Source organism: Paraglaciecola arctica BSs20135 (genome assembly GCF_000314995.1).
In the GTDB taxonomy this organism is placed as follows: Bacteria; Pseudomonadota; Gammaproteobacteria; order Enterobacterales; family Alteromonadaceae; genus Paraglaciecola; species Paraglaciecola arctica.
This window is the reverse complement of the sequence record NZ_BAEO01000017.1, coordinates 1-98,605: the sequence shown is the minus strand read 5'-3', so window position 1 is coordinate 98,605 and position 98,605 is coordinate 1. Positions and strand designations below refer to the sequence as shown.

Here is a 98,605-nt window from a genome sequence, read left to right as displayed (position 1 = left end):
CACAGAGCGTTTCGCTACACAGAGAAAAGCGATTAGATTGTTAAGATAAAAGTGAGTTAAATGCTTAATCATTCACTTAACTGGTTTTAACTTTCTTTTCCTCTGTGCTCTCTGTGTCCTCCGTGGTTCAATATTTTTTGCTTTTAGCGCTAATTCATCACAGAGAACACAGAGGGAAGTAATTAAGATGGAATGGTATTGACTCAATTTTTAGATATAAAAAAAGCGCCACCGGCGCTTTTTTTGAATCAGTACAAATTTAAGCTAAAGCTTTAATTTGTGCTGCAAGACGGCTCTTATGACGAGCTGCCTTATTTTTATGTATCAAACCTTTCGTTGCCATACGGTCAAGTAGAGGTGTTGCTGCAGTGTATGCAGCTTGAGCAGCTTCTTTATCACCAGAGGCGATAGCAGAAAGTACTTTTTTCAAAGATGTACGTGTCATAGAGCGACGGCTAGCGTTGTGTTGACGACGCTTCTCCGCTTGTATAGCACGTTTCTTAGCAGACTTGATGTTAGCCAAGTTGGAACTCCCAAAAAAATTCTAGTCAAAATTCAAGGGTGCGGATTATGAAGATCAAGTCTGTTTATGTCAATCAATAATGTGGATTTAGTAAGCAAATAATGGATTGTTTTTAGTTTCATTAATTCAAGTCGCTTTGCGGACATAAATTAGTTGTTCTAAGCATGATTGAATTATTAGACTATTTGTCTGCTGTTCGCGCATAATAGCGCTTTTGTCGGTTAGGGATAAATGGGTGTCAGGTAAGTTATTTAAATCAGGCATGATTGTCAGCTCCATGACATTTATCTCACGCATTTTGGGATTGGTAAGGGATGCCGTTATTGCTAACTTAATGGGCGCAGGTGCCAATGCGGATGTGTTTTTCTTAGCCAATAAAATTCCTAACTTTTTGCGACGTCTATTTGCAGAAGGGGCTTTTGCTCAAGCATTTATACCTGTTTTAGCTGATGTTAAGCATGAAGGTGACGAACAGCACTTAAAGCAATTTATTGCCAAAGTCAGTGGCACCTTAGGTTTCATAGTCACAATAGTGACCATAGTTGGGGTAGTCGGCTCGCCAATATTGGCAGCACTTTTTGGTATGGGCTGGTTTGTAGATTATATAAACGATCAACCTAGCGGCGAAAAATTTGAACTGACGTCATTAATGCTAAAAATAACCTTTCCCTATTTGTTATTTGTCTCTTTAACCGGTTTAGCCGGTGCCATCCTGAATACTTTGAATAAGTTTGCTGTAGCCGCTTTTACTCCAGTACTGCTGAATGTCGCCATCATAAGTTGCGCAATATATCTTGCACCAAGGTTTGACGAACCGGCTTTCGCCTTAGCCTGGGGTGTTTTTTTAGGTGGGCTTTTTCAGTTACTTTTCTTATTACCATTTTTATTCAAAGCTGGATTGTTAGTTAAACCCAAATGGGGATGGTCGGACCCTGATATTGTCAAAGTGCGTACCTTGATTATCCCCGCGCTTTTTGGTGTTTCTGTGGGGCAACTTAATTTGTTGTTTGATACTGTTATCGCCAGTTTTCTAGGGACAGGCTCGATAGCATGGCTGTATTATTCTGACCGTTTATTAGAATTTCCGCTGGGATTATTTGGCATAGCTATAGCGACCGTTATTCTGCCAACCTTGTCGCACAATCATGTATCTAAGGATGACAAGGCGTTTAGCGCTAATATCGACTGGGCTGTGAAAATGGTTTGTTTCTTGGGTATTCCCGCTGCAACAGGCATGTTTATGCTGGCAGAGCCTATGTTATTGACCATATTTCAGCGCGGTGAATTTACCCCTCAAGATGCAATATATGCCTCTCACAGTTTGATGGCATACTCATTTGGTTTATTGAGTTTCATGTTAGTTAAAGTGTTAGCGCCTGGCTTTTACTCAAAGCAAGACATCAAGACTCCAGTTAAATTCGGGATTTGGTGTATGGCGGCAAATATGCTGTTTAACTTGATTTTAGTTTGGCCATTTGATTATGTAGGTTTGGCCATGGCAACCTCTCTTTCAGCCTTAATGAATGCTTTATTACTCTACGGTACTTTGCACAAGCGAGGGGTTTACATTGCCTCAACACAGACAATTAATCTAATTATTAAAATTGTGGTTTCTAGTGCCTTGATGGGTATAGTTATTTTTATTGCTTAACCCAATATCCGCCTCTTGGGTTGATTTTACGTTAATAGATAAAATTTTTGAGTTAGCAAAACTAATTGTAATTGGGGCAGCCGTTTTTGCTATGAGTCTTTTAGTATTGGGCGTTAGAAAAAGGACTTTTTCAGCATCGAAGGTTGTCACAAAATAATAGCTCCTAATGCTAATAAGGCGTGCCTTAGCTTAAAAATGCACTTTCCTTAAGGTTACTGCTTTCAATCGTCCTATAGTCAGTTATAATCCGCGCCTTTGATTGATTTTTAATGAGCCTTTGGGCTTTTAAAGCAAGCCTTTGAGCTTAAAGAGAGTGATGTGGAACTGATCCGTGGCCTACATAATATTCGTGACAAACATCGCGGCTGTGTATTAACAATAGGCAAGTTTGACGGGGTGCATTTAGGGCATCAAGCTGTACTAAGCCAAGTCATTGAAAAAGCTAAAAAATTGGGGCTGCCTTCTACTGTGATGGTGTTTGAACCACAACCTGAAGAGTTGTTTACCCCTGAGCTGGCACCTGCTCGATTAAGTTTACTTCGTGATAAATATACGCAATTGAAAGCCTTAGGTGTTGATCGTTTGTTGTGCGTGAAATTTGACCGACATTTTGCTGCTTTTAGTGCCACTGATTTTATTGAAGGATTGTTAGTCGATAAACTAGGTATTAAATTTTTGGTCGTAGGCGATGATTTTCGTTTTGGTAAAGGGAGAGTTGGTGATTTTGCTACCCTTGTAGAAGAAGGCGAAAAATGTCAATTTGACGTGGTCAGCACCCAGAGTTTTCGCCTCGAAGAATGTCGCATTAGCTCAACTGCAGTTCGTGATGCACTAAGCAATAATGATTTTGACCTTGCCCAGCAGATGTTAGGTCGCCCCTTTACCATAGCTGGCAAAGTTTTACATGGCGATAAGAGAGGCAGAACTATTGGTTTCCCTACTGCTAATGTTTTATTAAAACGCTGTAAGGCTCCAGTAAATGGGGTATTTGCCGTCACAGTTACAGTGGCTGATAGACGTTATCCAGGCGTGGCGAATATTGGCCATCGGCCTACAGTGAACGGTCAGCGTTCACAATTAGAAGTACATCTGTTTGATTTTAATGATGATTTATATGGCCAATTTATTTCTGTGGCCTTAGTAAGTAAAATCAGAGAGGAAATGAAGTTCGACTCTTTTGAGTTACTTCATCAACAAATACAAAAAGATGCGTTAGTGGCAAAAACACTGCTAAGCGCCTCTTAATATTTTACTGTAACAATTGACCAATTTGGATTTAACCAGCAATGAGTGATTATAAACATACCTTGAATTTGCCTGAAACCGAGTTCCCCATGCGTGGCAGCTTAGCTCAACGTGAGCCAAAAATGCTTGAGCAGTGGACACAGAAAAAGCTCTATCAGAAAATTCGTGAAGCCAAAAAAGGCCATACGCCTTTTATTTTGCATGATGGCCCTCCTTATGCAAATGGTGATATTCATATTGGTCATGCGGTTAATAAAATTCTTAAAGACATTATTGTTAAGTCTAAAACCTTATCTGATTTTGACGCGCCCTACATCCCAGGCTGGGATTGTCACGGTCTGCCAATTGAATTAATGGTCGAGAAAAAAGTCGGTAAACCAGGTAAAAAAGTCACTGCTGCTGAATTTAGGCAAAAGTGCCGAGACTATGCCGAGAAACAAATTGTTGGTCAAAAAGCCGATTTTATCCGTTTAGGTATTTTGGGTGAATGGGATAATCCATACAAAACAATGGATTTTAAATCAGAAGCCAATATTATTCGTGAATTCGGTCTTGTAGTGCGTTCAGGACATCTTGAAAAAGGCTTTAAACCAGTACATTGGTGTACAGACTGTGGTTCAGCTTTGGCGGAAGCCGAAGTGGAATATCAAGACAAAAATTCTCCCTCAATCGATGTGCGTTTTAAGGTCGTGGACGCAGCTGCGTTTGCTGCATGTTTTTCTGCTACCACTACAAATGATATATCTGTTGCTATTTGGACAACTACACCTTGGACCTTACCCGCTAATCGTGCGGTCTGTGTGCATCCCACACTTGAATATAGTTTGGTACAAGTGCGCAGCGAGAAAGGTCAAGAATGTTTAGTTCTAGCGACCGAGTTGATAGACGAGTGTATGCAGCGTTTTGGCTTTGAAGATTATCAAACCTTAGGTGTGTGTAAAGGCCAAGATTTAGAAAATCAAGCATTACATCATGCTTTTTACGATACACAAGTACCGTTAATTTTAGGTGATCATGTCACTACCGATGCCGGTACTGGTTGTGTGCATACTGCTCCAGGTCATGGTGTCGACGATTTTAATGTAGGCAAAAACTACAACTTGGAAGTTGCTAATCCTGTTGGCGCAAATGGTGTGTTTTTAGAAGGCACCGAGTTGTTTGCTGGTGAACACGTATTTAAAGCCAATGACCATGTGGTTGAAGTATTAAAAGAGCATGGCGCTTTATTACATCACCATGCCTATAACCATAGCTACCCTCATTGCTGGAGACATAAAACGCCTCTTATCTTCCGTGCTACGCCGCAGTGGTTTATCAGTATGGATAAAAATGGCTTACGTGAAGCGTCGATAAAAGAAATTCATAATACCCAGTGGATCCCTGAATGGGGCGAAAGTCGCATTGAAACTATGGTTGCCGGACGACCTGATTGGTGTATTTCCCGTCAGCGCACTTGGGGCGTTCCTATTGCACTTTTTGTACATAAAGATACCGGTGAATTGCATCCACGCACCGATGAATTATTGGAGCAAGTAGCCGAGCTGGTGGAACAAAAAGGCATTCAAGCTTGGTGGGATGTGGAACCAGAATCACTATTAGGCGAAGATGCCGAAACCTTTGTCAAAGTGCCCGATACCTTGGATGTATGGTTTGACTCAGGTGTAACGCACTATTTTGTCGTAGACCAACGTGATGATATTCCTGCGTCAGCTGACTTGTACTTAGAAGGTTCTGACCAACATCGTGGATGGTTTATGTCGTCTTTAATGACTTCAGTTGCCACAACCGGCCATGCACCTTACAAACAAGTTCTGACCCACGGTTTTACCGTAGATGGTGACGGCAAAAAGATGTCAAAATCTTTGGGTAATACTATCGCCCCTCAGCAAGTTACTGGAAAATTAGGCGCAGACATTTTACGTCTATGGGTGGCATCTACTGACTATCGTAGTGAGATAGCTGTATCGGATGAAATACTTAATCGTTCTGCTGATGCGTATCGACGCATTCGTAATACTTCGCGCTTTTTATTAGCCAATCTTAATGGTTTTGATCCTAGTAAAGATCTGGTTGCCATCGACGATATGGTGGAACTAGATAAATGGGTTGTAGGACGGGCTAGTAGTATCCAACAAGAAATCATCGACGCCTATGAAAAATACGATATGTTGGTTGTGTCGCAAAAATTAATGCAGTTCTGCTCTATTGAGTTGGGTAGTTTTTATCTGGATATCATCAAAGACAGACAATATACCGCAAAAGGTGAAAGCCATGCTCGACGCTCTTGTCAAAGTGCGCTGTATCATATTATTGAAGCATTAGTTCGCTGGATGGCACCAATTACGAGTTTTACCGCTCAAGAATTATGGCAAGAAATGCCTTGGCAACAGGATGAATTTGTTTTTACCGGTAAATGGTATGACGGTTTAGGTGAAGTAAATTTATCTGGTGATTTTAACAACGATTTTTGGCAACAAATATTAGCGGTTAAAAATGAAGTAAATCGCTGTATTGAAATAACCCGTAAAGACGGCAAAATCAAAGGTTCGCTGCAAGCAGAAGTTACCTTATACGTTAACAATGATTTGTTTAACTTACTTAGCAAACTTGAAGATGAGTTGCGCTTTGTGTTGATCACTTCTGCGGCTAAAGTGATTGAAAGCAATGATGTACCAGCAGATGCTGTTAAGACGGAAGTGCCTGGGTTGTCGGTGCTTGTGTCGGTTTCAAGCGCGCAAAAATGTAGTCGCTGTTGGCATCACCGTGAAGATATAGGTAATCATGCTGCTCATCCAGAGCTCTGCGATCGTTGTGTGGATAATGTTGAAGGTGAGGGCGAGAAACGCGCCTATGCTTAAACTATTTACGCAAACAGGATGGCGATTTTTATGGTTGTCTGTATTGGTCTTAGCGGCAGATCAATACACTAAAGCTTTAGTGCTAGAGAATATTGAACTCTATCAAGCTATCCAAATATTGCCGTTTTTTAATCTTACTCATGTATATAACTATGGCGCTGCATTTAGTTTTTTACATGATGCTGGTGGCTGGCAGCGCTGGTTTTTTACAGTTATTGCCTTTGTGGTGAGTGCTTTGGTGTTGTGGTGGTTAAAACAAACCACCACAAAACAGGTGATTTTACCCGTGGCTTTTAGCCTTATCATAGGCGGTGCCATTGGCAATGCCTTTGATCGATTAGTCCATGGTTACGTAATTGATTTTTTAGTGTTGTATTATCAAGATTGGTATTGGCCAGCATTTAACGTGGCAGACAGTGCCATATGTATAGGTGCGGTTTTGTTGATAGTCGATATGTTTAAAAATAAAGAGGAAAAACATGCCTGAGTTAGAGCAAAGCGAAAGCAAACTGATAAAGCAAGGTAGTGAAGTGGTATTACACTTTGATTTGAAGTTAGCTGATGGTTCTGCCGCGGACAGTACTAGAGTGAATAACAAACCAGCTAAGTTAGTAATGGGTGATGGCAGTCTTACCCTCAGTTTTGAAGATTGTTTATTAGGTTTGCAAACAGGTGACAAAAAGTCATTTACATTAGAACCTGATGAAGCATTTGGTATGCCAAATCCTGATAATTTGCACCATCTTGAACGTAGTAAATTTAATGCAGAAACCCCTGCCGAAGAGGGCATGATTATCGCGTTTACTCAACCTGATGGCACAGAATTACCTGGCATAGTGCGCGAAGTAACGGGGGATTCGGTGACAGTAGATTTTAATCATCCATTAGCAGGACAAGTGATTACATTTGACGTAGAAATACTGTCAGTTAACTAGATTGGTTGAAAGGAAGAAATATGCAGATTCATCTTGCTAATCCACGAGGTTTTTGTGCCGGAGTTGACCGTGCGATTATTATTGTTGAGCGCGCTTTGGAAATGTTTCCAGCTCCTATTTTTGTGCGTCATGAGGTGGTGCATAATAAATTTGTAGTAGACGGGCTCAAAGAGCGCGGGGCAGTATTTGTAGATGAATTATCAGAAGTACCTGATGACAGCATAGTTATTTTTTCTGCTCATGGTGTATCTCAAGCTGTGCGAACGGAAGCTGACTCCCGTGGTTTAAAGGTTTTTGATGCTACCTGTCCATTAGTCACTAAAGTTCATATGGAAGTGATGCGTGCCAGTAAGAAAGGTACTGAATGTATTTTAATTGGACATCATGGTCACCCTGAGGTGGAGGGGACTATGGGGCAATACGATAATGCTAAGGGTGGTATTTATTTGGTGGAATCAGTTGAAGATGTGGCATCGTTGGCAGTTAAAGACCCGTCTCAACTTTATTATTGTAGCCAGACAACCTTATCGGTAGATGATACTGCTGATGTAATTGATGCATTAAGACTACAATTTCCTGCTATCGAGGGGCCCCGTAAAGACGATATTTGTTACGCCACCCAAAATCGCCAAGACTCAGTCAGAGAATTGTCTTCTGATTGTGATTTATTGTTAGTTGTAGGCGCACAAAATAGTTCCAACTCTAATCGACTTAGAGAATTAGCTGAAAAAATTGGTGCCACCGCTTATTTAATTGCAGACGCAAACTGTATTCAGCAATCATGGCTTAAAAACGCAAAAAATATTGGTGTCACAGCTGGCGCATCTGCACCAGAGATATTGGTACAAGGAGTAGTAAATCGCTTAATAGAGTGGGGGGCTTCGGCTGCCATTGAAAGAGCCGGCCGAGAAGAAAATATCGAATTCGCCGTACCTAAAGAGTTGCGGATTAAGAATATATCTTCGTAATATCACTCGTTTATTCTGCACTAGCTTTAGATGAATTCGGAAGCAGTATGGCTGTTAAACTATCTTCGATATTGAGATAGCTATTGGCTGCATCTTTGACGACCAACTTATCGATACTCTCTACTAAGGAAACAAACTCATTTAAGCCGAGTTGTTGGTAATCATCTTCGGCATCCCATTGTAAGTAATGTTTCCAAAAAGAGTTGGTTGTTAATTTTACTTCTCTGCTTTTTAACTTTTGTGCGATGTAGTTATCTACATACTTGTCTTCAGTCTGATTGACTTTTAGTGAGTTTATTACCTTATGTATCTCAGCTACTAGTTCTTCTACTCTTATGGGGTCGCAGCTAAAAGATATATTGGTGGAATATTGATTATGTAATCTTGAAAACGCGCTTTTAACGTTAATGCCATATACGCCACTTTTTTCTTCTCTGATACGTTCCCGTAAAATACTACCTAGTACATATTCTAAGGCATTTAAATGCATTTGGCTCTTATGTGACCAAGGTGAATCACCATAAAAGTTAAGTCGTACAGTCGCTTTTGGAACTAAGCCTTTTTCGACTTTTACTGTTAATTTTCCTTTTGTTCTTAGGTTGTCATGCAATATCCGCTGTTCATTTTTAGAATCGCTGGGAAGACTTGCAATGTAGCGGCTTAACAATTTTTCCATTTGTTGTAAGTTGATATTACCCACAAATATAAAATTAAAATTGGCCGCATTTGAAAAACGTTGTTGGTAAAAACGATAGGATTTATCCAAATCTTGGTTTTTGACAATATCGGCATCAAATTTTATAGATCTTGGATTTTGACTGTATTGCAGTAATCTTATTGTTTCTGAAAAAACACCTTGGGGGCTGTTAAATCTATCATGGATGGATGATTCTACTCGAGATATGTATGAGTCAAATGCAGCTTTATCTTTGCGCGGCGCAACAAACTTTAAATGTAACATTTGCATAAAGTGTTCAATGTCTTTGACTGAACTGCCGCCACTAATGGATTGATTGTCATTATTTATTGTTGTTCTTACCCAAAACTGTTTACCTTTTGAAAACTTGGCTATGTCTGCTAGGGGGTAATTCGCTATGCCCGACATTTCGACAATATTTGCAGCCATGATAGTTTTAAACATCATCTGTGGCTCTAGTAGTGAATATCCGCCTTTGGCCCTTGCCGCAAACTGGATCTCATCCTGTTTAAAGTCTGTTTGTTTTAATACTACCTTCGCACCGTTACTTAAGATCCAAACATGGCTATCAAGCTTGTCGTCGTAGACTTTACTTATTATCGAGCCAGCTTCGGGCTTTTCAGACATCAGTTGCTGTATAACCTGGCTATCTTGATAAGCAGTAACTTGTTGCTGAGTCACATGCTCTATCAAAGTAAGTAGCTCAACTTTAGTGGGGAGGCTGGATTTGTCTGATTCAGGCGCTGATATTTTTATGATCCTATTATGGGGAGTAAACCAAGTTTTCCCTAATGCATTGACTTCATCTAATGTGATTAGCGGCAGAAAATTTTCACCTATCGCAAGATAATGATCGATCCCGGCAATGCTGTCACCTCTAACAAAATGGCGTACGTACTCGTTTGCCAATCTAGATGATTGGGTGGTATCGATTTCTTTAGCGGCATTATCTAGTTTGCTCAATAAACTTTGTTTGTAACGATCAAGTTCCGATTGGGTAAATCCATGTTTCATAATCCGGTTTAACTCGGTTAACAGAAAAGCGACGACTTCCTTACTTTTTGTCGGTTTTGCCGTTGCCGCAAGCGTAAACACACTTTTATCAGCTCTAAAGGCACCGAAACTACTACCGGCTCCAATTACGGGAGCTTGAGGAAGAAGGGTTGCCTCCCCAAACCGGCCGTTTAGCATATTGATAAAAAGTTGCGCGACTAATGTTTGGTAATATTGAGAGTAGGTGACAGGCGTTACAAGATCTTGTTTTATTTGAATTTCAACTGTCGTTCTGGTGAGCTCTGGATCCGTCTCTATGCTGACTAGAGGCGTTGGGTTATTTGGAATGTTATAGACAGGTTTGTGTTTTTGACCTTGGGTGGTTACCTCAATCGAACTAAAGTATTTTTCAAATAATTTTTGTATTTGCTGCGGATCAAAATCACCTACTGCGACCAACGACATGAGTTCTGGACGATACCAATCTTTGTAAAAGCGCAGCAGATCTTGATGTTTACCCTGCTCAAGAATTTCTTTGTTACCTATGGGGAGCCGCAGTGCATATTGAGAACCTTGGTAAATAATAGGTAGTTGTTTATTGAATATGCGCCAGCCTGCACCTTGTCGTGCCCGCATTTCTTCTAGTACGACTCCTCTTTCTTTGTCTATTTCTAGCCCATCGAATTTAATTTTGTGAGCCCAATTTTCTAGTATATGTATACCTTTTTCTAAGATGCTGTCTTTGTCACTAGGGAGTTGTAGTTTGTATACAGTTTCATCAAAACTTGTATATGCATTAAGGTGGGCTCCAAATTTCATACCTATGGATTCTACATACTCAACTATTTCTTGTTTCTCGAAGTCTTCTGTACCATTAAAGGCCATGTGTTCTACAAAATGGGCGAATCCTTGTTGATTTTCGTCTTCTAAAATAGATCCCGCTTTAACAATTAAACGTATTTCAGCACGTTTCTCTGGAGTGTTATTTTGCCTAATTAGATAATTGATACCATTGTCTAATTGGCCTTTAATAACACGCGGTGAAATAGGAAGATCACCACTGAAATCAGGAACTGCATGGCTAATAATTTGGGGGGGAGATACGCTGTTATTTAAAGTTGTATTACAACCAATACAAATTAGAACAATCCCAATCAAGAAAACGTAAAACAAGCCTTTGTTTGGCATACTGCAACCTAGTGATTTAAATTAAGCAAAACCATACCATACTGGGAAATTAAGAAAAAAGCTTGATGACCCCCCAAGCCAACTAAAAAACACATTTCAGGTGATTTAGGAATAACACTTATAAAAAACAATGAGCTGGGGTTTTATTTAGAGATTGATTTATCTGCATAGTTAAACATTTTACATCGTCCAATTGACTGCCCTTTGCCTTGGCGGTAATGGTATAAGTTGTGGCTGATACGTTAGTTACAATAAAAGCATAATATTCACTAACTGGTAGACCAAGCTGTGCAGTTTCTGCATAGCTACTATTTTCTATACGGAAGGCTTCTTGTTGTATTTTTAGTCGCAGTAATTGGGTGATACCATCCCCTCGTCTTGCTGCCAATATTTGTTGTTCAAAAGATGGAAATATGAGTGTCGCCAACACCCCTATTATTATTACAACCACCATAAGTTCAAGTAGTGTCATTCCGAGTTGTGTGCAGAATTCAAAGTGATTTTGACTGTTATTTTCCTTGTTTTGTAGCGGCATATTCATTCCTTTTTATGCGTTTTAACTAAACTGAACTATATTTTGTGTAAGGGATTAGATTATAGGTCAATTTCAAATTGGCGCTAAGTAAGGATACTAATATGCATAACCTTTCTGGTTTAACACTTCTAGAGTTGCTCATTACCATCTCAATTCTTGTACTTGTGGTGTCGATTGGCTCCCCAGCAATTAACTCAATACAAAAAAACATGCAATTAAAAGGGGCTGTCGAAAGTAGTTATTTTGCTTTCCAACAAGCTCGAGTTGCTGCAATAACCCAAAGTATAGACGTATCGGTTGCGATCCACTCAGGTAATAACTGGTGTGCTGCACTGAGTGACACTGGTGTCTGTGATTGTACTGTCGCCAATGAGTGCACCATTAACGGGGTGGAATACAAGGTGGATTTTGCTGACTATCGATTTGTCAGTATCGACAATGTTAGATTCGGAGTAGACAGTGTTGCCGTGTTTGATGCAAACAGAGGCTTGGCTATCGGACATGCTGGTTCAGTGATTTTCACTGATGGAGATAAACAACTTAAATTGATTTTGAGTAACATGGGACGAGTTAGAATTTGTGCAGTTGATTTTAGTTTCGGGGGATACGAGTCATGTTAGTTTCGCCCATAAAACACCATGGCAATAGTTTGGTCGAGTTGATGATTTCTATGGCTCTAGGACTCGCTTCCATCACAGCAATGGCATCCTTAGTGGGACATGGTATCGCGTTAAACTCAAGCTTACTTGCAAAGTCTAGATTAGACGAAGAAATTAATGCCGTAGTAGCTGTTATCAGTCATGATCTTAAACGAACAGGCTACTATGGGCATATTGACGAAGTTGTTAAAAATCCAACCACTTTATCGAACCCTTTTGATCACAGTTTGAGTATCGCGGCTTTTGCAACTGAGCCGGCTAATAGTTGTATCAATTTTGCATACGACCGCAATAAAAACGGTGTATTGGATACCGCCCCTTCAAATGAAAATTATGGCTATCGCTTGAAAGACAAGGCTGTTGAAATTCGTTTGGATGGCGCTGCATGCGATGAGTCTGGGTGGCATGATTTAACGGATCCAAAGGTTGTTCAAGTCATGGCACTAAAATTTAGTTTTGAACAAACAACAGTACAGCAAATCACCCAAACACGGGTCAATATTGAATTACAAGCTCGTCTTAAAAAACATCATGATATTTCACGCAGTATCAACACTAGCGTTTTGATAGAAAACTATGAATAAGTTACTGCCCGTAGGTTCCTCCCGCAACCTAAAACAGCAGGGCGCTGCAATTTTACTAACTGTGGTTCTGTTACTTATTATGGTGACGTTAGTCACGCTTTATACGGGTAAAATTCAATCCTTTGAACATCAAATTATGCTTAATACCCAAAACCAAAAATGGGCTCAGGCATCAGCACAGGCTGGGTTGAATCAAGGTTTGGCGATACTTAATGTAAACAAAGAGTGGCCCGGTGTTGAAGTAGTGGGCAATTTAGATGACAGCAGCACCTTTAATATTTCTGCCATTAGTGAAGATTTACTGGGTAACCGTAAACTTGTCACTATGAATGCTAGCGGAAGATCTGCCGATGGTTTAGCTAAAGCCACTGTAATAGAACAATCACTGGTTTATCCCATTTTGGTCAATCCTCCTACTGCTCCGTTAATAGTTCAGCATGGATTTAGTAGTGCTGGTGAATTTGAGGTTGTTACCAACCCAGATGGATTAGGCGCAGCAGCTCCATTATCTTTATGGTCAGATGCTGTGATTACATTGTCTGGTACTAGTCATCATAGTTGTATATTAAGTGTGTTTAACCAAGGGGATTGTAGTACTGATAGTTATTCTGATCACAGCATAAAACAGTCTGACATTGCCGATAGTTCTGCTTCATTTCCCGCAGATTTAGTCAGTTATCTGTTTAACATTCCTTCAGCTGAATGGATTCAATTACAACACCAATCCGACTTTGTACTGGCAGACTGTGACACCTTAGATATTGGCAGTTGGGGAGTGATTTGGGTTAATGGTGATTGTGATGTGAGTGCCAGTACACAAATAGCAACTGCCTCAGAACCTATTATTTTAGTTATTTTTGATGGCAAAGTAGAGTTTCATAGCGATGTGGTTATGTATGGTCTGTTGTTTTCATTTAAACCTGTAGGCTCAATCAAGGATCTGGATATTAATATGCAAACTGATAGTGCCGTGTTTGGTGCTGTAGTTGCAAATTATCAGTTAGGTACAACAGGTGATTTAACTCGTGTGGTGTTTCAAGCCAATGTCTTACAACAATTACAAAACAGCAAAAAATTGCAAAGAGTTGCTAGAGTGCCCGGTAGTTGGCATGATTTTTAGATAATACCAATCTATAAAAGGAAACTTAAATGTCTAAAGAAAAAGGATTTTCTCTTATTGAGGTGTCAATAGCTTCACTCATCATAATGTTGGGTGTTACGGGTTATGTAACCTTGCAAAGTGAATATGTAGTCGCCGATACTAAGCTGAATTTGCGTGGTTTGGCTCTACTCCTTGCCCAAGAAAAATTAACTGATTTAGCGTATTTTCAACACCTAAACCATGTACAAGGCGTTGCGTCGTATCAGAATATTGCCAATAATTTGGGAGGAAGTATCCCTGCAGGAGAACGAGACATAATTGTGTCTTCAGAGTTGAATTTGCAAACATTTGACACCCAGTGGCAGGTTGAAGACTTGTATTATGTGGACAGCAATTTTGATGGCATTGCTGATCACTGGGCGAAAGTCGGGGACCCTTTTTTTCCAGTGAATTTACCTCGAAATGTCAATTTAAAAAGCGTTCACATTATAGTTACTTGGCTCGATATAAATGGCGACAGTAAACAAATTGATATGTTTGGAAGTATTGCACCTATTGCGCAAAGTCAAAGCTTTCAAACTAAATATCGTTCTTCAAGTTCTCTCGCCGCGCCATAACATTCGAAAAACAAATCTATTTATTCAACATGTACTATGCTGTACACAATTAAACTAAGTTATAGTTAGTTGTTTTAAAAGCATTTATTGCAATATTTTATGTTAATCAAATCAAAATATATACCTTTATCCCGGTACTAATAACTTATTACTTCGTATTTTTAGCTAACATACTAATCATAGATTTATCTAGACAGTTAGTCGAACATCTATGTTTTACAACTAGAGAGAGAAATGATTGTGAAGAGCAACCCCAAAAAATCCTATGTAAATAATCAACAGGGTGTTGGCATGATTGAAGTGTTAGTCACTTTGTTCATTTTATCTGTGGGGTTGCTTGGTGTCGCATATTTACAATTTGTTGGTTCATTTACAAACTCTGAGGCTTTAAGCCGTTCTCAATCTGTATTGGTTGCACAGCAATTAACTGAACGTTTGCGAGCCAGCGCAGTATTTTCACCGCTAGGTAAAGGTTTAGTTGTGCATAATGATTATTTTGACGAAGATTTGTATAACTTTTCTGGCATGACCTGTACCACTGGTCTACCCCATGCTTGTTATTGTTTGGCTCGCCCTAATTCTATTCCCAATTGCAACGATAACGTCTGCACTGCAGCTCAACTTGCGGTTTTTGATGGCTACGAGGTGTCATGTTCAGCCGTAGCAGCCAATCCAGAAATAAAAATTAGTTTAACCTGTGAATTGGATAATAATGCAGCCGATACAGACGCCTGCAGTGTTGGTTCTAAGCATATTGTTATTTTAAGTTGGCCAGTTGAAAATTGGCAAAATATTGAGCGCACCTTGAACGCTGATTGTAATGTTGATGAAACGCTACCCCATGACTGTGTGTCAGTGGATGTGACTTTATGAATGTTAATAATAAACAAAGCGGGTTTAGTCTTATTGAACTGATGATATCCCTAACTCTAGGGCTTATCGTTTCTGCAGCAGTTGTACAGGTGATGATTAGTAATAATTCTACCGAGCGATTAAACCGGTCAATTGCATCAGCTCAAGAAAATGGGCGTTTTATTATTGCCAGGCTACGTAACGATTTAATCATGACCGGGCGCTACGACATGTTACGTCCCGAACTCAATAAAGATGTTGATATCGTTGTTGAGGCCGCTTTTGTTCAAAATAATCCAATCCCTGTAGTGGGCGATTTCAGTAATGGTTTAGCTAAAGGTGCCATAGAAGGAGTCGGTACTGCTAGTGATACTTTGATGGTAGTTCTGCAAGGCACTAACGATTGCCGAGGAGCCACTCATGGATATGTTAATGAAGAGTTTATGGTGGTCAACGAATATTTTTTAGATGGTACATCCTTAAAATGTCGGGGATTTGATGGCAGAGTATTACGTGGCCAGAAGGCTGAGGTTGATGGCGATACAGCTTACACTTTGTTAGATGACGTAGTGAGTTTTCAAGTTCAATACGGCATTACAGATAATATTGCTTCACAAGACAATTCGGCAAGACCCGTAAAATTTATAGATGCTGACACCTTAGACGCTGAAAAAGCAGCTGGCGCATTGGTTGTCGCTATTCGTATTGCATTATTACTAAAAGCTGATTCTGACGTATTAATCAGTCCAGTGCCCCAATTTAAACTGCTCAATGAAGATCCGATTCAGCCTTCTGAAAAAAGGTTGTATAAACAATTTGAAACAACAATCACTTTGCGTAATAGCAAAAATTTCGCTCGAAGTAGAAATATATGAAATATCTATCAAAACAAAAAAATTCAGGAATGGTCATGGTATTTTCTTTGCTGATACTGATGAGTCTCACGATTTTAGGCGTGTCATCAGTTTCCAGTAGTTTAATGCAAAGTAAAATGGCGACATCCATGGAGAAGCGCTCTCTTTCATTTGACGCCGCTGAATCTGCTATCGCAGGCGTAATGTTTGAATCTGAAGATGAAGTACTGCTGAGCAACGCTGTTTTAGATGATCCCTTGTCTGCGGCCAGAGGCGGAACCTTATTAGATTTGAATGTTCAAGATCTGAGTTGTTTTGAAGATGAAGCTTGGACCAACAGAATACTCACCAAAAATGGTCTGATAAAAAACACACAACATATCACTGCGGGTAATTATACCGATAAACCTGTGGTAAAAAGTTGGTCTCGTGCCGCTTTTGTGCGTGAGCAACCTTGTGTTGGCTCAAGCAATGTTATCGGTGGCAGTAATATTAGTTGTCATATCTTTATTGTTAGGGGATGTGGGCAATTAGACGATAGTAATTACGCGGTAGCCAATTCAGTTAATGCTTCAGTTTTTGCACCTGCAACCCAATAAGTGGTGGTTTTTATGAAATATATTAATAAAATTGTAGCAATATGGCTGGCGGCTAGTTTGACGCTTTTCAGTAGTGTCATTAAAGCCGATGACTTGGAAATATATCTAGGAACTGCAAGCAATGCCGTTACTTATAATCCGAACGTGCTATTTATTATGGATACATCAGGCAGTATGACGGGTAGGGATGGTGGTTCTGAATCAAGAATGTTACGGGTGCAAAATGCACTTAAAGAAACGCTAAACTCTGTCACTAATATTAATGCGGGCTTAATGCGTTTTTCAGATTTTGGTGGTCCAGTGTTATATCCGATTAGGCCAATCGATGATCCCGTTAGTCCTGAAATTATCACTTCAATTGCACAGGCAACCGACGATGCTTATGAAATTGGCTCTACGGTAAATACTTCCAGTAATACCCTGAAACTATCTCAAAGCACCAATTCAGTAACATTAGGACTTCGTTACCAGAGTCTTAATATTCCGCGTGGCGCGGTGATCACTAATGCGTATATTCGTTTCAGTTCAAATGGCTTTAATAGTGGCGCAACAAACTTAACCTTTAATGGTGAGTTAATTGGAAACTCACTTACCTTCAGTAATACCAATAACAATATTTCAGATCGGACTAAAACATCTAATTCAGTACTTTGGGATACTGATAATGACTGGCCCTTGTCGAATGACACTATTGTGTCTCCAGATTTAAGTAGTATTGTGCAAGAAATTGTCGATCAATCTGACTGGTGCGGTGGTAACGCTTTAAACATCATAATTGATGGAGAAGGTTTAAGTACTAGTAGTTCACGAGTCTCGCCAGCATTTGAAGACGGTGAAGGGCTAACTCCGCAACTTGTTGTGGTATACGACGACACAACTGCAACTGGTTGTGTACAAGGTAAGTTAAGTTATCAGGTTGACGCACAAAAAAATAATGCTGAAGAGCGTAACGACGGGTATCAATCAACTGGAACTGAACTGACCTTTAATAGTAGTTCGAACAAGTATATTGGTCTTAGATTTAGAAATATAGGCTTGCCTCAAGGCGCAACTATTACCAACGCATACTTAGAGTTTACGGCCTATCAAAATAGTTCAAGTTCTTCGGCCAGTTTTAATATTGCAGGAGTCGCAGAAGATGATCCCAGTAGTTTTAATTCTTATCCACGATATTTATTGAGAAACAAACCCAAAACGGCATCAGTTGCTTGGACGGGAATTCCTAGATGGTATAGAAATTATACTTATCAAAGCCCTCCAGTGACCAGTATAGTCGAGCAGATTGTTGGCCGTGGTAGTTGGGAGTTTGGCAACGATATGATGTTTGTTTTGTCAAACTTTGTGGGTGTTCGAGGTGCTTATACCTATAACGGAAAACCTTCAAGTACCGTTAGTTTAGTGGTGGAATATCAGGGGAATGCTATACCTGGCGCCACTTCAACTGTACGTGAACATCTAGTCAGTCAAGTCGATTCATTGAATGCAAGTGGGTATACACCCATAGTCGATACCTTGTACGAGGCAGCCAGTTATTATGGAGGCTTACCTGTTGATTATGGGAAAACCCGTGGTCAATCTACTGTTTCTAATACGGTGCGCCAAAATACAAGGGTGAGTCATAGATTGTCTTATGTCGGTGCTGATTCCGTTTTACCATCGGGTTGCACAGTAGACAACCTGAGTAGCTCAAATTGTAGGGGCGAATACATTCCAGATGCCGCTACTTACATCAGCCCAGTTACTGATAACGTCTGCCAAACTAACAATCATATTGTGCTGTTATCTGACGGTGAGGCCAATAATAATCATAGTGTTACTGAGATCCAAAGCTTGCTTGGAAAGTCATGTAATGGCTCTGGTGGAGAAAAGTGTGGTGTAGATCTTGTCAAAAATATAGGGGATGGTGATGAATCTAAGATCAATACGCGAGTGTTTACACACACAATTGGTTTTGCCGCTAATTCAAATGCTAACGCTTTTCTGAACGATTTAGCAGTTAATGGTAATGGTGATTTTTATACTGCAAGTAATACTGAGGATTTAGTAGGGGTTTTCCAAGCCATATTAAAAACCGTTAAGGACGTTAATGCTACTTTTGTTTCACCTGGGGTGGCTGTGAACCAACTTAACCGCTTGACCCATAACGACGAGTTATATTTTGCTTTATTCAAGCCTGCAGAAGGCGCTATTTGGCCGGGAAATGTCAAGAGATATAGATTAGATGGTTCGGATATTCTTGATAAGAATGGCTTGAATGCGGTGGATAGTGTGACTGGATTTTTTAATGATACTGCTCATAGCTTTTGGTCTTTGTTGGCTGATGGAAATGACGTGCGAGAGGGCGGAACCGCAGGGAAAATGGGCTTGCCACGGGATGCTTACACTTTCAATGGCCCAGGTACTATTATCAATACTGGAAACTTGTTGCATGAAGATAACAGCTCTTTAACCATTGCAGATTTAGCCGTTGGTGCTTTGACAGATCCTGCAGCGACCCGTGAAACTGTATTAAAATGGGCCCGTGGAGTCGATGTAAAAGATGACGATGGCGATGGCAGCACAACAGATGCTAGACAAGCAATGGGCGACCCCATTCATTCTCAACCTGTAATAGTTAACTATTCTCTCACTGATAGTGCGGTGTTTGTCGCCACAAATCATGGTTTCTTACACTCGTTCGACCCAGCAACAGGTGAAGAAAACTTTGCGGTTATACCTAAAGACTTACTGGATAACTTGTATGATTTATATCAGGATTCTTCGAGTTTTTCACATATATACGGGCTAGATGGAGATATGGTGCTTAGAACCGTGGGCACTAATATCTATTTGTATGTTGGTATGCGGCGTGGTGGTAATAATTATTACGCTTTTGATATTACCAGTAAAACTAATCCCAGATTGATGTTTAAAATAGAAGGCGGAACGGGAGATTTTTCTAACTTGGGACAAACCTGGTCTAAGCCTACAGTGACTAAAATTAAAGTTGGGGGAACCACCAAAAATGTTCTGATATTTGGTGGTGGTTATGACGAAGACCAAGACAATAAATTATTAAGAAGTGCAGATTCTGTAGGTAATTCAGTGTTTATTGTTGATGCAGATAGCGGCGATCTTTTATGGTCGGCAAGTAAAGCTGATGCTGACTTAAATTTGTCGGCAATGGAATATAGTATTCCCGCGAGGATTTCTGTTATTGATCGCGATAATGATGGACTTGCTGATCACATGTATGTTGCCGATACGGGAGGTCAATTGTTTAGGTTAGATATTCACAATGAAGATGCAGCCGTTAACTTAGTCACTGGTGGTTTACTTGCGGATTTTGGTGGTGATCTTGAGACAAACAACCGACGTTTTTATTATGGCCCTGATGTATCTGAGATCAGCTTAGGCGCCGACCACTATTATGCCGTTGTATTAGGTTCTGGTTTCCGAGCGCATCCATTAAACGCCACTATTAATGACCAATTTTATATGATTAAGGATGAAGGTGTATTTACATTTGATGAAGATGGTAATTTTGCTTTACCAGCTACAGCTTTAGGTTTAAGTGATTTGTATGATGCGACTGACCATTTATTGACATCTTCCGACACAGTAGCGAATGAATTGGCAGTTGAAGAGTTTGCAGATTCGCAAGGCTGGTATATTAGTCTCAATTCTGGTGGGGAAAAGGTACTTGCTTCGCCACTAATTTTGGACTATCAAGTGATATTTACCACCTACTTGCCAGCAACGGCTAGTGAGAGTGAATGTGCACCGCCTACAGGGAATAGCCGCGCCTATCTGGTTGAACTGATCAATGGCAACTCAGTGATAGATCTAAATCAGGATGGCACACAGTTACATGAAGACCGTTATGCACAATTAAAACAAACGGGTATCGCACCCGATACCAAAATTTTGATTGAAGATATTATTAAACCTATTATCTGTTTGGGTACCGAATGTGCCTCGACTGTAATCGATGTTGATGAAGATGGTAATAAAGTTGACTGTGGTTCAGACTTTGAATGTTTAGCTGAAAATATTCACAGCTATTTTGAGCGAGTGCAAAAAAGTAGTTGGAAAACAGAGACAGAGAGACCATGAGAATAGTGACATATACATTGAGAAAGCAGCAAAAGGGATTTTCATTAATCGAATTAATGATATCGGTGGCTATCATTGGCATTATTGCCACTATTGCTTACCCCAGTTACCAAGGGTTTGTAGTTAACACCAATAGAGGTGCAGCCCAAGCGGATTTAATGAGCTTAGCTGCAGCTATGGAGCGACACAAAGCCGCAAGTTTTAGTTACAAGGGGGCGGCGGATTCGGCGGCGGATACCGGAAAACCTGCGATTTTTCATCAGCATTCGCCATCTGCTGAGCTTTATGCTAACCGAAAATATGATTTGTATATTAGTGAGTCTAGTGGCAGTGCTTATCTCATTGAGGCTAAGCCAGTCACCGGCACTCCCCAAGCTGACGACGGAAATGTTGCCTTTTATAGTGATGGACGACGCGCATGGGATATAAACAATAATGGCACTTACAGCGCCACGGAATTTTGTTGGAGTTGTTAGCAGGTTTACATCGCTTTAACTCGGGATGCGGCACACCTAAACCGAGTTCAGGTTAATGAATTTGTTTCACTCTGCCCACTTCACCGCTGTCTAATCTGACTTTAATGCCATGGGGGTGATTGGGCGAATTGGTGAGAATTTTTTCCACCACACCCTCGGTTAAATCACCGCTTCTTTGATCTTGCTTCAGTACGATTGAAACTTGCGCACCAATCTTAATATTTGCGCGTTTTGTGCCTTCCATTGTTATTTCCTAGTCGTCAGTTTTATCTTTAAATTCACACAAATCTTCAATTAAACATGAACCACATCTTGGTTTACGGGCAATACAAGTGTATCTGCCATGTAATATCAACCAGTGGTGTACATCTACCTTAAACTCTGCGGGGACTACCTTTAATAACTTTTGTTCCACCAAATCAACATTTTTACCCATGGCCAGTTTGGTGCGGTTTGAAACTCTGAATATATGGGTGTCTACGGCTATGGTGGGCCAGCCAAAGGCTGTATTTAATACTACGTTAGCTGTTTTTCGACCAACGCCTGGTAGGGCTTCTAAGGCTTCTCTATTTTCTGGCACCACTGAGCCATGTTGATTGATTAACATGCCACAGGTTTTAATTACGTTTTCAGCCTTTGCATTAAATAAACCAATGGTTTTGATGTAATGCTTTAATCCATCTACACCTAATGCATAAATAGCTTCAGGGGTATTAGCAACAGGGTAAAGTTTATCCGTTGCCTTGTTGACACTAACGTCTGTCGCTTGTGCCGATAAAATTACGGCAATCAATAGTTCAAAAGGACTACTGAAATTCAGCTCTGTAGTGGGGTGAGGGTTAGCATCGCGTAAGCGCGTCAAAATTTCCAAACGTTTTTGTTTATTCATTCTATATCGATTTATACTCTAAAAAAGCTCGTAGCTCGTAGCTCGTAGCTCGTAGCTCGTAGCTCGTAGCTCGTAGCTCGTAGCTCGTACTTTCAGCTCTCAGTCGTAACTCGCGCTCGCTGCACCACTTTTTCTTCAGCTTTTGCGGCAAACAATCGTTCCATATGGCTATCTAATACATTCTTAAGGGCTATTAATAGGCCCATACATAAAAAAGCACCGGGAGGTAAAATCGCCAATAAAAATGGGCTGTCGGTTTCAAATACAGTAATTTTTAAGCTGGTGGCCCAATCGCCTAAGAGTAAGTTGGCGCCGTCGAACAAGGTGCCATAGCCCAATAATTCACGCATCGCTCCTAATAATACCAATATAAGGGTAAAGCCTAGTCCCATCATTAAACCGTCAAAAGCTGATTTTCCAACAGTATTCTTGGATGCATAAGCTTCAGCTCGTCCAATAATGGCGCAATTAGTTACTATCAGCGGAATAAAAATACCTAAGGCCTGATACAAGGTAAAAATGTAGGCATTCATCAATAGCTGCACTATGGTTACAAAGGCAGCGATGATCATCACAAAAATTGGGATACGAATTTCACTTGGTACCCAATTGCGTATTATCGACACTGTGGTATTCGAACCAATCAATACTAGGGTAGTGGCAAGGCCTAAACCTAACCCATTGGTAACAGTGGCTGTAACGGCAAGCAATGGGCACAAACCTAACAACTGCACCAATGCTGGGTTGTTTTTCCACAGTCCTTGCCAGCTTAACTCTTTAAACTCATTCATTATTTTTGTTCGCTTTTTCAGCAACAACACTGACAGAATTAATCTCGCCACAGGCATTAGTCGCGTTAAAAATAGTGGCTTGGTTCGCTAAGTAATATTCCACACTTAACTTAACCGCATTGACCACTGCTCTGGGCGTAATAGTAGCACCTGTAAACTGGTCAAACTGACCACCATCTTTTTTGACGGCCCAATTGGGAGCTAAGTCAGCAGTATAGATTTGATTATCGAAGCCCAACACCCAGTTACTAATTCGCAAGTCAATTTTGTCGCCTAAGCCTGGGGTTTCTTTATGTTCGAGGACTCTTACACCTGTCACCTTGGCTGAACCTGCCTCGGGACTAGTAATGCCTACCACTAAATGGATCTGCCCACTGTATCCGTCAGGAGCTGTGGTTTCTATGGCCGCCGCCACCCCTTGCCCTTGTTTAGTGGCGCGATATAGGTGTTGTGGTTCATCTGACCCTAGTAACTCAGCAGAAGTAACCAAGGCACAATCTAGATGGATGGCGTTGTCATAACTACTTTTATCAATGACAGCATTGAGAATAGATAACAATTTTTGTTGTTGCTGCAAAGCAATTTGATCTTTAGTACCAAAGTAGGTGAGGGCAATGAGTCCCGTTGTGACTATGGCAAAAACAGCTAATATCAATCCGTTTTTAGTCATAGTATATTGCATATTCTTTGTCATGACTGGGCCTTATCTTTTGATTTTCGCTTGCTTGAGCTATGACCGTAGGTGCGTGGGCGAGTATAATAATCAATTAAAGGTACCGCCATATTCATGATCAAAACGGCAAAAGCCACTGCGTCAGGATAGCCTCCCCATTCTCTAATCAGATAAACCCATACACCAATAGCCGCACCAAAAATTATCCTACCTTTATTGGTAGTCGAAGCGGAAACTGGGTCGGTAGCAATAAAAAATGCACCTATAATGATGCTTCCATTGAACAGATGGAAAAGGCTTGAGGGGTATAAATCACTGTCTACCAGAGACATTATCAAGGAGCAGATGAAAAGCCCAGCAATCATACTAAGGGGTATATGCCAATTAATGACTTTTTGTTTGAGTAAATATAGGCCGCCAAGCAGATAACCTAAGCTTATCCAACTAGATGCCACTCCTAGCCCTGAAATGACACTATCAAAAATAGGGCGTTCAATGGTTTCTGAATAGGTAAATCCCTGCGCCAGACCGGTTTTTACTGTATCTAGTGGCGTTGCCATAGTCACACCATCAATGCCTGTTTTCAGTTGAGCTAAGCTAAAACCTTCCACACTAAAACCAGTGAAAACAGCGTTTAGGGCATCCATAAAGTTATGACTATATTGAGCAAGATTTACAGGAGGGATCCACTGGGTCATTTGTACTGGAAAAGACACCAATAGCATGACGTAAGCCGCCATCGCTGGGTTAAATACATTAAAACCTAAGCCGCCATACAATTGTTTCACTATGCCAATAGCGAAAAAAGTACCAATCACAATCACCCACCAAGGGGCAAAAGGGGGAATACTCACAGCCAATAACATCGCGGTTAATACCGCACTATAATCTTTTAAAGCCCGCTCAAAATCACGTTTTCGCAATTCTAAAATGGCCGCTTCGGTAACAACTGCGGTGATTATCGCTAGGCCAATCTGAATGACCGTACCCCAGCCAAAGAACCAAGTTTGTAATAAAACACCAGGGATCATCGCTAAAATGACTAAACGCATGACTTGACCGGTATCACGGCGAATATGTTGATGGGGAGAACTGGCTAATCTAAATTTCATGAGGACTTATCTGCTTTTTCAGCGGCTTTTTTTGCCTTTGCTTTAGCTACTGCTGCAGCAATTCTGCGTTTTTTCATGTCTATTTGTTGTTCTTCTGTTTTGACTAGTTCATCTGCACTGACTGTTTTAATGTTATCTACCTTAGCTGCTGACACTGGTTCCGCCGCGACTTGACTATTTGCAGCTTTTTGAGCTTCACGTTTTGCCTTAGCTTTGGCGACTGCTGCGGCTATTTTAGCCTGTTTACTGTCCGTTATAGTCGGCTTCTCGGTTGGCGGAGTTTCAACGGCTTTTGGGATGCTATCAGTCACTACCGTTTTGGTACTCATGGATACTTTGTTCGGTTGCTTTTTGACATCAATGTGCTGTTGCGGTTGTTTAAGCTGTTCGTCCTTTAGGTTACTTGCATCGTCTTTATCTTTAAGTTCAGTATTGATATCCGTAACTTCAGCCGCCGCTTTTTTGGCTTTTGCTCTAGCGATTGCCGCTTGAACTCTTTGATTTGAACTAGCGACCTTAGTGGCTGGTTCAGCAACTTCAGCTTTCGCGGTTTGTTCTGATGTATTTGCAGGCGCTAATTCAGTTGCCTCTATTGCTTTATCATCTACTTCGCTCAAGGCCTGTTTTTTTGCTTTTGCTCTAGCTAAAGCTGCAGCAATTTTGTCTTTGGAGTTGTTACCATTACTGGCCATGGCTTGTTTTCTGGCCTCGGCTGCCAAACGATGTTTTTCGTCTCTGGCTTGTTGTTCGGCAATTAATCTAGCCTCGCGTTTTTCAAAGCGATCTCGCGCCTTGTCAGACTTTTGTTTATCTTCTTGTTCAACTCTGATTTCGGCCTTAGCTATGCGGTAATAGTGAACTAAAGGTATTTCACTGGGACAAACGTAGGCACAAGCACCACATTCAATACAATCAAATAAATTGTAATCTTGTGCTTTATCTAATTCTTTGGCTTTTGCATGCCAAAATAATTGTTGTGGTAACAAACTGGCCGGACAAGCATCTGCACAAGCACTACAGCGGATACAGGCTTGTTCATTGTTACTTGCCATTTCATTGTCAGTTGGAGCTAAAATACAGTTTGTGGTTTTCACCACTGGCACCAAATCGCTGCTAACATTAAAGCCCATCATAGGGCCACCCATAATGATGTTGGATTGTTTTTGGAGTGTTTGTTTATATTCACAATGCGTCAATAGATGGGCAATAGGGCTACCAATTAACGCCCATACATTACTAGGTTTTTCAACGGCTTCACCTGTAACTGTTACGACTCGACTAATAAGCGGTTTACCTGCAAAAATGGCATCTGCTATGGCAAAACAAGTGCCCACATTGTGCATGATTACGCCTACATCAACGGGTAAACCTTGAGCCGGTACTTCTCTGTTGGTTAACACTTGGATAAGTTGTTTTTCACCACCCGCAGGATACTTAGTGGGAATAGTACAAACACGATAATTAGGGTTTTCTCGACATGCCACTTGCATCGCTTCGATGGCTTCAGGTTTATTGTTCTCTATACCTATCAATACGTGTTTGGGCTTAAGAAGATGGCACAATACGTCTATACCTTGGCGGATTTGCCAGGAATGTTCACGCATCAAACGGTCATCGGAAGTAATGTACGGTTCACATTCAATACCGTTGATGATTAAAAAATCGACGTCTTTTTTAGGTGACGACTTAATATGAGTCGGAAAACCAGCGCCGCCCATACCACTGATACCGGCATCACAAATGGCTGCTAACACTTTAGTTTTGGGTTGATTTTGATAATCGACCATGGGACTAAGTTGCGTCCATTTGTCATCTTGGTCACTGGTTATCTGTACAGTTAATTCTGGCAAGCCTGACGGATGAGCTGATACATGTTTATGGATCGCTGTTATTTCGCCAGACGTGGAGGCGTGAACGGGTACTGCGAATGGGTTCATGCTTTTGGTCAATGCTTGGCCCTTAAGCACCTTTTGACCCACCTCAACAATTAAATGACCCTCAACACCTATATGTTGTTTAACAGTCACGTAGAGACGTTCAGGAATGGGTAACTTAGCTATTGGGGTTTGATTCGACAGTGTTTTACGTTCAGCGGGAAACACACCACCTGGGAAGTCCCATAATTCACCTTTGTCTAGTTTATCTATTATGTCGTCAAAGTTATTTTGCATAATTCCAGTCAGCCAATCTGCTTAATAGGAATGGAATCGATATTCCAGCGCCAGGATGAGGCATTATTTGCCAAAGGTATCATATCGATGCAATCCACAGGGCAGGGATCGACACATAGATCGCAGCCTGTGCACTCGTCTACAATAACGGTATGCATTTGTTTGGCAGCGCCTAATATGGCATCAACAGGGCAGGCTTGAATACATTTAGTACAACCTATACATTCGTCTTCCCGAATATAGGCAACCTTTTTGATATCTTCTTGACCATGGGCTGCATCTAAAGATTTGGCTTCTACACCCATAAGGTCGGCAAGTTTTTTTATGGTGGCATCGCCACCAGGTGGGCATTTATTTATTTCGTCACCATCAGCTATGGCTTGTGCATAAGGTTTGCAACCAGGGTATCCACATTGTCCACATTGGGTTTGCGGTAGGATCTGATCAATTTGTTCAACTAGAGGATCACTTTCTACCTTAAATTTAACCGCCGCGAAGCCCAATACCAGTCCAAAAATGAGGGCCAATAGGCCTATAGCTAATAAAGCAGTTAAAATAGCAAAAGTTAGCGACATTAAAACTTAACCAAGCCAGTAAAGCCCATAAAGGCTAATGACATCAATCCAGCGGTGATCATACCAATAGATGCTCCTTTGAAAGGTTTAGGCACGTCAGCAACGGCTAAACGTTCACGCATGGCGGAGAACAATATGAGTACTAAAGAAAAGCCAACAGCGGCACCAAAGCCATAAACAACAGATTCAACAAAATTATGATCTTGGTTAATATTTAGTAATGCTACACCTAATACTGCGCAATTAGTGGTGATGAGGGGCAAAAATATTCCGAGTAGGCGATATAAAGTAGGACTAGTTTTGTGGACTACCATTTCTGTGAATTGCACCACTACGGCAATCACCAGTATAAAACTCAGGGTGCGTAAATACCCGATACCAAGGGGTAACAATATATAATGTTCAACTAGATAGCTGGAAAGAGAGGCCAGAGTAAGTACAAAGGTAGTGGCCATGGACATGCCAATAGCGGTTTCCAATTTTCCAGATACACCCATAAAAGGGCACAAGCCTAGAAATTGAACCAACACAAAGTTGTTCACCAGCACAGTGCCAATTAATAGTAGTAAGAATTCGGTCATGTAAAGTGGATATTAGCCAGGAGTTATTAAGACGCTGCTATTATCTTTATTTAAGTGATCATTAACAACTTGATATTCAAAAGTTTATTGCTAAAAGGTGTTTATTATTGAAATAAAAGTCGATAAGTGGAGGTAATAAGCAATGAGATAGTAAATATTGAATTGGCTCCCCCTCCCCGACTCGAACAGGGGACCTGCGGATTAACAGTCCGTCGCTCTAACCAGCTGAGCTAAGGGGGAATTCAATTCAAATTAAATATTAATCATCGAAAAATATTTAATGGTCAGTATAAGTTGGCTCCCCCTCCCCGACTCGAACAGGGGACCTGCGGATTAACAGTCCGTCGCTCTAACCAGCTGAGCTAAGGGGGAACTTTATACTTATCGTTGAAAACTTTGCTTAGTTAGAAACTCTTTGTTTAAAACTAGGCTGCTTTTCAACGGTGCGGAATACTAATGAGCATACCGCTCGCTGTCAACACTCAAAGTGAGGTTTTTCACTATATTTTTTTTAACTGCGCAGATTTTGTGCGTATTACCAGAATATAAAAATAAACTAGATTTTATTGCTTCAAAATTGCGCAATTTTAGTGTTCCTATTTGATCGTAAATCAAAGACCGATTTTCCATTTCGTTATAGCTAATTGTTATTAATAATTTATTGATCACTGTATGTAATACCAGCATTTAATAAAAGTGTAACCTTTGTTGCCGATGTGAAGGTTAGTGGCCACCAACTAAAATAAAACCCACCTAGGTTTTAATGTACGCCAATTAAAGGGTGGCGGCAGTTATCCACGAATCTTGTGGATAACCTTGTGGATTAAATTGTCAGTAGTAAAGTTGTGCATATCAATTCAAAGTCAATAGTTGAAGTGGAAAATAAAAAAATAATTAAAAAAAAGCTTTAAAAACAAATGGATAAATATTTTTTTGGGTTGGCTGATTAATAAAAAATTAATTTTAAATTGTATGGATTTATGCTTGTGTGTTGTTTTTAAAGAGAAAAGCGGAAATATGCTAAAACCGACAAATTATTTTTTCATTTTGAATCGATTGTTTTTAAAACTATAAAATTTATTTTGCAAAAAGTCGCTCGAATAAAGCTAAAACGTCAAGAAATGGGCACTCCAGTGTATTTAAAAGGATACACATGGTTGAGTGGGGCTTGTAACAATTTTGTAACATTGATGCAGCTAAATATAAGAGAAATAAAGGGAAAAACGCGTATTATACGCATCAGTATGACCCTATAAAAAATACCATTGCATTTTACTGAAATTTTTAAGATTAAACTCTGTGTTATGTGATTTTGAACTAGTCGAGCTACTTACCTATCAATATCTTCAATTAAGAGAGAGTAATATTGACTTCAAGTACTAAAACAACGTCTCCCCCAGATTTGCTGAACAATGATATTGTCGCCACTTTGCGTGAAATGACCTTGCCTATGATACTAGGTATGGTTGTACTTATGACATTTGGGCTAGTAGATACCTTTTTTATTGGCATGTTAGGTACTCAGGAACTTGCTGCAATCAGTTTTACGTTTCCGGTTACTTTTACTGTCATCAGCCTAAATATTGGATTGGGTATAGGTACCTCAGCCATTATTGCTAAATTGCTTGGGGCCGGACAACGGGATCAGGCAAAAGAAACTGCTACAGGCGCTTTAATGTTAACCATGGTGTTAGCGATTATTTTGGCTATTATCGGCGTAATGTCTATAGAGCCTATTTTTCGCTTGATGGGTGCAGACGAAAAGCAATTGGTTTTAATTTATGAGTATATGTTGGTGTGGTACGGTGCAGGTATATTTCTGGCCATGCCTATGGTGGGTAACAGTGTGTTGCGTGCTTCTGGCGATACTAAAACACCTAGCTACGTGATGGCCTTTGGTGGCCTTATCAATGTCATACTTGATCCTTTACTTATATTTGGTTGGGGGCCAGTGCCGGCTTTTGGAATACAAGGTGCGGCTATAGCTACACTTGTATCTTGGGCCGTAGGTTTGTTTTATATTTTGTATTTATTAGCTGTAAAGAGAAAGTTGATTGAACCTAAGTTACTTAATTGGCAACAGTTAAAGCGCAGTACAGGAGGGATCTTAAAGATTGGATTGCCAGCCGCTGGAGCCAATATGTTAACACCTATCTCTGCTGGTATAGTCACTGCCATTGTTGCCGGTTATGGACCCGAAGCGGTTGCAGCTTGGGGAGTCGGTGGGCGATTAGAATCTATTGCCAGTATAGTAGTGCTGTCTTTATCTATGTCATTGCCACCTTTTATTAGTCAAAATTTCGGAGCCAATAAACTTGATCGGGTAGGGCAGGCCTATAGTTTATGTGTCAAGTTTGTGATTGTATGGCAACTGATTATTTTTGCTATCTTGGCTCTGTTATCAGGGGTAATTGCTAATATATTTACCAATGAGCCAGAAGTCACTTCGACCATAGTGCTATTTCTATTGATTGTGCCCCTAGGATACGGGTTACAGGGCGTGACTATTTTGACCAATTCATCCTTTAATGCCATGCATATGCCTATGTCAGCTTTTTTATTAAATGGAATGCGTCTATTTGTGTTTTTTGTGCCGTTTTCTTTTATAGGCAGTTATTGGTTTGATTTACCTGGACTTTTTTGGGCGGCAGTATTAGCAAATATTACTGTTGGCTGTCTTGCCTTTATTTGGTTTAAAACCATTCTGGCTTCACGATTTGAACAAAGTGTATTGAGTAACTAAGATTTATGAGTAGAGCATTTGAATTATCCTCCAGTTATTCGCCAGCGGGCGACCAACCTAAAGCAATCAAAGCCTTAGTTGAAGGTTTAGAAGATGGCCTAGCCCGGCAAATATTATTAGGTGTTACTGGTTCGGGTAAAACCTTTACCATGGCTAATGTGATTGAAAAAGTTCAGCGGCCAACACTGATATTGGCACACAATAAAACCTTAGCTGCACAACTTTACGGTGAGATGAAAGAGTTTTTCCCCAATAACGCAGTAGAATATTTTGTGTCCTATTACGATTATTATCAGCCTGAAGCTTATGTCCCTTCTAGTGACACTTTTATTGAGAAAGATGCCTCGATAAACGCACATATCGAACAAATGCGTTTATCTGCAACTAAGTCTTTAATGGAAAGACGCGACGTCATTATTGTTTCTAGTGTCTCGGCCATCTATGGTTTGGGTGATCCTCAGTCTTATATGAAAATGTTGGTGCATTTTCGTCAAGGCGATATCATGAATCAACGAGATATTTTGCGGCGTTTGGCCGAAATTCAATACACCCGCAATGATGTCGCTTTTGAGCGCGGTACTTTTAGAGTGCGCGGTGATGTGATTGACGTATTCCCTGCGGACTCAGAACGTCATGGTATTAGAGTTGAATTGTTCGACGAAGAAGTCGAGCGCATCAGTATATTTGATCCTCTTACCGGTGCGGTTGAAAAAACCGTAGCCCGCGCCACCGTTTTCCCCAAAACTCATTACGTCACCCCCAGAGAAAAAATCATTGATGCGATTGAACATATCAAAGTTGAACTTAAAGAAAGGCGCGAGCAACTTAAGTCTGTTAATAAATTAGTCGAAGAGCAACGAGTTTCACAGCGTTGTCAATTTGATATGGAAATGATGCAAGAGTTAGGTTATTGCTCAGGCATCGAAAACTACTCCCGCTACCTATCAGGCCGAAACCCAGGCGATCCGCCGCCCACTCTGATTGATTATTTTCCAGCAGATGGCCTAATGTTTATTGATGAGTCTCACGTGACAGTTTCACAAATTGGCGCCATGTATAAAGGCGATAGATCCCGTAAAGAAACCTTAGTGGAATATGGCTTTCGTTTACCTTCGGCATTAGATAACCGACCTCTTAAGTTTGAAGAGTTTGAACAAATTGCCCCGCAGACCATTTATGTGTCTGCAACACCTGGGAAATTTGAATTAGAGAATGTTCCAGACGATATAGTGGAACAACTAGTGCGCCCCACAGGTTTGCTTGATCCAGAAATAGAAATACGACCTGTAGGTACTCAAGTTGATGATCTATTGTCTGAAATTCATAAGTGTGTAGCACTCAACGAAAGAGTATTAGTGACCACCTTAACCAAACGTATGTCCGAAGACTTAAGTGATTATCTTGACGAACATGGCGTTAAGGCTCGTTACCTACATTCAGATATAGACACAGTTGAACGTATTGAAATTATTCGTGATTTACGTATAGGTAAATTTGATGTGTTGGTGGGGATCAATTTACTCAGAGAAGGGCTAGATATGCCAGAAGTGTCGTTAGTGGCCATTCTTGATGCAGACAAAGAAGGATTTTTACGTTCTGATAAGTCTCTGATCCAAACCATGGGGCGGGCAGCGCGACATCTTAAAGGTCGAGCAATATTGTATGCCGATAGGATCACCGGATCTATGGAGCGGGCTATCGCAGAAACTGACAGAAGGCGTGAAATACAAAGAGCCTATAATCTTAAACACGGTATTATTCCCACACAAATGAATAAACCTATCACCGATATTATGGATGTGGGAGATGGCAGTTCTGATGGTAAAGTTAAACTCAGGTTAGTGGCCGAATCGAGCAAAAAATATAACGCTCTTAGCACACCACAAATTTTGCAGAGAATTACTGAACTGGAAAAAGTCATGTTTAAAGCCGCTAAAGATTTAGAATTTGAAAAAGCGGCGAATTTGCGTGATGAAATAGAGGCCTTTCGGGCGCAAATAGTCAAAAATTCATAGTTATAGAATTTAGGCTATTAAGTTTTATACTGGGTACGGCTAAATCGGTTGGCGCAACGTCGGTTACCGATTAGAAAGAAAAGCAAAAGATGATCCACCACAGGGAAAAGGAGGACAAAAAGGAAAAGAAGGGATAAGGCAATGTCAAATATCGATACTATGCTTTATCACTTTTATAGTTTTCTCTGTGCACTCTTTTTCCTCTGTGGTTCAATATTTTTAATCTTTTGATGATATATTTTTAAAGCTAACACCACTGTTTTTAGCTGTTCTGCTAAATTTCCATTGTAATCCAGCTACGCCTTTCCTACTATGTACATTAGTATCAAGAACTATACCTATAAGTGGTGCTTAAATGTTGAACCGTCTTCAAGAATCTGATATCAAATTATTGCGTGTATTTTACGCTGTCGCCTCATGTAATGGCTTTACCGCTGCTGAGCCGGTACTTCGTATGCAACGACCAAATATTAGCGCTGCTATTAAAAAGTTAGAAGAACGCTTAGATTTAGTTTTATGCCATCGTGGTCGTGGTGGTTTTCAAATGACCAAAGAAGGCGAAGTGGTTTTTCAGGAAACCAAACGTATCTTTAACTCATTCGATAACTTTGTGTTTAATCTGAAAAGTTTACACGACGACTATTCAGGACACATTACCTTAGTAATGATGGCGGGTTTACCACTTTCTTACCATTTAGCGGTAAGTAAAGCTGTAAAAAGCACCATGAAAAAATTTAACGATATTCACGTAAATATTCAAACTCGTTTATATAATGAGGTTGAGCATGTTGCCTTATCTGGCGAATGCCATTTGGTGTTGTCGACTTACGATATGGTCAAACCTGAATCCGTTACCTTTCACCCTGTAGAAGTTTCCTGTAAAGGCCGATTATATTGCTCACCTTCCCATGTCTTAGCAAAATATCGTGATGTTTTACCCGACAACATTAAAATTGGAGATTATCCTGCAATAGGTATTTCTGGTTTATCTTCAGCTAATTACATTTCTGATGATATTCGTATGGGGATCCAAACCTTTTCTGACTCATATGATGCTTGTCTATCAGCGATTATGACTGGCGAGTATGTAGGGCTATTACCTGATTACGTACTGACTAACCAAGCGGCAGGTCTAGGGCTAGTGCCAGTTGGTAAAAGTTTATTTGAATTCAGTCATGAGCTGTTTGTGATGAATGGTAAAAATACTCGCTTAAATCCTGTGTTAAGGCATTTGATTAAGGAAATTAGTTACTTTATTCAGCAGGTTGAGAAGTAGGCTTTAGCTACGAGCTACGAGCTACGAGCTACGAGTTGGATTTTACAAGCCGCATTTATGCGGCTTTTTAATGTGAATTTAGAATGTGGAATTTCATGCTCTATGCTTTGAAGAGCACTCCATCCTTGGATTTCTTCAAACGAAATCCCTTTCGTCTGACTTACTTTTTGCCAACAGCAGCAAAAAGTAAGCAAAAAGTGCCGCTCGAGGGCAATGCTCTTCATCCAATTATTTTGTGAATTAAGCAGGTCGTTTGCACTTGCTCCCAGCATTGGCAAACTCAATCGCCTTCCATGGCGATTGCCCTACTGAATTCACAAAATAATCGGCGAGCTTTGAGTCGAGGGTAGATCAAGAACATCTGCTTCGCAGATGAAGGATTAAAATAACATGAGGGTTCTAATCATTTGTTTATTCGGCTTTTTTTGCCTTATAAAATGACAGTGTGTGTTGCTTATGCTTTTGACTTTAATCTTTGGTACAACTGATATAAAACCGGCTTTCACCGGTTTCAACTTTATGTTCTTAAAGCTCGAAGTTATCCCTCATAATCCAATGGGTCACTCACACCATTTTCAGAAAAGGCTTCTAATCGCTCCTGACAAGCTCCACATTTGCCACAGGCTTTTTCGCGGCCGTTGTAACAAGTCCAGGTTTGGTTGTAATCCAAGCCCATTGCTAAGCCTGCGGTTAAAATGGCAGTTTTACTGACTTCTAGATAAGGCGTAACAATTTCGACGGCTTCGTAGTTGGCGATAGCGCATACGTCATTCATTTTATGGACAAATTCAGGGCGACAGTCAGGGTAGATGGCGTGATCGCCTGAGTGCGCGCCGTAGTAGACTTGGTTGGCCTCGATTGAAACAGCATAACCTACAGCCATAGATAGCAGAATCATATTGCGGTTGGGCACAACTGTGCTTTTCATGCTTTGTTCTTCGTAATGGCCTTCGGCTACGTCAATATCAGATGTCAGTGATGAGCCGCCAATTAATTGGTTGATGGCTGATATATCGACAATTTTGTGGTGTACATTTAACGTTTTGCAGGCACGATCTGCATAATCCAGTTCTTTTTTGTGTCTTTGTCCATAATCGAAAGATAAGGAAAATACCTCTAAGCCCTGCTTAACTGCTAGGTTTAGGACTGTAAATGAGTCCATTCCTCCGGAAAAAATTACCACTACCTTTTGTGACATGAGCTTTGCTTCTTTATAATCAATTCATTATGTAGTGATTTTAAGTGATTTGACGCTAAATTCCCACAACAGGAATGCGTTAAACAAAAAGGAAAGTGATTGAATTCGTATAAAATTAATGAAGTGTTTGAGTCTTTGCAAGGAGAGGGCAGTTATACAGGGTTGCCATCCATTTTTGTACGCTTGCAAGGTTGCCCAGTTGGCTGTCCATGGTGTGACACTAAACACACTTGGGTGGTGTCGCCTGAATTAAAAACCACTAGTGATGCGGTGATGGCGGAAACCGCAGAGTCTGATAGCTGGTTTGAACACTCCACCGCTCAACTATTAGAACTTTTTAAACTTCATGGTTATGTCGCTAAACATATTGTGATCACCGGTGGTGAGCCTTGTTTGTATGATTTGACTGAGATCACTAGTAGCTTAATAACAAAAGGTTATTCGGTACAAATTGAAACCAGTGGCACTTATGAAATCATTGCCCATCCTGATACTTGGGTTACAGTTTCACCCAAAGTGAATATGCCTGGGGGCAGGCCTGTATTAAGTAGCGCAATGCGCCGAGCAAATGAAATTAAACACCCAATAGCCATGGAAAAACATATTGAAGAGTTAGACCAAGTGTTAACCTTATTGGGTGACCAAGCGCTGCCCAACATTTATTTACAGCCCATTAGCCAACAAAAACGAGCGACCGACCTTGCAATTAAAACTTGTATAGCGCGTAATTGGCGTTTGTCATTACAAACGCATAAATTTATTGGGATCGAGTAACGGTCTTATGAACAGAATATGTGTAATTAAGGAACTGGTCATTTATGCCCATTGATTCAGAAAACTTTTTAGATCTTTATGCCAAAGCATTAAATACTTTTGATCCGAAAAAAATAGCCAGCTATTGTTTACCACCAACTATTATTATGAATGATAATATTAAAAAGGTCATGGCTAACGAAATAGAGTTAGAACAAGCCATTAGTCACATGATGACCAAGTTTAGCCAAGCAGGCATTAAAACCTTTGAGTCAAAATTACAGCAAACTATGCGTCTATCAGATACTTTGTTTTTTTCAAAAATGCGTTGGCAATTTTATGACGCAAAACAACAATTATGTTTTGGCTGTGCGACCTCATATACCTTACAAAAAATGCCCGATAAACAACTTAAGATAATTGTGGCGGTAATTGATGACGATGAGCATAAACTTGCTGACATTTTTAAACGTATTGAGTATTTATGATCAAAGCCTTGGTTGGGTTTTTCCTATTTTGTAGCCTTAATGCCCAGAGTGCATCTTGGCAAATAACGTTTCCTCGAGCCCTTGAATCCGCTTCAACAATTGAAGAGTACCCTATAGAGTTATTAGCCTTGGCTTTGGATCAAACAGGGGTAAATTATCAACTAACACCCTCAGTCAATATTTTGTCCAAAGGCAAGGCATTGAGTAGGCTGCAAGACAATAGAGAAATAAATATTGTTTGGGGTATGACCAATCCTCAGCGTGAAAAAGACTTATTACCTATTCGCATTCCCATATTTAAGGGACTAATTGGATGGCGTTTATTGTTAATTCGACAAGACATGGCTGGACGTTTTAAATATATCCAGCAGCTTGATCATTTGGTCAAACTCGCTCCATTGCAGGGGCGGGATTGGCCAGATACCAAAATATTGCAATTTAATGGTTTTGATGTGATCACCGAACGTACCCAAAGTGGGCTAATGAGGATGCTTGGCAAAGCACAAGGGGATTTTTTTCCTCGTTCAATCATAGAAATATGGGACGAGTTGGCCAAAAGCGAAACACAAATTCCAATAGAGGTCCAACCCACGCTTGGGATACGTTATCCCGCCGCTATTTACTTTTTTGTAAATAAGAAAAGTGTGCCCCTAGCGAGTCTGATTGAAAGAGGGCTTGAGAAAGCGATTGAAAATGGCAAGTTTGAAGCGTTATTTTTGGAGAAATACAAAGCTAACATTGAAAAAGCGCAGATTGAAGATAGAACCTTTTATTTGTTAAAGAATACTTTTTTACCCGAAAAAACACCCTTGGACAGAAAGGAATTATGGTTTGACGGCAAGCTTAATATTCCTGAACCAGAAAAAAAACCAGAGTGATGTACTCTGGTTTTTAGCTTCTTAGTATGTGTATCTAGTTCACATTAGCTAAATCTTAGCCCTTACCGTGAACAGTGCTCATTGCACGACCCGATGGATCCGCATTAGCTTTAAAGCTAGCATCCCATTCTAAGGCTTCTACCGTACTACAAGCGATAGATTTTCCGCTAGGTACACATTTAGCTGCGCTTTCCTGTGGGAAGTACCCTTCAAAAATGGTGCGATAGAAGTAGCCTTCTTTTGTATCAGGAGTGTTCACTGGAAAACGAAATTCCGCTGAAGCCATTTGTGCATCTGTGACTTGGGTTTCGATAAATTCTTTAAGTGAATCAATCCACGAATAACCCACACCGTCACTGAATTGTTCTTTTTGACGCCATAAAATTTCAGAAGGTAAATATTCGTTATTATCGAATGCTTTGCGTAATACCCATTTTTCCATTTTTCCATCAAGACACATCTTGTCTTGTGGGTTTAAGCGCATGGCCACGTCCATAAACTCTTTATCTAAGAAAGGCACGCGACCTTCAACACCCCAAGCAGAAGTAGACTTATTGGCACGGGCACAATCGAACATGTGCAAACGGTTAAGTTTACGCAGGGTTTCTTCATGAAATTCTTTAGCATTTGGCGCTTTATGGAAATATAAGTAGCCACCAAATATTTCATCAGCACCTTCACCAGATAAGACCATTTTTATTCCCATAGCCTTGATTTTACGACTCAGCAAGTACATGGGAGTAGAGGCGCGAATAGTGGTGGTGTCATAGGTTTCTATATGATAAATCACGTCGCGTAAGGCATCGATGCCTTCTTGCACTGTAAAGTGCACTTCGTGATGAACTGTGCCAATCATCTTAGCGACTTTTTGTGCCGCAATCAGATCTGGGGCTCCTTCTAAACCTACTGCAAAAGAGTGTAAACGAGGCCACCAAGCTTCTGTTTGGTCGTTATCTTCAACACGTTTAGCTACATATTTAGCCGCAATAGCTGACACTAAAGATGAATCTAAACCGCCTGACAATAATACCCCATAAGGTACGTCAGACATTAAGTGTGACTTAACGGCTTTCTCGAATGCTACTTTTAAATCTTCAAGATTGGTTTCGTTGTTTTTGACATTCTCATAGTCCATCCAATCACGTTTATAATAATTGGTTAATTCACCTGTTTTACTCCACATGTAGTGGCCAGGAGGAAATTCTTGAATGGTCTTACATACGGGAGCCAAAGCTTTCATTTCTGAGGCAACGTATAAATTGCCGTGCTCATCATAACCGGTATACAAAGGGATAATACCCATATGGTCGCGAGCTATTAAATAGGAGTCTTGCGCTGCATCGTAAAGAATAAAGGCAAACATGCCTTCTAATTCGTCGATAAACTCAACGCCTTTTTGTTGGTACAAAGGCAGAATGATTTCGCAGTCAGACTTAGTTCTAAAATCGTAAGGTGTTTCAAGTGCTGCTTCTAACACTTTGTGGTTATAAATTTCGCCATTCACGGCTAACACTTGATTATTATCGCGGCTTATTAGCGGTTGAGCGCCTGTGTCAACGTCGACTATTGCCAAACGTTCATGACATAAAATAGCATTATCATTATTCCAAATACCTGACCAGTCAGGACCGCGATGGCGGAGTAATTTGGAAAGCTCTAACGCTTGCGTTCTAAGTTCTGTCACATCACTTTTGATGCCCAGAATACCGAAAATACCACACATAAAAATATTTCTCTTAATTGCTGGTTATAGGGGCTTGACTATTATATTGCGCCAAGCCTGATATCGCGACTTCTTCTGCTATTTTTGTTGGTTCAATCGCGCACTTGAATTTGCCAGTCTGAGCGAAAAAAGCAAGGATAAACTGTGATTTTCTTACATTAGAAAGGAATTACTAAGAACAATGGTTGTTTTAGGAGGTTTAGTCGATAGTTGTTAACATTTGATTTTATGTGTGTGGAGGGATTACTTTTAATCCTAAAGCATGCGCTGGCGCTTACCGCCCTCCGTGGCTTTTTTCACACAGCAACCTTGCTGTACGACTTACTTTTTGCCAACCGCAGCAAAAAGTAAGCAAAAAATGCCGCTCGAGGGCAATGCTCTTCATCCGATTATTTATGATATTTCAGTACCAACTTCCCAAACTCGTGGAACCACTTCGAATTAGTCAATCACACATCCTTGATGATCAGCACCCAATCTCGACTTCTCGACAATTGCTCCTGCATTGTTCTACCTTCCGCCGTCCATGGCGGTCGCTTGTCGAGCTGTTCAACTGGGCGAAGCTGTGCTTCTAAGGAATCCAGTTTCACCCTACGAAATATCAAAAATAATTGGCGAACATAGATGCGAGGGTAGAGCATAAGAAAAGCATCGGCTTTGCCGACTAAACGTTTTAATAAATAGTTATCGTGCCTGTCCTGTTAGTTCTGTTAGTTTTGCCCCACTGCCTTTTCCGCCTTTAAAGTTTCAGCTGAAAATGGCTTATTATTGGGAAAAATAACAGGGATAGGCTATTAAACGGTGTACATAACTCTGCTGGACAGTCACGTTAGTTTGGATAGTTGGCGAGCATTGAGTCGGCTTCTTTAGTTTGTGCGCGTCATTGCCGCTTCGTAGACTTTTCCTTTGTTACGTTTTCCAACTGAAATCACAGTGACTGTAATAATAGAGTCATTGACTTCATATACTAAGCGATAGCCCACTTGTCTTAATTTGATCTTATATAGCTCATTAGCACCGGACATCTTTGCACTTTGAATATGAGGATTTTCTATTATCTCAGCTAATTTTTTCTTAAATTGTTCTCGTATTGTCGAGCCCAGTTTTTTCCACTCTTTGAGTGCCGTTTTCTTAAACTCAAGCTCATAGGTCACTTAAATTTACCTTTATACTTTCTTCATTCCTTCTAGCCTCAGCAATGCTCAATAATTCAAGATCTTCCATGTGATCCATCATAAATTCATAAGTATCTGCTGGTATGCAATAAAACGCAGGTTCGTTTCTATTTAAAACAGCAATTGCTTCTCCGCCCGCACTCATAGCAACCTTCATTGGGTTAGCTTTTAATTCACTAATACTTACTGCTGCTTCAGTTAATATTCTTGTAGTCATATGTTTCTCGTGCGTTTAACAGGTCTTTAGATAGGTCTTATTGTAGTCTTCGAAACATAACAAGGCAATGAAACCTACATAATAAACAGGATAGCCATTATAGTGTTGGCGCAATATTAAGTCATTTCATGCGGTTTAAAGGCTAAAAGAAATGGCGGAGCCACCAAAGTGGTATGCGGCGTAGCCGATGCTCTAATCTTTTGATTTACCCTCCCATGTATGTTCGCCGATTAGCTGGTGAATTTTGTAAGGCAATTTACAGGACGTAAATTGAGTTTGTCCACGTCAGGTACGTGTACAAACGACCTGCTAAATTTGCTAGGTAATTGGGTGAAGAACATAGTAGCGAGCGGCTTCTTTTTGGTTACTTTATTCTTAGCTGTAGAAGAAAAAGTGACTGGCTCGAAGGGATCCGAGACAAAAACCATCAAGGACGATGGCGCGTAGCGTGCTTTTGTTTGCCGTATTATAAGAGGCTTACGCTAGCAATAAAGCGTAAGCCTGAACCCTGATCCTACTTCCGCTGAAACTCACTCGTCGCTTTCCACTTAGGCCAGTCATCAGATGTAACCAAGTCATATCCGACTTCAAATAATAGTTGTACATCTTGCTGAATACCGGACAAATCCCAATTTTCGCGGAATTGATCACAGACTTGGTGATAACAACCTCTTACTATAACGTTGGTTCGTTTACGGTATTTAGCTGTCGCTTCATCTATAGGCACGTCACCTCCTTCAGCATAAAGCGCCGGCACACCTTGTTTAGCAAAACTGAAATGGTCAGAACGATAATAGCCCCCGGCTTCTGGACGACTTTCTTGTACTAAATAACGCCCTTGACGTTTGGCAGCTTTTTCAAGATAGTTTTCTAATTCAGACTTACCCATGCCAACAACTGCGACATCTTTGGTTTTGCCCAATATATTCATGGCATCCATATTGATATTGGCGACAGTTTTATCTAAAGGGATAATGGGATGTTCTGAATAATACTTCGAGCCTAACAAGCCTTGTTCTTCAGCTGTGACAATTAAAAAGGTGGTTGAGCGCTTAGGTTTGATATTTAACTCAGAATAAGCTTTGGCCATAACAAGGGCGGCCGCTGTGCCTGTGGCGTTATCATGGGCACCGTTATAAATTTGATCGCCTTCTTTGCTTTCATCTTTGCCTAAATGATCCCAATGTGCGGTAAAAATTATATGTTCGTCGGGTTTTTCAGTGCCAGGTAAAGTAGCGATAACGTTATTGCTGATTGATTTTTTAAAGCTATTGTTAACCGTTACCGATACGTCCAAACCCAATTTTTTGCTGTATGGAGCCGCTATGGCTTTGGCTTTTTCTTCGGCAAAGTTGAGTCCGGCATCAGTAAATACCTTTTGCGCAGCTTCTGTGGTTAACCAGCCTTCTACTGCTACTCTGTCAGCGTTCGCATTTTTACTCACAAGACCGTACTGCGGGCCACTCCAACTGTTAGCTACCACAGACCAGCCGTAAGAGGCGGGTTTGGTTTCATGTACAATAATTGCTGCTTGGGCACCTTGACGACTGGCTTCTTCGTATTTATAGGTCCAGCGACCATAGTAGGTCATGGCTTTACCCTCAAATTTGCCACCTTGTGGGTTTTCAAAACCAGGATCGTTAACTAAAATTACTACTGTTTTGCCTTTTACATCTAAGCCTTGGTAGTCATTCCAATCGTACTCTGGTGCGTTAACACCATAACCGACAAACACCAACTCTGAATTTTTTAGTTCGACCTTAGCTTGTTCTCTACTAGTAGAGGCCATCATGCTTTCTTTATAAACAAAATTATTTTTGCCTATTGTCATGGTCATATTGGGATTGGCTGTCATTTCAATCAGTTCAACGGGCTGTAAGTAGCTGTCACCATTGCCGGGTTGGTAGCCCAACTGTTTGAATTCGTTAAGCAAATAATCTAAGGTTTTTTGTTCGCCAACTGTGGTGGGTAAGCGACCCTCAAATTCATCAGAAGCTAAAATTTTGATATGTGTTTTTAAATCATTGGTGTTAATGCTTTGATAAACATCGATGAAGTTATCTACAACTGTTGGCACCGATTCGACCTGTTTGTTTTGGCAGGCCGATAATACCAATGCAATTGGCAGGCACAATGTGAGTAGTTTATGGCAAGTTTTCATGTGGTTGCTCTTGTAGTTGTGTTGGTTAACTATTATAACCCCTCTATTTTTACATTATATCAATCTCAAGGGCAATTGTGACAGCTTGGAACTACGACTTTATTCAGCAACTACCTATGTTGCCCATGCAGCAGCTTGCAACACATTTTGGTCTGTCTGGTTTTACTGATTGGCCCAATGCGCAAGGGCTCAATGATTTAAAAACATTGAGTGGGAATTTGCATATTCCAAATTTTGTTTGCCAAAGTCAAATCAATGGATCTGAGTATTATTATGAACAAATAATCCACCAACAGCATATTATCCCGACCCGGCCAAACAGCTGGCATGACTTATTTAACGGTTTGATTTGGTTACAATTTCCGCAAACAAAACGATTGTTAAATCAGCAGCATGTGGAAGATATTGAGCAACATGGATTATCACCTCGAACTTTAAGAAGAAACAACTTAACTCACTTTGATGAGTGTGGCGTGATCTTGACGTATCAAAGAGGTTCAGTTGCTGAGCAACAGATTAAAGATTTAACTATGCATAAGTGGCAAGCTGTTTTTATAGAAAATAGATCAATTTGGGGAAAACAGTTAAATAGTTTTATGTTTGGACACGCCAATTTAGAAATGCTACTGCAGCCATTTATTGGTCTGACTGGAAAATGGCTGGCGTTAGAAGTAGACGATCAATTTTCAAGCATAAGCTATACAGAGCAATTAAAGCTGATTGATGAATTATTGGTGATACATATCAAGCAAAACAATATTTTCGCTAATAAGAAACCCCTTTATCCTATTCCTTTGTTAGGCATCCCAGACGTCTGGGATGCCAACATCAATCCAGCATTTTACGCCAATACTGATTATTTTAGACCCGCAGCGCCCTTAAAAAACGATTGATAGAGCCCAAATCACCCAAATAAGTAGATAGGGGGCAATAGCAATAATATAATTTCTTTTTGCCGAAAAATGGGTCCACTGACTCAAACCAACTGATGTTAAATACATCACCCAGATTGATTCTAAACGTATGCTTTGGGTTAACGATGCCCATGGCGATGCCATATCTATTGAAAAGATAAACGCCAGTGAGGTGGGTGACAAACTAACAGGAGATAACTGATTATCCTGTGCTAATAACACTACTACTATACTAATTAAGCTACATACAATAGTGGGTAAGCTGATCCACCAAGCGAAGCCATACCAGTCTGTATAACTTTGTACACATTCCTCGTCAGCCTTAGTGGCAAAGTTAAAGTAAAGCGCCAAAATGGCGTTACTAATGATAACGACAAAAACTGAGCCAAATACCCCAGCCCATAAAGATTGAGCTTGATCTGCCATAGCATTGCGTACCGCACTTTGTTCACCAGGACTAAGTTCTCCAGCGACAGATTGCACCATCAATTCGTTGTACCAAGCAAAGTCTACAAAATTGAAATACAAGTAAATAGGAATAGCGCCAAAGGTTGCGATAAATAAAAATGGGATCCATGACCAATTGTGGACCTCATTGATTGTGGCAAATACTTGATTTGGCTTAGTAATAATATCTTTCATAGCCTGAAATGGATTACTGACTTGTTGCATTTAACTCTCCTTAATAATTCTTTTGTGTACGACCATTTTGACTTGTTATTACGCTAGTCTGAGCGAATTGGATATTGTTACATATTTTTTTTCTCTGGCGCATGTAATAAATCACAAAATTCAGAGACTATACCCATAAGGTTGTCACTAACTAGGAAAACGGAATGATAGAAATAAAACAACTGGCGAAAAAATTCGCTGTGGAAAATCCTAAAAAGCTCAGTGAGCAAGAGAAAAAAGATCCGAGATTAAAAGGGCGCTTTTTTCATTCAGTACAAGATGTGTCTTTTACCTGTCAAAAAGGTCAGGTATTAGGGTTACTTGGTCCTAATGGTGCGGGTAAAACCACTACTTTACGCATGTTATCCACTGCACTCAAACCTGATGGTGGTAGCGTAGAAATTGACGGTGACAACGTGTTAACTAATCCTGTCATCGCCCGCAAAAAGATAGGATTTTTATCAGGCTCCACTGGTTTATATGGTCGTCTAACGGGGCGTGAAAATATTCATTATTTTGGTCAGTTGCATGGCATGAGTGAAGAGTCTATCGCCAGTCGCATAAAAGAGTTGGCTGACCTGTTGGATATGCATAACTTTTTAGACCGACGATCGGAAAATTTTTCTACAGGTATGAAACAAAAAACAGCAATCGCTCGTGCTGTGGTGCATTCACCTGAATTGGTTATTTTGGATGAGCCCACAACGGGTCTTGATATTATGGCCACGCAAACGGTATTGGAATTTATTCGCGGCTTGAAAGAGCAGGGTACCCCCGTCATTTTCTCGACACATCATTTGGATGAAGTAGAAGAGTTATGTGACAAAGTAACCGTTATCGATCAAGGCTGTACTATGTTTGATGGTGATATCGCCAGCTTTAAAGCCCTCGCTGAAGGCTCTTTGCACCAGTCTTTTATGGCTGCCATTCAATCAACGACTAGCGAATAAGGAGACTAAACTATGTGGTTAGTATTTAAAAAAGAGATCAAAGAATTACTTCGCGACCGTAAAACATTATTTTTTATGATTGCACTGCCGTTATTAATTTTCCCGTTGATTTTTGGCATTGTGGGTTTTGTGAGTAAACAAGCCATTGATAAAGCTGAAACCCAAGTACTCAATTATGCTTTGGTAGGTGGTCAATATGCACCTGATATTGTTAAAGAGCTGCAACAACCAGATAAGTTTAACCTTATCGAAATTGCAGAAAATGCCGATTACACCTCGGTAATTCGTAATGATACTGTCGATTTTGTGCTGCAGATACCTGAAAATTATTCTAGCGAGGTACTAAAAAATGGCCAGGCTAACGTTAAGCTGCATTTCAACGATGCTGGGCTAAACCTCGTCTACAGACGGGTAAATGAAATAGTTAAAAGTCAGTCAGAGTTGTTTCAACAAAGCGCTTTTTCGAGTTTGGGATTAGATGAAGCACAACAAAATGCTCTGATAGAACCTATAGTCTTGGAGAAAGTGAATACCGCAGATGATCGAGAAAACTGGGGCGAAAAAATAGGAGGGATGTTGCCTTATTTGTTGTTTATCATTTGTTTAACAGGCGCAATGGCTCCGGCTACCGATATTGGCGCAGGGGAAAAAGAGCGCGGCACACTTGAGACTTTATTGATCTCGCCCATCGACCGAAACAAAATTGTAATGGGTAAATTTTTAACTATTGCTTTTGCTGGCACTATGACCGCGATGATTACCGTAGCCAGTATGGTGATTTGGGGCCTAGTTTTAAGTCAAGGTATGGCAATCAAATTTGTGGCTGATTTTATGGCTCAGATAGCGATGCTTGATTTCCTACTTATCTTTCTAATGTTGGTGCCTGTGGTGGCAATCTTTGCAGCGGTATTGCTGAGCATTTCTATCTATGCCAAAAGTTTTAAAGAGGCACAAAGTTATATGGGCCCTATGACTATTTTGGTTATCGTACCTATTATGTTGGCTCTATTACCCGGGGTAGAATTAAAAGGTGGTTGGGCTTGGGTGCCGATAACTAACGTTTCACTGGCCATGAAAGAATTGGTGAAAGGCACTATGGACTACTATCAATTATTCGCGATCTTTGGTTCAACGGTGATTATTGCAGGTGCGTTGTTTGCATTTTGTGTGTATTGGTTTAATCAAGAGAAAGTGTTGTTTAGATAACCCGAGTCCAAATTAATTAATTGTGTGCGAAAAGCCATGCTGTCGAGCATGGTTTTTTAGTTTCTAGGGATTAAGTCTGATTGGTCGGCAAAGCATTGCCGTTTTAAGCATCGCCTGCAATTATCTTCCTAAGCAGCTCTTGTACAGTTTTTTCCCGCTTGTTTGGCCGTATATAGTGCTTCGTCTGCTCGCGAAAAAATACCTATTTGTGAATCATGCTCTTGATAAGTCGCACTACCAATACTGCAAGATATCTTATGTTGTTGTAGCAACGGATGTGATTCGATGGCACTGCGGATACGTTCTGCAATCAAGTTGTTGGTCTGGTTGTCTGCATCAGGTAACAAGCAGCAGAATTCATCACCACCAAATCTAAACGCAAAATCTGACTCTCTAAGACTATGCAAAATAGTATCTGCACAAGCCATCAATACTTTATCGCCTACTTGATGCCCATGGATATCATTAACTTGTTTAAAATTATCCATATCCAACACCAGCAAACCAAAGGGTTGATGACGCCTTTGTGATTGATTCGCTAAGCGGATCATAGTTTCGTTGTAACTGGCTCTATTGCCTAAAGACGTTAAATAGTCCTTCATGGCAAATTGCTTAATTTTGTGGTGTTCTAAGGCGTTCTTAAAGGGACTACAAAAATTAATATGCATTTGTTGTACGATTTGCCAATCCCTTAACGACAAGGGTTGCGTAAATGAATAATTCATTTGGGCAACTGTATTACCCATTTGTATACAATTTAAGGTTTTTGAATGTGAATTTTTTGCTCTTTTACCAAATGTAACTCGGTTATCTTCGAACTGGATTTTTAGTTCAGACAGCGGTAGGGTGTTTTCTAACTGCTGAAAATATAATTCAGTCAGCTTGGATAAGTCTATAGTTGTAAGCAATTTTTGGATGAATTTATTAAGCTGACTTTGGGTTAACCCTTGATTCTGATCATGGTTAGATTCTTCAATACTGAAGTAAGGATCAGCGACGTTTGCGTCGTATAACTGGGTAAGTTGTTCCAACGGTTTCTCCTGCCAAATAAATGGCGAATTACTATACAAAAAATGAGTCTTGATTAGGATAAGCAAATATTGTGCCTAGCGGATGGCAATCAAAGGTAATAACTGAATATGCACGGAAATCTAGGCAATATTGTTATTTTAATGGCTGTAGCGGTGATAACTGTTTGGTTATTTAAACGTATTAATTTACCGCCTATTCTGGCCTACCTATTTTGTGGCATTTTGGCGGGTCCTGATCTGCTCGCATTATTTGAACACCCCGAAGATATGCAAAACTTTGCGGAATTGGGGATCGTTTTTTTGTTGTTTTCATTGGGACTGGAGTTTTCACTCCCCAAAATGTTAGCCATGCGTCATTTGGTATTTGGCGTGGGGTTAGCCCAGATGGTATTGACCACATTAGTGTTTATGGGCATTGCCTTGTTATTGGGTTTTGATGGTAAAGCCTCCTTGGTAATAGGCAGTATTATAGCATTGTCGTCAACCGCCATAGTGATTAAACAAACCAGTGATTTGGGGATATTGAATACCACTCGCGCGCAAATTGCGGTGAGCATTTTATTACTTCAAGATCTGGCTGTTGTGCCTTTGCTTATATTGGTGCCTTTGTTGGCTGCTGATTCTGAACAAAGTTTAGGCATTGCTATTTTACTGGCCTTTCTAAAAGGTTTATTAGTGGTGGGTATTTTGCTTTCTGTCGGTAAATGGATACTACCTAAAGTATTTAGAGAAGTGGCTAGTACTAGAACCGATGAACTCTTTGTCTTGACGACTATATTGGTGGCTTTAATGGCCGCTGGTTTGGCTTTTTCTTTTGGTTTATCCATGGCGTTAGGTGCATTTTTAGCTGGAATGATGTTGGGAGAGAGTAAGTATAAATATCAATTAGAAGCTGATATTAGGCCCTTTAGGGATATTCTGATGGGGCTATTTTTTATTACAATAGGTATGCGCCTAGTACCGCATAATTTACCAGACCAGATACATTGGGCGTTATTGGGTTTGGTGGTTATTGTTTTGCTCAAAGTCGTGCTGATCCGGATCTCTGCTGAGATCTTTAAATTAGGTAAACAAGATGCATGGGCTGCCGGGCTTAAACTTTGTCAAATGGGCGAGTTTGGGTTTGTGTTAGCAGCACTGGCTGTGGATCACGCTATTTTAAACTCAGAGCAAGGTTCGTTGTTATTGACTATTGGGGTGATGAGTATGGCCATTACACCTTGGTTGGTCGATAAAAGTCCCCAAATTGCCAAAGCCATCAGTCCTGAAGTGACGCCTAATGTAAAAGGATTAGAACAGATTTCAGTGCAAGACCATCAACTGACTGATCACGTTCTGATTTTTGGTTTTGGTCGTGTGGGTCAATCGGTTAGTCGCTTATTAAAGATTGAAGCTATTCCCTACATGGTGGTTGATGCTGATCCTATTCGTGTGCAAGAGAGTCAAAATGCAGGCGAACCTGTGTATTTTGGCGATGTAAAACAAAAAGATATATTGCGCACTGTGGGTATTGAACGAGCTAAATTGGTGCTGATTACCTTTGATCAACATGAAAAAGCCATAAGTGTTATTCATTTAATTAAAAGTCTATATCCCGACTTGCCAGTCGTGGTCAGAACCAGAAAAGACTATCGCATGGAAGAATTGCTAGCAGCAGGGGCATCACAGGTGGTGCCGGAAATTCTTGAGGGTAGTCTGATGTTAGTGACACAGGTATTACAATTATCTGGTGTGCCTATGTCTCGAATACTCAAACGAGTGCGCAAAGAGCGTAAGGGGCATTATGCCAATATGCACGGTTTTTTCCCCGGTGAAACCACTGAGCTTGATTACGTCGAACAAGACAAGTTGAAATTTATGCATGCGGTTATTTTGACAGAAGATGCCTATGCTGTGGGTAAATCTTTACTGCAACTGAACCTGCAACAATGGAAGGTTAATGTTAAAGGATTAAGAAGAGATAACCTTGAACTAGCAGAGCCTGACGAAAACATGGTTTTAGTAGTAGGTGATGTGATTGTGATCGCAGCTAAACCACACAAAGTAGAGCGAGCTGAGCGATTCTTACTGGAAGGCGATTAATGGTTTTTACTGACTATTCCAACAAGATTACATTTATTAAAATCCAGCACATTTTGAATCAATAATAATTGGCTAACCATTTCTGCTTTCATTGGTTTGGCAAATACGTAACCTTGAAAATTATGACAACCCAATTTGATTAAGGTGTCTACCTCGGCAAAACTTTCAGTCCCCTCTGCCAATATTTGAATATTAAACACTCTGCACATAGCAATGATAGCTTCAATCACTTGTGCTTTTCTCTTATCTTTATCGATGTTTTTAATAAACTGGCGGTCAATTTTAACCTTTTTAACTGGGTAGGAAATGAGTTTTGATATACCAGAGTAACCAATTCCAAAGTCGTCTATTGTGATGTCAAATCCCCAATTAACTAAGTGATTTATGGTTGAAAGTGCTTTCTCATGAGAAATGCTTCTAGCTGATTCTGTTAATTCAAGTTCTATTAATTGGGGCCTAATTTTGTATTCAATTAGAGGTTTGATTAGCTGTTCATGGAAATTATCTTGGTCAAGATCTGCACCAGATATATTGATTGCCACCGGCACTAATTCGACACTTGCCTGTTGCCATTCGTTTATTTGTTTGCAAACGTTGCTAATCAGCCAACGGGTAAGGCTTGTTACTAACCCTGACTTTTCTGCAATAGGAATAAAAACAGCAGGGGATACCACACCAATAACCGGAGAATTCCATCGTAATAGTGCTTCTAAGCCGATTAATTTCCCATCACCTTCTACTTTGGGTTGATACATTATGTGTAATTCATCGTTGACAATGGCTTCACTCAAGAGAATATTAATTTCCTGATGTTCAATAAAACGTTCCAGACTAGAATCATCGTAGAAGTTAATATCAAGATTACTAGAATTGGCAGCATATAGTGCTTTGTTAACCAGTTTTTCAGGATCATCTATACCATCAGTAAGTGAGATACCAAACTGAATATCTAATGGGATTTTTTTTCCTTGAATGATTACGTTTTTAGGTAACTGTTCGATAAAAGACTTAAGCAAACTTTGTGCATCTTTGTCAGATAATTCACTAACAATAGTTAAGTTGTTTGGCTCTACAGATGCAAACTGGCAAGGCACTTTTGTTTCTGATAACCACTGATCGGCTAAATTGCGGATCATTAGCGGCATAGTCTGAAAACCATGCTTTTGGGCGACAAATTCAGCGTTTTTAATACGGATTGCCACAATACATAATTCTATATCTGAATGACTTAGTCGACTTTTTAAATGACCTTCTATCCAAGTTCGATTCGGCAAACGAGTCGCTTCGTCTAAGTTTTGTTTCCGATATAGTAGACTTTGTGCTGCCAAGGTTTTATGCAACATGGTTTTAGCTGTAATATCTTGAATAGTAAGAAAATAATAACTATTTTTGAGTAATGCACTACGGCTGATTTTAAACATTTTCATCCTGCCTGCAACAGTCAAATTTACAGTGTTTGTTCCTTCTTGGGCTGGCATGTCGATAAATAATTCTGAAATAGGTATGGCTTGAGTTCGTAATTTAAAATTGCAGTGTAATAATTGCTCGGCAGCTGTATTCATCTCAGAAACTAGCCCATCGGAACACACCACTAATTTGGCTATTTCAGTCTCAACAAATAAGGTTTTATAAAAATCATTTTGTAATTGTAAATTGACATTTTGCTCAGTGATACGTTTGTTTAAACGAGTGTTCGCGACATTAGCGCGAGCCACTGCTAAAGGAATACAAACATTAAAAAATAAAAAGATGAGGCTGAATATATAGGCGTTTGCGTATTCTGAATAGGCGTGTTCATCCATGTATTGATTGAGTTGGAAGCCATTTAATAAAGTAATGAAAGGTAGAATGTTGAATATTATGCAAATAATCCCGACTTTTAAACCTAGCAGCACAAATGCCATTAAGGGCAAAGAAAAAATGAATACTGGCCCTAACATCGCTAATGTTGGTATTTGTACCATTAAATTGATACACACCGCCGCGAATACAATACTTAATAATAAGCTATAAGCACTGAGGTAATAGTGCGATTTTGACAACCAAAGCTGTAAACTGCCGACTAGGTAAAAGCATGATATGACGGGGAGAGTGATATAGTATCCAACCTCAAGTGTTTTAATAACACAATGAATAGCTAAGACTGAGTAAAGTGAATAACAACTAATGATCATTATTCGTAGCGCACTAATACGCCAGCTTTCTATACCTCCATATGTGCCCTCATCATCTGAAAGCATTAGATAGTTTAGAAAGGCGTTTTTAAAATTTTCTAACATACAGCCTGCCTTTTTACTCAAATACCCGATAAAAGTGTTTCATCGAATAACACACCAAATTATTGTGAGGTATTAACTCAAGAGTAATGTAGCTATTATTATCACTATCATTATGATTGTTATAATATTTTTGTAAGCTGTCAAGGGATATTTTTTAACCTGTCTTGTGAGCTTTAGTTTCTAACTCACATTATTTTGGGCGGAGCGAAACTTGCCAGTCGATGGTAGTATGAGATAATTTGATAATTTTAAGGTGTCTTTTATGCCCCCAATTCATACATCATATGCGCCCAATGTAGGATCTGTTGTAGCTGTTTTAGTCAACCAAAATGAGCGAGTAAACTTGGATCAGCCAATGGTAATAATCGAAGCCATGAAAATGCAAACTACTCTGTGTGCAGAAGCCTCGGGGAAAGTAAGCGAAGTTTTTGTCCAAGTTGGAGATGAATGTTCTGTGGGTATGCCCTTGGTGGATATACATGGAGATGGGGCTAGTCATACTCAAACCGAAAAAGTGTTAAACACTAACAGTACAAATCAAAGATTATTAGACGAGCTGCGAAGCAGAGCAGCACTGACACTTGATGAACAAAGAATTGAGCAACAACAAAAGCGCCATCAAAAAGGTTATTTAACTGCCAGAGAAAATTTACAAAACCTATGTCCTATCGACGGTTTTGTGGAATATGGACAAATGGCGGTAGCTGCACAGCGGTTACGCCGCGACTATGATGATTTGAAATCGGCTACTGCCGCTGACGGTGTTATCACTGGAGTAGGGCGAGTTAATCAAAGTTTAGTCGCGGAAGAAAATTCTCAGGCGGCCATAGTGATCAATGATTACAGTGTCTTAGCGGGCACTCAGGGATATTTTCATCATTTAAAATTAGATCGCATGTTGGCAGTAGCGGCAGAAAAAAAATATCCGGTAATTATGTTTACTGAAGGCGGCGGCGGTCGTCCAGGTGATACAGACATCACTACTGTGAATTCAGGCCTGCAGTGCCAATCTTTTGCCACTTGGGCGAGTTTACAAGGAAAGGTGCCGCGCATTTCTGTTGCAAATGGGTATTGTTTTGCCGGTAACGCCGCGTTATTTGGCGCTGCAGACATCACTATTGCTACCCAAGCTTCGTGGATAGGTATGGCTGGTCCCGCTATGATTGAAGGCGGTGGGTTGGGGGTGGTTAAACCCACTGATATTGGCCCCAGCGCTAAACAGGCCAAAAATGGTGTAATTGATATCTTGGTGAAAAATGAAAAACAAGCAGCGGAAATGGCAAAGAAATGTCTGTTGTATTTTCAAGGGCCATTGAAAGATGGGCATGAGTGTTCATTTGCAGACCAAAAAACACTAAATCATGTTTTACCCGAAGATAGACGTTTTGTGTATGACGTTAAAGACATAATTAATGTTGTTGCAGACAGCGATTCTTTTACTGAAATCAAAGCCCAATTTGGCGCAGCTATTATTACTGGTTTTATACATTTGCAAGGGCAGCCAGTGGGAGTGATCGCCAGTAATTGCAAAGTGTTAGGTGGTGCCATTGATGTCGATGCAGGTGAAAAGGCCAGTCAATTTATGCATCTTTGCCAACAGTTTTCTATTCCTTTGGTGGTGCTCTGTGACACCCCTGGATTTATGGTGGGGCCAGAGCATGAAGACAAAGGAGCAGTGCGTAGGCTTTCTCAATTATTTGTTGCGGGTAGCCAACTTACTGTGCCATTAGTCGCAGTGGTTTTAAGAAAGTGTTATGGCTTAGGCGCGCAAGCTTTGTTGGGCGGAAATACTAGTCAACCGAGTTACACTATCGCTTGGCCTACAGGAGAATTTGGCGCCATGGGTCTAGAAGGTGCGGTTAAACTGGGTTTTAAAAAAGAACTGGCAGAAGTGCAGGATCCCACGGCAAGAACCGCACTTTATGACAAATTGTTAGCAGAACAATATCAAAAAGGCCAAGCTCAAGAAGTGGCCAGTGTACTGGAAATTGATGCTGTGATCGATCCTGCAGATACACGAAAAACGTTAATATTAGCCCTGTTGGGTTAATTTGTTAACTTCGTTGCTACCAATACCTTTTAGTAATCTTCCTAAGATATCGGCGCCGGTAATGACGCGTTTTTGGGTCTCACTCCAGACTAAAATAACGTCTGCATGCAACACTTCATCTGAATTTGGCTCTAAGTCATGGGCCAACTTTAGGTTTTTCATGGCTTCACCTAGAGAACAATTTTCGTTTTCTATTATCAAAGGACGATGGCAATAGGTATAGGGGTCTTTATTCGCATCTTCAGTAATAGTAGAGCGGATAAATCCGTCGGCGTCCAACATCAACAGTGGCGCGTCTTCTTCATCTGTCAGCAATACCCATTTATGCCCAGAACGATTAACATCGTGGGTAAAGGTTAAAAATTCTGGCGTACCCACTTCAGGTAATATTGGTAAGTCGAGTTTGCAGGGTAATTTTAGGACGCTGTTAGGATCTAAACTCTCACCCTCTTGGCTAACTGTTATTTTATCCATTTGTAGGAAATTGAGTGCCCCCATGCCTTGAACGTGCTCCATGTCAGTATCATCGGATTCCATATGAGCGTTGATAATGGCGGTTAACTCTTTTTCACGGAAATAGGTAATGCCTTCTCTGCCTAACCAACCGTCTAAAATCAAAGCTGTGGGTTTGGCTACAGGGAAAAGTAATATTTGATAAAACCTAATAATAGGCGTGAGTTTGGATGCCACTGTTAATGCATTTCGAGAGAAGTAGGCTTGGGGGAAAATCTCTCCTAAAAAGGTGATCACTATGGTAGAAAACATAAATGAATACATGCCAGCCAATACCGAATCAGATAGCAAGGTTAGCAATACGTTTATTGATACGTTGCCCCACAAGATAGTCGATAACAAGAAGTTAGAGTCTTCACGCATAGATAGTATGGTTTTTGCACTACTGCGTCCTTGCTTGGCTTCTACTTCAAGCTGCAATCTACTCAGACTAAAAAAGGCTAAGTTCAATCCAGAAAAAATTGCTGATTGTGTAACGCAAAGTGCGATGGCAATCCAAATTAAAATATCATAGGTCATAAGGGTCACATCTAATCTAAAGGTTAATTATCAATTATAGGCACTTGATGTTGGGGCAAGTATTCCAAACTAACGTGTTACAACTGCTCTGTAGTCTAGAGCGGGCCAGAGATTATCACAAATTAGTCATTTCTCATGCAAGCAATCATATTTTAATTTTCATTCGTTCATTGCTTAATAAGTCGATTTGAAGTTTATTTATAGGTAGGATCCCTTTTTTATCAATCAACCCTGTGGGAAAAGTATGAAAATTGGGATTTTGTCACGTAATAAAAATTTGTATTCTACTCGAAGGTTGAAGGAAGCTGGCCTCGCTAGGGGCCATGAAGTAGATATAATCGACACTTTGCATTGTTATATGGACATCACCAGCAGCAGACCCGTTGTGCGTTATAAAGGTACTGAGTTACCGCAATATGACGCTATTATTCCCCGTATAGGTGCCTCAATATCGTTTTATGGCACGGCAGTTGTTAGGCAATTTGAAATGACTGGAAGTTTTTGCGTGAATGAGTCGGTGGCGATCAGCCGCTCTCGCGACAAGCTTCGTTCTATGCAGTTGTTATCGCGAAAAGGCATTGGTTTGCCTAGAACCGGTTTTGCCAATCGACCTGACAATATTAAAGACTTAATAAAAAATGTCGGTGGTGCTCCCTGTGTTATTAAATTGCTTGAGGGTACTCAAGGTATAGGTGTTGTACTTGCCGAAACCACAAAAACCGCAGAGGCCATAGTTGAGGCCTTTATGGGCTTAAACGCAGACATTTTGATCCAAGAATTTATTAAAGAAGCGGGTGGCGCGGATATTCGTTGTTTTGTTGTTGGTGACAGAGTAGTTGCCGCGATGAAACGACAAGGAGCCGAGGGTGAGTTTCGTTCAAATTTACATCGTGGTGGTTCTGCTATATTAGTTAAATTAACTAAAGATGAGAGAGCAACAGCAGTGGCAGCCGCCAATATTATGGGGTTGAACGTTTGTGGTGTCGATTTGTTACGCGCCGAGCGTGGGCCAGTGGTAATGGAGGTGAATTCGTCACCTGGCCTAGAAGGTATAGAAACCGCTACCGAAAAAGATGTGGCTGATTTGGTTTTTCAATTTATTGAAAAGAATGCCAAACCACACCGCACCAGAACTCAGGGTAAAGGTTAACAGTCTACGAATTCGATTAGCTGTACAAACTAAAAGGCCAAGCTTGATTCAGCAAGCTTGGCCTTTTTATTATTTACAGTTTAGACTGCTCTGGATTGATAATCTTAACTTCACGTTGAGGAAAGGGGATTTCGATACCATTTTCTCTTAGCGTTTCTAGAATAGTCAGCATCAGATCACCACCAACTCTGTTTTTACCATCATCAATACCAATCATCCAAAATTCCACAAACATATTGATGCCTGAGTCACCAAAACTGTCTATTTCACAATCAGGGCGTTCTTCAAATGGTACATCTAAGCCGCTTATAACTTGCTCATGTTCAGCTACCGCCACTTTAATAAACTCAACCATGGCGCGCACATCTGTGGCATAAGGTACTGAAAAATCAACTCGGTATCGTTGTTTTGGATCTTTGTGAGTCCAGTTAACCATCAAAGATGAGATGAATTTTTCATTGGGCACTAAAATATCTTTGCCGTCGTAAGTTTCTAATACCGCATAACGCATTCTAAATTCACGGACAAAACCTTTTTGTCCGTCGTCCAACTCTACAAAATCACCTACAGTCAGAGAACGGTCTAGCAGTATAATAATCCCCGATATAAAGTTTGAAGCGATAGACTGCAAGCCTAACCCTAGTCCAACACCTACAGCGCCACCAAATACTGCAAGTGTGGTCAGATTGACACCCATAACATTTAGCAATAGCAGCATAACAATACAAAAAAGTCCTACTTCAAATAGTTTGCTGAAGACTTCCTTGGTTGGCACGTCTAGAGACTCTTGTTTTCTGATCACCGCTTTGCCGAAGTTATTTGAGGCACGGCCCAACCAAAATAAGAAACTGCCAAATATCAGTACTCGGGTCACGCCATAGGCAGAGATACTGACGTTGCCTACATCCAATGATATTTCTTCGAGGGCGTTAATGACCGTTGTTAACAAGTTTAATAAGTGCAGCAATAAAATCGGTAAACCTATCCATCTAAACAAAGATGCAGCAAATTTATGCTGAACAAAGGCGCGGATTAAAGAGTTAAAAAACAATAATACGGCAATGGCTAACGCTGTTTCGATTAGCCAAGGTGTGAACGCTAGATTCTCACCTGCTTTGGTCGATATCTGCAGCAGAATAATGGCTAATAACGGAAATAATATCCCGCCAATTCTAAACGCTAGTTTGCGTACTGGATGGGCGCTTTCCAAGGGGGCATTGTGGGTAATGCCTACACTGTGCCTTATCTTATAAGCAGCGGCAAAAGACAATACATAGATAACTAAAATAACCAGCAGTTGAATATAAGTGTTGCTGTCACTGATAGCGAACTGCGCAGTTTTAGTAAACTCGTCTATCACTGTCGACACTGATTTTGGAACCATGTGATGTGAACTCTTTTTACAAATAATTGCTTAATAGTGGATGATTGAGCTGATATTGCCTAGTTTTTTAAATCGGATAGTCGCAATAATATTAGCACTGTTCCCAACCTCAGGTTTATTCGTATTTATTCCGCACTCGCTTTGGGAATGCTGTGTAGTAAGTTGTCATAGTGCGCATATATTTGGCCTACATCCATTTTGTTGAGAAACCCCGAACAGGTTAAATAGGCCAATAGATAACGGGCATCTTTGACCCAAGGCGGCAAATATTTAGGTGCTTTACACAACCCCATTTTTTCAAGTTTGTAGATCACTGGCATATCTTCAATGTCCAACTTGCCACAGAACAATAGTTTTAGGCAATCAGCTCTGCCATTGGCTGCTATGGCTTTTAAAAAATTGTGTACCCGGATCAGTCCTTCTAAGTAGACCCCATCTTTGGTAAAAGGCGCGCCACCTGTCAAAACGCCGCCTCTAAATACTCTGCGGCTATTTTCGTAGGCTTGAGATTCGCTGCCAATACGCTCAAGAAAGTAATGATAAACTTGTAAAAAATCAGCCCCTTCAATCGCCATTTGTATCGCAATAATACGATCGGCAAGTCTGCGTAGCCGATCTAAGTCAATTGAGTTGGTAATATATTCAGAAAATACCGCTAAACCCTCTTGGGTTTTTGTGGTGCCAGGATGCCCAGCGGCCAATATTTTAAGGTGAGGTTGATTCAAACCATTAATAGAGGTTGCTACATGGATGTGTGCTTCATGATTAATTAATTGTTGCGCGTCTAAGTCAGTAAAACATGCCGTTTTTCTGATCCTGATAAGTTTAGGGCTAGCTAAGGCGTTGGCAGAAAGTTCGTCAACAATTTCAACTTGTGGTGCCTCGTCACCAAACATTTTTATAACTGCTTCCCTCATTTGTTCGGCAATGCCAGAGGCGAGGTAACACACAGGTGCCGGAGCACCTATGTCGTAGCTTGCATAACTGCTAATTTGTTTGTCAAAACTTTCGGCCAATCCAAGGGGAGTTGATTTGCCATCAACAAAGGGGTTAGTTGGTTTGCCATATAACTTTTCCGAAAATTCATAGAATTTATTGCTACCCGTTGATGCCATCATTAATGCACTGTATTCAAGTTTAACGGCAATACTTTCTAACCACTTATCTACATCAGAATTTCCTATTAATGCTCTGGCGTCACGGACAGCAGATAAAGTGCTGGCAGGATCAAAATCTGGATAAGTGACTTTGGGTAGTTCTTTGCATTTGTCTGCAAAAAATTGTCGCTTAACATCTCGATGCCACTCAACATGAGTGAGTATTCGAATGGATTGACTGGCAGTATACAAAAGTGAACTAACATCTTGAATTCGCCGTTTTTCTGCTTCTATTGTCATAGTTGTTCACTTGAAGGCTTGTCATTTACGTTTTTAGTCGAAATGGGCTGAGTGGCATTTACGGTAACGGGCATAGGTTTTGTAGCTTCCCCTGAATAGATACTAAGATGAGGGAATGGAATTTCAATACCCAACTCATCAAAGGTCTTTTTAATTTGTTGATACATAGTATTTTTTAACGCTAGGAAGTTCTCTCGTTTAGCCCATACTGAAAATTGAATGTTAACTGATGAGGAACCAAAACCCAGCAGAATAAATAGTGGTTTAGGCTCATCTAGGCACAAAATGTTTTTTGTGGCTACCGCAGTTAATACCTGTTGCACTTTTTCAATGTCTTCTTTGTAGGCAATGCCAATTTGTAAGTCTGCGCGCCTAATGGGAAATTTGGTGAGTGTGGTTACTTGGGTTTTTATCATCGACTCGTTCGGAATACGTACAAATAAATTATCAAAAGTTCTAAGTTTTACTGACAATAAATCAATGGATATCACTTCCCCTGTTGTATCACCTACACGTATCACGTCGGTGATTGAGAAGGGCCTTTCCATCATCAAAAATATGCCACTGATTAAATTTGATGCCGAAGTTTGTGAGGCGAAACCTATGGCCACACTTAATATCCCCGCTGCGCCTAGTACTACACTTAAATCGAAGCCTAATTCTCTTAACGAGGAAAATAGCATGAGTATAAAGATGCCATAAAAAACGGCTCTTCTTAATTGCACTTTACCGTGAGGACCAAGATTGGCAAAGTCGAAGCGAGAAACCGCATTACTGGCTATCTTAGCGACAAAATAGCCCACAATTAAAATTAATAGGGCTTTGCTTATATCAAATATATGTAGCTGTTCCATTAGGCTAATAGTTGACGTAGTTTCTTCCATTACGGACTCCACACTTGTTAACAGGTATTAGCCTAACAAGCTTTTGATTGATTTTACGAAATGATGGTTATCAGATATCTGTCTTGCGTTAGATATTACAGTCATATTGCCCATTCCTTTATTAGGAGGCTTACGTTTTAGCCTTAGACCAGCTTTATCACTGTCACTGTGATAAGTAATTTCGACCTCTTGAGTCCAAAAATCTTGTTGTTCATCTGCATATAAGGTCAAGAATGGAGCGGGTAGATTTATACGTTCAATGGTCAAGGTTTCAGTATGCTGATTTTTAATTAGGACTGGGGTAATGGCCCTATGGCCACGTTTTTCAATTTGCGCCAAATTAACTCTAGCATCAGTGTATTTTGCATAACATAACTCTCCTTCCATAGTTGAAGGACCAAACCAAGAATCAGAAGGACGCAAAAATGGTATGTCGACTATTGGCGAAGCTTTTAGTTTTAATTTCATCAAAAACCATAAAGGGGAGCTAATGTAGAGTTCAACGTCCTCTCCAGGCAGTATGTTTAATGAAGTTGCAGGCCTAGCCACTATAGGTCTATCAGCTAGCGTGGGGGAAATATTAATGGTATCTGTTGTTTGATTGACTAAATGACGAGAGTAGGGCACATCGCTGAATGCATTAGCGGTTTTTAGCGAGCTAACATTAATTTGCGAGGAGCTTTCTGAATCTAACTCTTTATTCCAAATGACCCACTCTTTATCTAATCTTTGAATGGCTATCTTGCGCTCACCTAAACTCCAAACTTTAACTTCGTTTAGCGCCAGCGACACATCACCCCACCAATCATTTGTTTTAGCCATTACCACCCCAAACCCACCGATAAACAATCATAAATTCGCTAGTAGCATATCTCACTCTGATGACATGCATTACTACATTTTTGCAGCAAGTATGACTATAAACACCAATTTAAAAAACAGTTGCACAATTAGTGAACAATATTATACTGTACAAATAAACAGTTGTTTGTTGGAGGCAACATGAATAATCATTTAAATACAATTTGTGGAGCACATAAAGTTAACCACAGTAGCTTGTGCGCTGAACATTATGCCAGTATGGATTTATGTAGTCAGGCTCAAATGTCTGAAGATGCTGACAATATTCTTAGTCGTATGGATAAACTCAGAGCTTTTGCTAAAGAGCAGCAAGCCAAACGAGTTAAATCGCAAAAGCAACAACGTAGTTTTTGTTTTTAAACATTACAGAAGGCTTGAGCATTCTGTAATGTTTACTACAAAGCGATGAAAGCCTTAAAAGTTATCGCTGTTTTATTAAAGGTACGACTTTTTATCCAGAAGTAGCAGAAGATGGAATGCCCATGGATATTTATCTTTTAATAAAGTAACGCATTAGCCATAAAAAGCTTTAAACTAACAATATGTTTAAGGTTGGATAAACCAACCTCGTTTTTAGGAATATTATGATCAACAACGATGTCATGCGCCGTGTGCGTTATATCTTCGATTTCAACGACGCAAAAATGATTGAAATTTTTGCCCAAGCTGATTACCCCGCCACTGTTGCACAACTGCACACTTGGTTACGCAAAGACGATGATCCTGCTTTTGTCGAACTTACCGATTTGCAGTTTTCACTGTTTTTGAACGGTTTGATTAACTTGAATCGTGGTAAACGCGAAGGCGTTGAAGCGCCAGTTGAGCGCAAACTCACCAACAATATTATTTTTATGAAGTTAAAAATAGCGCTAAATATGCAAGCTGAAGCCGTGTTGGAAGCAATGGATTTAAGTGGCTTTAAAATCAGTAAACACGAATTAAGTGCCTTTTTTAGAAAACCAGAAAATCGTCAATATCGTGCTTGTAACGATCAAATTATGCGTAACTTTTTGAAAGGATTGCAGATTAAGATACGTGGGGAGGTCGACGCCCAAGAGGCTTGATCTTTTACAAATAGATGCTTACGCATTGGGCACTTTTATCAATTGGGCATTTCGATTTAAAGGTGCCTTTCAATCACATCAGATACAGTTTTGGGTGTGAGGCCAACAAAAGTCGATAGTTGAATATATTATCGAGTTCGGGGGAAACATATTAGGTAAGGCCGTCTAATCTCCCTATTGAATGTTCCCAATGGATAACTATTGCTACTCAAGTTTGTCTTGGTAAGCGCAATAAAAGTAGCAGTTGTCATCCTGAATTCAGCTTAGTTATTTTAAACTTCAAATTATGTTGCCCTGAGTTTTGCTGATTGCCAGTTTTACTGGCGTTAAGCTAAAAAACGTAGCATTAAATTTAACGCCAACCCCCACATTATTAAACAAACAGATAAATCTAAAATTCTCCAAGCAATAGGTTTCTTAAAAAAAGGAGCGAGCCAACGAGCTGCGTGAGCTAAAGAGTAAAACCACAAAAAGGAAGCGGATACCGCGCCAACGGCAAACCAGGGGCGTAGCGAAGATTCAAATTGACTACCAACACTGCCTATCAGTAATACCGTATCCAAATAAACATGAGGGTTAAGCAGACTTAAGGCAAGCGTTGTTAGTACTGCTGCTTTCAAAGAGGTCGAGCCCCGCGAACCTGCGCTGAGAGTCGTACTATTCATCGCCGATCTGAGCGCTTTGTATCCATAGATCAGTAAAAACACCACACCAAACACACTGATGAGTTTCAAACTTTGTGGGTATTGTTTCACCAACATGCCAAGTCCAAATACACCAGCACAAATCAACAGTGTATCTAGCACACTACAAAGAGTCGCAATCTGCCAGTGAAAACGGCGTAATAGTCCTTGCTGCAACAGAAAGGCATTTTGAGAACCAATCGCAATAATTAAAACCGCCCCGGTTAAAAATCCCTGAAGAAGAACGCTGAATTGTGTGCTGCTATCTTGCATATCATTATCTATTTACTGAAAAGGATGTGCAGCATAGCGATCTTTGTTACATTAGTTAATTTAAAGTAATTTATATAGCATAAGAATATCTAATGAACTTAAACAGTGCCCAATTAAAAGCCTTTGCGACGGTAGCGGATTGCCATAGTTTTGAACGTGCGGCTTGTATATTACATATTACCCAATCTGCTATTTCACAGAGGGTTAAATTACTTGAAGATTACTTAGGGAAGTTATTGATTGTAAGGGGGCAGCCCTTAGGACTCACCATTGCTGGAGAACGATTGCTGAGTTTTTATAAACAGCAACTATTGCTAGAGTGCGAATTGTTGGATGCCATTGGCGAAAAAGAGGAAAGTGGTTTTACTTCACTGGCGATTGCCTTAAATGCAGACAGCCTAACCGCTTGGTTTTTTGATGCTTTGCAAAGTGTACTTGAACAAAATAAGTTGTTATTGGACTTGCGGGTATGTGATCAAAACCTGACACATCATTTTTTACGTAAAGGTGAAGTACTAGGTTGCATTAGTGCCATTGGAAAATCAATGCAAGGTTGCCGTACTCTTCCTCTCGGGGCCATGGGGTATAGAGCAGTGGCCAACCAAGAATTTTTCCAACGTTTTTTCTCTGAAGGCGTTAATGCCATATCTATCAAACAAACCCCAGTAGTTGATTTTGACCCTTTAGACCAATTACAAAATGACTATTTGTCGACGGAATTTAACATCGGGAGTGGTGACTTTCCTAAACACAGAGTTCCGTCAGTTGATGCATATATGTCGTTAATTCAAAGAGGTCTGGCTTGGGGCATGTTACCGGAAATGTTAATAAAAAAGCAGCTTGAAACCGGAGAGTTAATTGAACTCAGTCCAAAAGTTATAATAAAAGTACCTCTTTACTGGCATTGCTCTTTAATTAAATCTTCATCGCTGAAAACGGTAGAACTGGCTTTACTAAAATACGCTAACCAACACTTAATACCTCTAGAATATACCAAACCTGAGATGTTCAATATGGTTCCCAAGCAATTTTAAGCCTAATAAAACACCCCAAAAAATAAAGTATCCAATTGAGCGTAATCAACAAGAGGCGAGTTAAATTGGCAGTCCTGTTAATTGTTCGATTAGATCCACTATATGCGAGACTCGCTAGGATTTATCATTTCAGCGACTTTTTCTTTAAAGCTTAGATCTGAATAGAACTGAGTCACCAAGTTCGAAGCATCAATCCCAGAGCGCTGCATTAAAGGCACCGCTTTTTCGGTCGCCGTCACATAAACATGAGCATTACTGTGACGCGCTAATAAAGGTTGAATAACATCTTTATACATCACGTCAGCAACTAAGCTTGCATAGCCCTTTTTGCGAAACTCAGGCAAAGTAACAAAGTGCACAACACCTAAGTCTTGATATAACTCTCCTTCATATAACTTAGTTTTGTCAGTACGAGCTTCATAATTTTCCAATAAACTGTAAGCAACTAACTCTTCATTAACATACAGCTTGATCATTTCAGCCTGTGTTCCATGTCGTAGTTGGTCGTGCTCAACTAACCAATGAAATAGATACCACATTTTCATATTAATTTGCCCTAAAGCAAGTAACTCTTCTGCACAGGTATTGGCATTACAATATTCGAAGCGTTGCATTAGCTGCCTATTAAATTTAATGAAGGTAAAAGCTGGATGGCCAAATAATTTCCCAAAAGACTGATTTTTACTTCTATGGAGAAACATATATGGTCAATGTTCTTAAAATATGTAACGCAATACCAGCTTTTTCAAATTAGTGGAACTGTAAAATATTTCTTTAATAAAATTAAGATATATGCCCTTTAAAGTGGCTATGTTGTATATCGATAGGGGGCTAAAATAATTTTCGCGATGAAGGATAGGCAAAAATAATCAGAGTTAACTTTAACTCTGATTATTAAGTGTTAAGGCTCTAGAGTTACTCTGAGCGTTCGGTAATTTCTAATAAATGATAACCAAATTGTGTTTTTATCGGACCATGCACAACATTTAATGCATCGTTAAAAACAACTTGATCAAATTCAGGAACCATCTGTCCTTGACTGAAATTACCTAAAGCTCCGCCTTGAGCACCAGAAGGACATGTAGACTGTTTGGCAAGTTCCTCGAAACTCGCACCATTTAGAATTTCTTGTTTCAACTCTGAACATTTCTCTTCAGTCTCGACCAAAATATGACGTGCACTCGCTCTAGGCATTGGGTGTTTTTCCTGTTAGTAAGATATAAAAATATAAAATGGTGATTATAATCAAGTTATCAATATTTTACGTGAATAGAGCCATATTCTCAATAGGGTGAAAACGCCCTTAATATAGCTAGTTTAAAGGTGTGTAAAGCAAGTTTGGCTTATATAGTTACTTTGGTAACAGGGCATCCTTGTTGTCCTCCTTTATTGCTTTATTATATTTCTAACACTACAATGTACGACATTACCGTACATAAATAACGAGTTAATTATGAATAGCATAAGTGTGAACCAGTTTAGGGATAACTTAAAAACATATGTTGAACAAACTATTAATGAGCATGAACCTATAAAAGTCACTAGACGAGCTGGTGAAGACTTTATTGTAATGAGTGCCGAAGATTGGGAAAGAGAACAAGAAACATTGTATGTATTGCAAAGTAGTAACTTGATGCAACAAATTGCCGAATCTACAGGCACCCATGGAAGCAGCAAAGGCTATAAACCAACCCAAGAGCAATTAGATGAGATCACTAGTCTTTGAAGGCCGCTCTTGGCTCACCTATGAGCTAATGAGAGAAAAAGATAAGAAGCTTCATAAGGCACTGTGTAAAATATTAAAGGAAATGATGCGCGCAGATCCTGCTAGTGGGCTGGGTAAGCCAGAACCACTAAAGCATAACTTATCAGGCCTATGGTCAAAGCGCATTTCTCAGAAAGACAGACTGATTTACAAATTTGATGATGAATACATCTATATTTTCGCAATAGGTGGACACTACAACCAAAACTAGAAAATATAACCGCCTTAATCAGTTGGCTTGCCCCGTATTTAAATTCGAGACCCAGCGAATATTTATTTTTCTGTTTTTTATCATGTTTCCTAAGAAACTGTAGATCACGTTGTTTTTCTTCAGCCCGTAAAATAAGCAAAAATGCCATTTGAGCGTAAGTTGTAGGGAGCATTTTCGATGAAATTAACATGGCTGTCTTATTAATTCGGTCTTGTTGATTCGACTGGTTCCAGCAAACCATTTTTGCATATATATTCTACCGATTACGGGTGGCATCCCGTCTTCAGGTACTTTTTTATATCGCACACTATTCTTATTCTATTTTTCGAATTCAAACTTAACTTTCTTTTCAGACATTTGTGACCTTAACTATTCGCAGCTTAAAGCGTGGAATATAACCTAACATGTCGTATTTTTACTTACTGTGTCACTTTTTGTTTCAGCCGGAGAATTAACACGCCTGTCCTAGTAATTGATGAAAGAAAATAGTAATACTCCCAATAGTACTGGAGCCAAAACTAAGTAAACAAGTATGCCTAAATGGAATCCTTTGAGGCTTGCTTTCAAATTACCAGACACTTTCCAGTTTGCGATAGACTTGTACAAATATATTGGTAATCCTAAAACTAGTCCGAAAAGGGACATGAAAAATAGCGGTGTATAGTCTGTATTTCTTCTCGATTGTATTTTGTTGCATTCATCAGATTTCCAATTTCCGCAATCTGAGTTAAGTCCATCTCCGCCTTCCTGCCCGTCAGCTCCGTATGACCAAATGTCAAATCCAGATGAATTGATTGAACCCGGGGAAAGGTATTGGTATTCATTTTCCCAAGGGTCATGTGGCAGTCTCGTGATAAAACCAGTTTTCTTAATTTCGCATGACGGATCAACAATCAAATCTTGAGTTAGAACAGCCAAACCTTCTTCTGTTGACGGATACCGACCAAACTCTTTGTGATACATTTCGAGAGCTTTGGACAAACTTTGTATATCTATTTTTGCCATATGCACGTTTGACGAATTTGCTAAACTTGTCTGAGCATATGTAACGAAAAACAGTGTGATTATTAGGCTGAAAACTCTATATATGGCCAAGAAGCATCTAATACTATTCCAAGGAGTAAATGCTAACGTTGTTGTCTTTTGTTCCATATATAATTGTCCTTGTCTTGTTTGTAGCAATGAACTTTGGCAGTTAGTTATAAGCATCATTGTCCTTCTGCCGACTTAGTATGCCATCTATATTGAACGAATTTAAACCAATGATAAGGATATAAATTAACATGGCTGTCCTGTTAATTGCGGTTAACCATATTTACGGGATAAATATAGAACAGCTTTAGCTGGCCTGACAGGTAAGGTGCATGGACGCACTTAATAAAAAGAGTAACTGGCTCGAAAGGATTCGAGACAAAAACCATCATGGATGATGGCGCGTAGCGTGCTTTTTATAAAGAGGTAAAGCATGCGCTGACGCTTACTGCCATCCATGGCTTTTTTCACACAGCATCCTTGCTGTACGACTTACTTTTTGCCAACAGCAGCAAAAAGTAAGCAAAAAATGCCGCTCGAGGGCAATGCTCTTCATCCAACTATTAGGCAAATTTAGCAGGTCGTTTGTACTTGCTCCCGGCAACGACTAACTTAATTTGCATCCCTGCAAATTACCCTACTAAATTCACCTAATAGTTGGCGAGCCTTGAGTCGAGGGTAGAGCAAAAGGAAAATGAAAAAAATCGGCTCTGCCGAAAACAACTTAGGTGGCTCCGCCACTGCTTTCCCCGCATTTAAAGTTTCATTCGGTTAAAAACTTAAGTAGCGTGCAGCATTTTCTGGTTACTCTTTTTTACTGTTAACCATATTTACGGGATAAATATGGAACAGCTTTAGCTGGCCTATAAGGTTAAGTGCATGGACGCACTTAATAAAAAGCGTAACTGGCGCGAAGCGTGCTCTACAAGCTCTAAAAGGCAAAATCCTATGCTATATAGACAAAAAACTTCGCAACTCATCCTGCCTAGCTAACCCATCCTTCATACCTAAATCAATCAACTCACGGCAGAACTCTTTTTCAAACAATAAATAACTCAATAAACTTGAGTCAGCTTTATCGTGTAACCCCATCAAACGTAACAATATCTTGATCCCAGATGGCATTCGGTGAAAGTGTTTGGCTGCCATTTCATTAAAGTTAATCGTTGGGTTGATAGCCAAAGTGTCGATGGTTTTTAGCTGGGTTTGTTGCTGCTGTTTGTAAGTCATGTGGGCGATGGTTTCATTTATTCGCGTAAGACGTTCAAGGTCTGACTTTAGGGTGTCGGCAAAAATGGTGTCGAGCAAGTGCCCCGCGATGGCGATGCTACTGGGGAATCGATTCATATCGATAAACCGAGATGTTTTCTCAGGTTGTTCAACACCAATGATCAGTACTTTTTCTGCACCTAAATGAATCGCTGGGCTAAGGGGGGATAACTGGTGTACAGAGCCATCACCAAGAAACTCACCGAGCATTTTTACCGGTGGAAACAGCATAGGAATAGCCGACGAGGCAACCAAATGTTCTGAGTTTAAGGTACAAGGAATACCGCGCCTTTGTTCACGTTGCCAAGGTTTAATGTCGCTTTGCCCTTGGTAAAAACTAATGGAATCATGGCTTGTGTAGCTTGAAGCATTGACAGTGATAGCGCGCAAATGGCCGCTTGAAATATTTCTGTCGATACGATGAAAGTCTAAACGACTTCTGATCAACCTTCTTAAAGGTTGATTGTTTAACAAACTAGAAGGGTTCTTTTGATGTTGCTCGGATTGGAAACTACTCAGAAAATTACCGGCTAAATGTTTAAATACGTCTCTAATGCCACTGTCATATACTTGGCGGGTATGAAAATTTTTCCATACCCACTCTAGTTTTCTAAGGCCAAGGTGGTAGCAGGAAGCATAACAGGCTAAACCTGTAGCGTTGATTGCACCGGCGGAATTACCGCAGACTATTGGGAAAGGTATACCTTGGTTGCGGGGTAAAAAAGTGGCAATGGCTTTAAGTACGCCAAGTTGATATGCGGCTCTTGCTCCACCGCCTGACAATAACAATGCATATTGATTACGCTCTGACAAAAATCCTATTCCCTATAATTTAAAACTCAAACCTTCGGCTGCTGCAAAGAGTTCTAAGTCTGCGCCGCCAATTTCGATGATCTCTTGGCATTGATTTTCTATCTCGGCGATTTGCTCATCGGTGCGAATGTGGTCATGGCTATATAGTGCCATACGTTTGGCTCGACTGCCCATGGCTAATTTTACTGCTTCTTCGGCGACTGAATGGCCCCAGCCCGATTTGGCGGGCATATCTGAAATCATATACTGTGAATCATGAATGATAAGGTCAGCGTCACGGCTAAATTCAACCCAGTCTAAAAAATCGGTATTTTTTTTGTAAGGAGGATATAACTCATTGTCTGTGATGTAGGCGACTTTTTTACCATCGGCCTCAATGCAAAACGAACTGCCGCTGCCAGGATGATTCATGGCCAAACGACTGATTTTGGCCGTACCTATTTTCCAATTATTGACTTCCTTGGGCTGAGGAATAATCTGAATGTTTGATGGTAAAGTTTTGTAATCTACTGGAAAATAACTGCCACTCATTTGTTCTAAAATGGCATGGTCTGCATCAAAGGTAATCTGGCCTGGGGTAATGAAGATATTACGCTTAGGTTGATAAATAGGCGCAAAAAAAGGAAAACCTTGGATATGATCCCAATGATTGTGGGTGAGCAATAAATGGATATCGTTAGTTTGTTTAACCAGCTTTTGACCGAGGTTTTTAATGCCTGTTCCTGCGTCTAAAATAATGTCGGTGCCGTCGTCTAAACAAACGTGTACACAAGCAGTATTGCCGCCGTATTTGATAAACTCAGGGCCGGGAGCAGGGCAGGAGCCGCGTACACCGAAGAAGGTCACTTGCATTTATGATCTCATTAATAAGCTGTTTGCATCCATGAGTCTAAACATTACCACTAAAGCTAAACTAGATTAAGTATAAACATATTAATAAAGGTATGTATGTTAGTTTCTAAGAACTTGTTTTACATAATAAAAAAGCGCCTAAAAGGCGCTTTTTTAAGGTTGCAAGTGACTTATAAGTTAGTAACAAACTCTGCTAATTGGTCTATTTCAAGCAATTGTTTTTCACCACTACGGCGACTCTTATATTCCACCTTGTTTTCATCAAGATTACGTTCACCGATAACAATAGTGTGAGGGATCCCCACTAATTCCATATCGTTGAACATTACACCTGGGCGTTCTTTCCTGTCATCAAATAACACTTCAACACCCGCAGCTATTAATTGTGTATACAAAGATTCGGCGACTTCTTTTACGCGATGTGATTTGTGCATATTCATGGGAATAAGGGCGACTTTAAAAGGGGCGATGGCGTCTGGCCAGATGATGCCGTATTTATCATGGTTTTGTTCAATGGCTGCAGCAACTATGCGTGATACACCTATACCGTAACATCCCATGCTAAGTATTTTGTGTTTGCCATTTTCGTCCAATACGCCACAACTCATTGCTTGAGAGTATTTATCTCCTAGCTGGAATATATGACCTACTTCGATACCACGTTTTATCTCTAGGGTGCCTTTGCCATCTGGCGATGAATCACCCGCTATAACCTTGCGAATATCCGATATTTCTAATTCGGCTGTGTCTCGTGACCAGTTTACACCTGTGTAATGAAAACCTTCTTCGTTGGCACCACAAACAAAATCAGCTAAGTGAGCGGCACTGGCATCAACGATCACAGGAATGCTCATACCGACTGGCCCTAATGAACCTATGCTGCAATTTAAGCTGTCTTGTATTTGTTGTTCACTTGCCATGGTCAATGGTGCAAATACACCAGCCAGTTTTTCTGCTTTAACTTCGTTTAGTTGATGATCACCACGTAACACTAATGCAACTAACCCTTGGTTGCCTTTTTCGTCTGGTTCACCCAAAACTATCAGAGTTTTAACCGATTGTTCAGCAGCCACATTTAAGAAAGCTGAAACATCTTCGATTGTCTTTTGTTCTGGCGTGGCCACTTTTTCCAAGTTTTGGGTGCCGGTAGGGCAGTCACCAGTGGGGGCCAAAGCACTAGCCATTTCAATGTTTGCCGCATAATTAGAGCCATTACTAAAGGCTATGTCATCTTCGCCTGATTCAGCTAAAACATGAAATTCATGAGAAGCGCTGCCGCCAATTGAACCGTTGTCGGCTATGACAGGACGGTAATCTAAGCCAATACGTTCAAAAATGTTGCAGTAGGCTTGGAACATGTTTTGATAGGTGGTTTCTAAGCAGCTTTGATCGAGATGAAATGAATAAGCGTCTTTCATCGTAAATTCACGACTACGCATAATGCCAAATCTTGGGCGAATTTCGTCTCTAAATTTGGTTTGTACTTGGTATAGATTAAGTGGCAGTTGTTTGTAACTGCTAACTTCGTTCTTAACTAAAGAGGTGATCACTTCTTCATGAGTTGGGCCCAAAACAAAATCACGTGATTGGCGGTCTTTTATACGCAATAATTCTGGGCCGTATTCGTCCCAGCGTCCAGACTCTTGCCATAAATCAGCAGGTTGCACCACAGGCATTAATATTTCTATTGAGCCTGCTTTGTTCATTTCGTCACGCACTATTGCGGCTACTTTATTTAACACACGTAAACCTGTGGGTAGCCAAGTATATAAACCTGCAGCTAACTTTCTGACCATACCAGCACGTAACATTAACTGGTGGCTAATGACTTCTGCGTCGGCTGGGGTTTCTTTTTGCGTGGATAACAAATATTGACTAGTGCGCATGTGCGTTAAAATCTCTGGGTTTGAAGGAAAAAACGGCGCTTATTCTAACAGTAATTATACTGAATACCATGATTGTGTACGGTACATAATCAAATTTTTTGGATAGCCAATACCACATTTTGTTGCTTAATAACTTGCCATTGAATGTTGAGATCGTACAAGGTCATGCCGTAGGTTTTATCTGAATGGGAATTTTGGTGATATGCAGGGCGAGGATCTTGACTGAGTACTTCTTCAATAAGATTACTTATTTCTGGGTAACTCTGTTGTAACTTCTGCATCTGCTCACTGGCTTGTTCGGTAAAAGTAACGGCCATCAATTCTGGGCTATGCTGCGCCATACCCCCTGATGCATTCATAATATTATCGGCGTAGGGTACATAAGGTTTTATATCTAAAATAGGTGTGCCGTCTAATAAATCTATGCCCTTAACGGTAAGGGTAAGTTGCTTGTTTTTAAAAGTCACAGCAGCAAATTCAACCACAGACATACCGATACTATTAGGCCTAAAAGTACTGCGGGTGGCAAATACTCCGAGCTTCTGGTTGCCTCCTAAACGGGGAGGGCGAACTAAAGGGGAATGGCCTTTGTCTGCTGTTTGGTGAAAATGAAACAACAACCATAGATGACTAAATTGTTCTATGCCTCTTAGATAGTTAGGATCATTAAACTCGGCCAAAAAAGTAATCTTACCTTGGGCGCTTTTGGCTAAGCCAGGTTGACGTGGTATGGCAAATTTTTCTTTGTAAGGTGTGCTAATTTTGCCAATTGGCTGGATATTGATGGTCATAAACGAATGATTCGTTGCAGCTAACTAAGGTTGAGTGATTGTTATGGTTGCTGAAACTAAGCCTTTATTCAATAGATATATTATAACCTAATTAAAACTGGCATAAGAGTTAAGTCACGGCCTAATAGCATTCTGTTATGTCATTGGATAACATGGGTTTACTTTGATTGATACGGTTAGCCCATAGTGTTTGAAATAAAAACTACTGATAAAAATTTGTTGTCTCATTTGTATTTAAACGACTTGGTTTGCCAACAAGGCTTAAGTGATTTCACTTTGACTGATGGTCTTTTGTGTAGTGTTGAAGCCTTAAAGGGGGCACAACAAATTCCCTCAGAGTCGAGCTCATTTATGGATCAATCAAAGCTTAACAAGTTAGTTATTTTTACCGAAGGCTTACATTTGTTGCAATTAACTCAAGTGACACAAGCCTTCGCTGATTATCTAGAGTTCGCCTTTTTTCGAGTGATTAAAGTTGACGGTGTCAGTGGTTTTGCTATTTGTGCTTTTGTTGCATTGAAAACTCAAGAGCACCTAAATAGCCATTTAGAAGATGTAGCAAATCGTTTTAGTGTTGAGTTATGTTTAGTCGATAAAACGCCATCATTAACGCAGCCTGGCTTGTTATTGATGGATATGGATAGCACTGTTATTGCGGTTGAATGTATTGATGAAATTGCTGAACTCGCTGGTGTTGGTGAAGAAGTTTCAGCGGTTACTGGACTCGCCATGCAAGGTAAATTGGACTTTGCACAAAGCTTACGTACCCGAGTTGCTTGTTTAGCGAATGCTGATGAATCGATTTTACATCAAGTACGAGATGCTCTGCCTCTTATGCCCGGCGTGGCGAACTTGGTAGAAATATTAAAATCTTACAATTGGAAAGTAGCGATAGCCTCTGGTGGCTTTAGTTATTTTGCCGATTATCTGCAAGACAGGCTTAACCTAGATGCTGCTGTGGCGAATGACTTAGCCATAGAAAACGGCAAGCTAACCGGTGAAGTACAAGGCAGTATTGTTGATGCTAATGTCAAAGCACAAACTCTTAAAACACTAGCCGAGCAATGGTCTATTTTGCCTAGTCAAACTATTGCTATGGGTGATGGTGCAAATGACTTGGTTATGATGAATGCAGCGGCTTTAGGTGTAGCATTACATGCAAAACCTATAGTACGTCAACAAGCGGATATCGCCATTCGCCGCGGTGGTTTAGATACCTTGTTATGGGTGTTAGCAGCGGGGGCGGCTTAGCCGGCCTGCTGTATTAGTGTATAGAGATTAAACTAAATAAGGCTTGTAAAAAAACACCGCATTCACCTTAGGTTTTAAGTAATTGCTCAATTCCGACTTGTTTTGTTTTATGGGTTGGAGCAGGTTTATGGTTCAGCAGTATCGCACTTTCGGCAAACTCAAAACGTCTTAATACTTCGTCAGTCACATCAATAATATCGCCCATTGCAGAGACATTCCAAAGTTGCTCTTCCAATAATTTAGCTTTATGCACAGCGTAGACACTCACGTAGTTAAGCTCTGATTGCATGGTCTCAAAATCGGGTCTGCCAGTGCGAGCAATAAACACTTTTACTGCAATAAATTGCCCCTGTTGTAAGGCTTGTGCAATAAACTGTCTGCGTTGTTCTGGTTTAGTAAACTGTTCAGCAAAGTAACTGTTGATAGCGTCGCCTATTATCTCTTTGCTAGGATCAAAGGCAATAAATAACTCACGCATTTCAGGACGATCATTAGGTTTGATCGTGGCCAAAGTGCGGTTGATAAAATCGTGATGTACTTTGGCATTTCGAAAAAGTGGGTATAAGTTGAACTGTCGAGGCTTAGCTTGAAAATGTAATAGTTGCAATAACCTGTTGGAGTCTGATGAAGTTGCCACCGCATCGGGAATATAATCAACATTGTCTTTGCGTAAAAAATAGGCAACGTTAATCACATTATGGGCATAAATGTTGCGCAACGCTTCACCAATGCCTGGCACTTCTTCTTCATCACGATAGGCTTTTAGTTTTGAACGGTTTGACTTAATTAAGGCTTCAAAAAAACGTCTTGCGGTATTACTTTCTTCGGTGACAAAGTTTTGTAAATGAATGACGTTCCTGTCTTTAGATACATGTCTAACAATATAAGGTAAATCTGACAACTCGTACTTTGAAGTAACAGATTGCAACTGTGGAAAACTTAAGGTGATTTTAGCCTTGTCGGTTTGATGAAAGAACTTACCTAATTCTATCCTCAGTCCTTGGGTTGAAATATCTTCTGTGTGCCCTTCAAATATCACATTATCAATGCTGACTTGCACTGCTGTTCGTAGTAAAAAACGGCTTTCTCTGCGCTGATTAAAATATTTAAAACGATATACAGTGACTAACGAAGGTGGTTTATTTCGTGGGTGGCCAAATACTTTGAGTTGTGCCAGTTGCTCACGCTTTATTTTATATTTTTGGTAATGTTCGGTACTGATATCGTCAGTTATATTGGTTAGCAAGGCAACATGGTTAATCTTCTTTAACCGCGACATTAAACGAGGAGAAGGTTTTTGGTTTTGTCTTCTAACCTTGTCATTAATCGAGCTACCAATAGATAGCGGGCGATAACTTTGTATTGGGTCTACTTGAGTAAACTGTAACTTGTAAATTCGCCAACTGGCCTTACGAGATCCATAACCTAAAAATAAATGTTTTAAGTCAGGTTTGGCATCTAACTCTGCATGAGTGGCTGAGTAAAAATAGACTTTTTCATTTTTAATATGATTAAACACGTAAATGAACATTTCCTGCTGGCCCTTAGCAAGGGAAATACCATGTTTAATGCGTTCCTCAGTTAACAAATAACCAATTTTTAAGTCTTGTAATTCATTCGCCCAATATTGAATTTCTTCCCTGTTACAGTCATTAGCTAAGGCATATTTAGGAATGTATTGATTGTCTTCTTGTTCGATAAATACTGGGACTGAAGCAAAATTAGGAATGTAATACTGTTCGTAGGTTTTGTTTTGAATAGCGGTGATTGTATTATCTAAATTAACTTTATAACGACGTTTATTGCCGTGAATAAAACGTTCAAAAAACTTATCAAAAGAAGGGAAGGGAATATCAAATTGACGTTTAAGGTTTAATCTTTGGTCATCTTTGGTACGCTCAACACTGCTAATAACATAAGCAACACCTTGGCGCTTATCGAGCAGATACTCTTTTTCTAAACCACGAAATTGCACCGTAAGGCGTTCTTCAGGTTTGAATAAGTGTTCTTTGCTGGCTTTCACTTTTAGGCCGTTTACTGATACATCGATAGTAGTGGCTTGAATGCTTTTATTCATTTCGGTAAACATTTCTATATTGACCGAAAAATTCATCCTTTCTTCGCTTCTCTGGGCAAAACTACCAAACTTTATAAGAGGAGCTTGGAAGTTTTCAGTGGCTGGTTTAAGCACCACAGTTTTGTTGCGGTTATTTTTCGCTTCTAGTTGTTCTTTTTTGTACCTGACCCGAAAGTTGTTTTCAGTATTGGTCACCGCCTCATAAACACCTATAGTGTATTCGCCAAAAATACGCACTTGGCGCTCAAAGGTTTCAATCGCTACTTCATCTAATGAGTGCTCTTTGCCTTGATGCTCATATATTTTGCATTTACCATCAACTAAGCCTCGTAAATCTATTAAACGGATACAGGGTCTAGCGAGGCGCATTAATTCCATTTTTAATAAAAAGCGTTTTTGCTTTGGGATCGCTGCAGCAACCTGATTCAATACCTGATTAAACTCAGGCTCATTGATCATAGGCTTAAGTTCTTCAATGATGTCGTGGTATTCTTCTAAATCTTGGCTCATGAATTCAGGGTAAACTCATCAATATTATTATGGGCTTCGGGCTTAATATAATAGTTATCGGCAATGTTGCTAAAACTATGATTTATAGGACATATTGCCCTGACGTAAACTACGATAGATAATTACCTAGTGAATATCAAATCAACATTTAAAACAATAAAAGACTCGTATTAATATGGCTAAACGCAAAACTGCTTATGTATGCTCTGATTGTGGAGCTGAATATCCTCGATGGCAAGGACAATGTAACGATTGTAATACTTGGAACACTATCACTGAATTTGTGGTGTCTTCAGCTAGCAGTTCAAATGGTCGAAATACAGGTGGCTATTCAGGCCAAACTCAAGCCAAAGTAGAATCTTTAGCCAGTATAGATTTACAAGCCTTACCTAGGTTTGCGTCTGGCTATAAAGAGCTTGATCGAGTTTTGGGTGGAGGCATAGTGCCAGGTTCGGCCATCTTAATAGGTGGTTCTCCGGGGGCGGGTAAAAGTACCATGTTGTTGCAGGTGATGTGTAAAATGGCCGCGACCAGAAATGCTTTGTATGTCACTGGTGAAGAGTCATTACAACAGGTTGCCATGCGTGCTCAGCGACTGGGTTTAGCCAATGATAAACTCAATCTGCTGGCTGAAACCAATATTGAAGTGATTTGTGAGCTCGCTTTACAACACAAGCCAGAACTTATGGTGATTGACTCTATTCAAGTGATGCAAGTACCCGATGTGCAGTCTGCGCCTGGCAGTGTTTCCCAAGTGCGCGAAAGTGCCGCTTATTTGACTCGATTTGCCAAACAGCATCATATTGCGATGTTTTTAGTGGGCCATGTAACCAAAGATGGCAGTTTGGCAGGCCCCAAAGTATTGGAACATTGTATTGATTGTTCAATGATGCTTGAAGGTGAAAGTGATAGTCGTTATCGGACGTTAAGAAGTCAAAAAAACCGTTTTGGCGCAGTGAATGAACTCGGCGTTTTTGCCATGACCGAAAAAGGGCTAAAAGAAGTTACTAATCCCTCGGCTATTTTCCTTAGTCGTGACGAACAGCAATCCCCTGGTAGTATAGTCATGGTGGTGTGGGAAGGAACACGGCCATTGCTGGTGGAAATTCAGGCTTTGGTAGATTATTCTCAAATGGCCAATCCAAGACGGGTTGCAGTAGGGTTAGATCAAAACCGCTTGGCGATGTTACTGGCGGTTTTACATCGCCATGGTAATGTTCAAATGAACGACCAAGACGTGTTTGCAAACGTGGTAGGTGGAGTTAAAGTGAATGAAACCAGCGCCGATTTGGCCTTGTTGCTTGCCATAGTGTCAAGTTTTCAAAATAAGGTTTTAGACAAAGAATTAATTGCTTTTGGCGAGGTTGGCTTGTCGGGCGAAATAAGACCAGTACCTAACGGCTCAGAAAGAATTAGTGAAGCGGCTAAACATGGTTTTAAACGTGCCATAGTACCAAAAGCTAATGTACCCAAACAACGAGTCGCGGGTATTGAAATTATTGGTGTTTCTCGATTGTCAGAAGCACTTGAAGCGATTTAATGTTTTTATTAGGCCTGAATGTCAGGTGAACTTGTTGTTATAGAACTAAGGAGTGTTTTGATATGACTAATCTCGATATTATAAAAAACTTATACGATGCTTTTGCTAAAGGAGATGTTTCCGGTGTTCTCAGTGAAATGCATGAGAATATTGTATGGAATGAAGCCGAGAATTTCCCCTACGCTGACGGTAATCCATATGTTGGGCCACAAGCGGTATTAGAAGGCGTGTTTGCTCGTTGCATAAGTGAGTGGGAGGGATTTGCTGCCAATATGGATACTTTGTATGACGCAGGTAAAAATATCATTGCGACTGGGCGATATGCAGGGAAAAATAACCAAACAGGTAAAAATATGGATCCGCAGGCTGTGCATCTTTGGACCTTGGAAGATGGCAAAATAATCCAATTTCAACAATTTATCGACACATTAAATGTCAGTAAAGCAATGAGTTAGTGTAAAACGCTCTAATATTTATGTCTGCTAAGGCTGCTTTAAATAGGGGGATTAAAAATTGCTGCTGATTGTCTTAGTTCATCAATTAGTACCATCTAACACATTGTTTTTTAACCTATATTTGAATGCTTATTACATCGATTATGGGGATAGGTTTTAGCACCCCGATGTTTTGAATAAAACAGGTAATATTGGTAAAATTTAGGGTAATTCATTATGATATTTACCACTAAAAAATTATAAATTTTTATTATCGATGCTTCAGAATTTAACGTCACTCTGTACCCGTACTATCTTTTTAGTTGTTTTATTTCTTTCCGTAAAAGGTATTGCTGCCAACAAACCGCTACAAGTGGTGACTGAATTGTCTCCACCATACCAAACGTTATTACAAAATGAAGTATCAGGCTCGGCAACTAAAATAGTAAAAAACCTTTTATCTGCATCCAATCTTACAGCAACATTTAGTATGTATCCTTGGGCAAGGGCATACAACAAAGCGATATCTGAACCTAATACCTTAATTTATTCCATTGCAAAATCTGCAGAACGTAATGAATTATTCCATTGGTTATTACCGGTTGCCGACTATAAATTTGGATTAGTTTCATTAAGTGAAAGAACTGATCTTGATATACCCGATCTAAAAGAGCTGTCAAACTTTGTACTTGCGGTGCAGCGAAATGATATTGCTCATCACTGGGCTCTTGAGCATGGCTTAGAAGAAGGTAAGCAGTTAATAATATGCTCAGATATTGGCTGTTCTTGGCAATTGTTACTCAATAAAAAAGTGGACTTTATTGTGGAATCACCAGAATTAATCGAATGTATGCTAGAGCAATTTAAATTACCTACAACTTTGGCTAAATACGTCATTGCTATCCCTGAACTCGAAATATCAGGCTACTTAGCAGCTAACATTAATATTGAAACAAGCATTCTAGAAAAATTAAAGTTAGCGATTAAAAAACAATCTCTTTAATTGGTATAATAGGAAAAGGGCGCTGAATGCGCCCTTTGATTTGTTATTTACTAATTTTTTTGTATTTTAATCTATGGGGTTCAACTACATCTGTTCCATAGGTCGCTTTTAACCAAGCTGCATATTCGGTGTAGTTACCTTCGTAGAAGTTGATTTTACCTTCGTCACGATAATCCATAATGTGGGTGGCGATCCTGTCTAAGAACCACCTGTCATGAGAAATAACCATAGCGCATCCAGGGAATTCCAAAATGGCATTTTCAAGGGCGCGTAAGGTTTCAACATCCAAGTCATTGGTAGGTTCATCCAACAACAATACGTTGCCGCCAGCTTTCAACAATTTAGCTAAATGCACCCGGTTTCGTTCACCACCAGACAAGTTTTTCATAAACTTCTGTTGATCCGAACCTTTAAAGTTAAAACGTCCACAGTATGCGCGGCTGTTTAGTTCAAAGTTTCCAATGCGGATAATATCTGAATCATCAGATATTTCTTTATACACAGTATTGTCACCGTTGGTCTGATCGCGGAATTGATCGACGCTAGCTAGTTGCACTGATTCACCCACATCAATTTTACCAGAATCGGCTTTTTCGTCACCACTGAGCATTTTAAATAGGGTGGATTTACCCGCACCGTTAGGGCCGACTATGCCAACAATCGCGCCTTTGGGTATTTTGAAAGTGAGATCGTCAATTAACACGCGATCACCATAGGATTTTTTTAGGCCAGTCACTTCAATCACTTTATCACCCAAACGTTCACCGGGTGGAATAAATAACTCATTGGTTTCATTACGTTTTTGGTAATCACCGGTGTTAAGCTCTTCAAACCTAGCCATACGGGCTTTGCTTTTAGATTGACGACCTTTGGCATTTGAACGAACCCATTCTAGTTCGGTTTTAATGGATTTTTGTCTGGCGCTTTCGGTTTTTTCTTCTTGCTGTAGTCGAGCATCTTTTTGTTCTAACCAAGATGAGTAATTACCTTCCCAAGGAATACCTTGGCCACGGTCAAGCTCTAAAATCCAGCCTGCTACGTTATCGAGGAAGTATCTATCATGAGTAATAGCCACCACTGTGCCTTCATAGTCATGTAAGAAACGTTCTAACCAAGCCACTGATTCAGCATCCAAGTGGTTGGTAGGTTCGTCGAGTAATAACATCTCGGGCTTTTCGAGCAGTAATTTACACAGTGCAACGCGGCGGCGTTCACCACCGGAGAGTTTACTTACGTCAGCATCCCAAGGTGGCAGGCGTAAGGCATCTGCTGCGCGCTCCAATGCATTTTCGAGGTTGTGACCGTCCTTACTTTGGATGATGGCTTCTAATTCTCCTTGCTCTTTCGCTAAGGCGTCAAAGTCGGCGTTTTCTTCTGCGTAGGCTGCATAAACTTCATCGATACGTTTAAGAGCATGGGCTACATCTGCTACTGCTTCTTCGATGTTGCCACGCACGTCTTTGCTTTCGTCGAGTTGTGGCTCTTGAGGTAGATAGCCAATTTTTAATCCTGTTTGGGGGATTGCTTCACCTTCGATTTCGGTATCTATGCCTGCCATTATTCTTAGTAAGGTCGATTTACCAGAACCGTTTAAACCCAAAACGCCAATTTTTGCACCTGGGAAAAAGCTAAGGGAGATGTTTTTTAAGATATGTTTGCCGGGTGGAACTACTTTACCGACACGAAGCATGCTGTAAACGTATTGAGCCATAACTGTCTTATGTAAGTTAATTTGTTAGTAGTGTAATTCAGAGCAAGGGTAGGGTAAAAGGTATTGTGTTTTTTAGTTAGATTATTCTGAAAAATAATGTGATTTGGCCGTAGCTTTCGTAGTATTTTATTCTTTAAAGTTATCAACAAGGAAACATATGCAAAGCTTTAATTGGGGAGTCATTGGTCCAGGAAACATTGCTAATACATTTGCAAAAGCCATCGCGTCGTCTACAAAGGGTAAAATTTTGGCAGTAGCTAGTCGCTCAAAGGAGCGAGCAGCGGATTTTGCTAAGACTTATCACATTGAAAAAACATATTCTGATTACCAACAAATGTTAGCTGATCCTGAAATCGACATTATTTATATTGCTACCCCTCATAGCTTTCACTACCAACAAGCAAAAATGTGCTTGGAAGCCGGTAAACACGTTTTAGTAGAGAAACCTTGCACAGTAAATGCCGAACAAATGCAAATATTAGCGGAGTTAGCACAAAGTAAAAACTTGCTGTTGCAGGAGGCTTTGTGGAGCCGTTTTCTGCCGTGTTTGTCGCAACTTAGGCAGTTATTAAACGAAGGCATAATTGGTGACATTCAATATATCCAGTCAGAAATTGGTTTTGCGTTTCAAGATAGAGATAAAAGTCGCATGGTTAAGGCTGAACTTGCTGGTGGATCACTTCTGGATTTAGGTATTTACAGTATTACTGTCAGTCAGTTTTTTCTTCAAGAACACCCTGATACTGTTTCTGCCATGGGGCAATTAACGGATCAGCAGGACGATGGGCATGTATTGGCAAATATGCATTATCCATCAGGACGTTTTGCACAATTCACTTGTTCGATGTTAGCGCAATCAAGCAATACTATGCGGATAGTGGGAGCAGAAGGTTATATAGATTTGCCTGCCTGCTTTTGGGATACTGATAAAGCCGAAATTTTTCGCGATAACAAGTTAGTGCAAAGTATTAATATTCCGCACCCGGTTAATGGATTTGAATATCAAATTGAAGAAAGCATGGGCTGTATTGAACAAAAACTGCTCTGCAGTGAAGTGATGTCACATCGCGACAGCATAGGTGTGCTTAGGGTGATGGATGATATTCGCAAGCAAATAGGTGTGCAATTTCCACAGCAGATTGAAACGCTTTAATCCCTTAGATTAGTGTGTGTAAAAACCGTTACAACTTTTGGTTGTTTCTCATGCCGGATTACCACTATACAAATTGTTTAAAATAACTAAACTATGCGCTGTTTATTTCGGGTGTGTTTACCCTAATATTTATTACCCCATAGTTGAGGAAAAGTGATGCTAACACGTGATATGAATATTGCTGATTTTGATCCGGAATTGTACCAAGCAATTCAAAATGAAAACCAACGTCAGGAGGATCACATTGAGTTGATTGCCTCTGAAAACTATTGCAGCCCACGTGTTTTAGAAGCTCAAGGCTCTCAACTAACCAATAAATACGCGGAAGGTTACCCACACAAACGTTATTACGGCGGTTGTGAATATGTAGATATTGCTGAAGATTTAGCGATTGAACGTGCTAAACAACTATTTGGTTGCGATTACGCCAACGTGCAGCCACATGCTGGTTCACAAGCTAATAGTGCAGTATTTATGGCATTGCTGGATGCTGGCGATACGGTTTTAGGTATGAGCTTGGCTCATGGTGGTCATTTGACTCACGGTTCACACGTTAGCTTCTCAGGTAAAATTTATAACGCTGTTCAGTACGGTTTACATCCTGAAACGGGTGAAATTGATATGGCGCAAGTTGAAGCCTTGGCTCTTGAGCACAAGCCCAAAATGGTCATCGCTGGATTCTCTGCTTATTCAGGCATAGTCGACTGGCAGAAGTTTCGTGAAATTGCTGATAAAGTCGGCGCCTACTTAGTTGTTGATATGGCTCACGTAGCGGGTCTGATCGCGGCAGGTGTTTATCCTAGTCCATTGCCTCATGCTCATGTAGTAACTACTACTACCCATAAAACCTTAGCGGGTCCTCGTGGCGGTTTAATTTTGTCGGCATGTGGTGATGAAGCTATTTATAAAAAGCTTAATAGTGCCGTTTTCCCTGGCAACCAAGGTGGCCCTTTGTGTCATGTGATTGCTGCTAAAGCGGTTGCTTTCAAAGAAGCCTTAGAGCCTGAGTTTAAGGTATACCAGCAGCAAGTAGTAAAAAATGCTAAAGCTATGGTCGCTGTCATCCAAGAGCGCGGCCATAAAGTGGTATCCGGTGGCACAGAAAATCATTTATTCTTATTGGACCTAATTGGTAAAGAATATACAGGTAAAGATGCTGATGCTGCCCTAGGCAATGCCAATATCACCGTAAACAAAAATTCAGTGCCTAACGATCCTCGTTCTCCTTTTGTCACTAGTGGTTTACGTATTGGCTCGCCAGCCATTACTCGCCGTGGTTTTAAAGAAGAACAAGCCAAACAAGTGGCCAATTGGATTTGTGATGTATTAGATAACATCAATGACGAATCTGTTATTAAACGAGTCAAAGGTGAAGTGGTTGCTTTGTGTAAGCAATTTCCTGTTTACGCCTAGTCTATTTAATAAATTAACACTCACTGCATGAGTGACGGTTTCACTCGATGTTAAAAGGCATATAGGTTTCCACAATCTTTAGTTAAGCAAATGCTTAACTAAAGATTGGTTATATAGAATTTATCTAACAGTTTACATAAGACACGCTACTATTCTTGTAGAGTACTTAAGCCAACAAATCACTGGCGTAGACCAAATTTCTGTTTTAGAAAATAAAAATAAATCAAATATAACGACACACAATGGAAACTATTATGACTAAACGTACACTCCCATTTTGCAAAAAAACGCGCCTAGCTTTACTGGTTGCAAGTTCCCTTGCTTTTAGTGGTCTTGCATCTGCTCAGGTGACTTCATCTTCGATTCGAGGGCAAGTAGTAGACACCCAAGGTAACCCACTATCAGGGGTGACTGTAGAAGTGATCCACAGCCCTACTGGCAGTCGTAAAACCCTAACTACCTCTGAAAACGGTATATTTCAGTCGGGCGGAATGACAGTTGGTGGACCCTATGAAGTGAAACTTCAAGATGGTTCAAGTTATCAAGCGCAAACAATTTCAGATCTTTTCTTACAGTTAGGAAGAACATCCAGTGTAGAACTCCAAGCTTCGGCCAATGGTGCGCAACTGGAAGTGATTGAAATAAGAGGTAAGGTCACTATGGAAGCGGCCTTTAAAAAAGGTCCTAGTTCTGAATTTACCGAACAAGATATTACTAATACTGCGGCCATTAGCCGTGATATCAAATCCCTTCTAAAACGTGACTCTAAGATTACCGTTGACACAACAGTTGATGGTGGTCCTGCTTTATCTGTTGCCGGAGGTAATATCCGTGGTAACAGCTTGACCGTTGACGGGGTCAAACAAAACGATGATTTTGGTCTAAATAAAAATGGCTACCCAGGTCGCCGCTCGCCTATTTCGTTAGATGCGATTGAACAAATATCAGTAAATATAGCGCCGATAGATGTCACTTATGGTGGATTTCAGGGCGGTAATATCAATATTGTCACTAAGTCGGGTACTAACGACTTTCACGGTTCTGCCTTTTATTTTCGTTCAGACGACAGTTTTATAGGTGACAAAAGCGAAGGTGAATCACTTAATATTGGCGAGTTTAAAGAAGATACTTATGGGTTCTCTTTAGGCGGAGCGTTTATTGAAGATAAGTTATTCTTTTTTGCTTCTTATGAAAAATTTGAATCGACTTCACCTTATCAATTTTCCTTAGACAATTTGGATGGGGTAAATGATCCGAATGAGCGCCGTGATGTCAGTCAGGCTGATTTTGATCGTATCGCTCAAGTAGCTAACGATGTATGGGGCTATGATATTGGTGGTTACAATGTGCCCAAGGAAGAAGAAGATGAAAAACTATTACTGAAATTAGACTGGTATATTAATGACGATCACCGTGCATCTTTAACCTACCAAGATAATTCTGGTAACACAGTTCGAGATTTTTGGGCTGAGTCATTTCCTGGTGCACCCACTGCAACTGCTGAGTCTAACCGTTATAATCAGGCAGAAACCCTTCAAGCGACAGTGTTACAAGTATTTTCTGACTGGACTGAAAATTTATCTACTGAATTTAAATTATCCAGTAAAAAGGTCACTACAGAACAGGATCCTTTGTTAGGGGCTAACTTTTCTCAGTTTTCAATTGGAACGCCTAATGGCGGCTCGTTGTTTATTGGTCCCGATCAATTCCGTCATGCCAATGAATTGGAAAACGATCGCCTAGGCCTAAAAATCAAAGCAGATTATTATCTGACTGATGATCACAAGCTGACCTTTGGATGGGAGCATGAAGAGTTAGATATTTATAATTTGTTTGTGTTTGGCTCTTTAGGTTTTGCTGAATTTGCAAGTATTGAAGATTTCGAAAACAACCTTGGTTTCCACGTTTATCAAAATGCGCTAGATGGCAATCCTGCAAGTGCAGTAGATGAATTTCAGTATGATATTGATACCTTTTATTTACAAGACGAGTGGACTGCCACAGATGACTTAACGGTAACCTACGGTTTGCGTTATACAAAATACAGTAACGACGATCTACCAGCCCTTAACCAAAATTTTGTGGATAGGCATGGTTATAGTAACCAAGGCAACTTTGATGGGCTGACATTGTTAGAGCCTCGTGCAGGTTTTACATATACCTATGACGACGACACTGTTATTCGTGGTGGAGTGGGTTTGTTTGGAGGCGGTGGCCCAAATGTTTGGTTGTCTAACTCTTACGGTAATGATGGTGTGCGTAAAACCTTTGCTGGCTGTTTTGGTGGTTGCTCTGATGGACGCGGTACACCTCAGGAAGTATTAGATTTTCTTGATGCTGGTGGATTTAGTGGCGGTAACAGTGATACCAACTCTATTGCACCGGATTTTGAAATCAACAGTGTATGGAAGGTAAACCTAGGCATTGAGCGGAATCAAGATCTTGGGATCTTAGGTGATGCTTGGTTATTAACCGCGGATGCGATTATTAGTGATGTTAAAAACGCGGCTATTTACCGTGAACTCAATTTTCAACAAGTAGATACAGCCCCAGATGGACGTCCTATTTACAATGAAGTAGGTCCATTTGATTTGTCGCTAGAAAATACCGACAAGGGTAGTGCACAAGTGTGGAGTTTTTCTGCAGCTAAGAATTTCTACACGGATAACGGTACCTTTAACTTTGATATGGGATATACCTATCAAGATGTGACTGAAGTCAATCCAGGCAATGCGTTTATTGCTTTTGAAGGGTATGCGATGCCAGCCAATTCAGATTTTCAGTCGCAAACTGAATACAACTCTGAATTCGAAGTACGCCATTCTTTTACCAGTAATCTAAGCTGGAGTGATGAGATTTGGGCAGATAACTTGAGCACTATTTCAATTGCATATACAGCCCGTTCAGGTCGTCACTATAGTCATACCATGCGATCTTCGTTGGCAACCTTTGGTGGATTCCCCGGTGCTGATTTTGCAGATTGGAATGCCTTTAGTTCACAGTCACTGTATATTCCAACTGGCGCAAGTGACCCTATCGTGAGCTTTGCTGATGGTTTTGATCAAGATGGATTCTTTTCTTACATCAACTCTGAAGATTGTTTAGCAGGTAATGCTGGCTCGATTTCTCGTCGCCATGGGTGTGAAAGTAATTGGATCCATAGGTTTGATGTTCGCTTCATGCAAGAAGTGCAAATTACCGGTGATCATGCCCTTGAATTAATTCTTGATTTGGAAAATATTGGCAACATGCTGAACGACGATTGGGGACGTGCTGAAAGTTACACCCAGCCGTTTAACGCCCCAGTGGTTGATGTGGCAATAGAGGGAGGACAATATGTCTACAGCAACTTTACTCAACCTCAACCGAATGTCGCCAAAGTACCTTCTGTTTGGAAAGTTCAGTTAGGCATTCGTTATAAGTTTTAAGTATTCTACGAACTAGTCTTTCACTAAGTAGATCCTAAACCGGAGATAAGCTAATTATCTCCGGTTTTTTTATTTACATTAAAGTTAATTTAAAATAACTGCATGCAAACATGAGGATTTCTGTCCCTTTGACGCTTTTTTTGCTAGTTTAGGCAATCTTTTTTTATCAGCAGATAACCTTATGTTTTGTCCATTTTGTTCTGTACAAGAAACAAAAGTCATTGATTCTCGACTTGTAGCTGATGGTAGCCAAGTACGACGCAGAAGAGAATGCACTGTGTGTAAAGAACGCTTCACCACCTTTGAGATGGCAGAATTGGTGATGCCTAGAATAGTCAAGCGAGATGGTTCTCGTGAACCATTTAACGAAGATAAATTGCGTGCAGGTTTGCAGCGCGCCCTAGAAAAACGTCCTGTCAGTACTGAGCAAGTCGAAGAGTGTATCAGTCGTCTTAAGTCTTCTTTACGTGCCACAGGTGAACGTGAAGTCAGCAGCGAATTTTTAGGTAATTTGATTATGGATGCTTTGAAAGAACTGGATAAAGTCGCTTATGTACGTTTTGCTTCTGTGTATCGTTCCTTTGAAGATATTCGTGAATTTGGTGAAGAGATTGCAAGGCTAGGCGACTAAGTTTGCTTTAATGATCGTCTTTATGTGCTCCCCTTTTTTTATTGGTAACTCGTGACTCAATTTTCTAAAATAGATCATCAAATGATGGTCCGTGCTATTCAGTTAGCTAAACGCGGTGAATATACCACTACACCTAATCCTAATGTGGGTTGTGTGATCAGTAGCAGCCAAGGTGTGATTTTGGGAGAAGGTTGGCATAAAAAAGCCGGAACACCTCATGCAGAAGTACATGCTTTGCAACAAGCGGGTAATAAAGCCCAAGGTGCTACCGCCTACGTCACGTTAGAGCCTTGTAGTCATTATGGTCGAACTCCGCCATGTGCCGATTCCTTAATTGCTGCAGGTGTCACTAGAGTAGTGGCGGCTATGGTCGATCCCAATCCACAGGTATCTGGAAATGGTTTAGCAAAATTACAAGAAGCCGGAATTAAAACTGAGCATGGACTGTTGCAAACGTCTGCCGAGCAACTTAACCGTGGTTTTATTAAACGTATGCGTACTGGTAAACCTTGGGTTACGGTAAAACTGGCTGCTAGTTTGGATGGTAAAACGGCGTTAGGAAATGGCTTAAGTCAATGGATAACTGGCCCACTAGCAAGGCAAGATGTGCAAAGGCACCGCGCCAAATGCTGCGCTATTTTATCGGGTTCTGGTACAGTGATAGCGGATAATCCTATGTTAAATGTGCGCTATGCTGAACTTAACTTAGCTGCTGATGTGTTGTCGCAAAAAGACTTACGGCAACCCTTGCGGATATTGTTAGATGGACGTAACCAGTTACCATCGACGTTAACTTGTTTGCAGCCTTTCGAAAACAATCTTGCCGGTAATGTTTTATTGATAAATGGTCAACCCAGTGTCCAGCAATTTTCACAACATGTAAATCAATGGCAAGCGCCTTTTAACGGCAATAAATTAGACTTAATTAAAGTGATGAGTAAGTTAGGTGAAATGCAATTAAATCACATTTGGGTTGAAGCAGGAGCCAAACTTGCGGGCGCGTTATTACAAAATAATCTGATTGATGAATTGATTTTATATCAAGCGCCCAAATTAATAGGAGGCGCTGGACAAAACTTGTTTGATACCATGCCGATTGAAATGATGGATAAGGTGATAAACCTCACTTGGACCGATATCAGGCAAGTGGGGGTCGATGTCAAAATGACTGCGCTTATTAAGCATTAATGCGTTAGCTTAAGCATAAACAAATTTATTGAGAAACTATGTTTACTGGAATTATAGAAGATGTGGGTCTTATTGAAGGTTTAGTGCCTTCTGGTGACGATATAAGGTTATCCATTAAAACGGACAAGCTTGACATGAGTGATGTGTCTTTGGGTGATAGTATTGCTAATAATGGCGTGTGTTTAACAGTAGTGGCTATGTCGAAACATGGGTTTAGTGCAGATGTATCACACGAAACCATTAAACGTACCGGCTTTGCGAGTTATCAGTCGGGCAGCAAAGTTAATCTTGAAAAGGCCTTGCAAGCGAATAGCCGCTTAGGTGGGCATATTGTCAGTGGCCATGTTGACGGTGTGGGTGAAGTGTTATCTATTGCACCTGTTGGCCGTTACGTCGAAATTTGGGTGAAAGCCCCTGATGAGTTGGCTAAATATTTAGCAGAAAAAGGCTCGATTACTGTGGATGGCGTGAGTCTAACGGTGAACCAAGTCGATGGCGCTAAATTTTTGCTGACCCTTATCCCTCATAGCTTACAGGAAACCATAATTGGCCTGTATAAAGTGGGCACTAAAGTCAATTTAGAAGTAGATGTTATCGCCCGATATTTAGAACGCTTAATGTTGGGAGACAAAGCCGCATATTCATCTACTAACACAGATAAAAAAGATATTAGCATGGCGTTTTTAGCAGAAAACGGTTATTTGAAGTAAAGTATAGGGCGTTAATACCCAAAATCATTGGAATTGCACGGCGGTGGCAAATGAATGCAGCCAACAAAGGTGCAGTTTCAAGGATGAAAGGTAAATGCTTTTAACACAAAATTAAGAAGACAATAGACTATGTCATTAAATAGCAGTGAAGAGATAATAGAAGATATCCGCCAAGGTAAAATGGTTATCTTAATGGATGATGAAGACCGGGAAAACGAAGGCGACATAATAATGGCTGCCGAACATGTTACGCCAGAAGCCATCAATTTTATGGTGACTCATGCTCGAGGGTTAGTATGTTTACCTATGACGGCCGAACGTTGCAAATCTCTTAATTTACCTTTAATGGTGGATGATAATAGCGCGCAGTTTTCAACTAATTTTACTGTGTCGATTGAAGCTGCGGAAGGCGTTACTACTGGGATTTCTGCCGCAGATAGAGCTAAAACAGTATTGGCTGCAGTATCCAAAGGTGCCAAGGCTAAAGACATAGTACAACCTGGACATATTTTTCCGTTAATAGGTAAAGAAGGCGGTGTGTTAAACCGTGCTGGGCATACTGAAGCGGGCATAGATTTAGCGCGATTAGCAGGTTGTGAACCAGCATCGGTCATTGTTGAAATACTTAACGAAGACGGCAGTATGGCCAGACGCCCAGAGCTAGAAGTTTTCGCAGCTAAACATAATATGAAAATTGGCACTATTGCTGATTTAATCGAGTATCGTAATTTGAACGAAACCACTATTCAACAAGTCGCTAGCTGTAAACTGCCGACTGAATATGGTGAATTTGATTTAGTGACATTTAAAGATGTGATTGATAACCAAGTACATTTTGCAATGTGCAAAGGTGAGATTACTGCTGAAACACCGACTTCAGTTAGGGTACATTTGCTTAACAGTTTTAGCGATTTATTAGGCTCGCAGCGCGGTATTTCTCGTAGTATGGGGTTACCTGAGGCAATTAAATATATTGCTGATAACGGTGGTGTTTTAGTACTACTAGGTAAAGCTGAAGACTTGTTGAGTCAAGTCAAACAATTTGAAGCCGAAGACAAGGGCGAAAAACCAGCTAATGCAGCATGGACAGGCTCATCTAGAACTATTGGTGTTGGTAGTCAGATACTCGCCAGCTTAGGTGTGAAAAAAATGCGTTTGTTGAGCAAACCCAAAAAGTACCATGCCTTGTCTGGGTATGGATTAGAAGTGGTTGAGTACGTCGAAATATAAGACTTAAAATTCACAATATTTCCCATTATGGATGTGCTAAACTGCGCGCCGATTTTTCCAGTAAGGTTTTTAGATGAATATTATTGAAGGTAACATTCGCGCAACAGGCAAAAAGTTTGCCCTTGTGGTTTCTCGTTTCAACAGTTTTGTTGTTGAAAGTTTGGTGGACGGTGCGCTAGATGCACTTGAAAGACATGGCGAAGTGAACGAGCAAGATATTACTTTGGTTCGTGTACCTGGCGCTTACGAGCTGCCAATTGCCGCTAAAAAACTTGCTGAACAAAATAAATATGATGCCATAATTGCTTTGGGCGCTGTGATCCGTGGTGGCACTCCGCACTTCGAGTTTGTTGCTGGCGAATGTAATAAAGGCCTAGCTCAGGTATCTTTAGAATATGGTATCCCTGTTTCTTTTGGCGTGATCACTACCGACAGCATAGAACAAGCTATCGAACGTTCTGGCACTAAAGCCGGTAATAAAGGCGCAGAAGCAGCAATTAGTGCTCTAGAAATGGTCAATGTGTTAGCTAATATTGAAGAGGCTAAATAGGTGAAACCTAAAGCCCGCCGTCTGGCCAGAGAACTTGCAGTACAAGCGGTTTATTCTTGGCAAATGAGCAAAAACCCAGTTGAGCAAATTGAGCTTAGTATAGTCACTAGTAACAATATGCAGAAAGTCGATACTGAGTACTTTTTGGAGTTATTGCGAGCAGTAGTAAAAGACTGCGCTGAGTTAGATAAAAAGATCAAACCTTACCTTGGGCGCCTGCCTGAGGAGCTAGATCCAGTTGAAAAAGCCATCCTTAGAATAGCCACTTACGAACTTGTTGGCAGGATCGACGTTCCTTATAAGGTTGTTATCAATGAAGCCATTGAGTTAGCGAAAGCTTTTGGTGCTGAAGAAAGCCATAAATTTGTTAATGGTGTGCTGGATAAAGCGATTAAAACTCTGCGTAAAGATGAGTTGTCCTAGCCTTTTTGAATAGGCTCTTGAAAATAGGCTTAACCGTGAAAATAGTAGCGGGCAACTTTTCTCTCACCTGATGCGATTATAATAAGTCAATATGAAAGAATTTAATATTATTGAACACTTTTTCAAAGCAAAAAGTATTCAACGTAAAGACGTGGTAATTGGCATAGGTGATGATGGTGCTGTTTCCCATATCCCCAAAGGCCAAGCATTAGTCACTACTACTGACACTTTGATCAGTGGTGTGCATTTTTTGCCAGATACCTCTCCCCACGCTATAGCGCAAAAAGCCGTTGCAGTTAACTTAAGTGATTTAGCTGCTATGGGAGCCGAGCCTGCATGGATAAGTTTATCCTTGAGTTTGCCTGAAGTTGATGAAAAATGGTTGGAGGATTTTTCTAATGGTCTCCAAGAACACGCTGAATATTACTCGGTGCAACTGATTGGCGGGGATACAGTTAAGGGGCCTTTAGTTATAACAATCACGGCGCAAGGTTTTGTGCCTTTTGAGCAAGCTTTGACCAGAAGTAATGCTAAACCGGGTGATTCAGTTTATGTTACTGGCACCTTAGGTGATGCAGGCTTAGGTTTAGATATTGCACAAAAAAAATGCATAGTGACGGATCAACTTAATCAAGATTTTTTGCTAAGTCGTTTGAATTATCCTACCCCAAGGTTATTGGTTGGTACCAGCCTTAGGCGTATTGCTAATGCCTGTATTGATATCTCCGACGGTCTAGTGTCTGATATAAAACATATTCTTAATGCATCTAAGTGTGGTGCAACAATACATGTTGATAAGTTGCCATTGTCACAAGCCTTAAAAGACTCGGTTAGTAGTAGTCAAGCGATTGATTATGCCTTAAGAGCGGGTGATGATTACGAGTTATTATTCACAGTAAGTGAAGAACAAAAAGGCCATTTAGAAACAACCTTAGCCAGTGCTAATGTTCATGCTACTTACATTGGCCAATTAAACGGCTTTGTAGGAAAATTAGAGTTGCGCCAAGCCGATAAGCCATACGAATATAGTGCTAAAGGTTACCAACACTTCTAAATCCCTGTTGGGATTAATACAACCAAAGAGGCTCATACAGTGGATAAGCAAGTACGCAGCCGTGTTAGCTTACTCAACCCGGTGCATTTTTTGGCGTTAGGGTTTGGCAGTGGTTTAGCTGCAAAAATGCCAGGCACATTTGGTACCTTGGCTGCACTGCCTTTAGTTGTGCTGTTATCTCATTACGCTAGTTTTTCTGTTTATTTGGTAGTCACTATACTAGTCAGTATTGTAGGGATCTGGATCTGTGGGAAAACCGCAGATGATATGGGCGTGCATGACGACTCTTCTATTGTATGGGATGAAGTGGCAGGCATGTTGATCACTATGCTCGCCGTACCTTTGAGCTGGCAAACATTGCTCGTTGGTTTTGTGCTATTTCGGTTTTTTGATATTCTTAAACCTTGGCCAATTAGTTACTTAGATAAACATGTGGATGGTGGTTTTGGCATTATGATTGATGATGTATTGGCTGGGGTGTTTGCCTTGTGTCTTTTACATTTAGGTTTGTTTTTAATTTAGTTTTTTATCCTTCTTCGATCCACTTCTCTAATTTTATCCTCTCACACCTATCCATTGAATTAACGATAGGGTTCAGGGGGTAATATTCAAATAATACACCGGCCACTTTTATAATGTATGCTGATGGAGACAGATTTGGGTCTTCAGTAAACTTTTTTGTAAAGGGATCTAACATGCTAAAAAGTATAAACATATTTCTAGTTATCATAGTGCTTGTTGGCTGCACTGATGGCATCAGTGAAAAACAAAAACTAGCGGCGATTCAACAAAACAAAGCTATTCTAGCTTTTACTTGTGAAGGTTATGGCAGTCATAATACTCCAATGGGTGATTTACAAAACAATATTTGGAATGCACATTCAGCCGCAAAGTTTGACTGGACTCAATGTTTGGCCATGAGAACAATAGATGCTAATACCCAATATGGTTGGTATTGGCAATGGCCAAAAGAAGGCGATAAAGTTTATGCGCAGCCACAAATCACCTTAGGTAATAGTCCTTGGTTAAAACACAATCTGGCTAAGCCCGGCTATCCTATTTCTGTTAATCAATTAGAAAAATTAGATATTGATTACAGTTTGGAAATTTTGAGCGATGGCGAATTAAACCTTGCGACTACCTTATGGTTAACGGGTTCCGATACTATTCCAATAGAAATTGATAAATCCACTATTGCAGCTGAAGTTATGATTTGGACTTATGCTAGTGACGATTTTTATGCCGATCCCGCTGGTGAAAAAGTAGCAGAGATAATAGTCGATGGCTTTGAGTGGGAAGTGTGGTTGCATAAAAATTGGCAGGATATGTCTGCGAAAAATGACAATAATTGGGTTTATTTGGCGTTTCGTACTAAGCAGCCACTTATGAAAATAAAATTTGATGCCGCACAAATGTTAGCTTATGCCATTGAACAAAAATTTATTACTTCTGACCTATATATCGCTGATATCCAGCTAGGAACTGAAATCATGAGTGGTACAGGTCAAGTTTGGTTGGATCATTATCGTGTCGATGTGGTTCCAATTAAAGCTAGTTTATAGGTAAGGCTCTAGTATTCACCGGAGATTTTAATACAAAAGAAGAATGCACTCCGGCCACACCTTCAATAGGTGTGAGTTTATTTAATAAAAATCGCTGAAAATCGTCCATATCTTTGATTATCACCTTGAGTAAATAGTCTGCAGACTGTCCTGTCACTAAGTGACATTCTAATACTTCTGGGAATGCTGCTATCTGTTTTTCAAAATGATTAAAACGTTCGGGTGTGTGTTTATCCATACTTATTTGAATAAATGACACTAAGGTTAAACCGAGTTTTCTGGCGTCTAATAAAGCGACATAACCAGCAATCATTCCAGACTCTTCTAATTGGCGTACTCTGCGTAGGCAAGGAGAAGGTGATAGATTTATCGCTTCGGCAAGCTCCTGATTAGATATTCGTCCTTTCTTTTGAATAATGTCTAGGATCAAACGATCATATTTATCAAATTGCATACATTTCTCTCGTTAAAGCAATAAATGCCATTAAATATGATTTTACAGCAATATAATTGTTTATATTCTGCTTTTAGTCAATTTTTAGCAATCTTATTCGAACGTTAATTCGTTATTCTTTTTACAGACTTATTTATCGATATTCGGACCCCAAAAATGATCGCTGATCCACATACTAAATATCAGGCTTTTCAGAGCATTAAATTAAAAAATAGACAGTGGCCAAATAATACTATTAGTAAACCACCTATGTGGATGAGCACAGATTTACGGGATGGTAATCAAGCTCTCATCGACCCAATGTCTATACCAACAAAATTGAAGTTTTTTAAAGCACTAGTAGCAATTGGTTTTAAACAGATTGAAGTGGGATTTCCGTCAGCGTCAGAAGTAGATTTTAATTTTGTACGTTTGTTGATTGAAGAAAATCATATACCAGAAGATGTGACAATTGAGGTGTTAGTACAAGCTCGTTTTGACTTAATTGAAAAGACGGTCGAGAGTTTGAGAGGCGCGAAACAAGCCATATTGCATATGTACAATCCTTTGGCGCCGACGTTTCGAGAAATTGTATATAAAACCGATAAGGCCGGTGTCAAAAAAATTGCTACTCAAGGCACCCAATGGGTAAAAGAATTAATGGCCACCGCGCCAGAAGTGAATTGGACCTATCAATATTCTCCTGAAGTGTTTTCAAGTACTGAACTAAGATTTGCTAAAGAGGTGTGTGATGCTGTGGTCGAAATTTGGCAACCGAGTGCTGATAATAAAATTATTATTAATCTACCTGCTACGGTTGAAATGAATACCCCTAATACCTATGCCGATCAAATTGAATGGATGCATACCCACCTTAAGCAACGCCAACATATAGTATTAAGTGTGCATCCCCACAATGACAGAGGAACCGCTGTGGCTGCTGCTGAGCTAGCGCTTATGGCGGGTGCTGACCGAGTCGAAGGATGTTTGTTTGGAAACGGAGAACGTACCGGTAATGTGGATCTAGTGACCTTAGCCATGAACTTGTATACCCAAGGCATACATCCAGAGTTAGATTTTTCGAATATTGACCAAGTTCGTAAATTGGTGGAAGAGTATAATCAATTACCGGTGCATCCTCGTCATCCTTATGCAGGTGAATTGGTGTTTACTGCCTTTTCTGGCTCACACCAAGATGCCATTAAAAAAGGCTTAGCCGTTCAACAACAAGATAGCCTTTGGAAAGTCCCTTATTTGCCTATTGATCCTGCCGATCTAGGTCGCAGTTATGATGCAGTTGTCAGAGTAAATAGCCAGTCGGGTAAAGGTGGCGTGAGCTTTTTATTGGATCGCGCCGCTGGGTTACAGTTGCCACGCAAACTACAAATTGAATTTAGTCGCACAGTACAAAATGTGAATGATAAAACCGGTAAAGAGTCCCAAGCTAATGCCATTGTTGAATTGTTTGAACAGGAATACTTCAACCAAACAGCACCTATTGAGTTTATCAGCAGTCAGATATCTACCTTAGCTGATGATCAACAAAGTATAGATATACAAATTAATTATCAGGGCAAAAAGCAAACTGTTAATGGTATTGGCAATGGGCCCATAGATGCGGCTGCGAATGCTTTATGCAAGGTGACCAATCAAACAGTGGAAGTGGTGGATTACCATGAACATTCAATAGGCAGTGGCTCAGGTGTTTCTGCCGTTTGTTATATAGAATTAAAAGTAGCGGGGTGCTCGGCGAGTTTTGGGGTGGCTAAAGATAGCAATATTATGATTGCTGCTGTTAAGGCTTTGGTGGGTGGGGTTAATCGAAAGGTTGGGGGCTAGATAGCCCAGCTGCAATTTAGAGCATGCGCTGACGCTTACTGCCATCCTTGGCTTTTTTCACACAGCATCCTTGCTGTACGACTTACTTTTTGCCAACAGCAGCAAAAAGTAAGCAAAAAATGCCGCTCGAGGGCAAAGCTCTTCATCCAATAATTGATTCCATTTTTCAGGTCGCGCTGAGCCGTTCCAGACGGCGCACCGCTCAATCGCCTGTCCATGGCGATTGACCCACAAAATGGAATCAATTATTGGCGAGCTTTGAGTCGAGGGTAAGTCAAGAGCATGGCTTCGCCATAAAGCACGACTTCGTCGTAAGGCATGTGCAGTTGGTATAAAGTTTTACCATGACTGTCTTGTATGGGTAAACCCATCACTATTTTTTACTATGCTTTTTCCATAATGCATTGATTTAAAATAAGTTTTATCGTTTTGTTACAATGGATGTCTAGATAAGCGTTGGGCAGCTTTTGTTGGCGCTGGCTGCGAACAAAATTCAATTTTAGTGTTATTGGTTTTTCAATAATGACCTTATACAAAAAGCTCAGCGCGTTTAATGCACCGGCTTGTGTCTGCGCAGCCACTTTTCCTTTAATAACCAGAAAATTTAAAAACGTTTCAACATCACTATCGTTTAGCTGAGCAGGATGCTGTTTGTTGTGAAAGTTAATATAGAATTTTATCCAATAGATGTACGCCTCAATTGTTCGTTTGGCGTAACGTTTTTCACGCATGGTTTCGATGATATGTTGCAAGAAGGGTGACTTGTTCATGATAACTTCCCTGTAACAAATATAACTGTATATATAGACAGTTGTTGCCAATTTGTCCAATAAGAGCAAATCGTTGACATTTTGGGGTGTTTCCGCAGGTATCCTTTGCCAGATTGGAAGAAAACGTTTATAAAAGAGAGACGTAAAGGCCGAGTAAAAAAATGCCCTGAATAATATTGGACATATTGTCGTGTTTAAACATCCCTTTATGTCGTCGAATAAATTGTTATGTTTGAGTTGATACCGGTTGAAGTTTTAGATGTTTTGAAAAAGGAATGAAGTCTCTGTCAGCAAATAGCAAGGGAATGCGATTACTTATACAAAATGTAGCAATTATCACGTCAGCGGTTTTCCTTATCGTTATCCCTTTTTTCCTTAAAATACGATAATTTTCTGCAGCTTTTAATGCTATATCTGGCGAAAGCATGCTGAATTGATGCAATGCCAGAAGGTGCGTTTTAGCCGTTTCATAGTCCTTGTCAGAGCGAAACCCTTGAAGTATTTCTAACAAAATTAGATCACCAATCGCAACCTCATCATTAATTAAAGCGATATCTAGTAAATTAGATTCTTGGGTTTCTACTCCTTTGAAGTAATCAATCCAAACGCTTGTATCGACCAATATCATTCAGTGACTCTCATATCGTTAAGATCACCTTCCCAATTAAGCTTTCCTCTGAGGCTACGAATACTAGCTTGTTTCCTTAGTCTTATTAAGGCTTTAAGGCCTTCTTCAACAGCTTCTTTTTTAGTTTGTAGTCCAGATGCACTTAGTGCGTCCGCCATTAATTTATCATCAATTACAATATTAGTTCTCATGTTGCACCTATGTGTAAGAAGTGGTACATTTATACACATTATGACTCAGTCGAGAAAACATAACAAGCCAAGTCAGCGGGAATTTTACTCGCTGAAAAACGCTCATAAAATCCCCTGCTTGGGGTGTTAGTGGCCCTATCCGTTTTATTAGGTGGTTACTAGCAAGTGGGTACGCAAACTTGTTAATTATTAGTTCGTCAGTGTGGGTAAAGTAGTCACACCATTACCAGGGAGTTGGTCATCACATGTACATCACATCTTTTAGCATCAACTCCAATTGGCAATGTAATATTCCACTCAAACAGGTTTTGGTGTAGCGTGGTAGTTATTCAAATTAATCAAGTGCTTGCGTGTACCGTGGGCACTAACACATATGAGCCTCCGGTCGGTCAATAGGTATTAGTCATCTTTTGATCACTTTTTCAAGATCAATCCAAATCTCTGAGCTAAGCCGTATACTA

Annotated in this window: 87 protein-coding genes, 2 tRNA genes and 1 pseudogene; 49 read left to right on the top strand and 41 right to left on the bottom strand. The window is 40.2% G+C overall.

Features of this window, described 5'->3' with window-relative positions; genetic code table 11:
- Positions 1 to 259: 259 nt before the first annotated feature.
- Complete coding sequence (gene rpsT, locus GARC_RS07200; protein WP_007618345.1) at positions 260 to 523, bottom strand: 30S ribosomal protein S20; 264 nt, start codon at positions 521 to 523, stop codon at positions 260 to 262.
- Positions 524 to 758: 235 nt separating this feature from the next.
- Here rpsT and murJ point away from each other — a divergent pair.
- The 6 genes and pseudogenes from murJ to ispH all read left to right on the top strand — a co-directional run bounded on the left by murJ (position 759) and on the right by ispH (position 8,180).
- Positions 759 to 2,331: pseudogene (gene murJ / locus GARC_RS07195) on the top strand (murein biosynthesis integral membrane protein MurJ).
- Positions 2,332 to 2,492: 161 nt separating this feature from the next.
- Positions 2,493 to 3,419, top strand: a complete 927-nt coding sequence (ribF, locus tag GARC_RS07190; RefSeq protein WP_007618339.1) for a bifunctional riboflavin kinase/FAD synthetase — start codon at positions 2,493 to 2,495, stop codon at positions 3,417 to 3,419.
- 41 nt (positions 3,420 to 3,460) lie between these two features.
- On the top strand, positions 3,461 to 6,277 hold the full coding sequence (gene ileS / locus GARC_RS07185) for an isoleucine--tRNA ligase (RefSeq protein ID WP_007618338.1): 2,817 nt from the start codon (positions 3,461 to 3,463) through the stop codon (positions 6,275 to 6,277).
- Positions 6,270 to 6,764, top strand: coding sequence for a signal peptidase II (gene lspA / locus GARC_RS07180; protein WP_007618336.1), 495 nt, complete (start codon positions 6,270 to 6,272; stop codon positions 6,762 to 6,764). The genes ileS and lspA overlap by 8 nt, the downstream gene beginning before the upstream one ends.
- Complete coding sequence (fkpB, locus tag GARC_RS07175; protein ID WP_007618334.1) at positions 6,757 to 7,212, top strand: FKBP-type peptidyl-prolyl cis-trans isomerase; 456 nt, start codon at positions 6,757 to 6,759, stop codon at positions 7,210 to 7,212. Before lspA ends, fkpB begins: the two co-directional genes overlap by 8 nt.
- A 20-nt stretch (positions 7,213 to 7,232) precedes the next feature.
- Complete coding sequence (gene ispH / locus GARC_RS07170) at positions 7,233 to 8,180, top strand: 4-hydroxy-3-methylbut-2-enyl diphosphate reductase (protein WP_007618332.1); 948 nt, start codon at positions 7,233 to 7,235, stop codon at positions 8,178 to 8,180.
- A gap of 10 nt (positions 8,181 to 8,190) precedes the next feature.
- Here the strand turns inward: ispH and GARC_RS07165 are convergent, their stop codons facing one another.
- A complete protein-coding gene (locus GARC_RS07165; protein WP_007618331.1) occupies positions 8,191 to 11,058 on the bottom strand; it encodes a M16 family metallopeptidase in 2,868 nt (955 codons plus the stop codon).
- Positions 11,059 to 11,176: 118 nt separating this feature from the next.
- Complete coding sequence (locus GARC_RS07160; protein WP_007618329.1) at positions 11,177 to 11,593, bottom strand: type IV pilin protein; 417 nt, start codon at positions 11,591 to 11,593, stop codon at positions 11,177 to 11,179.
- Positions 11,594 to 11,694: 101 nt separating this feature from the next.
- On the opposite strand from GARC_RS07160, the gene GARC_RS07155 reads away from it, so the two are divergent.
- The 9 genes from GARC_RS07155 (at position 11,695) to GARC_RS07115 (ending at position 21,431) form a co-directional block, all read left to right on the top strand.
- Positions 11,695 to 12,213 (top strand): pilus assembly FimT family protein, encoded by a 519-nt coding sequence (locus GARC_RS07155; protein WP_007618323.1) that lies wholly within the window; start codon positions 11,695 to 11,697, stop codon positions 12,211 to 12,213.
- On the top strand, positions 12,207 to 12,836 hold the full coding sequence (locus tag GARC_RS07150; RefSeq protein WP_007618321.1) for a hypothetical protein: 630 nt from the start codon (positions 12,207 to 12,209) through the stop codon (positions 12,834 to 12,836). Before GARC_RS07155 ends, GARC_RS07150 begins: the two co-directional genes overlap by 7 nt.
- Positions 12,829 to 13,956, top strand: coding sequence for a hypothetical protein (locus GARC_RS07145; RefSeq protein ID WP_007618319.1), 1,128 nt, complete (start codon positions 12,829 to 12,831; stop codon positions 13,954 to 13,956). Before GARC_RS07150 ends, GARC_RS07145 begins: the two co-directional genes overlap by 8 nt.
- A gap of 29 nt (positions 13,957 to 13,985) precedes the next feature.
- Entirely contained in the window at positions 13,986 to 14,555 is a 570-nt protein-coding gene (locus tag GARC_RS07140) for a type IV pilus modification PilV family protein (RefSeq protein WP_007618317.1), read from the top strand.
- A gap of 234 nt (positions 14,556 to 14,789) precedes the next feature.
- On the top strand, positions 14,790 to 15,428 hold the full coding sequence (locus GARC_RS07135) for a prepilin-type N-terminal cleavage/methylation domain-containing protein (protein ID WP_007618315.1): 639 nt from the start codon (positions 14,790 to 14,792) through the stop codon (positions 15,426 to 15,428).
- Positions 15,425 to 16,282: a PilW family protein gene (locus GARC_RS07130; protein WP_007618313.1), complete on the top strand. Its 858-nt coding sequence runs from the start codon at positions 15,425 to 15,427 to the stop codon at positions 16,280 to 16,282. The genes GARC_RS07135 and GARC_RS07130 overlap by 4 nt, the downstream gene beginning before the upstream one ends.
- Positions 16,279 to 16,860, top strand: coding sequence for a pilus assembly PilX family protein (locus GARC_RS07125; RefSeq protein ID WP_039988993.1), 582 nt, complete (start codon positions 16,279 to 16,281; stop codon positions 16,858 to 16,860). Before GARC_RS07130 ends, GARC_RS07125 begins: the two co-directional genes overlap by 4 nt.
- Before the next feature lie 12 nt (positions 16,861 to 16,872).
- Positions 16,873 to 20,955 (top strand): PilC/PilY family type IV pilus protein, encoded by a 4,083-nt coding sequence (locus tag GARC_RS07120; RefSeq protein ID WP_007618309.1) that lies wholly within the window; start codon positions 16,873 to 16,875, stop codon positions 20,953 to 20,955.
- Positions 20,952 to 21,431 (top strand): type IV pilin protein, encoded by a 480-nt coding sequence (locus GARC_RS07115; RefSeq protein WP_007618307.1) that lies wholly within the window; start codon positions 20,952 to 20,954, stop codon positions 21,429 to 21,431. Before GARC_RS07120 ends, GARC_RS07115 begins: the two co-directional genes overlap by 4 nt.
- Positions 21,432 to 21,483: 52 nt before the next feature.
- Here the strand turns inward: GARC_RS07115 and GARC_RS07110 are convergent, their stop codons facing one another.
- The 10 genes from GARC_RS07110 to GARC_RS07065 form a co-directional block, all read right to left on the bottom strand.
- Positions 21,484 to 21,675: a YwbE family protein gene (locus tag GARC_RS07110; protein ID WP_007618305.1), complete on the bottom strand. Its 192-nt coding sequence runs from the start codon at positions 21,673 to 21,675 to the stop codon at positions 21,484 to 21,486.
- 9 nt (positions 21,676 to 21,684) lie between these two features.
- On the bottom strand, positions 21,685 to 22,320 hold the full coding sequence (nth, locus tag GARC_RS07105; RefSeq protein ID WP_007618304.1) for an endonuclease III: 636 nt from the start codon (positions 22,318 to 22,320) through the stop codon (positions 21,685 to 21,687).
- A gap of 92 nt (positions 22,321 to 22,412) precedes the next feature.
- A complete protein-coding gene (locus GARC_RS07100) occupies positions 22,413 to 23,111 on the bottom strand; it encodes an electron transport complex subunit E (protein WP_007618302.1) in 699 nt (232 codons plus the stop codon).
- Complete coding sequence (rsxG, locus tag GARC_RS07095; protein WP_039988991.1) at positions 23,104 to 23,805, bottom strand: electron transport complex subunit RsxG; 702 nt, start codon at positions 23,803 to 23,805, stop codon at positions 23,104 to 23,106. The genes GARC_RS07100 and rsxG overlap by 8 nt, the downstream gene beginning before the upstream one ends.
- Positions 23,802 to 24,896: an electron transport complex subunit RsxD gene (gene rsxD, locus GARC_RS07090; protein ID WP_007618297.1), complete on the bottom strand. Its 1,095-nt coding sequence runs from the start codon at positions 24,894 to 24,896 to the stop codon at positions 23,802 to 23,804. The genes rsxG and rsxD overlap by 4 nt, the downstream gene beginning before the upstream one ends.
- Positions 24,893 to 27,067: an electron transport complex subunit RsxC gene (gene rsxC, locus GARC_RS07085; protein ID WP_007618295.1), complete on the bottom strand. Its 2,175-nt coding sequence runs from the start codon at positions 27,065 to 27,067 to the stop codon at positions 24,893 to 24,895. Before rsxC ends, rsxD begins: the two co-directional genes overlap by 4 nt.
- A gap of 8 nt (positions 27,068 to 27,075) precedes the next feature.
- Complete coding sequence (gene rsxB, locus GARC_RS07080) at positions 27,076 to 27,642, bottom strand: electron transport complex subunit RsxB (protein ID WP_007618293.1); 567 nt, start codon at positions 27,640 to 27,642, stop codon at positions 27,076 to 27,078.
- Positions 27,642 to 28,223 (bottom strand): electron transport complex subunit RsxA, encoded by a 582-nt coding sequence (rsxA, locus tag GARC_RS07075; protein WP_039988988.1) that lies wholly within the window; start codon positions 28,221 to 28,223, stop codon positions 27,642 to 27,644. Before rsxA ends, rsxB begins: the two co-directional genes overlap by 1 nt.
- A 163-nt stretch (positions 28,224 to 28,386) precedes the next feature.
- A tRNA-Asn gene (locus GARC_RS07070) sits at positions 28,387 to 28,463 on the bottom strand.
- 55 nt (positions 28,464 to 28,518) lie between these two features.
- Positions 28,519 to 28,595, bottom strand: a tRNA-Asn gene (locus GARC_RS07065).
- A gap of 994 nt (positions 28,596 to 29,589) precedes the next feature.
- On the opposite strand from GARC_RS07065, the gene GARC_RS07055 reads away from it, so the two are divergent.
- The 3 genes from GARC_RS07055 (at position 29,590) to GARC_RS07045 (ending at position 34,257) form a co-directional block, all read left to right on the top strand.
- Positions 29,590 to 30,966 carry an MATE family efflux transporter gene (locus tag GARC_RS07055; RefSeq protein ID WP_007618289.1) on the top strand — a complete coding sequence of 459 codons (1,377 nt, stop codon included), beginning with the start codon at positions 29,590 to 29,592 and terminating at the stop codon, positions 30,964 to 30,966.
- A 5-nt stretch (positions 30,967 to 30,971) separates the two neighbouring features.
- The gene (uvrB, locus tag GARC_RS07050) at positions 30,972 to 32,981 is read left to right on the top strand and encodes an excinuclease ABC subunit UvrB (protein WP_007618288.1); all 2,010 of its coding nucleotides are present in this window, start codon (positions 30,972 to 30,974) and stop codon (positions 32,979 to 32,981) included.
- A gap of 355 nt (positions 32,982 to 33,336) precedes the next feature.
- On the top strand, positions 33,337 to 34,257 hold the full coding sequence (locus tag GARC_RS07045) for a LysR family transcriptional regulator (RefSeq protein WP_007618286.1): 921 nt from the start codon (positions 33,337 to 33,339) through the stop codon (positions 34,255 to 34,257).
- Between the two features lie 538 nt (positions 34,258 to 34,795).
- On the opposite strand, the gene queC is transcribed toward GARC_RS07045, so the two are convergent.
- Entirely contained in the window at positions 34,796 to 35,455 is a 660-nt protein-coding gene (gene queC / locus GARC_RS07035) for a 7-cyano-7-deazaguanine synthase QueC (protein WP_007618284.1), read from the bottom strand.
- A 99-nt stretch (positions 35,456 to 35,554) separates the two neighbouring features.
- Here queC and queE point away from each other — a divergent pair, with 99 nt between their 5' ends.
- From queE to GARC_RS07020, 3 genes are read left to right on the top strand one after another with little or no spacing between them, the layout of a single operon-like run.
- Positions 35,555 to 36,229 (top strand): 7-carboxy-7-deazaguanine synthase QueE, encoded by a 675-nt coding sequence (queE, locus tag GARC_RS07030; RefSeq protein WP_007618282.1) that lies wholly within the window; start codon positions 35,555 to 35,557, stop codon positions 36,227 to 36,229.
- Between the two features lie 44 nt (positions 36,230 to 36,273).
- The gene (locus GARC_RS07025) at positions 36,274 to 36,696 is read left to right on the top strand and encodes a hypothetical protein (protein WP_007618280.1); all 423 of its coding nucleotides are present in this window, start codon (positions 36,274 to 36,276) and stop codon (positions 36,694 to 36,696) included.
- Complete coding sequence (locus tag GARC_RS07020) at positions 36,693 to 37,574, top strand: hypothetical protein (protein WP_007618278.1); 882 nt, start codon at positions 36,693 to 36,695, stop codon at positions 37,572 to 37,574. Before GARC_RS07025 ends, GARC_RS07020 begins: the two co-directional genes overlap by 4 nt.
- 55 nt (positions 37,575 to 37,629) lie before the next feature.
- Here the strand turns inward: GARC_RS07020 and asnB are convergent, their stop codons facing one another.
- The 4 genes from asnB to GARC_RS07000 all read right to left on the bottom strand — a co-directional run bounded on the left by asnB (position 37,630) and on the right by GARC_RS07000 (position 42,850).
- Positions 37,630 to 39,297, bottom strand: coding sequence for an asparagine synthase B (gene asnB / locus GARC_RS07015; protein ID WP_007618276.1), 1,668 nt, complete (start codon positions 39,295 to 39,297; stop codon positions 37,630 to 37,632).
- Positions 39,298 to 40,163: 866 nt separating this feature from the next.
- On the bottom strand, positions 40,164 to 40,451 hold the full coding sequence (locus GARC_RS07010; RefSeq protein WP_007618271.1) for a type II toxin-antitoxin system RelE family toxin: 288 nt from the start codon (positions 40,449 to 40,451) through the stop codon (positions 40,164 to 40,166).
- Positions 40,441 to 40,689, bottom strand: a complete 249-nt coding sequence (locus GARC_RS07005; RefSeq protein WP_007618270.1) for a type II toxin-antitoxin system Phd/YefM family antitoxin — start codon at positions 40,687 to 40,689, stop codon at positions 40,441 to 40,443. Before GARC_RS07005 ends, GARC_RS07010 begins: the two co-directional genes overlap by 11 nt.
- 514 nt (positions 40,690 to 41,203) lie before the next feature.
- Complete coding sequence (locus tag GARC_RS07000; protein WP_007618268.1) at positions 41,204 to 42,850, bottom strand: M28 family metallopeptidase; 1,647 nt, start codon at positions 42,848 to 42,850, stop codon at positions 41,204 to 41,206.
- Between the two features lie 77 nt (positions 42,851 to 42,927).
- Here GARC_RS07000 and GARC_RS06995 point away from each other — a divergent pair, with 77 nt between their 5' ends.
- Complete coding sequence (locus GARC_RS06995; RefSeq protein WP_007618267.1) at positions 42,928 to 43,743, top strand: DUF3025 domain-containing protein; 816 nt, start codon at positions 42,928 to 42,930, stop codon at positions 43,741 to 43,743.
- Here GARC_RS06995 and GARC_RS06990 read toward each other — a convergent pair.
- The gene (locus GARC_RS06990) at positions 43,729 to 44,436 is read right to left on the bottom strand and encodes a Yip1 family protein (protein WP_007618266.1); all 708 of its coding nucleotides are present in this window, start codon (positions 44,434 to 44,436) and stop codon (positions 43,729 to 43,731) included. The genes GARC_RS06995 and GARC_RS06990 overlap by 15 nt on opposite strands.
- Before the next feature lie 164 nt (positions 44,437 to 44,600).
- Between GARC_RS06990 and GARC_RS06985 the strand changes: the two genes are divergently transcribed.
- Both GARC_RS06985 and GARC_RS06980 read left to right on the top strand, forming a co-directional pair.
- Complete coding sequence (locus GARC_RS06985) at positions 44,601 to 45,386, top strand: ATP-binding cassette domain-containing protein (protein ID WP_007618265.1); 786 nt, start codon at positions 44,601 to 44,603, stop codon at positions 45,384 to 45,386.
- A gap of 12 nt (positions 45,387 to 45,398) precedes the next feature.
- The gene (locus GARC_RS06980; protein WP_007618264.1) at positions 45,399 to 46,592 is read left to right on the top strand and encodes an ABC transporter permease; all 1,194 of its coding nucleotides are present in this window, start codon (positions 45,399 to 45,401) and stop codon (positions 46,590 to 46,592) included.
- A 128-nt stretch (positions 46,593 to 46,720) separates the two neighbouring features.
- On the opposite strand, the gene GARC_RS06975 is transcribed toward GARC_RS06980, so the two are convergent.
- Entirely contained in the window at positions 46,721 to 47,623 is a 903-nt protein-coding gene (locus GARC_RS06975) for a GGDEF domain-containing protein (RefSeq protein ID WP_007618262.1), read from the bottom strand.
- Between the two features lie 108 nt (positions 47,624 to 47,731).
- Here GARC_RS06975 and GARC_RS06970 point away from each other — a divergent pair, with 108 nt between their 5' ends.
- On the top strand, positions 47,732 to 49,705 hold the full coding sequence (locus GARC_RS06970) for a cation:proton antiporter domain-containing protein (RefSeq protein ID WP_007618260.1): 1,974 nt from the start codon (positions 47,732 to 47,734) through the stop codon (positions 49,703 to 49,705).
- On the opposite strand, the gene GARC_RS06965 is transcribed toward GARC_RS06970, so the two are convergent.
- Positions 49,702 to 51,984, bottom strand: coding sequence for a GGDEF domain-containing phosphodiesterase (locus GARC_RS06965; protein WP_052151479.1), 2,283 nt, complete (start codon positions 51,982 to 51,984; stop codon positions 49,702 to 49,704). The genes GARC_RS06970 and GARC_RS06965 overlap by 4 nt on opposite strands.
- A gap of 262 nt (positions 51,985 to 52,246) precedes the next feature.
- On the opposite strand from GARC_RS06965, the gene GARC_RS06960 reads away from it, so the two are divergent.
- The gene (locus GARC_RS06960; RefSeq protein ID WP_007618256.1) at positions 52,247 to 54,034 is read left to right on the top strand and encodes a carboxyl transferase domain-containing protein; all 1,788 of its coding nucleotides are present in this window, start codon (positions 52,247 to 52,249) and stop codon (positions 54,032 to 54,034) included.
- Here the strand turns inward: GARC_RS06960 and GARC_RS06955 are convergent.
- Positions 54,017 to 55,066, bottom strand: coding sequence for a DUF21 domain-containing protein (locus tag GARC_RS06955; RefSeq protein WP_007618254.1), 1,050 nt, complete (start codon positions 55,064 to 55,066; stop codon positions 54,017 to 54,019). The two genes, GARC_RS06960 and GARC_RS06955, sit on opposite strands and share 18 nt — an antisense overlap.
- Before the next feature lie 244 nt (positions 55,067 to 55,310).
- Here GARC_RS06955 and rimK point away from each other — a divergent pair, with 244 nt between their 5' ends.
- Positions 55,311 to 56,216 (top strand): 30S ribosomal protein S6--L-glutamate ligase, encoded by a 906-nt coding sequence (rimK, locus tag GARC_RS06950; RefSeq protein ID WP_007618249.1) that lies wholly within the window; start codon positions 55,311 to 55,313, stop codon positions 56,214 to 56,216.
- A 73-nt stretch (positions 56,217 to 56,289) separates the two neighbouring features.
- On the opposite strand, the gene GARC_RS06945 is transcribed toward rimK, so the two are convergent.
- From GARC_RS06945 to GARC_RS06930, 4 genes are all read right to left on the bottom strand, one after another.
- Entirely contained in the window at positions 56,290 to 57,600 is a 1,311-nt protein-coding gene (locus GARC_RS06945; protein ID WP_007618248.1) for a mechanosensitive ion channel family protein, read from the bottom strand.
- Between the two features lie 125 nt (positions 57,601 to 57,725).
- Positions 57,726 to 58,997 carry a flavohemoglobin expression-modulating QEGLA motif protein gene (locus GARC_RS06940; protein ID WP_007618246.1) on the bottom strand — a complete coding sequence of 424 codons (1,272 nt, stop codon included), beginning with the start codon at positions 58,995 to 58,997 and terminating at the stop codon, positions 57,726 to 57,728.
- Positions 58,994 to 59,881: a mechanosensitive ion channel family protein gene (locus GARC_RS06935; RefSeq protein WP_007618236.1), complete on the bottom strand. Its 888-nt coding sequence runs from the start codon at positions 59,879 to 59,881 to the stop codon at positions 58,994 to 58,996. Before GARC_RS06935 ends, GARC_RS06940 begins: the two co-directional genes overlap by 4 nt.
- A gap of 27 nt (positions 59,882 to 59,908) precedes the next feature.
- Positions 59,909 to 60,703, bottom strand: a complete 795-nt coding sequence (locus tag GARC_RS06930; protein WP_007618233.1) for a hypothetical protein — start codon at positions 60,701 to 60,703, stop codon at positions 59,909 to 59,911.
- 180 nt (positions 60,704 to 60,883) lie between these two features.
- Here GARC_RS06930 and GARC_RS06925 point away from each other — a divergent pair, with 180 nt between their 5' ends.
- Both GARC_RS06925 and GARC_RS06920 read left to right on the top strand, forming a co-directional pair.
- The gene (locus GARC_RS06925) at positions 60,884 to 61,102 is read left to right on the top strand and encodes a hypothetical protein (protein ID WP_007618232.1); all 219 of its coding nucleotides are present in this window, start codon (positions 60,884 to 60,886) and stop codon (positions 61,100 to 61,102) included.
- 224 nt (positions 61,103 to 61,326) lie between these two features.
- Positions 61,327 to 61,806, top strand: coding sequence for a YehS family protein (locus GARC_RS06920; RefSeq protein ID WP_007618231.1), 480 nt, complete (start codon positions 61,327 to 61,329; stop codon positions 61,804 to 61,806).
- A gap of 326 nt (positions 61,807 to 62,132) precedes the next feature.
- On the opposite strand, the gene GARC_RS06915 is transcribed toward GARC_RS06920, so the two are convergent.
- Positions 62,133 to 62,762, bottom strand: coding sequence for a LysE/ArgO family amino acid transporter (locus tag GARC_RS06915; protein ID WP_007618230.1), 630 nt, complete (start codon positions 62,760 to 62,762; stop codon positions 62,133 to 62,135).
- A gap of 92 nt (positions 62,763 to 62,854) precedes the next feature.
- On the opposite strand from GARC_RS06915, the gene GARC_RS06910 reads away from it, so the two are divergent.
- The gene (locus GARC_RS06910) at positions 62,855 to 63,796 is read left to right on the top strand and encodes a LysR family transcriptional regulator ArgP (RefSeq protein ID WP_007618229.1); all 942 of its coding nucleotides are present in this window, start codon (positions 62,855 to 62,857) and stop codon (positions 63,794 to 63,796) included.
- A gap of 98 nt (positions 63,797 to 63,894) precedes the next feature.
- Here the strand turns inward: GARC_RS06910 and GARC_RS06905 are convergent, their stop codons facing one another.
- Positions 63,895 to 64,410, bottom strand: a complete 516-nt coding sequence (locus tag GARC_RS06905; protein ID WP_007618228.1) for a hypothetical protein — start codon at positions 64,408 to 64,410, stop codon at positions 63,895 to 63,897.
- A 301-nt stretch (positions 64,411 to 64,711) separates the two neighbouring features.
- Positions 64,712 to 64,990, bottom strand: coding sequence for a peptidylprolyl isomerase (locus GARC_RS06900; RefSeq protein WP_007618227.1), 279 nt, complete (start codon positions 64,988 to 64,990; stop codon positions 64,712 to 64,714).
- A 259-nt stretch (positions 64,991 to 65,249) separates the two neighbouring features.
- Here GARC_RS06900 and GARC_RS06895 point away from each other — a divergent pair, with 259 nt between their 5' ends.
- Complete coding sequence (locus GARC_RS06895; protein ID WP_039988976.1) at positions 65,250 to 65,522, top strand: type II toxin-antitoxin system Phd/YefM family antitoxin; 273 nt, start codon at positions 65,250 to 65,252, stop codon at positions 65,520 to 65,522.
- Complete coding sequence (locus GARC_RS06890; RefSeq protein WP_039988974.1) at positions 65,503 to 65,772, top strand: Txe/YoeB family addiction module toxin; 270 nt, start codon at positions 65,503 to 65,505, stop codon at positions 65,770 to 65,772. The genes GARC_RS06895 and GARC_RS06890 overlap by 20 nt, the downstream gene beginning before the upstream one ends.
- 465 nt (positions 65,773 to 66,237) lie before the next feature.
- Here the strand turns inward: GARC_RS06890 and gspG are convergent, their stop codons facing one another.
- The 5 genes from gspG to tsaA all read right to left on the bottom strand — a co-directional run bounded on the left by gspG (position 66,238) and on the right by tsaA (position 72,415).
- Complete coding sequence (gene gspG, locus GARC_RS25870) at positions 66,238 to 66,924, bottom strand: type II secretion system major pseudopilin GspG (RefSeq protein WP_052151478.1); 687 nt, start codon at positions 66,922 to 66,924, stop codon at positions 66,238 to 66,240.
- Positions 66,925 to 67,755: 831 nt separating this feature from the next.
- A complete protein-coding gene (locus GARC_RS06880) occupies positions 67,756 to 68,886 on the bottom strand; it encodes a patatin-like phospholipase family protein (RefSeq protein WP_007618217.1) in 1,131 nt (376 codons plus the stop codon).
- 12 nt (positions 68,887 to 68,898) lie between these two features.
- Complete coding sequence (locus tag GARC_RS06875) at positions 68,899 to 69,738, bottom strand: MBL fold metallo-hydrolase (protein WP_007618215.1); 840 nt, start codon at positions 69,736 to 69,738, stop codon at positions 68,899 to 68,901.
- A 170-nt stretch (positions 69,739 to 69,908) separates the two neighbouring features.
- On the bottom strand, positions 69,909 to 71,624 hold the full coding sequence (locus GARC_RS06870) for a proline--tRNA ligase (protein ID WP_007618214.1): 1,716 nt from the start codon (positions 71,622 to 71,624) through the stop codon (positions 69,909 to 69,911).
- A gap of 89 nt (positions 71,625 to 71,713) precedes the next feature.
- A complete protein-coding gene (gene tsaA / locus GARC_RS06865) occupies positions 71,714 to 72,415 on the bottom strand; it encodes a tRNA (N6-threonylcarbamoyladenosine(37)-N6)-methyltransferase TrmO (RefSeq protein WP_007618212.1) in 702 nt (233 codons plus the stop codon).
- A gap of 186 nt (positions 72,416 to 72,601) precedes the next feature.
- On the opposite strand from tsaA, the gene serB reads away from it, so the two are divergent.
- Entirely contained in the window at positions 72,602 to 73,666 is a 1,065-nt protein-coding gene (serB, locus tag GARC_RS06860) for a phosphoserine phosphatase SerB (protein WP_007618210.1), read from the top strand.
- 67 nt (positions 73,667 to 73,733) lie between these two features.
- Here serB and GARC_RS06855 read toward each other — a convergent pair whose 3' ends face one another.
- Positions 73,734 to 76,253, bottom strand: a complete 2,520-nt coding sequence (locus GARC_RS06855; RefSeq protein ID WP_007618208.1) for a PilZ domain-containing protein — start codon at positions 76,251 to 76,253, stop codon at positions 73,734 to 73,736.
- 175 nt (positions 76,254 to 76,428) lie between these two features.
- Here GARC_RS06855 and radA point away from each other — a divergent pair, with 175 nt between their 5' ends.
- From radA to GARC_RS06840, 3 genes are all read left to right on the top strand, one after another.
- Complete coding sequence (radA, locus tag GARC_RS06850; RefSeq protein ID WP_007618206.1) at positions 76,429 to 77,793, top strand: DNA repair protein RadA; 1,365 nt, start codon at positions 76,429 to 76,431, stop codon at positions 77,791 to 77,793.
- A 62-nt stretch (positions 77,794 to 77,855) separates the two neighbouring features.
- Positions 77,856 to 78,248 (top strand): nuclear transport factor 2 family protein, encoded by a 393-nt coding sequence (locus tag GARC_RS06845; protein ID WP_007618204.1) that lies wholly within the window; start codon positions 77,856 to 77,858, stop codon positions 78,246 to 78,248.
- A gap of 256 nt (positions 78,249 to 78,504) precedes the next feature.
- The gene (locus GARC_RS06840) at positions 78,505 to 79,230 is read left to right on the top strand and encodes a type 2 periplasmic-binding domain-containing protein (protein ID WP_007618202.1); all 726 of its coding nucleotides are present in this window, start codon (positions 78,505 to 78,507) and stop codon (positions 79,228 to 79,230) included.
- A gap of 43 nt (positions 79,231 to 79,273) precedes the next feature.
- Here the strand turns inward: GARC_RS06840 and ettA are convergent, their stop codons facing one another.
- Positions 79,274 to 80,941, bottom strand: coding sequence for an energy-dependent translational throttle protein EttA (gene ettA, locus GARC_RS06835; RefSeq protein ID WP_007618201.1), 1,668 nt, complete (start codon positions 80,939 to 80,941; stop codon positions 79,274 to 79,276).
- Positions 80,942 to 81,098: 157 nt separating this feature from the next.
- Between ettA and GARC_RS06830 the strand changes: the two genes are divergently transcribed.
- The 12 genes from GARC_RS06830 (at position 81,099) to GARC_RS06770 (ending at position 94,283) form a co-directional block, all read left to right on the top strand.
- Entirely contained in the window at positions 81,099 to 82,094 is a 996-nt protein-coding gene (locus GARC_RS06830) for a Gfo/Idh/MocA family protein (RefSeq protein ID WP_007618200.1), read from the top strand.
- A 156-nt stretch (positions 82,095 to 82,250) separates the two neighbouring features.
- Positions 82,251 to 83,507: a serine hydroxymethyltransferase gene (glyA, locus tag GARC_RS06825; protein WP_007618199.1), complete on the top strand. Its 1,257-nt coding sequence runs from the start codon at positions 82,251 to 82,253 to the stop codon at positions 83,505 to 83,507.
- A 254-nt stretch (positions 83,508 to 83,761) separates the two neighbouring features.
- On the top strand, positions 83,762 to 86,935 hold the full coding sequence (locus GARC_RS06820) for a TonB-dependent receptor (protein ID WP_007618198.1): 3,174 nt from the start codon (positions 83,762 to 83,764) through the stop codon (positions 86,933 to 86,935).
- Between the two features lie 181 nt (positions 86,936 to 87,116).
- Positions 87,117 to 87,566, top strand: a complete 450-nt coding sequence (nrdR, locus tag GARC_RS06815; RefSeq protein ID WP_039988970.1) for a transcriptional regulator NrdR — start codon at positions 87,117 to 87,119, stop codon at positions 87,564 to 87,566.
- 51 nt (positions 87,567 to 87,617) lie between these two features.
- Positions 87,618 to 88,754: a bifunctional diaminohydroxyphosphoribosylaminopyrimidine deaminase/5-amino-6-(5-phosphoribosylamino)uracil reductase RibD gene (ribD, locus tag GARC_RS06810; protein ID WP_007618195.1), complete on the top strand. Its 1,137-nt coding sequence runs from the start codon at positions 87,618 to 87,620 to the stop codon at positions 88,752 to 88,754.
- Between the two features lie 38 nt (positions 88,755 to 88,792).
- On the top strand, positions 88,793 to 89,464 hold the full coding sequence (locus GARC_RS06805; protein ID WP_007618194.1) for a riboflavin synthase: 672 nt from the start codon (positions 88,793 to 88,795) through the stop codon (positions 89,462 to 89,464).
- Positions 89,465 to 89,593: 129 nt separating this feature from the next.
- Positions 89,594 to 90,694, top strand: coding sequence for a bifunctional 3,4-dihydroxy-2-butanone-4-phosphate synthase/GTP cyclohydrolase II (gene ribBA / locus GARC_RS06800; protein ID WP_007618193.1), 1,101 nt, complete (start codon positions 89,594 to 89,596; stop codon positions 90,692 to 90,694).
- Positions 90,695 to 90,767: 73 nt separating this feature from the next.
- Positions 90,768 to 91,244: a 6,7-dimethyl-8-ribityllumazine synthase gene (gene ribH, locus GARC_RS06795; protein ID WP_007618191.1), complete on the top strand. Its 477-nt coding sequence runs from the start codon at positions 90,768 to 90,770 to the stop codon at positions 91,242 to 91,244.
- Positions 91,245 to 91,667 (top strand): transcription antitermination factor NusB, encoded by a 423-nt coding sequence (gene nusB / locus GARC_RS06790; protein ID WP_007618189.1) that lies wholly within the window; start codon positions 91,245 to 91,247, stop codon positions 91,665 to 91,667.
- 91 nt (positions 91,668 to 91,758) lie between these two features.
- Positions 91,759 to 92,721, top strand: a complete 963-nt coding sequence (gene thiL / locus GARC_RS06785) for a thiamine-phosphate kinase (RefSeq protein ID WP_007618188.1) — start codon at positions 91,759 to 91,761, stop codon at positions 92,719 to 92,721.
- 39 nt (positions 92,722 to 92,760) lie between these two features.
- Entirely contained in the window at positions 92,761 to 93,243 is a 483-nt protein-coding gene (locus tag GARC_RS06780; RefSeq protein ID WP_007618187.1) for a phosphatidylglycerophosphatase A family protein, read from the top strand.
- A 173-nt stretch (positions 93,244 to 93,416) separates the two neighbouring features.
- Positions 93,417 to 94,283: a GH12 family glycosyl hydrolase domain-containing protein gene (locus GARC_RS06770; protein ID WP_007618186.1), complete on the top strand. Its 867-nt coding sequence runs from the start codon at positions 93,417 to 93,419 to the stop codon at positions 94,281 to 94,283.
- On the opposite strand, the gene GARC_RS06765 is transcribed toward GARC_RS06770, so the two are convergent.
- Positions 94,273 to 94,737: an Lrp/AsnC family transcriptional regulator gene (locus GARC_RS06765; protein WP_007618185.1), complete on the bottom strand. Its 465-nt coding sequence runs from the start codon at positions 94,735 to 94,737 to the stop codon at positions 94,273 to 94,275. The genes GARC_RS06770 and GARC_RS06765 overlap by 11 nt on opposite strands.
- Positions 94,738 to 94,893: 156 nt before the next feature.
- On the opposite strand from GARC_RS06765, the gene leuA reads away from it, so the two are divergent.
- A complete protein-coding gene (leuA, locus tag GARC_RS06760; protein WP_007618184.1) occupies positions 94,894 to 96,555 on the top strand; it encodes a 2-isopropylmalate synthase in 1,662 nt (553 codons plus the stop codon).
- Positions 96,556 to 96,800: 245 nt separating this feature from the next.
- Here the strand turns inward: leuA and GARC_RS27560 are convergent, their stop codons facing one another.
- From GARC_RS27560 to GARC_RS06745, 4 genes are all read right to left on the bottom strand, one after another.
- Positions 96,801 to 96,926 (bottom strand): hypothetical protein, encoded by a 126-nt coding sequence (locus GARC_RS27560; protein ID WP_007618180.1) that lies wholly within the window; start codon positions 96,924 to 96,926, stop codon positions 96,801 to 96,803.
- 12 nt (positions 96,927 to 96,938) lie between these two features.
- The gene (locus GARC_RS06755; protein WP_007618178.1) at positions 96,939 to 97,325 is read right to left on the bottom strand and encodes a site-specific integrase; all 387 of its coding nucleotides are present in this window, start codon (positions 97,323 to 97,325) and stop codon (positions 96,939 to 96,941) included.
- 226 nt (positions 97,326 to 97,551) lie between these two features.
- Entirely contained in the window at positions 97,552 to 97,953 is a 402-nt protein-coding gene (gene vapC / locus GARC_RS06750; RefSeq protein WP_007618176.1) for a type II toxin-antitoxin system VapC family toxin, read from the bottom strand.
- Positions 97,950 to 98,144 (bottom strand): type II toxin-antitoxin system VapB family antitoxin, encoded by a 195-nt coding sequence (locus GARC_RS06745; RefSeq protein ID WP_007618174.1) that lies wholly within the window; start codon positions 98,142 to 98,144, stop codon positions 97,950 to 97,952. Before GARC_RS06745 ends, vapC begins: the two co-directional genes overlap by 4 nt.
- Positions 98,145 to 98,605: the final 461 nt, after the last annotated feature.

Coding starts and splice junctions, on each gene's coding strand:
- ileS (WP_007618338.1), top strand. CDS start 3,461: ATGAGTGATTATAAACATACCTTGAATTTGCCTGAAACCGAGTTCCCC.
- lspA (WP_007618336.1), top strand. CDS start 6,270: ATGCTTAAACTATTTACGCAAACAGGATGGCGATTTTTATGGTTGTCT.
- fkpB (WP_007618334.1), top strand. CDS start 6,757: ATGCCTGAGTTAGAGCAAAGCGAAAGCAAACTGATAAAGCAAGGTAGT.
- ispH (WP_007618332.1), top strand. CDS start 7,233: ATGCAGATTCATCTTGCTAATCCACGAGGTTTTTGTGCCGGAGTTGAC.
- GARC_RS07165 (WP_007618331.1), bottom strand. CDS start 11,058: ATGCCAAACAAAGGCTTGTTTTACGTTTTCTTGATTGGGATTGTTCTA.
- GARC_RS07160 (WP_007618329.1), bottom strand. CDS start 11,593: ATGCCGCTACAAAACAAGGAAAATAACAGTCAAAATCACTTTGAATTC.
- GARC_RS07155 (WP_007618323.1), top strand. CDS start 11,695: ATGCATAACCTTTCTGGTTTAACACTTCTAGAGTTGCTCATTACCATC.
- GARC_RS07150 (WP_007618321.1), top strand. CDS start 12,207: ATGTTAGTTTCGCCCATAAAACACCATGGCAATAGTTTGGTCGAGTTG.
- GARC_RS07145 (WP_007618319.1), top strand. CDS start 12,829: ATGAATAAGTTACTGCCCGTAGGTTCCTCCCGCAACCTAAAACAGCAG.
- GARC_RS07140 (WP_007618317.1), top strand. CDS start 13,986: ATGTCTAAAGAAAAAGGATTTTCTCTTATTGAGGTGTCAATAGCTTCA.
- GARC_RS07135 (WP_007618315.1), top strand. CDS start 14,790: ATGATTGTGAAGAGCAACCCCAAAAAATCCTATGTAAATAATCAACAG.
- GARC_RS07130 (WP_007618313.1), top strand. CDS start 15,425: ATGAATGTTAATAATAAACAAAGCGGGTTTAGTCTTATTGAACTGATG.
- GARC_RS07125 (WP_039988993.1), top strand. CDS start 16,279: ATGAAATATCTATCAAAACAAAAAAATTCAGGAATGGTCATGGTATTT.
- GARC_RS07120 (WP_007618309.1), top strand. CDS start 16,873: ATGAAATATATTAATAAAATTGTAGCAATATGGCTGGCGGCTAGTTTG.
- GARC_RS07115 (WP_007618307.1), top strand. CDS start 20,952: ATGAGAATAGTGACATATACATTGAGAAAGCAGCAAAAGGGATTTTCA.
- GARC_RS07110 (WP_007618305.1), bottom strand. CDS start 21,675: ATGGAAGGCACAAAACGCGCAAATATTAAGATTGGTGCGCAAGTTTCA.
- nth (WP_007618304.1), bottom strand. CDS start 22,320: ATGAATAAACAAAAACGTTTGGAAATTTTGACGCGCTTACGCGATGCT.
- GARC_RS07100 (WP_007618302.1), bottom strand. CDS start 23,111: ATGAATGAGTTTAAAGAGTTAAGCTGGCAAGGACTGTGGAAAAACAAC.
- rsxG (WP_039988991.1), bottom strand. CDS start 23,805: ATGACAAAGAATATGCAATATACTATGACTAAAAACGGATTGATATTA.
- rsxD (WP_007618297.1), bottom strand. CDS start 24,896: ATGAAATTTAGATTAGCCAGTTCTCCCCATCAACATATTCGCCGTGAT.
- rsxC (WP_007618295.1), bottom strand. CDS start 27,067: ATGCAAAATAACTTTGACGACATAATAGATAAACTAGACAAAGGTGAA.
- rsxB (WP_007618293.1), bottom strand. CDS start 27,642: ATGTCGCTAACTTTTGCTATTTTAACTGCTTTATTAGCTATAGGCCTA.
- rsxA (WP_039988988.1), bottom strand. CDS start 28,223: ATGACCGAATTCTTACTACTATTAATTGGCACTGTGCTGGTGAACAAC.
- uvrB (WP_007618288.1), top strand. CDS start 30,972: ATGAGTAGAGCATTTGAATTATCCTCCAGTTATTCGCCAGCGGGCGAC.
- GARC_RS07045 (WP_007618286.1), top strand. CDS start 33,337: ATGTTGAACCGTCTTCAAGAATCTGATATCAAATTATTGCGTGTATTT.
- queC (WP_007618284.1), bottom strand. CDS start 35,455: ATGTCACAAAAGGTAGTGGTAATTTTTTCCGGAGGAATGGACTCATTT.
- GARC_RS07025 (WP_007618280.1), top strand. CDS start 36,274: ATGCCCATTGATTCAGAAAACTTTTTAGATCTTTATGCCAAAGCATTA.
- GARC_RS07020 (WP_007618278.1), top strand. CDS start 36,693: ATGATCAAAGCCTTGGTTGGGTTTTTCCTATTTTGTAGCCTTAATGCC.
- asnB (WP_007618276.1), bottom strand. CDS start 39,297: ATGTGTGGTATTTTCGGTATTCTGGGCATCAAAAGTGATGTGACAGAA.
- GARC_RS07005 (WP_007618270.1), bottom strand. CDS start 40,689: ATGACTACAAGAATATTAACTGAAGCAGCAGTAAGTATTAGTGAATTA.
- GARC_RS07000 (WP_007618268.1), bottom strand. CDS start 42,850: ATGAAAACTTGCCATAAACTACTCACATTGTGCCTGCCAATTGCATTG.
- GARC_RS06990 (WP_007618266.1), bottom strand. CDS start 44,436: ATGCAACAAGTCAGTAATCCATTTCAGGCTATGAAAGATATTATTACT.
- GARC_RS06985 (WP_007618265.1), top strand. CDS start 44,601: ATGATAGAAATAAAACAACTGGCGAAAAAATTCGCTGTGGAAAATCCT.
- GARC_RS06980 (WP_007618264.1), top strand. CDS start 45,399: ATGTGGTTAGTATTTAAAAAAGAGATCAAAGAATTACTTCGCGACCGT.
- GARC_RS06970 (WP_007618260.1), top strand. CDS start 47,732: ATGCACGGAAATCTAGGCAATATTGTTATTTTAATGGCTGTAGCGGTG.
- GARC_RS06965 (WP_052151479.1), bottom strand. CDS start 51,984: ATGTTAGAAAATTTTAAAAACGCCTTTCTAAACTATCTAATGCTTTCA.
- GARC_RS06960 (WP_007618256.1), top strand. CDS start 52,247: ATGCCCCCAATTCATACATCATATGCGCCCAATGTAGGATCTGTTGTA.
- GARC_RS06955 (WP_007618254.1), bottom strand. CDS start 55,066: ATGACCTATGATATTTTAATTTGGATTGCCATCGCACTTTGCGTTACA.
- rimK (WP_007618249.1), top strand. CDS start 55,311: ATGAAAATTGGGATTTTGTCACGTAATAAAAATTTGTATTCTACTCGA.
- GARC_RS06945 (WP_007618248.1), bottom strand. CDS start 57,600: ATGGTTCCAAAATCAGTGTCGACAGTGATAGACGAGTTTACTAAAACT.
- GARC_RS06940 (WP_007618246.1), bottom strand. CDS start 58,997: ATGACAATAGAAGCAGAAAAACGGCGAATTCAAGATGTTAGTTCACTT.
- GARC_RS06935 (WP_007618236.1), bottom strand. CDS start 59,881: ATGGAAGAAACTACGTCAACTATTAGCCTAATGGAACAGCTACATATA.
- GARC_RS06930 (WP_007618233.1), bottom strand. CDS start 60,703: ATGGCTAAAACAAATGATTGGTGGGGTGATGTGTCGCTGGCGCTAAAC.
- GARC_RS06925 (WP_007618232.1), top strand. CDS start 60,884: ATGAATAATCATTTAAATACAATTTGTGGAGCACATAAAGTTAACCAC.
- GARC_RS06920 (WP_007618231.1), top strand. CDS start 61,327: ATGATCAACAACGATGTCATGCGCCGTGTGCGTTATATCTTCGATTTC.
- GARC_RS06915 (WP_007618230.1), bottom strand. CDS start 62,762: ATGCAAGATAGCAGCACACAATTCAGCGTTCTTCTTCAGGGATTTTTA.
- GARC_RS06910 (WP_007618229.1), top strand. CDS start 62,855: ATGAACTTAAACAGTGCCCAATTAAAAGCCTTTGCGACGGTAGCGGAT.
- GARC_RS06905 (WP_007618228.1), bottom strand. CDS start 64,410: ATGCAACGCTTCGAATATTGTAATGCCAATACCTGTGCAGAAGAGTTA.
- GARC_RS06900 (WP_007618227.1), bottom strand. CDS start 64,990: ATGCCTAGAGCGAGTGCACGTCATATTTTGGTCGAGACTGAAGAGAAA.
- GARC_RS06895 (WP_039988976.1), top strand. CDS start 65,250: ATGAATAGCATAAGTGTGAACCAGTTTAGGGATAACTTAAAAACATAT.
- GARC_RS06890 (WP_039988974.1), top strand. CDS start 65,503: ATGAGATCACTAGTCTTTGAAGGCCGCTCTTGGCTCACCTATGAGCTA.
- gspG (WP_052151478.1), bottom strand. CDS start 66,924: ATGGAACAAAAGACAACAACGTTAGCATTTACTCCTTGGAATAGTATT.
- GARC_RS06875 (WP_007618215.1), bottom strand. CDS start 69,738: ATGCAAGTGACCTTCTTCGGTGTACGCGGCTCCTGCCCTGCTCCCGGC.
- GARC_RS06870 (WP_007618214.1), bottom strand. CDS start 71,624: ATGCGCACTAGTCAATATTTGTTATCCACGCAAAAAGAAACCCCAGCC.
- tsaA (WP_007618212.1), bottom strand. CDS start 72,415: ATGACCATCAATATCCAGCCAATTGGCAAAATTAGCACACCTTACAAA.
- GARC_RS06855 (WP_007618208.1), bottom strand. CDS start 76,253: ATGAGCCAAGATTTAGAAGAATACCACGACATCATTGAAGAACTTAAG.
- radA (WP_007618206.1), top strand. CDS start 76,429: ATGGCTAAACGCAAAACTGCTTATGTATGCTCTGATTGTGGAGCTGAA.
- GARC_RS06845 (WP_007618204.1), top strand. CDS start 77,856: ATGACTAATCTCGATATTATAAAAAACTTATACGATGCTTTTGCTAAA.
- GARC_RS06840 (WP_007618202.1), top strand. CDS start 78,505: ATGCTTCAGAATTTAACGTCACTCTGTACCCGTACTATCTTTTTAGTT.
- ettA (WP_007618201.1), bottom strand. CDS start 80,941: ATGGCTCAATACGTTTACAGCATGCTTCGTGTCGGTAAAGTAGTTCCA.
- GARC_RS06830 (WP_007618200.1), top strand. CDS start 81,099: ATGCAAAGCTTTAATTGGGGAGTCATTGGTCCAGGAAACATTGCTAAT.
- glyA (WP_007618199.1), top strand. CDS start 82,251: ATGCTAACACGTGATATGAATATTGCTGATTTTGATCCGGAATTGTAC.
- GARC_RS06820 (WP_007618198.1), top strand. CDS start 83,762: ATGACTAAACGTACACTCCCATTTTGCAAAAAAACGCGCCTAGCTTTA.
- nrdR (WP_039988970.1), top strand. CDS start 87,117: ATGTTTTGTCCATTTTGTTCTGTACAAGAAACAAAAGTCATTGATTCT.
- GARC_RS06805 (WP_007618194.1), top strand. CDS start 88,793: ATGTTTACTGGAATTATAGAAGATGTGGGTCTTATTGAAGGTTTAGTG.
- ribBA (WP_007618193.1), top strand. CDS start 89,594: ATGTCATTAAATAGCAGTGAAGAGATAATAGAAGATATCCGCCAAGGT.
- ribH (WP_007618191.1), top strand. CDS start 90,768: ATGAATATTATTGAAGGTAACATTCGCGCAACAGGCAAAAAGTTTGCC.
- thiL (WP_007618188.1), top strand. CDS start 91,759: ATGAAAGAATTTAATATTATTGAACACTTTTTCAAAGCAAAAAGTATT.
- GARC_RS06770 (WP_007618186.1), top strand. CDS start 93,417: ATGCTAAAAAGTATAAACATATTTCTAGTTATCATAGTGCTTGTTGGC.
- GARC_RS06765 (WP_007618185.1), bottom strand. CDS start 94,737: ATGCAATTTGATAAATATGATCGTTTGATCCTAGACATTATTCAAAAG.
- leuA (WP_007618184.1), top strand. CDS start 94,894: ATGATCGCTGATCCACATACTAAATATCAGGCTTTTCAGAGCATTAAA.
- GARC_RS27560 (WP_007618180.1), bottom strand. CDS start 96,926: ATGGGTTTACCCATACAAGACAGTCATGGTAAAACTTTATACCAACTG.
- GARC_RS06755 (WP_007618178.1), bottom strand. CDS start 97,325: ATGAACAAGTCACCCTTCTTGCAACATATCATCGAAACCATGCGTGAA.
- vapC (WP_007618176.1), bottom strand. CDS start 97,953: ATGATATTGGTCGATACAAGCGTTTGGATTGATTACTTCAAAGGAGTA.
- GARC_RS06745 (WP_007618174.1), bottom strand. CDS start 98,144: ATGAGAACTAATATTGTAATTGATGATAAATTAATGGCGGACGCACTA.